Origin of the sequence: Quadrisphaera granulorum, assembly GCF_003149145.1 — a bacterium.
In the GTDB taxonomy this organism is placed as follows: Bacteria; Actinomycetota; Actinomycetes; order Actinomycetales; family Quadrisphaeraceae; genus Quadrisphaera; species Quadrisphaera granulorum.
In genome coordinates this window covers 1-115,343 of the sequence record NZ_QGDQ01000003.1, presented here as the reverse complement: position 1 = coordinate 115,343, position 115,343 = coordinate 1, and the positions used below count along the sequence as shown (strand labels likewise).

Below are 115,343 nucleotides of genomic sequence, written 5' to 3'. Positions count from 1 at the left end.
ACCCGCACCTCGAGCGCTCGAGGTGCGGGTCTTCTGCATGATCACCCGCGCGGAACGGCAGGGCGGGCGGGTGGTGCGCCGGGCGTCAGCGGGAGGCGCCGACCCGCTCGTCGTCGTCGTCCTCCACCACGGGGGTGGTGGACGTCGGGGCGGAGGCGGCGACGCCGGCCGCGGGACCGCCGGCGGCTGCCGGGGCGGCGTCCTCCTCGGCGCGGGCCTGGACACCGGCGGTGTTCCGCAGGGGCTTCTCGGGCAGGAAGATCGTCACCACGAAGCCGATGACCATGATGGCCGCGGCGAGCAGGAAGATCGAGTCCATCGCGGAGGAGAAGCCGACCCGGAACGGGTGGGCCAGGGTGGCGTCGAGGCCGTTGAGGAACGACGTGTCGTTGAGTGACCCGCCGCCGGAGGTGACACCGGCAAGGGTCTGGGCCTGGTCGGGGTTGGCGGCGAGCGCCTGCTGGAACTCCGGGGTGCCCTGCGCCTCGGTGAACGCGGTGGCGATGCGGCCGAGCATGAGGCTGAAGAGCAGCGACAGGAACACCGCGGCGCCCAGCGTGCCGCCCATCTGCCGGAAGAACGTCACCGACGAGGTGGCCACCCCCATGTCACGGGGGCTCACGGCGTTCTGCACGGCGAGGATCACCGACTGCATGTTCAGGCCCAGGCCCATGCCGAACAGCAGCATGATCGCCATGGTTACCGCGAGCGGGGTGTCGGCGCCGACGAGGGAGAACAGGACCAGGGCGACGGCGAGCACTGCCGTGCCGACGACGGGGAAGATCTTGTAGCGCCCGGTCTTGCTGGTGATGCGGCCCGAGACTGCGGCGGCGCTCATGATGCCGAGCATCAGCGGCAGGGTCTGCAGGCCGGCGACGGTGGGCGAGGAGCCCTTGACCACCTGCAGGTACTGCGGCAGCAGGAGCATCCCGCCGAACATGCCCATGCCCACGATGAAGCTGGACACGATGCCGACGGAGAAGGTGCGCTCGCGGAACATGCGCGGCGGCAGGAGCGCGGCGTCGCCCATGACCCGCTCGGCCACGATGAACGCGGCGATGCCGACCACGGCGAGGACGTAGCAGGTGATGGCGTCGGTGGAGCCCCAGCCCCACTCACGGCCCTGCTCGGCGACGATGAGCATCGGCACCAGGGCGAGGATGAGAGCGGCGGCGCCCCACCAGTCGATGCGGTGGTCGCGGCGCACGTGCGGGATGTGCAGGTAGCGCATCACGACGGCGAACGCGGCGACGCCGAACGGCACGTTGATGAAGAAGATCCAGCGCCAACCGGCCATGCCGAGGAGCTGCTCCTGCCCGGCGAACAGTCCGCCGAGGACCGGGCCCAGGACGCTGGAGGAGCCGAAGACGGCCATGAAGAACGCCTGGTACCGGGACCGCTCCCGCGGGGGCACGATGTCGCCGAGGATGGCGAACGCCAGGCTCATGAGGCCGCCGGCGCCGATGCCCTGCAGGGCGCGGAACGCGGCCAGGGAGTACATCGACCAGGCGAAGGCGCAGGCCACGGAGCCGATGATGAAGACGCCGATGGCGAACAGGTAGAACGGCTTGCGCCCGTAGGTGTCGGAGAGCTTGCCGTACAGCGGCGTGGTGATCGTCGAGGTGATGAGGAAGGCCGTGGTGGCCCACGCCTGCAGGGAGTAGCCCTGGAGGTCGTCCGCGATGGTGCGGATGGCGGTGGAGACGACCGTCTGGTCGAGTGCCGCGAGGAACATGCCCAGCAGCAGGCCGGACAGGATCGTCATGATCTGGCGGTGGGTGAAGGCGCCCTCGGGGGCGCTGGCGGCGGGCGGTGCCGCTGCGGTGGAAGACATCACTGCTCCTGCGGGGTCTGCGGAGTGGGCAGGGAGGGGAGTGCGGAGGCGGCGAGCGCCTCACGGAAGCGGCGGAGGTCGGCCGTGAAGGCCGTGATCTCCTCGGGCGCCCAGTCGGAGAGGGCCTGCGCGAGGAGCTGGGCGCGCTGAGCGCGCATCGCCGAGACGGTGGCCCGGCCGGCGGCCGTGGCGGCGAGCAGGCAGGCGCGGCGGTCGGCCGGGTCGTCCTGGCGCTCGACCAGGCCCTCGGCGACGAGCTCGGCGACCTGCCGGCTGGTGGTGGAGGGGTCGGCGTGGACGAGCTCGGCCAGCGCCGTGGTGCGCAGCGGCCCGTGAAGGGCCACCGGGAAGAGGAGAGAGTGCGCCGAGCGCATCGCCGACTGCGCCTTGTAGAGGTGCAGGACCCGCATCAGCGAGCCGAACTCCTCCACCAGCTGCTCGGCGGCCGGCGTGCGGGCTGGCGCGCTCGACGTGTCGATGGATGTCACAAGCAATGAATGTACGACTGTTGTGTGCAGCGTGCAAGCAACTTCCTTCGGCGTGTCGGGCGCCGCGGTCGGGGCCGCACCCGAGCGGCCTACGCTGCCGACGTGCTCCTGCTCGCCCTCGACACCTCATCCGCCGTCGGCGTCGCCCTCCTCGAGGGAGAGCGTGTGCTCGCCCAGGAGCAGCACCACGACCCGCGCCGCCACGGTGAGCTGCTCGCCCCCTCGGTCCGCTCGGTACTGGCAGCGGCCGGCGTCGACCGGCGCGACCTCGGCGCCGTCGCCGTGGGGGTCGGTCCGGCGCCCTTCACCGGGCTGCGCGTCGGCGTGGTCACCGCGCTGGCACTCGGGGAGGCGCTCGGCATCCCCGTGCACGGTGTGAGCAGTCTGGATGCCCTCGCGGCCAGCGCTCTCGCCGCCGCGCCGGTCAGCGCCCGCGGACCGCTCGCCGGTGGATTCGTCGTCGCCGCCGACGCTCGCCGCCGCGAAGTGCACTGGGCCCGGATCGCCATCGACGGCGGAGCGGACGCCCTCGCTGATCCGCTCTCCGGCTGGCGTCGCACCGCAGGGCCCGCGGTGGACACCCCCGCCGACGTCGCCGCCGGCATCGCCGGGGAGGGGCTGCCCGCCGTCGGCCGAGGCGCCGCGCTCTACCGCGACACGCTGCCCGGACCCGACGTGCTCGCGGGCGCCTCGGGGGACGCGCACGACACCGTGGAGCTGCCGCTCGACCCCGATCCGGGCGTGCTCGGGGCGCTCGTGGCCCGGCGCCTCGCCACCGGTGGCGAGCTGCTGCCACCGCGACCGATGTACCTGCGCCGCCCCGACGCCCAGGTACCCGCAGCGCTCGCAGGCCGCTGAGCAGTCAGTGAGTAGCGGGTGATGTCTCGATGAGTGACGTGCGCCTCCGGCCGATGCGCTGGTGGGACGTCGACGCGCTGCTGCCCGTCGAGGCGGCGCTGTTCGGCGCGAGCGCCTGGAGCGCGGAGCTGTTCTGGTCCGAGCTGGCCGCACCGGGCCGCACGTACCTCGTGGCGGTCGAGAAGGACGAGGACGACGACGGCGACGGCGCGCTGCTCGGCTACGGCGGCCTCGCCCTCGCCGGACCCGACGCGGACGTGCAGACCCTCGCCGTGGCGCCCCGCGCGCAGCGCCGCGGCGTCGGGAGTCTCCTGCTCGACGCGCTGCTGGACGCGGCCCGCGGCGGCGGCGCCAGCTCCGTGCTGCTGGAGGTCCGCGCCGACAACGCCCCGGCCCAGGCGCTCTACGCCGCCCGCGGCTTCGAGCGGATCGGCGTGCGACGGCGCTATTACCAGCCCGAGGACGTGGACGCGCTGGTCCTGCGCCGCCGCGTGCGCGGCTGACGCGACCCGCCGTTCACCGGGGCGCTGCCTCACAGACACCCGGGGTGCACCTCGGGTGCCAGGTGCTCGGTGAAGGTGGTGGCCGCCCCGCGACCCCGCCCCAGGAGCTGCGCCGTGCCCGTGAACCCCACCGGACCCGACCGCCCGACTGACCTCGACCGTAGGTCGGTGCTCGTGAGCGGTCTCGCCGCCGCCGTCGCCGTGCCCGCCGTCGTCGTCCCCGCCGTGTCCCGACCCGCTGTCGCTGCCCAGCCAGCCCCGCCCGCCGGCCAGCCCGAACCCTCGGCGCCGGGTCTGCGGCAGGGGGCGCCGGGCGCACCGGTGGTCCTCACCGACCCCTTCCTCCAGCTGCCCGGCGAGGGCAGCGTGCACGTGGTGTGGATGAGCGAGGGGGCGGCGGGCAGCGCCGTCGGGACCGTCCTCGTGGGGGAGGGGGTGCCGGCGCTGGACCACGCCGCCGCGGTGGCCGCGGCCGCCGGTGCAGCCGTGCCCGGGGTACGCGCGGTGAAGGCCGAGGTCACGGAGCTGTCGCGCACGAGCGAGGACGAGCAGTCGAAGGTCGCCCGGCCGCCCGCGCGGTGGACGCGGCGCCCGATCAGCCGGTACGAGGCCCGCATCGAGGGGCTCGCGCCGGGCCGCACGCCGTACCGCGTGGTGACCGCGTCGGTCACGGCGACCACGACGACGACCACGACGACGGCGGGGGTCGCAGCTGCACCGGGGGCTGCGGCCGCAGTCTCGGACGCGTTCACCCTCGCGCCCGCACCGGCACCCGGCCAGCGGCTGCGGCTGCTGCTCACGAGCGACCACCAGTCGATGCCCAACACCCCGGCCAACCTCCAGGCGGCCGCCGAGCAGCTGGGTGTGCTCGACGCTGTGGTCATTGCTGGTGACCTCGTCAACGTGCCCGACCGTGCCTCGGAGTGGTTCGACGACGCCCGCGGCTCCAGCTTCTTCGCGGCGCTGCAGGGCCACGGCGGCCGCGAGTCCACCGGGGGCACCGTCTTCCGCGGTGGACAGATCGCCCAGCACGCTCCGCTGTTCCCCGCGATCGGGAACCACGAGGTGCAGGGGCGGGTCGCCGGACCCGGCGTCGCCACGCTCGGCGCCTCGTTCAACGCTCCGGTGCCGCGCGACGTCGCCGAGCGCGCCCGCCGGGCCGCTGCCGCCGCCGGTGACGCGCAGGCCGGCAGTCACGACCCGGCGGTCGGCGCCGCGTGGGTGGAGGACAGGTCGTGGTCGACCCGCACCTACGAAGAGATCTTCACCCTCCCCGAGGACTCTCCGGGCGGGAAGCGCTACTACGCCACGACCTTCGGCGACGTGCGGCTCGTCGTCCTCTTCGGCACCCGCATCTGGCGCGGGCAGAAGGCCGACGCGGACCCGGCGGCCCGCACGGACGGCAGCCGCTTCCAGGAAGCCCGCGAAGCGCTCTCGGACCCGCTGGCCCAGGGGTACGGCGAGTTCGTCTTCGAACCTCTCGACGCCGGCAGCGAGCAGTACGCCTGGCTGGAGCGTGAGCTCGCCTCGCGCGCGTGGCGGGAGGCGCGCTTCCGGGTGGTCGTGCTGCACGAGGGCCCGCAGGGCCTGGGCGACAACGTGCTCCCGCCGTTCGCCCACCCGGTGCGGGTGGAAGAGCGAGACGCCACCGGCGCGCTGGCCGGGGTCCGCTACGAGTACCCGTACGACCAGGACGTCCTGCGACGCGACGTGCAGCCCCTCCTGGAGCGCGCCGGGGCGGACCTCGTGCTCAACGGCCACAGCCACCTCTGGAACAGGTTCCGCGCGCCGGGCGGAACGCACTTCCTGGAGACCTCCAACACGGGCAACAGCTACGGGGCCTTCCATCCGCGCAGCGGCAGGACGCGCCCCGTGCCGCCGCCTCCGTGGGACCCCGAGAACTACCTTGCGCAGGGCAATCGCGGCGGCCTGGAGCCGGTGGTGCCCACGGAGGCGCCCCGCAGGGATGCGACGGGTCAGCCGCAGCCGTTCGTGGCCGACAACGACCTCGCGGTCTTCACCGTGCTCGACACGGGAACCGGTGAAGGTGCCGGCGAGGTCCTCAGCTGGGTCTACGACGTGCGGACCCCGCAGACCCCGCCGGTGTTGCTGGACCGGTTCTCCCTGGGGCGCTGACCGCACGGTCAGCCGGGCCTGCGATCGGCCCGCCTACGCTGGACGCGTGACCCTGGCCGCTGATCCGCTCGTGCTCGGTATCGAGAGCTCCTGCGACGAGACCGGCGTCGCGCTCGTGCGTGGGGCGACGCTGCTCGGGCACGCCGTCGCCAGCAGCGTCGACGAGCACGTGAGGTTCGGCGGTGTCGTCCCCGAGATCGCCAGCCGCGCGCACCTGGAGGCGTTCCTGCCGACGATGCGCCGCGCCTGCGAGGAGGCCGGCGTCACCCTCGCCGACGTCGACGCCGTGGCGGTGACCGCCGGGCCTGGCCTCGCGGGGGCGCTGCTCGTCGGCGTGGCGGCGGCCAAGGCGCTCGCCCTCGCCCTCGACGTCCCGCTGCTCGGGGTGAACCATCTCGTCGCGCACGTCGCCGTCGACGTCCTCGTCTCCGGCGCGCTGCCGGAGCGGAGTGTCGCGCTGCTGGTCTCCGGGGGTCACACCGAGCTCCTCGACGTCCACAGCCCCGTGCATCAGGGGAGGCAGGGGGTCGGGGCAATGCGCGTGGAGCTGCTCGGCCAAACCCTCGACGACGCCGCCGGCGAGGCCTTCGACAAGGTCGCCCGCCTGCTCGGCCTGCCCTACCCCGGGGGGCCCCACGTGCAGCGCGCCGCCGAGCGCGGCGACCCCGCCGCGTTCGCCTTCCCCCGCGGCCTGACGGCCGCGCACGACCTGCGCCGCCACCCCTACGACTTCTCCTTCTCGGGTCTGAAGACGGCGGTCGCGCGGCAGGTCGACGCCCACCGCCGCTCCCTCGAACCCGGCGCTGAGCTCGGCGAGGCGTTCGTCGCGGACGTCGCCGCGTCCTTCTCGGAGGCCGTCGCCGACGTCCTGTCCCGCAAGACCGTCACCGCGGCCCAGGAGCGCGGCGTGCAGACCGTGCTGCTGGGCGGTGGGGTGGCCGCCAACGCGCGGGTGCGCGGCCTGCTCGCCGAGCGGTGCGAGGCCGCCGGTCTGGACCTGCGGGTGCCCCCGCTGCGGCTGTGCACCGACAACGGGGCCATGGTCGCGGCGCTCGGGGCGCTGGTGCTGGCCGACGGGCTCGGCCCGTCACCGCTGGAGCTGGCCACCGACCCCGGCCTGCCGGTGTCCACCATCATCGTCTGACGCGTCGTTCGAAGCAGAGAGCAGGTTCCGCCGTGCACGGCGAGTACAAGGTTCCCGGAGGCAAGCTTGTCGTCGTCGACCTCGAGGTCGACGACGACGGCGCCGGTTCCGCCACCGGCGCGGTGCTGCGCGACGTGCGGCTCTCGGGTGACTTCTTCCTCGAACCCGACGACGCGCTCGAGGCCATCAACGGCGCGCTGGAGGGCGTCTCCGCCGACACCGACGCCGCCGACCTCGCCGCCCGGGTGCGTGCCGCGCTGCCGTCCGGAGCGGTGCTCCTGGGGATCACGCCGGAGGCCGTCGCTGTCGTCGTCCGGCGCGCCCTGGCCCGCGCGACGAGCTTCGCCGACCACTCCTGGTCGCTCGTGCACCGGGGCCCGGAGAGCCCCGAGCTCCTCATGGCGCTCGACGAGGTGCTGCTCGGTGAGGTCGCGGCCGGACGCCGCGGCCCGACGCTGCGCGTGTGGGAGTGGGACCGCCCGACGGTGATCATCGGGAGCTTCCAGTCGCTGCGCAACGAGGTGGACGCCGAGGCGGCATCGGCGCTGGGGGTCGACGTCGTCCGCCGGATCAGCGGGGGTGGGGCGATGTTCGCCGAGCCCGGCAACACCATCACGTGGTCGCTCACGGTGCCCGAATCCCTGGTCGCCGGGCTGAGCTTCGTCGACTCCTACGCCTACCTCGACGCGTGGGTGCTCGAAGCCCTCGGTGACCTGGGCGTCAAGGCCGAGTACCGCCCCATCAACGACATCGTCTCCGCGGCCGGCAAGATCGCCGGAGCGGCGCAGAAGCGCGTGCCCGGCGCGGTGCTGCACCACGTGACCATGGCGTACGACATCGACGCCACGAAGATGCTGCAGGTGCTGCGCATCGGGCGCGAGAAGCTCTCCGACAAGGGCACCACGAGCGCCGGCAAGCGCGTCGACCCTCTGCGATCCCAGACGGGCATGGCTCGCGAGGACGTCATCGCTGCCATGGCCGCGTCGTTCCGCGGCCGCTACGGGCTCGCGGACGACGACGTCACCGACGTCGAGCTGGCCGCTGCCCGCGAGCTCGCCCAGCGCAAGTACCTCGATCCGGCCTGGACCCGCCGGGTGCCCTGACGCTACGGTGCGAGCCAGGTCATGAGTGCCAGCGCCAAGCCCCGGCTCGCTGGCCGGCAACCCCCGCGTCGTGGGGTGCTCCGGGTGATGACCGGACCAGGCGTCCGCGCCCGGTAACGACGCGCTCCTCCTCGTCGGGCCCGGGCATCGCCGCCTGGTGAACGATGACCGAACGCCGAGGAGAGCACCGTCGCATGAGCACCGCAACCCAGCTGACTGCCGCATCGTCAGCCGATTCGTCTGCCCCGTCGACCAGCCGGCCCCACTCCGCCGGCAGCCAACGTGAGCGGCTTGCCGCGGCCCGCGCCCGCCTGCAGCCCGTCTTCGACGACGTGGCGCAGGGCGTGGTGCAGCGTGAGGTCGACCACGAACTGCCCCGCGCGCAGGTGCAGGCCCTCGTCGAGGCGGGCTTCACGCAGCTGCGCGTGCCGGTGGAGCACGGCGGTGACGGGCTCGATCTCGTGGCCTTCACCGAGCTGCTCATCGACCTGGCCGCTGCGGACTCCAACCTCCCGCAGATCTTCCGCGGCCAGATCGCGTGGGTCGAGCACCTGCTCTCGCTGCCGGAAGGGCCCTACCGCGACGCGTGGTTCGCGCGCATCGCCGCCGGCGAGTGGACCGGTAACGCCTGGAGCGAGACCGGCGGCACCACGCTCGGCGGTCAGGCGACCAAGGTGCGCCGCGACGCCGACGGCCGCTGGCGCATCAGCGGCCGCAAGTACTACACGACCGGAACGATCTACGCCGGCTGGAGCGACGTCGTCGCCCAGCTCACCGACGACGCCACCCTCGCCGCACAGGAGGCCGGTGACGCCGCCGCCGGCACCGTCACCGCGCTGGTGCGCCTGGACCAGCCCGGCGTCACCGTCAGCGACGACTGGGATGGGTTCGGCCAGCAGCTCACCGGCACCGGAACCCTCGTCCTCGACGACGCCCTCGTCGAGGACGACGATCTCGCGGCCTTCGACGACAGGTTCCGCTACCAGACCGCGCTGTACCAGCTGGTGCTGCTCGCGGTGCATGCCGGCATCGCGGCCGCCGTCGAGCGCGACACCGCGCACGAGGTGCGTGCCCGCACCCGCTCCTACAGCCACGGCCTGGCGCCCGTGGTGCGTGAGGACCCGCAGGTCCTCGCCGTCGCGGGTGAGATCTCCTCGATCGCGTTCGCGGCGCGGGCCACCGCGCTGGCGGCGGCCGCCGCGGTCCAGGGTGCCGCCGACACCGCCCACGACCGCGACGGCGAGGCCGACCTCGCCGCCAACGTCCGCGCGGAGATCGCCACTGCGCAGGCGCAGGTGGTGCTCTCCGAGAGCGTGCCGCGCGCGGCGACGCTGCTGTTCAACACGCTCGGGGCCTCGGGCACGTCGCGGGCCAAGGACCTCGACCGGCACTGGCGCAATGCCCGCACGGTCGCCTCGCACAACCCGGTGATCTACAAGGCGCGCATCGTCGGTGACTGGTCGGTCAACGGCACGACGCCGCCCTACGTGTGGGCCATCGGCACGCACACCGCCGCCACGCCCGCGGGCTGACCCTCGTCGTCCTCCTGCTCTTCCCGCACGTGCCGCGGAAAGTGCGGGAAGAGCGCCCCCGGGTAGCGCACTTTCCTCGGCAAGTGCGCTACCCGAGGCGCAGGAGGCGCACTTGCCGCGGAGAGTGCGAGAAGAGGGACGGGTCAGAGGGTGACGGCCAGGCCGACGGCGAACGCGGCGTACGCGGTGGCCGCCGCGGCCAGACGCACCGCCGTGACGCGACGGGTGGCGAAGAGCACCAGCAGGTAGCTCACGCACACCAGCGTGGCGACGGCGGCCACGAGCAGCGGACCCTGCACCTGCCAGCCCGTGAAGGCCAGACCGAGGCCGGTCGGGATGGTCGCCTGGATGACCATCGAGCCCGCCAGGTTGCCCAGCGCGAGTGACACCTTGCCCTTGCGTACCCAGATCAGCGCGTTGAGCATCTCGGGCAGCTCGGTGGCGATAGGGGCCAGGAGCAGCGCGACAAGGGACGCCGGCAGCCCGAGCTGCGGGGCCAGCGACTCGAGCTGGCCGACGAAGACCTGCGACGCGCCGAAGATCACGACCAGTGACACGACCACCTGGACGACGACGGCGGTGGTGCTCGGCCGCTCGCGCCGCGGCTGCGCCTTGAGCGGTTCGAGGTCTTCGGCGCTGTGGGCGTCACCGCCGGCGCGGACCTGGCGCCAGCAGTAGACCGCGTACGCACCGAAGAACACCCAGCCCAGCCACGGCTTGACCGCGAACGCCACCAGGCCGAGACCGGCCGCCGCGGCGAAGCAGACCAGGAACCAGGTCTGGTCGCGGGCGAGGGAGCGGGTGTCCAACGCGGCCAGCTGCGCGGCCTCGGCGTCGGTCGGGCCACCGGCCGCCGCAGAGCTCTGGCCGCCCTGGCCGTGGCCGCCCGCCGCTGCGGCACCCACCGGCTGGGCGACCGCACTCAGCCGGGCCGTACGCCGGACCGACCTGCGGTTGGTGAGCAGGACGACGCCGACGACGGCGTACGCGAGGCTCCCCACGACGAGCGGGCCGCCCAGCGCCGCGCCGACACCCACGTCGGCACCGGACTCCTGTGAGCCGAACAGCACCGCCACCAGCGTCACCACGCTCTCGGGCAGCGCCGTGCCGGCGGCGGCCAGCACGGTGCCCACAGCCGCCGACCCGACGGCCATGCGCACGCCGAGCCACTCGACGGCGTTGACGAACCATTCGCACGCCAGGTAGATGAGCACGGCGCAGGCGAGCAGCAAGACGAGGGTGAGCAGCACGAGGTTCCTCTGCAGCGGTCTGCCGCACCGGAGCGGGCGCAGCGCGACACCGGCGAGCCGGGGGCCTGTGGGCCCACGACCAGCTCACCGGCGATGGTCTGATGGAGTCAGGAGTGACCCGTGGATCGGGCCGCCACAGACGTTATCGGCTGCTACGGCGAGGACCAAGCACTTCGGTCGCCCGAAAATCGCGGCGCTGACCTGCGAGAACGCTCTGGAGGAGTTCGGTCACCCGAAACCGGGCCGGAACAACCCGGCCGATGGCCCGCCGCTCAGGAGTGCAGCGCCTGCGCCCACTCCGGCGCCCGGTGCTCCACGGTGGCACGGGCGGCGGCGAGGTCAACCGGCTCGCGCAGAGCGCGGGGCGGGCGGACGTGCAGGTGCGGGCGCAAGCCCGGAAGGGCGGCCGCCACGGCGAGAGTGAGGGCGAGCAGAAGCGCAGGGGCGGCGAGCGCCACGAGCAGCGCGATCACGGCAGTGGACATCTCCGACGCTCCTTCCGTGCCGAGTCCCGGGTGGCAGCTGCGCCACCAAGTTTCGGTGGGCCGAAACTACCACCCGGAACGCCGTTCGTGCAGTCCGGAGCGCCTCTTGCTGGGGCCCGCGCTCGCTTTCGTGGCGGACATCACGCCCGCAGCCAGGCCTCCACCCGCTCCAGCGCCGCGTTCACGAGCGCCGCCGGAGCATGCGCCGCCGCCTCGATACCGCTGCGAGCCACCACGGCCAGCTGCGCGTCGTCGAGGCCCAGCACCGTCCGCGCGGTCTCGTACTCCTCCAGCAACCCAGGTCCGAAGAGCAGGGAGTCGTCGGTGTTGATCGAGCACGGCACCCCCGCCTGCAGCAACTGGGGCAGCGGGTGCTCGGCCAGCGACGGCACCACGCCGAGCAGCACGTTGGAGGTGGGGCACACGTCCAGGCAGATGCGCTCGGCGGCCAACCGCTCCACGAGGGCAGCGTCTTCGATGGCGCGCACGCCGTGGGCGATGCGCCCGGCGCCGAGGTCGTCCAGGGCCGACCGCACGCTGTCGGGGCCCAGCAGCTCACCGGCGTGCGGGGCGGCCACGAGACCACCGGCACGCGCCACCGCGAACGCGCGCGCGAACGGCGCAGGCGGGCCGAGCACCTCGTCGTGCGCGAGCCCGAACGAGACCACACCGTGGTCCGCCCGCGTGACCGCCAGTTCCGCCAGCGCCTCGGCGTCCTCCGTCGGCAGCACGCGGATGGCGGTCACCATCAGCCCGAAGCCGATCCCTAGGCGCGCCGCCGTCGCCCGCCCCTCGTCAAGGGCGATGTCGAGGTTCTGCCCCGGGTCGGCCAGGGCCGGGCTGGCGTAGAAGGGCCACAGCTGGGGCTCCACCCAGACCGCGCCGTCAGCGGCGGCGTCTTCGACCACCTCGCGGACCACGCGGCGCAGGTCGGCCTCGGACTTGATGCACTGCGCCGCGGCGTCGTACAGCCCGGCGAAGGCGCCGAAGTTGCCGTACCCGCGGGTCTCGGGCACCGGGATGCCGTAGCCGTCGGCCAGCTCGGCGAGAGTGGACGGGCGCATGCACCCCTCGAGGTGGGTGTGCAGGGAAGCCTTGGGGAGCAGTCGGAGGTCGCGCGCGGTCATGGGCGCAGGCTAGGGGCGACTCGCCGTGCATCCCGCCAGCACCCGCCGGACCACGGCCGCGGCCGCACGCTCGGCGTCCACACCGACCGCCACGCGGACGGCGCCGCGGTCGTCGGGGACGTGGACGACGGCGCCGCGCTCGTCGACGTCCACCCGGCCCGGAGGGCCGAGCTCGAGCACGCCGGGCTCGACGAGCAGCAGGGCGGTCACCGGGTCGTGGGGGATGCCCCAGGGCTCGTCCCAGAACTCCCACCACTGCCGCACCTGCGCCGCGAGTACTGCGCCGAGCGGCCCAGCCGCGGCGATCCGCTCCACGTCCGCGGCCTCCAGCCGCACCTGCCGGGTGATCTCCAGGCCGACGACGACGGTCGGCGCTCCGCAGGTCAGCACCTCCGCGGCGGCGACGGCGTCACTGCGGAGGTTGTGCTCGTCTTCCAGCAGCCCGTCCGTGGTGCGGGCGCCGTCCCACCGGCCGCCCATGAGCACCAGCGAGCGCAGGTGGCCGGCCAGCTCCGGGTGGCGCCGCAGCGCCGTCGCGACACCGGTCAGCGGGCCGATCGCGAGCAGGTCGACCTCGCCGGGCGCAGCGGCGGCCGTCGCCGCGAGCCAGTCCGCGGCGTCGTCAGCAGCAGAAGTGCCCGGCGCAGGGGGCGTCGTCGTCGCCGTCCTGAGGTCTCCCAGCAGGGAGCCCTCGTGGCCTGCCCACCAGACCTCCGCGCCCGAGAGCGGCGTCGGGGCCCCTGCCCGGACCGGGATGCCACCCGGGACTCCTGGACCGGGGACGCCGGCCAGCTCCAGCAGGCGCGACGTGGCGCGGGCGCGCAGGTCGGTGTCGCCGTAGACGGTGGTGATCCCGACCAGCTCGACTTCGGGGGAGCCGAGCAGCAGGGCGAGGGTGAGGGCGTCGTCGACGTCGGTGCCGAGGTCGGTGTCGAGGACGACGCGGCGCCGGTCGGCGGCTGGGGCTGTGCTGCTCACGCAGTCCAGCCTGGCAGCCGCCGCCGGCGCCGTCGCTCTCCCCGGGAGGTGGAGAGCGGGGTGGGTCAGCGGGTGAGGCGGTGCGGGGCGTACCGCGCCAGGACCAGCCCCTCCAGGAGGCCGACCAGGGTGTACAGGACCACCGAGGTGGCGGTGACAGCCACGATGAGCGCCCACACCTCGTCGTAGCGGAAGCCACCGATGGCGGACAGGATCTGCGAGCCGATGCCGTCACCGGTGGCCAGCCACTCCACCACGAGGGCGCCGGTCAGCGCGCCGGGCACGGAGATCCGGACGGCAGCGAAGATCGCGGGCATCGCGGTGGGGATGCCGACGCGGCGCATGACGGCCAGGTCCGAGCCGCCGTAGGCGTGCACGAGGTCGCGGGAGGTCGGCGGGACCGACCGCAGACCCTGGACGACGTTCACCAGCGCCGGGAAGAACACGACGATGCCGCCCATGACCGCGATGGAGCCCAGGCCACGGCCGAAGATCAGCACGATGATCGGGGTCATGGCCACCAGCGGCACCGACCGCAGGAGCATGGCGATCGGCATGAGCGACTGCTCGAGCGCCGACGACGCCACGAACGCCCCGCCGACGATCAGGGCGGCCAGCATGCCGGCCACGAAGCCGATGAGCGCGTGCTGGAGCGTGACGCCGAGGGGCTCCGCGATGGTGGCGCGGTTGGCCGCGGCGTCGGCGTCGGTGACGAGGTAGGCCCACACGGCCTGCGGCGTCTTGCCGACGAACGGGCTGATCTCGAACGCCGCGAGGAAGCCCCACCACACGACGAGGGCGACGACGGCGGAGACGACGAGCGGCCGGAAGGCCCGCCACACCGCCGTCCCGATGATGTGAGCGGCCGGGTTGACGGAATCACCCGCGGGCGGCGCGGGGGCCTTCGCCGGTGCCGTGCTGGTCGGGGTGGTGGCGGGTGCGCTCACGAGGTGCCCTCCTGTCCGGCCGACCACGGGGTGACGGCACGCGAGACGAGGCTGAAGATGAGGTAGCCGGCGCCCGCGATCGCGCCGGTGGCGATGGCCAGGCCCCAGGTGCGGGGCACGTCGAACTGCTGCTGGGCGTTGGTGAGGGCCACCCCGAGGCCGCTGTCGACGCCGCCCAGGTACTCGCCGATGATCGCCCCGAGCATGGCGGCCGGAGCGGCGATCATGAGGGCGGCGAGCAGGCTCGGCAGCGACGAGATCAGGCGCACCTTGAGCAGCTGCTGCAGCCGGCTGCCGCCGTACGCGGCCACCATGTCGATGCTCGTGCGGTCAGCGGCGCGCAGCCCGAGCAGGGCGCCGATGAGCGTGGTGAAGAAGACGGCCACCGCGGCGAGGAAGATCGAGGTGGAGCGCCCCCCGAAGACGATCTGGATGATCGGGCCGATGGCGGTCAGCGGGATGCAGTAGCTGATGACGCCGAGCTGCGTGACCAGACCGTCGAGCTGAGGGACGACGAGGACGGCGCCGGCCAGCAGCAGGGCGAAGGCGTTGCCCCACAGGAAGCCCTGCGCGGCACTGCCGACGGTGATGCTCGCGTTGGGCCCGTACAGGGACCACCCGTCGGAGCCCATCTTGGCGACGACCGCCCACGGGGTCGGCACACCCCCGCCGTCGGCGAAGACCGTGACCGCCAGCAGCGACCACAGCACCAGGATGCCGACGATGCCGATGGCGCCGGCCAGCCAGCGCGGGCGCTCCCGGGAGATCCGGACGCGCGCCGCGACCTCGTGCTCCGTCGGCGGAGCGAAGGTCTGGTCGGTCATCAGTGCCCGCCCATCGCAGCGCCGCCGCGGCCGAACAGCAGGCCCGACAGGTGGTCGTGCAGGGCGTGGAACTCCGGGGTCCGCATCATCTCGGGGGTCCGCGGACGCGGCAGGTCGATCGGCACGACCTCGAGCACGCGGCCCGGGCGGGGGCTCATCACCGCGACGATGTCCGACAGGAACACCGCCTCGGCGATGCCGTGCGTGACCATGAGCGTGGTGGCGGGCTTCTCGGTCCAGATGCGCAGCAGCTCGAGGTTGAGTCGCTGGCGGGTCATGTCGTCCAGTGCCCCGAACGGCTCGTCGAGCAGCAGCACCTCGGGCCTCACCACGAGCGCGCGGGCGATGGAGACGCGCTGGCGCATACCGCCGGACAGCTGCCCCGGCTTGGCCTTCTCGAAGCCCTTGAGGCCGACGAGCTCGATGAGCTCGTCGACGTAGGCCTGGTCAGGCTTCACGCCCGCCACCTCGAGCGGCAGCTTGATGTTGGAGGCCACGCTGCGCCACGGCAGGAGCGCCGAGTCCTGGAAGGCGATGCCGAGCTTGTGCTGGCGCCGCACCTCCAGCGGCGTGAGGCCGTTGACCAGCGCCTGGCCCGACGTCGCGTCTTCCAGGCCTGCCAGGATCCGCAGCACCGTCGACTTGCCGCAGCCGGAGGGGCCCAGCAGCGACAGGAACGAGCCCTGCGGGGTGGTCAGGTTGGCGTTGTCGAGGGCCGTCACGGTGCGCCGGCCCGAGGTGAAGGTCTTGGTGAGGCCGCGGATGTCGAGCCCCGTCCTGCCGGGGGCGCCGCCGCGGGCGGGGTCCGCCGTCGTCGTGGTCGCGGGAGTGGACTGAGTGGTCACGGTGCTCCTCGGTGGTCGGGGTGGGGCAGGTCTGCCGGGGCGTGCGTCGGGGCGCCCCGTGGAGCGGTCACGGGATCAAGGCTGCCGCGAGCACCTCGGAGCGCCAGGTGGCCCGGGCGGCGGGCTCCGCGAAGCTGGCGTCGAACGAGGCGATCGCCAGCTGGGTCAGCTGGGCGTCGGTGAGGCCCACCACATCACGCAGGGCGCGGAAATTGTCGTCGACATAGCCACCGAAGTAGGCAGGGTCGTCGCTGTTGACGGTCACGACGAGGCCCGCGTCGAGCATGGCGGGCAGCGGGTGGGCGGTGAGGTCGTCGACGACGCGCAGTGCCACGTTGCTCAGCGGGCACACGGTCAGGGGCGTGCCCGCGTCGCGCAGCCGGGCCACGACCTCGACGTCGTCCAGGGCGTGGTTGCCGTGGTCGAGCCGCTCGATGCCGAGGGTGTCGAGGGCCTCCGCGACGTCCGCCGAGGTGCCCTCCTCGCCGACGTGCGCGGTGCGGTGCAGGCCCTCGGCGGCGGCCAGGGCGTAGGCGGGGGCGTAGGCGGCGGGCGGATTGCCGATCTCCGTGGAGTCCAGGCCGACGCCGATGAAGTGCTCCCGGTAAGGGAGCCAGGTGCGCAGCGCCTCCAGCGCCGCGTCCGGGCCGAGATGACGCAGGAAGCACGGGATGAGGTCCACGGAGACGGGGCTGGCCGCGGCCGCGGCACTCAGGCCGCCGAACACGGCTTCCAGCGGGACACCGCGACCGGTGTGGTGCTGAGGGTCGAGGAAGACCTCGGCGCGGCGCACGCCGGCCCGCTCGGCGCGCGCCAGGTAGGCGGCCATGAGGTCGTGGAAGTCCTGCTCGGTGCGCAGCAGCTCCGCCGCGTCGTAGTACTGGTCGAGGAACGACTGAAGATCGGTGAAGTGGCGCGCCGCCCGCAGCAGCTCGGGGTCAGCGGTGGGCAACGCCACGCGGTGGCGTCGAGCGAGCTCCACGACGAGCTCGGGCTCCAGGGTGCCCTCGACGTGCACGTGGAGCTCGGCCTTGGGCAGCAGGGCTGCGTCCATGCGGGTCCCTTCCCGGGTGGGCGCCCCCGCGACGGCCGGAGGTCCGGCCGCCGCGGGGGTGGTGGGTCAGGAGGTGGCGGCTGCCGACGCGGCCTCGGGCGTCAGGGTCGGGCCCGTGATCAGCGACGGGTCCTCGGAGTAGACCTCCTTGAGCAGCGAGAGGTCGAAAAGCTTCTCCGCCGTGATCGAGGTACCGGCGGTCTCCAGGGACTTGATGTTGATGTCGATGAGCTCGTCGGTCATCGTGAACAGGCCGTTCTTCACCGTGTCCTCCGAGACGATGAGGGTGGCCTGCGCGTTGATCTCCTCGATCTGCTCCTCGAGGTTGAGGTTGAGGTCCTTGCCGTAGGTCTCCACCGCGAGCTTGGCGCCTTCCGCGGGATTGTTGAGCGCGTCGGTCCACCCGAGGATCTCGGCCTTGAGGAACGCCTTGAGCTTGTCGCGGTCCTTCTCGATGGTCTCCTGCGCGACGGTGAACGTCTCCGTGACGAGCGGCAGGCCGTGGTCGGCGAAGAGGAACTCGACGGTGTCGAAGCCCTTGCCCTTGAGCAGGATCGGCTCGTTGGTGACGTACGCCATGAAGCCGTCGACCTCGCCGGTGGTGACGACGGTCGGGTCGTACTGGACCGGGACGATGGTCAGCGAGCTCGGGTCGATGTTGTTGGCCTTGAGCAGGCCGGAGAAGATCTGCTCGTTGCCGCCGGACTGCACGCCGATCTTCTTGCCCTTCATCGCCGCCGGGTCGGCGATCGGGTTGGAGGCGAGCGAGACGATGCAGAACGCGTTCTTCTGGAACGTCGCACCGATGATCTTCAGGGGGGCGCCCTCGTTGATGGCCGGTGCGGTCAGCGTGGGAGCCGACAGGCCCACGAGCGCCTTGCCGGTGGTGACAGCGGCTTCGGCGCTGGTGCCCGCGGCGCCACCGGCGATGAGGTTGACGCTGGAGAAGCCCGCGTCCTTGAAGTAGCCCTTGCTATCGGCGAAGTACTCACCGGCGAACTCGATGTTCTTGATCCACGAGAGCTGGATGGCGAGCTCGCCGTAGTTGGCTGCGCCACCGCTGGTGCCGCCGCTGGAGGGCGCTTCGTCCGACGATCCGCCGCACGCCGCGAGGGCGCTGGCACCGGCAACGCCCAGGCCGGCGAGTCCGGCCATCCGCAGGAAGGAGCGACGCGCCAGCGCGTTGCGGACCAGCTGCTGGTGGTGGGGGTCGATCGACGGCACGGGGCCTCCCGGGTCAGTGGCGCTCGCGGTGCATCCGCGCTGCGGGGGGAACAACCGCGAGCGGGCAGCCCGCGGTCAACGAGCCGGGACGCTAGGAGCGGTATGCGTCGCTGGGAGGACGGTGGTGTTACGGAGCTGTTTCCAGCGTTGCGGCCGGGTCACGATCAGGCGACGGGCGAGGCGGGGCGGCACAGCAGCACGTGCTGACGCCCCGCGATGCGCGTCAGTACGAGCGTCGCCTGTCGCGTGCCCTCCAGACGTAGGGACCGGCGCAGCTGCTCGACGTCGACGGCGCTGCCCCGCTTGAGCACCTCCACCGCGCCGACGCCGCGGTCGCGCAGGCGGGTGCGCAGGGCCTTCAGCCCGAACGGCCACACCTCCTCCACCGCGAACGCGCGCGCCAGCGGCGTGGCCACGAGCCGCTCGGAGGTGACGTACGCGATGGTCGGGTCGAGCAGCGACCCGTCGACGAGCGCGGCCACCTGGCCCACCAGGCCCGAGCGCACGACGGCGCCGTCGGGGTCGTAGAGGTAGGTGCCGAGCTCGGCGGGCGAGCCGACGGCGGGCGGGGTCTGCAGGCCCTCGTCGTCGACGAGGGTGATGGAGCCGCCGCGCTCGGGCGAGCGCAGCACGAGAGCGCTGGCCGCGGTGCCGGGGCGCGCGAGCGGGCCGAACCAGCACGTGGCCTCGACGACGTCGCCGTCGACGGAGACCCACTGCACCTCGGCGGACAACCCCGACCCGGCCGCGATGTCGCGCGCGACGCCCGGCGCGAGCTTCACCCCGGTGGCGGGCACACGACGGGCGACGTCGAGCACCGCGCTCCACGGCGGCGAGGCGTGGTGCGGGTCCAGCACCCGCCGCCCCGAGGCCGTGCGGCGGGCCGGGTCGAGCCACGCGCCGTCGATGCGGCCCACGTCATCGCCGTCGTCCCTGTCCTCACCCAGTCGGCCCAGCACGTCGAGCACATCGGCATTCAGTACTCGTGCGTCCTGCCAGTGCCGCAGGTTGACGGTGGCGACGGCGGCGGTGGCCTCGTCCCTGTCGACGGCGAGCACCCCCAGGCCAAGGGAGGCCAGAGCCATGGCGTCACCGCCGATGCCGCAGCCGAGATCGGCGACGCGGGTGCAGCCCGCGTCGCGGAAGCGCCGCGCGTGGTGGGCTGCCACCTGCAGGCGGGTCGCCTGCTCCAAGCCCTCGGCCGTGAAGAGCATCCCGGCAGCGAACGGCCCGAACTTCGCCTCGGCCCGCGCGCGCAGCCGCGACTGCGTCAGCGCGGCCGCGACCACCTGCGCCGGGGCGCCCTCGGCGCGTAGCCGCTCGCCGAGGGCCATCGCCGCGTCGGGCCCGGTGTAGGGCGGCAGCGCCTCCAGCAGCGCCCATCCCTCGGGGCGCAGCAGCGGCGCGACGCTCGCCGCTGCCGACGACGAAGAGGATGAGGACGACGACGGGGACGACGACGCGTCGGCGGGTCCCTGCGGCACGCGTCGATCCTCGCAGCAGACGCCGTGACGTCCCACCGCACCTGTCACCGCACCCGTAACACGGACGCAACCCATGCCGCGTCCGTGACGTGCACCATCGGCGACGCGCAGCTCCCCTGCGCCGCCCCGACCGCTCCCGCGGCCGACGGGTGCTGTTCCGCCACCGGGTGCGAGGGCCGGTGGTCGGACGGCGTGCAGCCCACGGCGGGTGGCACGCGGACGGGGAGAGAGCAGCGGTGGCCAGGCCCTTCCACCTCGGGTGGTTCACCTACTTCGGACCCGACGAGTGGGACGCCCCCTTCGCCTCCGCCGGCGGCAGCCCCTGGGACGGCGCCTTCCACACCGACCTCGCCCGCGCGCTGGAACGGGCTTGCTTCGACCTCGTGCTCCTGGAGGACTCCCTGGCGGTGTCCGCCGAAGCCGGTGGCACGCGCGAGCTGCTGCTGCGCACCGGCGTGCGTGCCCCGCGCCACGACCCCGCGCCGCTGTCCGCGCTCATGGCGGCGGCCACCCAGCACCTGGGTGTGGTCACCACGCTTTCGACGCTGCTGTACCCGCCGTTCCTGGTGGCCAGGTTGCTCTCGACGCTCGACTCGCTCTCCGGTGGGCGGACGGGGTGGAACATCGTCACGAGCACCGACGACGCCGAAGCACGCAACGCCGGGCTGCCGGCGCTGCCCGAGCGCGACGAGCGGTACGCCGGGGCGCAGGAGCACGTCGACGTCGTCAGCGCGCTGCTGGACAGCTGGGACCCCGACGCCGTCGTCATGGACCGCACCACCCACACCTACGCCGACCACACCCGCGTGCACGCCGTCCACGCCACCGGACCGCGCTACCCGGTGGCCGGACCCCTCACCACGGTGCGCTCCCCGCAGGGCCGGCCCCTGTACTGCCAGGCCGGCGGTTCGCCCACGGGGCGCGCCTTCGCCGCGCGCAACGCCGACCTCGTGCTGGCCGTGGCGAACGGCCCCGCGGCCATGAAGGAGGTCCGCGACGACGTGCGCCGCCGCGCGGTCGACGCAGGCCGAGACCCCGACGACCTCCGCGTGCTCTTTCTCGTGGCTCCCGTGCTCGGCGAGACCGAGGGCGAGGCCCGCGCGGCGCTGGCGCGCTCTGCCGCCCACCCGACGGCGCTCGCGACGACGCTGGCGAAGTTCAGCGCCTACACCGGCGTGGACCTCACCGCTCTCGACCCCGACGCGCCGCTACCCCCTCCTGAGCAGTTGCTGGCGGGGTCGGCCCGTGGGTCACTGGGCACCCTGGTCAAGTTCGCCCAGGTCGATGCGGAGGGGCGTCCCAGCCCCAAGCCGCTGCGGGAGCTCGCCGCCGACGCGGGCACCAACTCCTCCCTCGACCTCGTCGGCACCCCCGAGCACGTCGCCGACCAGCTCGAGGCGGCGGCCGAGCAGGTCGGCGGTGACGGCTTCCTCATCACGACGCCGTTCCACCGGCTCTCGCGTCACTACGTCGTCCAGGTCACCGAGGGCCTCGTCCCCGTGCTGCAGCGGCGCGGCCTGGTGCGTACCCGCTACACGGCCGGCACGCTGCGCGGCCACCTCGCCGAGTTCTGACTGCCACCCACCGATCGCCAAGCCACCCAGACCTCCGACCCCAGACCCCAGACCCCAGACCTCAGACCCGAGGAGACAGATGACCCCGACCGCCGTGCAGGCGGTGATCGCCGGGCTGGAGCGCGCCGGCGTCACCCTCGCCAGCTACCTGCCCGACTCGCTGCTCAAGCCCCTCTACCCGGCTCTGGACGCGCACCCCGGTATCCGCACCGTCCCCTGCACCAACGAGGGCGAGGGCGCCGCCATCTGCGGCGGGGTGTTCCTGTCGGGCAAGCGCGCGGTGCTGTGCATGGAGAACTCCGGGCTGCGGGCGGCCGCCGAGCCGCTGGCGCGGATGGGGTTGGGCTCGGGCATCCCCGTCGTCATGATCATGAGTTACCGCGGGGAGCTGGGCGAGAACAACTGGTGGGCCGTTCCGCACGGGATCACGATGGAGCCGATGCTCGCGGCGCTGCGCATCCCCTACCGCGTGGTGCGCGAGGAGGCGGGCATCGAGCAGGCCGTGGTCGACGCGTACGAATGGTCGTACTCGGCCTACCAGCACTCGGCGGTCGTGCTCGGCGGGAGCACGGTTCGATGAGCGGTTCGATGAGCACGCCGACGAGCAGCCCAACCAGCAATTCAGGCCCCGTGGTCCGCCCACCGGCCTCCGCGATGACGCGGTACTCCGCGATGGAAGCGCTCGCGGCGCTCCTGACGGACGAGCTGGTGGTGCTCTCCCTCGGCGGCGCCGTCGACGAGTGGTATACGGCCGCGCCACACCTGCGCGAGGCCAGCCTGTTCCAGCAGCAGCTGGGGTGCGTCACGCCGCAGGCCCTCGGGTTGGCGCTGGGACTGCCGCACCGGCGCGTGGTCTCCCTCGACACCGACGGCGGCCTGCTCTTCAACCTGGGCGTGCTGGCCACGCTGGGCAACGAGCAGCCCGGCAACCTCCTCGTGGTGGTGTGGGACAACGAGCGGTACCAGTCGATCGGCGGGCCGCGCACCCACACGTCGTCCGGGACGGTCGACCTGGCCGCCATCGCCCGGGGCGCCGGGGTGGTGCACGCCAGCACGGTGCGCGACGTCGAAGCGTTCGCCGCGGCGTGCGCCGCAGGCCTCGCGGACCAGGCCGCGCCGCACGTCGTCGTCGCCAAGGTCGACACCTCGCCCGAGGGGCACGCCGCGGCGGGCCATCCCGTGGTCCGTCGCAAGCACTCCGACGGGCGCGAGGACACCTACCGGTTCGTGCGGCACGTCGAGGCGACCGAAGGCGTGACGATCATGGGTCCGAGTGAACACAACTGAGGGGCGAGCACCACTGATGGCTCCCGTGAGCGGTGCTGCGCACGACTACGTGGTGGTCGGCGGTGGGGGAGCGGGCTGCGTGGTGGCCCGACGCCTGGCCGAGCGCGGCGCGTCCGTGCTCCTGCTGGAGGCAGGCCCCGACGACGTCGGCCGTGAGGACGTCGCCGATGCCGGTGCGTGGCCGGCGATGCTCGGCGGCGAGCTCGACTGGGGTGTCTCCTATGCGCCGTCGCCCCGGACGGCCGGCCGGCGGATCCCGCTGCCCCGCGGGCGCGTGCTCGGCGGGTCCAGCAGCACCAACGCGATGCTCTGGTACCGCGGCCACCCCAGCGACTACGACGGCTGGGGCGTGCCGGGCTGGGGCTGGGCCGACGTCGCGCCCTGCCTGGAGCGCGCCGAGCGCGTGCTGCGCATCGAGCGCCCGCGCGACCCGCACCCCGTCGCGACGGCCCTGGTCGACGCGGTGGAGGCGGCCGGGCGGCAGGGCTGGGACGGCTTCGCCGAGCTGGCAGAGCTCACCGCCGCGGCCGAGGACGACGGCGCGGGCGGTGTCCGGTCGCGCCGGTGGAGCACCTCACGCGCCTACCTGCGGGAGCTCCCACCGCTCGAGGACGTGTCGGGCAGCGGTTCGCTCACGGTGCTCACGGGCAGCCCCGCGCTGCGCCTCGAGATGCGTGACGGGCGCGCGAGCGGCGTCGTCCACCTCCTCGACGGCCAGCCGGTGACCGCGGGCGTGAGGAGCGGCGGCGAGGTGGTGCTGTGCGCGGGCGCGGTCGAGACGCCGCGGTTGCTGCTGGCCTCCGGCATCGGCGACCCGGCCGACCTCGCACGGCTCGGCGTGCCCGTGGTCAGCGCCCTGGGCGGCGTGGGCAGGAACCTTCAGGACCACCCGCTGCTCGAAGGTGTGACACTGCGGATGCCCGAGCCCCGCGGTCGAACGCGGGACAACGGCGGCGGGGCCGTGTGGAACTGGCGCAGCGGCAAGCCCCGCAGCGACGCCCCGGACCTGCACTGCTTCGTCACCCAGGCTGCGTGCGCAACCCCCGCCGTCGCCGAGGCCCACGGGCTGGACCGGTCCGATCCACACCTCGTGGGGCTGGGGGTCGGGCTCATGGGCTCGCGCAGCCGAGGTCACCTCGTGGTGCGCGACGTGGCGCCGGGAGGCGCCGTCGACATCCACCCGCAGCTCCTGGCCGACCCGGCGGACCGCGCCGCGCTGCTCCAGGGCCTGCGCGACGTCATCGACCTGGCTGACGGCCCGGTCTTCACGGCTCTGGGCGCGCAGCGGCTCACACCCCGGCCCGCGGCGCACCCCGGCCTCGACAGTTGCTCGGACACCGACCTGGAGGAGTTCATGAGTCTGGCCTGCACCACCTTCTTCCACGCCTGCGGCACCGCGGCGATGGGACGCGACGACGACGAGCGCGCCGTGCTCGACGCGCAGCTGCGGGTCCGCGGTGTCGATGGCCTGCGCGTGGCCGACGCGTCCGCGTTCCCGACCGTGCCCACCGCCAACACGCTCGCTGCCGTGGTCACGCTGGCCGAGCGCGCGGCGGACCTGCTCGTGCCGTGGGCGGTGCGTCGGTGACGGGGTCGGTCACGGCGCAGGTCAGCACCTCGGCCGGCGGGGAGCCGCGCGTCCTGGCGGCGGGCGTCGTCGTCGTGGGAGATGCTGCGCGCACGGTCATCGCCGACGGCGCCGTGGCGCTGCACGCAGACCGCATCACCGCCGTCGGCCCGCGCGCTGACGTCGTGGCCGCCGTGACGGCGGAACACCCCGGCGTCGTCGTCGAGGACCTACCCGACCACCTGCTCATGCCCGGCCTGGTCAACGCCCACCACCATTCGGGCCTGCTGCGGGGCACCGCGGAGGAGCTGCCGGTGTGGGAGTGGCTGCGCGTGCACATCGACCCCATGCACCGCGTGCTCACCGCGCACGAGGCTGAGGTGGCCACCCGCCTCTGCTACGCCGAGGGTCTGCTGGCGGGCACCACCACCGTCGTCGACATGTGGCGGTTCCTCGCCGGGGGCTCGCGCTCGGCGCAGCTGCTCGGCAACCGGCTCGTCGCGGTCCCGTACGCCGCGGAGCACCCGAAGCACCACTTCTTCGACACCCTCGACGACGTCGAGCGACTGGCCGCCGATCACCACGGCGCCGCCGGCGGCCGGGTCGAGGTGTGGGTGGGGCTGGAGCACCCCTTCTACGTCGTCGAGGCCGCGCAGCGGCGTGCGGTGGCGATGGCGCAGGACCTCGGCACCGGGCTCTACACGCACTGCAGCGAGTCGGCGGAGGAGGTCGCCGAGTTCGAGCGGCGCTACGGCGCGCGCCCGGTGCGTGCGCTGGAGCAGCTGGGGATGCTCGACGCCCCGCGCACCGTGCTCGCCCACGCGATCTGGCTCGACGACGACGAGATCTCCCTGCTGGCCGACCGCGGCGTCGGCGTGGTGCACAACCCCGTCAGCAACATGAAGCTGGCCAGTGGCACCGCGCGCGTGCGCGAGCTTCTCGCGGCCGGCGTGGCCGTGGGCCTCGGCACCGACGGCGAGAAGGAGAACAACAACCTCGACATGTTCGAGGAGCTGAAGACGGCGTCGCTGCTCGCCAAGCTGCGCGACCTCGACGCCGCCGCACTGCCCAGCTGGGACGCCTTCGCGCTCGGCACCACCGGCGGCGCCCGAGCGCTGGGGCGCGAGGCAGACCTGGGCTCGCTGGAGGTGGGCAAGAAGGCGGACGTCGTGGCCGTGCGCTCGCGCACCCCGCGGATGACGCCGCTGGTCACCTCCGGGCCGCTGCTCAACGTCCACCACAACCTCGTCCACGCCGTGCGCGGCTCCGACGTCGACCACGTCTGGGTGGACGGCGCCGCCGTCGTCCGCGACGGAGCGCTGGTGAACGCCGACCTCGGCGAACTTGTCGACGAGGCCCGCGCCACCGCGCCCGGCCTCTTCGCGCGCCGCGAGGCGTGGGTGGCCGAGCACGGTCTGCCCGACGTGGCGTGGTGAGCGCCGTGCCCGTGTCTCGGCCCAACGATCTCGTCGACGGCGGCCGGCCGCCCACCGGAGCGGTGTCCGCGCCGGTAGGGGCGCTGCTGGACGCCTGGAGCGCCGAGCCGGCGGGCCTGTTCACCGCGGGGGAGTGGCGCCCCGCCGCGACCGGGGAGCGCCGGACCACCCGCGACCCGGCCACCGGTGCGGAGCTCGCCGAGGTGGCCGAGGCCTCCGCCGCGGACGTGGGTCCGGCCGTCGTCGCGGCCCGCGCCGTCCTCGACGACCACCGCCCCGGCGCCTGGTGGGCAGCCACCCCCTCAGCCCGCGGCCGGTTGCTGTGGCGGGTGGCCGACCTGCTCGCCGAGCACGCCGAGGAGCTCGCGCAGCTGGAGGTCCTCGACCAGGGCAAGACCCTCGCCACCGCGCGTGGTGAGGTGGCGGGCGCCGTAGAGCAGTTCCGCTACTTCGCCGGGGCGGCCACCAAGGTCACCGGCACCACTTTCCGGCCCTCAGCGCCGCTGCCCCCCTACGCGGCGCCGGGGACGCGCCTCGTCGCGAGCACCGTGCTGGAGCCCGTGGGCGTGGTCGCGGCGATCACCCCCTGGAACTCCCCGCTGCTCATGGCGGCGATGAAGGTGGCGCCGGCGCTCGCGGCGGGCTGCGTCGTCGTCCTCAAGCCCGCCGAGGACACCCCGCTGACGTCCGTGCGGCTCGTGCAGCTCGTCGTGCAGGCGCTCGACGAGGCGGGGTTGCCGCGCGGGGTGGTGTCGCTGCTGACCGGCGGCGGCACGGTCGGGGCGGCGCTCGCGGAGCACGAAGGTGTCGACAAGGTCGCCTTCACCGGGTCGACGGCGACCGGCCGCGCCATCGTGCGTTCCGCGGGGCGCCCCGGCGGGCACCTGCCACGGCTTACGCTCGAGCTGGGAGGCAAGTCGCCCGCCGTCGTCATGGCCGACGCTGAGATGACTTCCGCGGTGCCCGGCGTCGCGCGGGGGATCTTCGCGAACTCGGGGCAGGTGTGCGTCGCGGGATCACGGGTCTACGTGGAGCGGCGCGCGCACGACGCCTTCGTCGAGGCGCTGGCGGCGCTCGCGGCCACGACCCCGCTGGGGCACGGCCTGCACCCGGGCTCCCAGCTCGGCCCCCTGGCCAGTCCCGCGCACGCCGCGCGGGTGGCGCAGCGGCTGGCTGACGGCGTGGTCGCCGGGGCACAGGTGGTGGGCACCGGAGGACCCGTGGCCGACGCCTCCGGCGGCGGGTGCTTCTTCGCCCCGACGGTGGTGGTGGGGGCGGACCCGGCCTCGCCGCTCGTGCGGGAGGAGGTCTTCGGGCCGGTGGTCGTGGTCGAAGCCTTCGACGACGTCGAGGAGGTGCTCGCCGCCGCCAACGACACCGACTACGGACTGGCCGCCAGCGTGTGGACCACTGACCTGCGCACCGCGCAGCGTGTGGTCGACGGCGTGCGTGCCGGCACGGTGTGGGTGAACTGCCACTCCGTGTTCTCCCCGGAGCTGGTGAAGGGCGGTCGCCGCACGTCGGGGTGGGGCGTGGAGAACGGGATGGAGGGCCTGGCGGGCTACCTGGAGGTCAAGACCGTCTGCTCGCTGGTCTGACCGGGCGAGGGGGCGGGTGTTGGCGGTGGGGTGAGCTGGCACTCGGGTTGACCGAGTGCTGACGGCCTCACTACTGTCCTTCTTGGCACTCTCCCTGTGAGAGTGCCAGCGCCCGAGGTCGGAGCGGCACCCGCGACGACGCCCTGGCCCCCCGGCGCGCGCATCCGTCCGTTCCGCACCATCAGCGAAGGGGAGGTCCGCCCGTGTCGGTCTCCATCAAGCCGCTCGAGGACCGCATCGTCGTCAAGCCCCTCGACGCCGAGCAGACCACCGCGTCCGGTCTGGTCATCCCGGACACCGCCAAGGAGAAGCCCCAGGAGGGCGAGGTCCTGAGCGTGGGCCCGGGCCGCGTCGACGACAACGGCAACCGTGTGCCGCTCGACGTCAAGGTCGGCGACAAGGTCATCTACTCCAAGTACGGCGGCACCGAGGTGAAGTACGGCGGCCAGGAGCTGCTCGTGCTCTCGGCGCGCGACGTGCTCGCCGTCGTCGCCTGAGCGACTCGACAGCGCTCACTGAACCTCTGATCGACCTCTGATCACGGCTCGCCCCGGCGGCCCCACCGCCGGACGGCGGGGGCCCCGGGGCGTTCGTCGTCCCTGACCCAGAGCGTCAGCAGTACGTCACCAGGAAGCCACCCAGGAAGCCATCAGGAAGTAGGACATGGCCAAGCAGCTGCAGTTCGACGAGAACGCCCGCCGCGCCCTCGAGCGCGGTGTCGACGCCCTCGCGAACGCCGTGAAGGTGACCCTCGGCCCCAAGGGCCGCAACGTGGTCATCGACAAGAAGTGGGGCGCCCCCACCATCACCAACGACGGCGTCACCATCGCCCGTGAGGTGGAGCTGGACGACCCGTACGAGAACCTCGGCGCCCAGCTCGCCAAGGAGGTCGCCACCAAGACCAACGACGTCGCCGGTGACGGAACGACCACCGCCACGGTGCTCGCGCAGGCCATGGTCAAGGAGGGCCTGCGTAACGTCGCCGCCGGCGCCAGCCCGTCGGGGCTGAAGCGCGGCATTGACAAGGCCGTCGACGCGGTCTCCGAGAAGCTGCTCGCCACCGCCCGCGAGATCGACGACAAGGCTGAGATCGCCCAGGTCGCCACCATCTCCGCGCAGGACTCCTCCGTGGGTGACCTGCTCGCCGACGCCTTCGACAAGGTCGGCAAGGACGGCGTCATCACCGTCGAGGAGTCCAGCTCGATGAACCTCGAGCTCGACTTCACCGAGGGCATGCAGTTCGACAAGGGCTACATCTCGCCCTACTTCGTCACCGACTCCGAGCGCATGGAGGCCGTCCTCGAGGACGCGCACGTGCTGCTCTCGCAGGGCAAGATCAGCTCCGTCCAGGAGCTGCTGCCGCTGCTGGAGAAGGTCCTGCAGACCTCCAAGCCGCTGTTCATCATCGCCGAGGACGTCGACGGCGAGGCGCTGTCCACGCTCGTCGTGAACAAGATCCGTGGCACCTTCACCGCCGCCGCCGTCAAGGCCCCGGCCTTCGGTGACCGCCGCAAGGCGATCCTGCAGGACATCGCCATCCTCACCGGCGCCCAGGTGGTCAGCCCCGAGGTCGGCCTCAAGCTGGACCAGGTGGGCCTGGAGATCCTCGGCTCCGCGCGTCGCGTCGTCATCACCAAGGACGACACCACGATCATCGACGGCGGCGGCGACGAGGCGGCCGTGGCCGACCGCGTCCGCCAGGTCAAGGCCGAGATCGAGAACACCGACTCCGACTGGGACCGCGAGAAGCTGCAGGAGCGCCTGGCCAAGCTGGCCGGCGGTGTCTGCGTCATCAAGGTCGGCGCCGCCACCGAGGTGGAGCTCAAGGAGAAGAAGCACCGCATCGAGGACGCCGTCTCGGCGACCCGCGCGGCCATCGAGGAGGGCATCGTCGCCGGCGGCGGCTCCGCCCTCATCCAGGCCGTCTCCGCCATCGACGCCCTCGAGCTCACCGGTGACGAGGCCACGGGTGCACAGATCGTGCGCCGCGCTGCCGCCGAGCCGCTGCGCTGGATCGCCGAGAACGCCGGCCTCGAGGGCTACGTGGCCGTCGAGAAGGTGCGCGGCCTGGACGCCGGCTACGGCCTCAACGCCGCGACCGGCCAGTACGTCGACCTTGTTGCCGCGGGCGTCATCGACCCGGTGAAGGTCACGCGCTCCGCGCTGCGCAACGCCGCCTCGATCGCGTCGATGGTGCTCACCACCGACACGCTCGTGGTGGAGAAGCCCGAGGAGGAGGCCCCCGCGGCCGCCGGCCACGGGCACAGCCACTGAGCTGACCGCTCGGTCGAACGACTGAGCAACGACGAAGGCCCCGGACCTGCAGGTCCGGGGCCTTCGTCGTGCGCTGCGTCGCGCTGGTGCGGGGTCTGTGGTCAGCCGACCTCGGCGATGCGGGTCTCGGCCACCACCGGGTTCGGGGTGCGGCGGGAGCGCTGGGCGGCGTAGATGCGCTCGCGGTCGTCTTCGGTGAGGCCACCCCACACGCCGTACGGCTCCCGGACGGTGAGGGCGTGCTGGCGGCAGTCCTCCACGACGGGGCAGGCGGCGCAGATGGCGACGGCGGCGGCGTCGCGGTTGCGGCGCGCCGGGCCACGCTCGCCCTCGGGGTGGAAGAACAGGTTGGTGTCGTGCTCGCGGCACGAGCCCTGCAGCTGCCACTCCCAGATGTCGGCGACGGGGCCGGGCAGGCGGGAGATCTCGGCCATGGGGTCCTCCGGGGTTCGCGTGGTGCTCAGGTGATTGGGGCGGTGCACGTGGTGACGGAGCGGGAGGGTGCCTTCATGGCGCAGCGGGTGTAGATCCGCTGTCTCTGGGGTACCCCCTGGTCAGAGCGGCCCGTCGGTCGCTCTCGACTCGATGTTGATGACACTACAACCGCTTCAAAGGTTGTTCAAGCACCTCGGACTGGGTTGTTCGAGTGACACCCGCATCACGCCGTGTCGTCGCGCGACACCTCATGCGCCGTCGATGGAGAGTCGGGGGAGAGCTGAGTGGGGGGCGCGGTGGCGACGCCCACGCCACCCGACCACACTGACGGGGTGCCCACTCCCCACGCCGCCCCCTCGGGCGTGTCGCTGGGTGTCGCGGCGGCGGCGCGTCGCCTCGGCGTCGCCCCGGCGACGCTGCGGACGTGGGCCCGCCGCTACGGGCTGGGCCCCAGCGAGCACGAATCGGGCTCGCACCGCCGCTACACCCCGGAGGACCTCGCCCGCCTGGTCGTGATGCGCCGCCTCACGCTCGAAGGTGTCCCGCCCGTGACGGCCGCCGCCACGGCGCTGAACACCGACCCGAGCGAGGCGGCGCTGGCCGTGGCCGCATCGGCCGGTGACGGCTCGGACGACCTCGGCGGGGAGGACGTCGACGACGCCGCGGCCGCCCCCTCGGACGCCCCGGCGGCCGCCCTGCTCGCCGCGGAGCTCGGCGTCTGGAGCGCCGTGCTCCCGGCTGACCGCACGCCCCTGACCCGCCGCCCTTCGCCCGCGGGGCAGGGAGCACTCCAACGGGCCGTGCTCGCCGGCGATGCACCCGGAGCCGCGGCCGCCGTGCTCGCCGCGTGCAGCGCCAAGGGCCCGCTGCGTGCCTGGGAGGAGGTCATCGAGCCCGCCCGCCAAGCTCTCGGGCACCGCTGGGAGGCCACCGGCCCCGGGGTCGACTCCGAGGTGCTGCTCACCGCGGCCACCCTCGAGGCGCTGCGCGCGCTGCGACGTCCGCCGGAGCGCACCACCGCCGTCGTCCTGCTCGCCGCGGCCGAGGGCGAGATCGACCCGCTGCCCCTGCACGTGCTCGCCGCGGCCGTCGCCGCCAACGGCGTGCGCCCCTGGGTGCTCTCGCCGGGGCTGCCCCGCGAGGCCGTGGCAGCCGCGGTGCGGCGCACCGGCCCGGCTGCCGTCCTCGTCCACGCCGAGCGCTCCGTCCAGGACGCCGCGGCCCAGCTCGGACCGCTCCCGCGGCTGCGGCACCCCGCGCGGCTGGTGCTCTCGGGCGCCGGGTGGGCGTGGGCCGCCGTCCCCGAGGGCCGCACCGCTCTGCGAGCCCCCGCCCTGTCGGAAGCGCTCGACGTCCTCCTCGAGGCCACCGAACCCTGAACTACCCGCTCGATCGCCGATGAGCAGCGATGGCGTGGTTCGCCTCGTCTGGTGCGGCCGGGTGACGTCCGCCGGATTCACCCGAACGCCCGCACGTGCCACCGCTTCAGGTCTCAGGTCGGCCTGGGGCGTGCCGATGACTCCTTCAGGACAGCCGGCTGCTCGGGTCGGCGCACATGGAGGTGGAACGGTGTCTGCGACGGCGACGGTGATGGTCTGCGATGACTCACCGCTGGTTCGTGAGAACCTGCGGCGGGCTGTGGCAGGCGTGGCCGGGGTGGGCCGCGTGGTCGGTGCCAGCTCGGGCGAGGAAGTCCTCTCCCGGTGGCCCGTGGAGCGCCCCGCGCTGGTCCTTCTGGACGTGCGCATGCCCGGCATCGGGGGCGTGGAGGCGGCCCGCAGGCTGCTGGCCCGCCACCCTGGAGCCGGTGTGCTCATGCTCACCGTGGCGGAGGACGTCGAAGGCGTCGCTCGTGCCGTCGCCGCGGGTGCCCGCGGCTACGTGGTCAAGGACGCGACCCGCTCGGAGCTCGTCGCCGCCGTCATCGGCGCCATGAGCGACAGCGGCGTCCGGGGGCGTGGCGCACGCCGCACCGAGCCCGGTGCCGCGCCCGCGCTCACCGAGCGCGAGCTGCAGGTGCTGACCGGCATGGGCGAGGGCCGCAGCAACGCCGAGATCGGCAAGCAGCTCTTCCTCTCCGAGGACACGGTGAAGACCCACGCGCGGCGCCTGTTCCGCAAGCTGGACGCCGCCGACCGCGCCCAGGCCGTCGCGAAGGGCTTCCGCCTCGGGATGGTCCACTGACCTCACGCTCCGCTGACCCCACGCTCCACCGGGCTCCACCCGGCGCGACGGCCCGGCACCCCTCGGGGTGCCGGGCCGTCGCTGCGTCCTCCGGGCTCCTGTGCCCAGACCGACGCGTGAGAAGGAGGTCCTGGCGGCAACTACGATCGATGGGTGCCGTCCGACGACAGCCTTCTCGGTGCCTCAGCCCTCCCGCTCGACGGCCTCGGCCTCACCTTCGACGACGTCCTGCTCCTGCCGGCGCAGAGCGACGTCGTCCCGAGTGCCGCGAACACCGCCTCCCGCGTGTCCAAGCGCGTCGAGGTGGCCGTCCCGCTGCTCAGCTCGGCGATGGACACCGTCACCGAGTCGCGCATGGCCATCGCCATGGCGCGCCAGGGTGGCCTGGGCGTGCTGCACCGCAACCTCTCCCCGGAGGAGCAGGCCAACCAGGTCGACCTGGTGAAGCGGTCCGAGTCGGGCATGGTCACCGACCCGGTGGTCTGCGGGCCGGAGACCACCCTCGACGAGGTCGACGGGCTGTGTGCCCGCTACCGCATCTCCGGCGTGCCCGTGGTCGACGAGGGCTCGCACCTCCTCGGCATCGTCACCAACCGCGACCTGCGCTTCGAGACCGACCGCACCCGCACCGCCGGTGAGGTCATGACGCGGATGCCGCTGGTCACCGCGCCCGTGGGCACCTCCCCGGACGAGGCCATCGCGCTGCTGGCCAAGCACAAGATCGAGAAGCTGCCCCTGGTCGACGGCGAGGGCCGCCTGCGGGGCCTGATCACCGTCAAGGACTTCACCAAGCGCGAGCAGTACCCGCTGGCCACCAAGGACGACGCCGGCCGCTTGCGCGTGGCCGCCGCCATGGGCATCTTCGACGGCGCCTGGAAGCGCGCGATGCTGCTCGTCGAGGCCGGGGTCGACGTGCTCGTCGTCGACATGGCCCACGGCCACTCCCGCGCCGTCCTGGAGATGGTGGCCGCGCTCAAGGCGGAGCCCGCCGCCGCCCACGTCGACGTCGTCGGCGGCAACGTCGCCACCCGCGCCGCTGCCGCGGCGCTCGTCGAAGCCGGGGTCGACGGCGTCAAGGTGGGCGTCGGTCCGGGCTCGATCTGCACCACGCGCGTCGTCGCCGGCGTCGGCGTGCCGCAGGTGACCGCCATCGCCGAGGCCGCCGCGGCGTGCCGCCCCGCGGGCGTGCCCGTCATCGGCGACGGCGGCCTGCAGTACTCCGGTGACATCGCCAAGGCCCTCGTGGCCGGCGCCGACACCGTGATGCTCGGCTCCCTGCTGGCCGGCTGCGACGAGAGCCCGGGCGAGCTCGTCTTCATCAACGGCAAGCAGTACAAGTCCTACCGCGGCATGGGGTCGCTCGGCGCCCAGCAGACGCGCTCCGGTGGCCGTGGCTTCTCCAAGGACCGCTACTTCCAGAACGACGTCGCCGCCGCCGAGCAGTTCGTGCCCGAGGGCATCGAGGGCCAGGTGCCCTACCGCGGCCCGCTCGCGGCCGTCGCGCACCAGCTCGTGGGCGGCCTGCGGCAGTCGATGTTCTACACCGGTGCCGCCACCGTGCCCGAGCTCAAGGAACGCGGTCGCTTCGTGCGCATCACCTCGGCGGGGCTCAAGGAAAGCCACCCCCACGACGTCCAGATGGTGCTCGAAGCGCCCAACTACAGCGGTCGCTGAGCGGTCGCACCGCCTACTGACCAGCTGCACCACTGACAGGAGCACCCATGGCCTACGAGATCGAGATCGGTCGCGGCAAGCGCGGCCGGCGCGCCTTCTCCCTCGACGACATCGCCGTCGTCCCCAGTCGCCGCACCCGCGACCCCGAGCTGGTCAGCGTGTCCTGGCAGATCGACGCGTACCACTTCGCGCTGCCGGTGCTCTCGGCCCCGATGGACTCGGTGGTCAGCCCTGCCACCGCCATCGCCATCGGCAAGCTCGGCGGCCTCGGTGTGCTCGACCTCGAAGGTCTGTGGACCCGCTACGAAGACCCGGAGCCCCTGCTGGCCGAGGTGGCCGCGATGGAGGACGACGTCCCCACCGGCTCCCCGGCGACCACGCGGCGCATGCAGGAGATCTACAGCGCCCCCATCGACCCCGAGCTCGTGGCGCTGCGGCTCAAGCAGGTGCGTGACGCGGGCGTCGTGGTGGCCGGGGCGCTCTCTCCCCAGCGCACCGCCCAGCTGTGGAAGACCGTGGTGGACGCCGGGGTCGACCTCTTCGTGATCCGTGGCACCACCGTCTCCGCCGAGCACGTCGCCGCCAGCGGCGCCGACGCGCCGCTCAACCTCAAGCAGTTCATCTACGAGCTCGAGGTGCCGGTCGTCGTCGGCGGCGCCGCCAGCTACACCGCGGCGCTCCACCTCATGCGCACCGGCGCCGCGGGTGTGCTCGTGGGCTTCGGCGGGGGCGCCGCGCACACCACGCGCGGTGCGCTGGGCATCCACGCCCCGATGGCCACGGCCATCGCCGACGTCGCCGCCGCCCGCCGCGACTACCTCGACGAGTCCGGCGGCCGGTACGTGCACGTCATCGCCGACGGCGGCATGGGCCGCTCCGGCGACGTCGTCAAGGCCGTCGCCTGCGGCGCCGACGCTGTGATGCTCGGCGCAGCCCTGGCCCGCGCCACCGAGGCTCCCGGCCGCGGCTGGCACTGGGGGCCCGAGGCGCACCACCCCGACCTGCCGCGCGGCCGCCGGGTGCGGGTGGGCACCGTCGGGTCGCTGGAAGAGATCCTCCTCGGCCCGGGCACCACCCCGGACGGCACGAGCAACCTGCTCGGCGCGCTACGCCGGGCCATGGCGACCACCGGCTACTCCGACCTCAAGGAGTTCCAGCGCGTCGAGGTCGTCGTCAGTCCCTACCAGCCGACCTGATCGCCGGGTGGCTCCAGGGACAGGGCTCCAGGGACAGGGCTTCAGGGGCGAGGCTTTGACGCGCTGACCAACGGCCGGGAGTCGGGGGCCTCGCGGCGGGCGGCGTCGGCGGCTTCGTCGTCGGGGAGCTCCTGGCTGGCCCGCTCGGCGGCCACGCGCTCGGTGTAGCTGCGGACCTCCTCGGCGATCCGCTCGGCGTCCCACCCGAGGACGGGCGCCACCAGGTCGGCCACCGCCTGCGCCGAGCCCACGCCGCGGTGCCCGTACTCGATGGACATCCGGGTGCGGCGGGCGAGCAGGTCGTCGAGGTGGAGCGCCCCCTCGTGGGTGGCCGCGTAGAGGATCTCCACGCGCAGGTAGTCCTCGGCACCCTCGAGCGGCTCGAGCAGGTCAGGCGTCTCCCGGCCCAGGTCGAGCAGCTCGAGCGTCTCCGAGCCGTACCGGTTGAGCAGGTGGAGTACCCGGTGCTCCGGCACGCGGTAGCGCCGCGCCAGTGACGGCACCTGGTTGACCAGGGCGTGGTAGCCATCCGCTCCCAGCAGCGGCACGTGCTCGGTGACCGAGGGCGGCACGTGGGAGCCGAGGTCGGCCTTGGCGGCGTCGACGGCGTCGGCCGCCATGACGCGGTACGTCGTGTACTTGCCGCCCGCGATGGAGACCAGCCCCGGCTGCGGGCGCGCGACGGCGTGCTCGCGCGACAGCGAGCTGGTGCCCTCGGACTCACCCGCGAGCAGCGGGCGCAGCCCGGCGTACACACCGCGGACGTCGTCCCTGGTCAGCGGGGTGCGCAGCACGGTGTTGGCGTGCTCGAGGATGTAGTCGATGTCGGCGCGGGTGGCCGCCGGGTGGGCCCTGTCGAGGGACCAGTCGGTGTCCGTCGTCCCGATGATCCACCGGGTTCCCCACGGGATGAAGAACAGCACGGACTTCTCCGTGCGCAGGATGAGCCCGGTCTCGGAGGCGAACCTGTCGCGGGGGACGACGATGTGCACGCCCTTGGAGGCGCGCACCCGGAACCGCCCGCGGCCGCCGGCGAGGTGCTGCATGTCGTCGGTCCACACACCGGTGCAGTTGATGACGACGGTGGCGCGGATGTCGGTGGTCTGGCCCGTCTCGACGTCGCGCACGGTGGCCCCGACGATGCGGTCTCCCTCGTGGAGCAGCGCGACCACCTCGGTGCTGTTGCGCACGACGGCGCCGTAGTGGGCTGCGGTCCTCACGACGGCGAGGGTGTGGCGGGCGTCGTCGGCCTGGGCGTCGTAGTAGCGCATCGCCCCGACGAACGCGTCGGGCTTGAGGCCCGGCGCCAGGCGCAGCGCGCCTCGGCGGGTGAGGCTCTTGAAGCCCGGCACCGAGCGGGCGCCGCCCATGGTGTCGTACATGGTCAGGCCGGCCGCCATGTACGGCCGCTCCCAGATCCGGTGGTTGAGCGGGTAGAGGAACGAGACCGGCTTGACCAGGTGCGGGCAGATGCGCGTGAGCATGAGCTCGCGCTCCTTGAGTGCCTCGCGCACCAGCGAGAAGTTCAGCTGCTCCAGGTAGCGCAGGCCGCCGTGGAAGAGCTTGGACGAGCGTGAGGAGGTGCCGGAGGCCCAGTCGCGCTGTTCCACCACGGCCGTGCGCAGGCCGCGGGTGGCGGCGTCGAGCGCGACCCCTGCCCCGGTCACCCCACCGCCGATGACCAGCACGTCGAACGGTGCCTCGCCCAGGGCCTTCCAGGCTCGCTCGCGGTACTCCGGACCCAGCGTGCTGTCCTGCGTCGCAGCCGTCATGACGATCCGCTCCCTCGCGCCCTCGGTCTTTCAGGACGGCGGCCCGTGGGGCGCACCGTCCCGCTGCGGTTCAGCGTAGGTCCGGCCCCTGCGGGGTGCAGGTCAGCCCACCCCGCAGGGGCCGGACCTCGACCATGCTCCATCGCCCGTCAGGTGGCTCAGCGCGTCACGTGGCGCGGCGCGGGACCGTGCGCACCAGCAGCAGCTCGCGCGCCGTCCGCTCGTCGAGGACGAGGTCGGTGACCAGCCCCGCCGCCAGCGCCGCGAGGAGACCGGGCACCTTGTGCTCGTCGGCGACCGCGCAGACGCGTCGCGGGATGCGGCGCAGCACCGGCGGCACCGGTCCGGAGGAGCGGTCGTTGAGGGGCACGCCTTCCCAGGAGCCGTCAGCGCGCAGGAACACGGTGCAGACGTCGCCGACGGCGGTGGCGGCCAGGGCCGCGCGGTCCGCGCCGGTGAGGTAGCCCTCCGCCCACACACGGCTGGGCACCGCCCCACCGAAGGCGCCGATGCCGAACACGGCGACGTCGGCGGCGTGCTGGAGGCGCAGCACGCGCTGGACGCTCCGCTCGCGCCACATCGCCTGCCGGGTCTCCACGTGGTCGAAGAACGCCGGCACCGGGAAGAGGTGCAGCTGAGCGTCCCAGGCGGCGGCGAACCTGCCGAGCACGTCGGTGCCGTAGCCGACGCCGCTGCTGTGGGTGTTCATGGCGCCGTTGAGTTGCACCACCTGGACGTCGGCCAGCGGGCGGGCGAGCAGGTGCTCGCTGACGGCGCTCGTCGTCGTCCCCCAGGCGACCCCGACGATCATCCCGGCGCCCACCGCGGTGTCGAGCACGCGGCCGGTGGTGCGGGCCACGTGGTGGAGCCGCTCGACGGCGCTGACGCCGTCCGGGAGGGGGACCACCCGGGCTGAGACACCGTGCCGAGCGGTGATCTCCTGCTCCATCGCCGATGCACGTCCGTGCACAGGGACCACCTGGATGGACACGACACCGGCGGCGCGGGCTGCGTCGAGAAGACGTGAGACGGTGGAGCGCGATACCCCTTCCGCGGTGGCGATCGACTCCATGGTTTCCCTGTTGACGTAGTACTTCCGTGCGACGCGCTCGAGGCGTTCGACGTCGGGCACCGCATCCCTCCTCGCCGGTATGGGGCCTCCGCAGGGCGGCGGCCGGAGTGTGCACGTCTGTGCAGAAGATTGCCTCACGGGGACTGAGGGAGCCAGAGTCGGGGCGAACGGAGACGGGCCGCCGACGTGGGCGGCCCCCGACCGAGAGGCCTGACCATGACGTCCTCCACCACGGCGCTCTCGCCGGCTGCCCGCGACCGCGCCCTGGAGCGCCTGACCGCGGAGGAGCTCGACGTCCTCGTCATCGGCGGTGGTGTGACCGGCGCCGGCGCGGCCCTCGACGCCGCCAGCCGAGGCCTCACCGTCGGCCTGCTCGAGCAGCGCGACTGGGCCTCCGGCACCTCCAGCCGCGCCAGCAAGCTCGTGCATGGTGGCCTGCGCTACCTGGAGATGCTCGACTTCGCCCTGGTCAAGGAGGCGCTGCACGAGCGCGGGCTGCTCGTCGGGCGGCTCGCCCCGCACCTGGTGCACCCCGTGCCGTTCCTCTACCCGCTGCAGCACCGCGTCTGGGAGCGCTGCTACGTCGGCGCGGGTATCGCCCTGTACGACGTGCTGGCTGGCGTCCTGGGCCGCATCGGCGGTCGCGGGGTGCCGCTGCATCGCCACCTCTCGCACAGTGCGCTGGCGCGGGTGGCCCCGTCGCTGCGCCCCGACGTCGCCGTCGGCGCCATCCGCTACTGGGACGCCAAGGTCGACGACGCCCGCTTCGTCGAGGTGCTCGTCCGTACCGCGGTCGGCCACGGCGTCGCCGCGGCCAGCCGGGTCAGGGTCACCGGGTACCTGGAGGAAGGCGGCCGCGTGGCCGGCGTCACCGCCGTCGACCTCGAGACCGGCCGCGACCTGACCGTGCGCGCCCGGCACGTCATCGGTGCCACCGGCGTGTGGACCGAGGAGACCCAGGAGCTGTTCCGCGCGCAGGGCCTGCAGGTGCGGGCGTCCAAGGGCGTGCACATCGTCATCCCGAGGGAGGCCGTGGCCGGTGACGACGGCTTCATCCTCAAGACCGAGAAGAGCGTGCTGTTCATCATCCCGTGGCGCACGCACTGGGTGATCGGCACCACCGACACCCCGTGGGACCTCGCCAAGGACCACCCGGTGGCCAGCGCCGCCGACGTCGACTACCTGCTCCAGCACGCCAACGCGGTGCTGCGCAGGCCGCTGACCCGCGACGACGTCCTCGGTGTCTACACCGGGCTGCGTCCGCTCATCCAGCCGGTCGCCTCCGACGGGTCGGCCACCACGAAGGTCTCCCGCGAGCACACCACCGCCACGGTGCGCCCCGGCCTGACCGTCATCGCCGGCGGCAAGTACACGACGTACCGGGTGATGGCCCGCGACGTCGTCGACGTTGCCCTGGCCGACCGCGCCCCGGGGGACCCCAGCGGTGAGGTGCCGGCCTCGATCACCGAGCACCTGCCGCTGGCCGGCGCCGACGGCTACGCCGTCCGCTGGAACCAGCGCCACCGTCTGGCTGCCGCGCGCGGCTGGAGCGAGGAGCGGGTGGAGCACCTCCTGCACCGCTACGGGTCGCTCGTCGACGAGGTGCTCGCGCTCGTCGACGCCGACCCGTCCCTCGGACAGCCGCTGGAGGGCGCGGAGGACCACCTGCGCGCGGAGGTCGTCTACGCGGCCACCCACGAGGGTGCGCTGCACCTCGAGGACGTGCTCACTCGCCGCACTCGCCTCTCCTACGAGCGGGCCGACCGCGGTACCGCTGCGGCCCGCGCCGCAGCCGAACTCATGGCGGGGCCGCTGGGCTGGACCGCCGAGCGGGTCGAGCAGGAGGTGGGCACCTATCTGGAGCGGGTCGCTGCCGAGCGGGCCGCCGAGGTGGAGCCCGACGACGCCTCCGCAGAGCGGGCCCGGCTGCGCGCTCCGGAGATCAGGCCGCTTCCGGTGGCCGTCGGCGGCTGAACGCAGGAGGGTGCCTGGCAGCAGCGTTCATTCGACGATCACCGGCTAGCACTGAGAGCTACTGACAGAACAGCCTCGCACCGGATGCGGTGCGGGTCACACCGAACGCCTTCCCCGGACAGAGAGGTCCGACCGTGTCACTCACCAACGTGTTCTTTTCCGAGGTCTTCGGCACCGCCATGCTCATCCTCTTCGGCGTGGGCGTGGTCGCCAACGTGCTGCTGGCCCGCACCAAGGGCCGCGGCGCCGACTGGTTGCTCATCAGCTTCGGCTGGGGCCTGGCGGTGTTCATCGGCGTCTTCGTGGCCTGGCGCTCCGGTGCCCACCTCAACCCGGCCGTCACCCTCGGGCTGCTCGCCTCGGGGTCGGAGACCTACGCCCCCGACGTCCCGGTGACCTTCGCCAGCACCGTCGTGTACCTCGCCGGGGAGTTCATCGGCGCGTTCATCGGAGCCGTGCTCGCCTGGGCCGCCTACCGCAAGCACTACGACGCCGAGGAGGACGCCGGCGCCATTCTCGGGACGTTCTCCACCGGCCCGGCCATCCGCAGCTACGGCTGGAACGTGGTCACCGAGGTCATCGGCACCTTCGCCCTCGTCTACGTGATCCTCCAGTTCGGCAACACGCCCACGCAGGTCGGCCCGCTCAACGTGGCGCTGCTCGTCGTCGGCATCGGTGCCTCCCTCGGCGGCCCCACCGGCTACGCGATCAACCCCGCCCGCGACCTCGCGCCGCGTGTCGCCCACGCGCTGCTGCCCATCAAGCACAAGGGCTCCAGCGACTGGGGCTACGCGTGGGTGCCGGTGGTCGGCCCCGTCATCGGCGGTGTCCTCGCCGGGCTGGTGGCCCGCGCCTTCTGAGCCACCTGTTAGTACAGATCCACTCCCACTCACCTGCAACGACGCACCAGGAGGAACCCCACCGTGGCCAGTGTCATCGCCGCCATCGACCAGGGCACCACGAGCACCCGCTGCATGCTGTTCGACCACGACGGAAAGGTCGTGGCCGTAGGGCAGAAGGAGCACGAGCAGATCTTCCCCAGGGCCGGCTGGGTGGAGCACAACGCCGAGGAGATCTGGTCCAACACCCGCGAGGTGGTCGGGCAGGCCCTGGGCAAGGGCAACGTCAGCTCGGGCGACATCGCCGCCGTCGGCATCACCAACCAGCGCGAGACCGCCGTCGTGTGGGACCGCACCACCGGCAAGCCGGTCTACAACGCCATCGTCTGGCAGGACACCCGCACCGACAAGATCGTGCGAGAGCTGGGCGAGCTCGGTGGCGGAGCCGAGCGGTACAAGGACCGCGTGGGTCTGCCGCTCGCCACGTACTTCGCCGGGCCCAAGGTGAAGTGGATCCTCGACAACGTCGACGGGGCCCGCGCGAAGGCCGAGGCCGGTGACCTGCTCATGGGCACCATCGAGACCTGGCTGATCTGGAACATGACCGGCGGGGTGGACGGCGGCCTGCACATCACCGACGTGTCCAACGCCTCCCGGACCATGCTCATGGACCTCGCGACGCTGAGCTGGGACCAGGACATCGCCGCGGAGATGACCATCCCGGTCTCGATGCTGCCGCGGATCGTGTCCAACTCCGAGGTGTACGGCAAGGCCCGGGCCCAGGGGCTGCTCGCGGGCGTGCCGATCGCCGGGTCGCTGGGAGACCAGCAGGCCGCGACCTTCGGACAGGTCTGCTTCAGCAAGGGCATGGCCAAGAACACCTACGGCACCGGCAACTTCATGCTCCTCAACACCGGCGAAGAGGCTGTGGCCAGCAAGAACGGCCTGCTCACCACGCTGTGCTACCAGATCGGTGACCGCAAGCCCGTCTACGCGCTCGAGGGCTCGATCGCCGTCACCGGCTCGCTGGTGCAGTGGGTGCGCGACAACCTGCGCCTCATCGGCGGTGCCGCCGAGATCGAGGCGGTGGCGAAGTCGGTGGACGACAACGGCGGCTGCTACTTCGTGCCGGCGTTCTCGGGTCTGTTCGCGCCGCACTGGCGTTCGGACGCCCGCGGCGCCATCGTCGGGCTGACCCGGTACGTCAACCGCGGCCACCTGGCCCGCGCCGTGCTGGAGGCCACGGCGTTCCAGACCCGCGAGGTGCTCGAGGCGATGAACGCCGACTCCGGCGTCGACCTCACCGAGCTCCGCGTGGACGGCGGCATGATTGCCAACGAGCTGCTCATGCAGTTCCAGGCGGACGTGCTGGGCGTGCCGGTGGTGCGCCCGAAGATCGCCGAGACCACGGCGCTCGGTGCTGCCTACGCGGCGGGCTTGGCGGTGGGCTTCTGGGCCGACGAGGACGAGCTGACCGCCCAGTGGGCCGAGGACAAGCGGTGGGAGCCCGCGATGGAGCGCGCCGTCGCTGATCGGTACTACCGCAAGTGGGGCAAGGCCGTCGAGCGCACCCTGAACTGGGTGGATGACGACGACGACTGACCCGGACCCCTTCCGTGATCATGGGGGTTGTGCGCACTCGCCGTGCACAACGCCCATGATCACGGAGAGCGTCGGGCGTGCCAGGGCAGGCTCGTGCTCGCCGTAGCCTGGAGGGGTGCTGCGCACGGCCTTGAGACCCGCCAACCTGGGCCTCCTCGCGCTCATGCTCAGCGCCGCGGTGCTCTTCTCCGTGCTGGGGGAGTGGCAGCTGGGACGCTCCCAGGCGCACGCGCGCATCTCGCCCACCGAGACTGTGGTGCCCATCGGCGACGTGCTGCAGCCCGCCTCGGACTTCACCGGCCACGCCGACCACCAGCGGGTCCGTGTCAGCGGCACCTGGGCCGACCTGCCCCTTGAGCAGGCGCCTGACCGCCAGCTCGACGGTCGCGACGGCAGCTGGGTGGTCGCAGCCCTGACCGAGAGCTCCAGTGGGGGTCTGCTCCCCGTGGTGCTGGGCTGGCTCCCCGCCGGGCAGCCTTTGCCGGCCGCGCCGAGCGGCGCCGTCGAGATCACCGGGCGACTCATGATCTCCGAGGAGCCCGCAGGTCTCGACCCCGATGGCGAGCTGCGCGCGGTGAGCTCCGGTGATCTCGTCAACGTCTGGCCGGGCCGGCTCTACACAGGCTTCCTCCTGGCCGACGCCGGGTCCGTGCCGTCACGTGAGCCGGCCAGTAGTTCGGGAGGTGCGCTGAGTTCGGGTGGTGCGCTGACCGCCGTCCCCAGTGAGGCCCCCGTGCCGCGGCTCGACCCGCAGAACCTCTCCTACGCCTTCCAGTGGTGGCTCTTCGCGGCGTTCGCCCTGGTGCTCTGGGGCAAGATCGTCAAGGATCGCCACCACGACGAGCTCGAGGACCAGCGCCTCGCAGCGCTCGAGACCCGCGGTGAGGGTGATCAGGACGACGACGGCGACGACGGCGGCCGCGCGGGAGCTGCTGCGGAGCACCCGACCGACCCCCACGCGACGCGAGGGGGCTTGCGGGCCTGGGAGGATGTCACGGTGCCCGACGCCCGACAGCTGACCCAGCCCGACACCCCCCAGGCGCACCGGTGAGCGGCACCGGCCAGCGATCCGGGAGTGCCAACGCCCGCCAGGCGCCTCGGGTGCACCGCGATCCGGGCGCCTCCCTGACGCGTTACCGGATCTTCGCGCTCGCCACCGGCGTCATGCTCCTGCTGCTGTGCCTGGAGATGGTGGTCAAGTACGGCTTCCTCGGCGGGCGCGACTCCGCGTGGGACGTCATCTCCTACGTCCACGGCTGGGTGTACTTCGTCTACCTCATCACCGTGGCCGACCTGTGGAGCAAGCTCCGCTGGCCACTGGGTCGCCTCGTCGTGCTCGTGCTGTGCGGCGTGGTGCCGTTGCTGTCGTTCTGGGCGGAACGCCGCGTGGTCGCCGATGTGCGCGCCGGCCGCTCCGGCCCCTCCGTGCCCTCGACCCCTGGAGCTTCTGCGTGACCGACCAGACCGCTGCCACACCGCCCGCGGAGGTCGCGGCCGAGGCCAAGCACCGTCCGGTGCTCGTGGTCGACTACGGCGCCCAGTACGCCCAGCTCATCGCGCGCCGCGTGCGCGAGGCGGATGCGTACTCCGAGGTGGTCCCGAGCACCGCGTCCGTCGAGGAGATCCTCGCCAAGGAGCCGGCCGCCGTCATCCTCTCCGGCGGCCCGTCGTCGGTGTACGCCGACGGCGCCCCCCAGGTCGACCCGGCCCTCTTCGAGGCCGGCGTGCCCGTGCTGGGCATCTGCTACGGGTTCCAGGCCATGGCGTCAGCGCTCGGCGGGACGGTCGCCAAGACCGGGCTGCGCGAGTACGGCGGCACCCAGCTCCGCGCCTCCACCGAGGGGTCGACGCTGCTGGACGGTCAGCCCGCCGAGCAGAGCGTGTGGATGTCCCACGGTGACGCGGTCACGGCCGCACCCGAGGGCTTCTCCGTGGTCGCCCAGAGCGCCGGTGCCGAGGTCGCCGCGTTCGAAGACGACGAGCGCCGCCTCTACGGCGTGCAGTGGCACCCCGAGGTGGCCCACTCCAGCTTCGGCCAGCAGGTGCTCGAGAACTTCCTGCGCCGCGGCGCGGGCGTCCCGGCCGACTGGACGCCCGGCAGCATCATCGACGAGCAGGTCGAGCTCATCCGCGCTCAGGTCGGCAGCGGCCGCGTCATCTGCGGCCTCTCGGGCGGGGTCGACTCCGCCGTCGCCGCCGCCCTCGTCCAGAAGGCCGTCGGCGACCAGCTGACCTGCGTGTTCGTCGACCACGGCCTACTGCGCGCCGGTGAGGCCGAGCAGGTCGAACGCGACTTCGTCGCCGCCACCGGCGTCAACCTCAAGGTCTGGGACGCCTCCGAGGCGTTCCTCGCGGCGCTCGCGGGCGTCACCGACCCCGAGGCCAAGCGCAAGGCCATCGGCCGGGAGTTCATCCGTGCCTTCGAGGCCGCTGCGCGTGAGGTGGTCGCTGACGCCGCGGCGTCAGCGGCGGGTGGCGACGGCGACGGCGAGGTGCGCTTCCTGGTGCAAGGGACGCTTTACCCCGACGTCGTCGAGTCGGGTGGCGGCGAGGGTGCTGCGAACATCAAGAGCCACCACAACGTCGGGGGCCTCCCTGACGACCTGCAGTTCGAGCTGGTCGAGCCGCTGCGGGCGCTGTTCAAGGACGAGGTCCGCGCCGTCGGCGCCGAGCTGGGGCTGCCCGCCGAGATCGTCGGGCGCCAGCCGTTCCCCGGCCCCGGTCTGGGCATCCGCATCATCGGCGAGGTGACTCAGCAGCGGCTCGAGATCCTCCGCACCGCCGATGCGATCGCCCGCGAGGAGCTCACCGCCGCCGGCCTCGACTCCACCATCTGGCAGTGCCCCGTGGTGCTCCTCGCCGACGTCCGCTCCGTCGGCGTCCAGGGTGACGGGCGCACCTACGGGCACCCGATCGTGCTGCGGCCCGTGAGCAGCGAGGACGCCATGACGGCGGACTGGACCCGCATGCCCTACGACGTGCTAGCCAGGATCTCCACGCGCATCACCAACGAGGTCGCCGAGGTCAACCGCGTGGTGCTCGATGTGACGAGCAAGCCGCCGGGCACCATCGAGTGGGAGTGAGCATCTGATGAGCGAGAAGACATTCCCGTTGACGAGCAGCGGCGGACTGCTGCTGCGTCCGTCCGTCGTGGCGGCCGCCGGCCTCATCGGCGGCTTCGCCGTGGCCCGCGCCACCAAGCGCGAGATCGGCGGCACGCTGTTCGGCCTGGCCGGCACGTGGTGCGGGCGCCAGTGGACGAAGAGCACCGGCCCGGTCGGCGCGGCAGTCCTCGGAGCGATCTACACCGCGGCGATGGGCGGTTCGCACCCGCTGGCCAAGCGCATCGGCGCGTGGCCCGCGGTGCTGTCCGTGACGGCCGCCGTCGTGGTGGCCAGTGAAGCCGCGGAGGCGTGGGGCCGCAGCCGCGGCCTGCCGAAGGACTGACTGCCTGACAGGCCGCGCGTCCTCGCCGTCCAGACCTGCCGGCTTTGAGGGAGGCTTGGGTCTGGACGGCGGCCCGCCGAGCCGGGGAGCATGCGCGGCGTGAAATACCGCGCCGCCGTCCTCAACCCGCGAGGCAACGCCACCGGCATCGAGGTACCGGCCGACGTCCTGGACGCTCTCGGGGCGGGCAAGCGGCCGCTGCTCCAGGTGACCGTGGCGCGGGCTGACGGGTCGACCCTGCCCTACACGTGGACGACAACGCCGGGCTCGATGGGCGGCGCCGTGATGATCCCGCTGTCCTCCGAGCTTCGCACCGCTGCGGGTCTCGCCGCGGGTGACGAGATCGACGTCGAGCTGGCGGTGGCGTCTGAGCCTGCGCCGCTCGCTGTCCCCGAAGACCTCGCCACCGCCGTGGCGGCCGCGGGGGCCACCGCCTTCTTCGAGGGGCTCGCGCCCAGCCATCGCAAGGAGTGGGTGCGCTGGGTGGAAGAGGCCAAGAAGGCCGACACGCGCGCCAGCCGCGTCGCCCAGGCCGCTGAAGCCCTCGCTGCGGGCAAGCCACGCCGCTGATCAACCCCGCCTTCCGCCCCTTCGATCGGCTTCCTGCCCCTTGTGACGAAATCCCGCCCCATCGGAAGGCCTGATGGGGCGGAATCTCGTCGGATGGGGCGGAATCTCGTCGGATGGGGCGGCGGTGGGTGGGGATCAGCGGGGGCGGCGGCCGGCGGCCGAGCGCAGGCGCCGCGCCAGGGCTGCGCGACGGCCCGTCGGCTCCTCGGGAGCCGCAGGCTGGTCCGGCGGCCAGCTCTGCTCGCCGGGACGCCCGGTCCACTCGGCAGCGGCCCACGTCGGGCTGGGCTGCTCCCCCGGCTCGGAGAGCTCGACCCCATCGGGATACTCGACCGGCTCATCACGCTCGACAGGCGTGGGCGCAGCTGGGGCGGACGCTGCGGTGCCCGTCGTCGACGTGGTGACGGGGACGGGCGCCGGCGAGGGGTGACGCTGCGGCAGGTGCGGCCTGTGGACGTGGGGCAGGTGGACGTGCGGCAGCGAAGGCCTGCGCACGGGGACTCCGCGCGTGCTCCCGGCGACCAGCGGCAGCATCCAGCGGGCGCGCGGGTCGGCGTCGATGAGCACGGCGCGGGCGAGCAGGCTCAGCGGCACCGCGAGGAGCGCCCCGAGCCCACCCAGCACGAAGCCCCAGAACACCACCGACAGGAACGTCAGCGTGGCCGACAGGCCCACGGCGTTCCCGACGATCTTCGGCTGGATGAGGCCCTGGATCACCACGTTGATGGCCGTGTAGATGACGATCACGAGCAGGGCGTTCTCCGGGCCGTTGGCCAGCAGTGCCAGCAGCGCCGGTGGAGCCACGCCCAGCAGGAAGCCGATGTTGGCGACGTAGTTGGTGACGAACGAGACCAGACCCCACAGCAGCGCCAGCGGCACCCCGAGCCACACCAGCGCCACGACGTCGAGCACCGCGACGATGGCCCCGAACACCGTGGAGACCACGAGGTAGCGGCGCGTGCCGGAGGCGAAGGTCCGGATCGACTCCACGGCGTCGCGGTGCAGCTCGGAGGCCTGGTCGAGGAGCTTGGGGAAGGGCGCGGCGTCGAGCACGAGGAAGAACAGCAGCAGCAGGACGAACGCGAAGTCGGTCAGACCCGAGGCGAGCCCCGACACCAGCGTCTGCGCGTACCCCAGGAGGTCGTACGGGTTGGCGCTGTTGATCATCCGGATGAGCTCGGCCTGGTCGAAGCCGAGCCCGGTGATGAACGCGAGGAACTCGTCGCGCAGCTCGATGAGCTGGTCTACGTACTGCGGCAGCGTGGTGGCCAGCTCTACCGCCGCCCACGCCAGCGACGCCGCCAGCGCCGCGACGATGAGGTAGACCACCACGAGGTTCGCCGCGACCCCGGTCCACGTCGCCACCCATTGCGGCACCCACGGCGAGGCGCCGAGCCGCTGGATCCTCGCGCCCAGCGGGTGCACCACGATCACGAGGACGAGCGCCAGGAACGCCGGCCCGATGCTGCCGGAGAAGGCCCTCAGACCGGCGATGACGACGACGACGGCCGCAGCCGCCACGAGCAGCCGCAGGCTGCGCGAGCCCACCGCAGGGTGGGGTGGGGGTGCGGCGGGGACGTCCGGGACCGATGCGCTCACGGCCCGGTCAGCCCCAGCGTCTCGCTGCCGGCGCCGCCTCTGGTGCCGGCGCCCGTCCCGCGCAGCGGTTCGATGCGCCACCACGAGCGGGTGCTCTGGCCGCGCTCCAGCACGCGCAGGTCCGTGCCCGTCCGCAGGGCGTCCGGCGGGCAGGTCATGGGCTCCACGGCCAGCCCCACCCTGTCGTCCTCGGGCTCGGGTCGGTCGGCGGTGTGCACCTGCACCCAGGGGCAGTCCTGCGGGTCCCAGTGGATGGCGACGCCGGTGCCGTCGGCGGTGAGCACCCGGGCGGTGCCGGCGCTCGGGCCGGACAGCTGCGCGTACGCGTCGTCGATGGAACGCCCGCGCAGTGGCGCGCCACCGCGGAAGTCGAGGTCGGTGCTGTCGACAGGGCGCAGCTGCTCGCGGCCGTCGTCGTCGAGGACCGGCAGCAGGCGCTCGGGGTCGACCGCGAGGGCGGCATCGGCGGACAGCTCGAAGGTCCAGTCGTCCACGCGGCCTGGCCCGGCGACGACGTACGGGTGGATCGAGGAGCCGTAGGGCGCGGGGACCTCGCCGATGCCCGTCGCCTCCAGCTCCCATGTCAGGCCCGCATCGGGCCCCTCCTCGACGAGGCGGTAGCTGACGCGTAGCTCCAGGTGGCCCGGGTAACCGGTCTGCGGCCAGACCGTGGTGGTCAGGACGACGGAGTCGATGGACCGTTCCACCAGGTCCCAGGGTTGCCAGCACACCAGGCCGTGGAGGGCGCAGGAGCGGTCCGGCTCCGTGAGCGCCAGCTGCTGCTCGGTGCCCTGCCAGGCCCAGCGCCCGTCGCCGGTGCGGTTGGGCCACGGCGCGAGCACGGAGCCGCGGTAGTGCCTGCGGGGCGAGGCCAGGTCGAACGGGACGACGAGGTCGCGCCCGTCGTCGGTGAAGGAGCGCAGCGCGCCGCCGACCTCGGTGACCACCGCCCGCAGCGCACCGGCGCTGATCTCGTGCTGCTCACCGGAGGCGGGTACTGCCATGGGGGGAGGTTAGGTGCTGCTGTCTCGCGGCGGCTCGGTGACCGGTCGGGTGACGGGTTCCGCAGCGTCCACCGTGAGCGGCCGCTCCGCCGTCCCCGCGCGGACGACCTCCACGAGGTGCTCTCCGGCCTCCACGACCGCCCCCGGCCACACGACGCACCGCTCCACCGTGCCGCGCACCACCGCCCCCGGGCTGATCGCGCTGGCACCGCCGGTGGCCAGGAGGTTGGCCCGCAGGTAGTCCGCCGGGGTGCCGCAGTCGACGGCGCCGCCGGGCGCGACGACGGCCAGGTCGAGGCCCTCGTCACCGCCCTGGTCATCGCCGTTGTCGTCGCCGTCCCGCTGGGCGAGGTCGCGCCAGAGCACCTCGTACAGGCCGGACGGCGTCGGCTGCAGCCTCGCCACCAGGTGTGCCGGGAGCACGCAGGAGCCGAGGTAGCGCACGCCCGTGCCGTCAGCGGTGCGGAAGTCTGCGCGGGCGCCGGCCGCTGCGGGCTCGCACAGGAGGCGGCACCGCCGGCCGTCCCAGCCGCGCACCAGCTCGCTGAGCTGCGCGGGCCCCTCGGGCATCCACACGTCGGCGTTGGTCACCACCACCGAGCGCCCTGCGAGCCAGTCGCGCAGCGCGCCGAGCGCCCCAGCCGTCCCGAGCGCCGGAGGCGCTACTGGGGAGCGCAGCGCCGGAGGCGCAGCTTTTGCTGGGCGCGAGCGTCCGTCGTCGTCGTCGTCCTCCTCCTGCTGCTGCGGGAGGAGGTCTTCGCGGCTGACATGGGCCCGGCCCGTCACGGCGTCGGCGATCTGCTCGGCCAGGGCGTGCGCGTTGACCGCCACCCGGTGTGGCGTGGGGCGAGCAGCACCGAGTGCCGCAGCGACGCGGGCCAGGGCGCCGTCGAGCAGCGGCACACCACCCACCGGCACGAGCGCCTTGGGCAGCTGGTCGGTGAGGGGACGCAGCCGACTGCCCGCCCCGGCCGCGAGCACGACCCCCGCGAGCGGCGGACCAGGGCTCAGGGAAGGAGCCGTCCGTCGCGGGCCCCGTCGGCCAGTGCCGCGGTGAGCCCTGCCAGGATGGATCGCGTGGCGGAGTCGGCGTCGTGACCGGCCTCTTCGGGGGTGAGCCACGCGAAGTCGCGGGCCTCACCACCCGGCACCACCTCGGGGCGCTGAGCGACCACCACGCGGTAGACGATGTCGACCCGGCGCACCCGTGGCTCCACGAGGGCCGTCACGGGAGCGCCGACGCTGACGCGCAGACCGGTCTCTTCGCGGACCTCCCGCTCCACGCCCGGCGCGGGCGCCTCGCCACGGTCGAGCAGGCCACCCGGCAGCGACCAGCCTCCGCGGTGGGGTTGGCGCAGGAACAGCACGGACCCCTCGTGCTCGACGGCGCAGACCGCCCCCACGGTGAAGCTCGGGGTGCCGGCGCGCACGAGAGCGCGGCGCATGGGCGCGGGGGTGACGCGGAAGGCGCGCAGGAGCGCCGTGTGCGCGCGACCGCGCAGCTCCGGAGGCACGCGCGCGAGCAGCATGGCCAGTGGACCCTGCGCGTGCCTCCCGTCGTCCATCCCCGGAGCCTAGGCCTGGTGGGTGGCGCTGCCCGCGCAGCGGGTGACTCAGGGCACCTGCGGCTCGTGCCGGGCGGCCCGATGTCCGATGGCGGAGACGGATTCGTCACATCTGCACCTCCTGTTCATCAGTTGTCCCGCGGGCATCCACGTCCGGGGAGGAGAGTGGGTCTTCGTGAGCAGCGCGTCACCGCTCGTCGGCGTGGTCCCGTCCGTCATCGGACACCGCGGCGCCAGCGGGTACCGGCCCGAGAACACCCTGGCGTCCTATGAGCTGGCGGCGCGCCTCGGCGCGGACCGCATCGAGCCCGACCTCGTGCCCACGCGCGACGGCGTGCTCGTGCTGCGCCACGAGAGCGAGGTGACGCACTCGACCGACGTCGCCACCCGACCGGAGTTCGCAACGCGTCGCTGCACGCGCGTGGTCGAGGGCAGGGAGGTGACCGGCTGGTTCACCGAGGACCTCACCTACGCCGAGCTGCGCTCGCTGCGCGCCGTGGAGCCGCGCCCGCACCTGCGGCCCACGACCACCGTCTACGACGGCCTCTACGAGGTGCCGACCTTCGTCGAGCTGCTCGAGCTCGCCGCGCAGCTACGGGCCGAGCTGGGCCGCCGGATCGTGGTCACCGCGGAGGTCAAGGACCCCTCCCGCTACGCCGCCGACGGCTTCGACATCGCGGCGATGGTCATCGCCGAGTTGCGCGGCCTCGGTCTGGACACCCCCGACGCGCCGGTGGCCCTGCAGTGCTTCGAGGCCGGGTTCCTGCGCCGGCTGCGGGCCGAGGGCCTCACCGTGCCGCTGGTGCAGCTGGTCGAGGACAACGACGCCGGCCGTGCCGCGTGCACCCCGTGGGGCCTGCGCGAGGTCTCCACCTACGCCCAGGTGCTGGCGCCCAGCAAGGAGATGGTGCTGCCGGTGGCCGCCGACGGGACCCTCGGCCCGGCGACCCCCCTCGTGGCCGACGCGCACCGCGCGGGCCTGGAGGTGCACGTGTGGACGCTGCGCAACGAGAACTCCTTCCTGCCGCCGTCGCTGCGGGTGGGCATGTCCGACGCTGCGCCCGGGCGCGCCCTCGTGGAGCACCTGGCGTTCCTCGACGCGGGGGTGGACGGCATCTTCACCGACCACCCCGACACCGCCTTCGAGGCGCGTCGCCTGTGGGCGACGGGCAAGGCTGTGCCGGGTGCCCGCCGCGGCGGTAGTGCCTCCGGCGCGCCGGCGGGGCAGCCCGTCGCCAGCTGATCGCCGCGGGGGTGGCCGACTGCCCATGATCACGGCTTGTCGACCGTGATCATGGGCAGTCGGCCACCCTGTGGTCGTGTCGACGGATGGTCAAGGAAGCGTCATCAACCGTCAAGGTCTCGGCTTCCCGTTCCGCAGGGAATGTCCGTATCGTCCGGTTTGTGACCGCTTCGCGACGCGCTTCCTCGGCCTCCGCCGCCCTCGCCGCCACAGCCCTCGTGCTCGGGTCCGCAGGCGCAGCCTGGGCCGCTGACACTGCAGCACCCGTCGTCCCCGTCGTCCCCGTGGCGCCCCAGCAGCCGGCGCCCGTCCCCGCCGAGGGCGGGGTGCGGCTGACCCTGCTGCACGCCAACGACCTCGAGTCCGCGCTCCTGCCCGAGACCGACGAGTCCGGCGCGGAGCAGGCGGGTGCCGCCCGCTTCGTCTCCCTGGTCGAGCGCCAGCGGGCCGCAGCGGAGGCCCGGGGCCCCGTGCTCACCCTCGCCGGCGGAGACCTCTTCCTGCCCGGGCCCCAGCTCGACGCGAGCCGCCTGGACGGCACCGGCGAGCTGTACGACGCGCTCGCGTTCGACGCCGCGGGCTTCGACGCCAGCGCCATCGGCAACCACGACTTCGACCTCACGCCCGACTTCCTCGCCGACTACCTCGACGCCGTCAGTGACGAGACCCCCTTCGTGGCCGCCAACCTCGACCTGTCCGGCGAGCCCCGCCTGCAGGCCGAGGCGGATGACGGCACCGTCGTCGCGTCCACCGTCGTCGAGTCCGCGGGGGAGCGGTTCGGCGTCATCGGCCTCACGACGCCGGAGCTGCCCGAGCTCACGAGCCTCGGTGAGGTCCGCGTCGACCCGGATCTCGCCGACATCGCCAACGCCCAGGCCGCCGCGCTCGAGGCGGACGGCGTGACCAAGATCGTGCTCGTCTCGCACCTGCAGGACGTCGACAACGAGGTCGCGCTCGTGCCGCAGCTGCGCGGGGTCGACGTCGTCGTGTCCGCCGGTGGCGGGGAAGTCATGGCGTCCCCGGGCGACGCGCTGCTGCCCGGCGACGAGGTGAGCACCGACGCCGCGGGCGCGCCGCTGGCGTACCCGACGGTGGTGGGGGCCGCCGACGGCGCCCGGGTGCCCGTGGTCACCACGAGCGGGCTGTACCGCTACGTCGGTCAGCTCGTGGTCGACTTCGACGCCGAAGGCAGGCTCGTGGCCGTCGACGACGTCGCCAGCCGTCCGGTGCCCGTGACGTCCACCGGGCCGGACGCGGTGACGCCCGACCCCGACGTCGTCGCCGAGGTGGAGGAGCCGGTGGCGGCCTACGTCGACGGACTCGCCTCGCAGGTGGTGGCCCGCAGCGAGGTTCCGCTGGATGGACGGCGCGACGCGGTGCGCTCGCGGGAGACGGGGCTGGGCTCGCTCGTGGCCGACTCGCTGCTGGCGGCCGGGCGCGCCGGTGCCGAGGCAGCGGGGATCGAGCCGCCGGTGGTGGCGCTGCAGAACGGGGGCGGCATCCGCAACGACTCCGTGCTGCCCGTCGGCGACGTGTCCGCGCTGGACACCTACGACGTCACGCCGTTCGCCAACTTCGTGGCGGTGGCGCCGGAGCTGCCGGTGGCGGCGTTCGTGGCCGCCGTCGACCACGGTGCGGGTGCCGGGGCGGGGTCGTTTGCGCAGGTGGCGGGCTTCTCCTACACCGCCGACCCGGACGCGCCGGCCGGTGCGCGGGTGCAGACCCTGACGCTGGCCGACGGCACACCGGTGGTGGTCGGCGGGCAGCGGGTGCTCGACGGCACGATCTCCGTGGCGTCGATCGACTTCCTGCTGCGCGGCAGCGACGGCTACGACGCGTTCGACGGAGCGGCCTTCGAGGTGCTGCCCACCACGCAGCAGCAGGCGCTGCAGACGTACCTGCGCGACGACCTCGGGGGCACCGTGACCGCGGCGCAGTACCCGGAGGCGGGAACCGGCCGCATCACCCAGCTCTGACCGCAGCGGCGGACGCCCATGATCACCGTGATCATGGGCGCCCGCCACCCTGCTGGCGTCCACGGGTCGCCGTCGCAGGGAGCCGGGTGTCGGTGGTCGGACGTAGGCTCCTTGGACGATGAGCACGCTCTTCGACGACCTCCCCCTTCCGGTCCCGCAGACCCCTGCCGGCTCGTCGTCCGACGACGCCCGGCCCGGCGTGCTCGTCGACCGGCCGGTGGTCCGGATCGACCCCGCCGCCCTGCTGGAAGGCCTCAATCCCGCCCAGCGCGAGGGAGTGCTCCACGAGGGCTCGCCGCTGCTGTTGGTCGCCGGCGCCGGCTCGGGCAAGACCCGGGTGCTGACGCATCGCATCGCCCACCTCGTGGCCGCCCGCGGAGCCCGGCCCGGGCAGGTGCTGGCCATCACCTTCACGAACAAGGCCGCCGGTGAGATGAAGGAGCGGCTGGAGGGGCTGGTCGGCCCTGCCGTCCGCTCGATGTGGGTCTCCACGTTCCACTCGGCCTGCGTGCGGATCCTGCGCCGCGAGGCGGAGAGCGCCGGGCTGCGCTCCTCCTTCTCGATCTACGACGCCGACGACTCGCGCCGCCTGCTGGCGCTCGTCGTCCGCGAGCTTGACCTCGACCCGAAGCGCTATGCGCCGCGCGCCATGGCCACGCAGATCAGCAACCTCAAGAACGAGCTGGTCACGCCGGAGGCACACGCCGCCAAGGCCGCCGACGGCACGCACGCCGAGCGGATCCTCGCCGAGGTCTACGGGCTGTATCAGGCACGGCTGCGGCAGGCCAACGCCCTCGACTTCGACGACCTCATCATGACCACGGTCCGCGTGCTCCAGGGCGTGCCCGCCGTCGCCGAGCACTACCGCCGGCGGTTCCGCCACGTGCTCGTCGACGAGTACCAGGACACCAACCACGCCCAGTACACCCTGGTGCGCGAGCTGGTCGGCGGCCCGGGCGCGACGTGGGGACCCGAGGGGCAGCCCGACGGCGTGCCGCAGGCCGAGCTCACCGTCGTCGGCGACGCTGACCAGTCCATCTACGCCTTCCGCGGCGCGACGATCCGCAACATCGTCGAGTTCGAGGAGGACTACCCCGACGCCAAGACCGTGCTGCTGGAGCAGAACTACCGCTCCACCCAGACGATCCTGTCCGCGGCCAACGCCGTCATCGCCAAGAACACCGACCGGCGTCCCAAGAACCTGTGGACGGCGGAGGGCGCGGGCGAGCAGATCGTCGGGTACGTCGCCGACGCCGAGCACGACGAGGCCGCCTTCGTCGCCTCCGAGATCGACAGGCTCGTCGACGACGAGGGCGTGCGCTACGGCGACGTCGCCGTCTTCTACCGCACCAACGCGCAGTCGCGGGCGCTGGAGGAGGTGTTCGTGCGCGTCGGCCTGCCGTACAAGGTGGTCGGCGGCACGCGCTTCTACGAGCGCCGCGAGGTGCGCGACGCGCTCGCCTACCTGCGGGCGCTGGCCAACCCGGACGACGTCGTCAGCCTGCGGCGCATCCTCAACGTGCCCAAGCGCGGCATCGGCGAGCGCGCCGAGGCGTGCGTCGCGGCCCTGGCCGACCGCGAGCGCATCGGCTTCCCGGCGGCGCTGGAGCGCGCGGGGGAGGCTCCGGGCATCGCGGCGCGGTCGTTGACGTGCATCCGCGGCTTCACCGACCTCATGGACGAGCTGCGCACCGTCGTCGAGGGCGGCGCCGGGCCGTCCACGGTGCTCGAGGCGGTGCTCGACAGGTCAGGGCTGCTGGCCGAGCTGCGCGCCAGCTTGGACCCGCAGGACGAGTCCCGCGTGGAGAACCTCGCGGAGCTCTCGGCCGTGGCTGCGGAGTACGAGACGGCCAACCCCGAGGGGACGCTCGCCGACTTCCTCGAGACGGTCTCGCTGGTGGCCGACGCCGACCAGATCCCCGGCTCCGCCGTGGCCGACGGTGCCGACGAGGAGGCTGGTGAAGATTCAGGAGTCGTCACGCTCATGACGCTCCACACCGCGAAGGGCCTGGAGTTCCCCGTCGTCTTCCTCACCGGTCTGGAAGACGGGACCTTCCCGCACCAGAGGTCGCTCGCCGACGACGACGAGCTGGCCGAGGAGCGGCGACTGGCGTACGTGGGCATCACCCGCGCTCGCCAGTACCTGCGGATCTCGCGCGCCGCGTCGCGCAGCGCGTGGGGGCAGCCGCAGTACTTCCCGCCGTCGCGCTTCCTCGACGAGATCCCGCACGAGCTGGTCCGCTGGGAGCGTGCCGAGGCGTCGGGCTCCTCCGGGTGGGGCGGCGGCGGCAGTGGTGGTCGCGGCGGTTCGACGTACAACTCCGGCGGCTACGGCAATAGCCACTCCTCGGCCCAGGCGAAGCTCGCGGGCACGCCGGGGGTGCGGACAGCAGGTTCGCGGCCGGTCATCTCGCTGGCCGTGGGTGACCGGGTCACCCACGACTCCTTCGGCATGGGCACGGTCGTGGCCGTCGAGGGCACCGGCGACAAGACCATGGCCCACGTCGACTTCCGCAGCGAGGGCACCAAGCGTCTGCTGCTGCGCTACGCCCCCGTCCAGAAGCTCTGACTCCCGCCGCACTGTCAGGTCCTGGAGGCCGGATGCGGCCTTCAGGACCTGACGGTGTCCACGGTCCTGACACTGCGCCCGCGGGCGGGGCGTGTCAGCCCGTTTCCGGGCGCACGCCTGTGCTCGCGGGTCCATCGCCGGGCAGGATGACGGGGTGACCGTGCTGCGCCTCGCGCTCCTGCAGTCCGCCGGCGTCCTCGGGGACGTCGCCGCCAACCTCGCCGAGCTCGACGAGCGCGCGGCGGAGGCCGCCGACGCTGGCGCGGGGCTCCTGCTGACGCCGGAGATGTTCCTCACGGGCTACGAGCTCGGCGTCGAGGGCACCGCGGCGATGGCCGACCGTGCGGCCGACGAGCTGGTGCCCGCCGTCGCCGAGGTGGCCCGCCGTCGCGGCATCGCGCTGCTCGTCGGGATGCCGGAGCGCATCGACGGGCAGGTGGTCAACACCGCCGTCCTCGTCGGCGCCGACGGCACGCTGCTCGGGCGCCACGTCAAGACGCACCTGTTCGGTCCCGACGAGCGGGATGCCTTCGTGCCGGGCAGTCGGCCGGTGTCGCTGTTCGAGGTCGCGGGCGTGAGGGTCGCCGTCCTCATCTGCTACGACGTGGAGTTCCCGGAGGCCGTGCGCGCCGCCGCCGCAGCGGGGGCGCACCTCGTGACGGTGCCGACCGCGCAGATGGAGCCGTTCTCGTTCGTCGCGGACGTCATCATCCGGGCCCGTGCGTGGGAGAACCAGGTCTACGTCGCGTACGCCAACCACTGCGGGCGCGAGGTCGACCTGGCGTTCGTCGGGCGGAGCAGCATCGTCGCGCCGAGCGGGCAGGTGCTCGCCGCAGCGCCGCCCGGTGACGTCACCTCGAGCACGCTGCTGCTGGCCGACGTCGACACCGCCGCCGTCGAAACCGGTCGGCGCGACAACCCCTACCTCGCCGACCGTCGCCTCGACTTGCACCCGGGCCCCGCCACCGTCTGAGCAGGCCGGTTCGTCCGTGACGCCGGACGTGCAGAAGTCCCCCGGAGGCCCTGGTCGAGGCCTCGCGGGGGACTTCTGCACGTCGCTCGTCACCGGCTTGTCGGCGCCGGCTCACCGCCGCTGAGTGTGGGGCTCAGGGGGTGTCGAGGCTGATGTAGCCCTCGACGGGCTGGCCCTTGATCGTGAAGGTCGCAGGGTTGATCCACTTCGTGGTGACCTTGTCGTTGAGGTCGCCCACGGTCACCTTCACCTTGGAGGCGCTCCTGGCCTCCAGCACGATGCCCACGGTGAAGCGGCTGTCGTCGCCGTTGGTCCACACGATGACGTCACCGATTTCGGGCACGTAGTCGGGGTCTTCTGCGAGGGAGGTCACGACGCCCATGTCCTTGTAGGACTCCAGGTCGGAGTCGTCCATGTACCAGGTCTTGAAGCCAGAGTTCGCCAGGGCGAAACGCAGGAAGTCCTTGTTCCAGTCGTTCTTGGCCTGAGCCCCGGGGCACTTCGGGTCGGCCTTCTTCACGGACGTGACGTAGGTGTAGGGGTTGCAGCCGTTGTGCTTGGTCTCGGTGAACCGCTCACCGGCGGCGCTCCACACGGCCTGGGCGTGCTGGTCGTAGCTGCCGTCCTCACCGAAGCCGTCGAAGTGCTTGCCGCCCAGGGCGTCGATGGCCCGCCCGTCGCTGGTGTGCACGGTCTTGGCTTGAGCGGCGCTGGCGGCCCCGGCGAGGGCGACCCCGCCGACGCCGAGGGGCAGGGTGAGGAGAGTGGCGACGGCGCCGGCGCGGACCAGGCGGGCGCGCAGACCGCGTCGGGGAGCGGTAGCGGTGCTGGCGACTGCAGCGGACGTGGCGGTGGTGTTCATGGCGTTCTCCTCGGTGTCCCTGCCCCGGCGGGGTGCCGGTGGCGATGAGGAGAGACAACTCCGATCTGCGCTCGCGGAGCAGGGCACGGGTGCCCGGCGAGGTCGTCGCCGGAGGCCGCCCCTTGCCCACCCCCTCTCGCACTTTCCGCGGCAAGTGCGGTTCCCGCGGCCGCGGTGGCGCACTTGCCGCGGAAAGTGCGAGAAGAGGGGGAGGGTGCCGGCGGGTCAGCGGTAGGGCGGCAGCCATCCGGCGAGGCGCTGCGCACCGGTGGTCACGCTCGCAGGCACCGGGACGCCGGCCGGCACGTCGTCCCCGGTCCTGGGGGCGCCTACTGCCGTGTGCAGCGGCAGCACCCCGGCCCACGCGGCCGGGTCCTCCTCGCCGTCCTCGCTCGCCCCCGCGGCCCGCACCTTGACGCTGGCCTCCTCCAGTGGGAGCCGCAGCACCAGCGTCGCGGCCAGCTCGCGCCGCGTCGGCCGGCGCACCTCCGCCCAGCGACCCGGCATGAGGTGCTCGGACAGCACGCGCAGCGCCTCCTCCTTCTCGTCGTCCGGTACCACCGTCGGCACGCCGTAGATCACGGCGCAGCGATAGTTCATGGAGCTGTCGAACACCGTGCGGGCGTAGACGACCCCGTCGAGCACGGTCACCGTCGCCGTGACGGTGGCGCCCGTCGTCGCGGCCCGCAGCAGCCCGCCGCCGGTGGAGCCGTGCAGCAGCAGGGACTCGCCGTCGCGGGCAGAGGCGATGGGCAGGACGACGGCGGCCGGCGTGGGTGTCTCCCGCACGACGGCGACGTGCGCCACGAGCGCGCTGTCGAGCACGTCGTGCAGCGCCGCGCGGTCGGTGACCTGCCGGTGGCCGTAGCGGGTGAAGCGTGTCCGGTCGGTCGTCTGCAGCGGGGCGAGTGGCGCCGACGAGGGCTCGGTGGTGGCGGAGGGGGTGGTCACAGGAGCAGAGTGGTCCCTGAGTGGACCGGGTGATCAGTCCACTGGAGCGTCTAACGGGCAGTCCACTGCTGTCTGTTCGCGAGGACGCACCCTGTCTGGAGGAGAGCCGTGCGGACCGCCACCGACCTCGACCTGCCCCTCGCCCTCGACCGCACGGACCGCTCGCCCCTGCAGGTCCAGCTCGCGAGTGCCCTGCGCGCCGCCGTCCTCGACCACCGCCTGCCACCCGGTGGTCCGGTCCCTGCCACCCGCCGCCTGGCCGAGCAGCTCGGTGTCTCGCGGGCCACGGTCACCGCCGCCTACGAGCAGCTGGTGGGGGAGGGCTTCCTCGAAGCTCGTCACGGCAGCGGCACGCGCGTCAGCACGCACGTCGGTGCCCTTCCCGCCGCGCCCCCCGTCGCGCGGTCGGCGCCGCGGCAGCCCATGGCGGTCCGCGCTGCCGCCGATCTGCGCCCGGGCCGTCCCGACGCCTCGCGCCTGGCCGACGCCGCCTGGCGCAGCGCCTGGCGCTCCGCCGTCCTCGCCGCCGTCCCCGACAGCGAACCCCCGCTCGCCGGCCTGCCTGCGCTGCGAGAGCAGGTCGCGGCGCACTTGCGCGCTGCGCGCGGGATCGCTGCGGACCCGGCCGGCGTCGTCGTCACCGCGGGCACCAGCGACGGCCTGGCCCTGGTGGCGCACGCTCTACGCGCTCAGCGCCACCCCGACGGCGCCCCGCTGCGCGTCGTCGTCGAAGACCCGGGCTATCCCTCCGCCGCTCGGTGCCTGCGGCGGGTCGGCGCGCAGCTGCTGCCGGTGGATGTCGACGACGACGGCCTGCTCGTCGACCAGCTCCCCGCCAGCGCCGACGCGGTGCTGGTCACGCCGAGCCACCAGTACCCGTGGGGCGGCGTGCTCCCGCTGGAGCGCCGGGTCGCGATGCTGCGGTGGGCGCGGGAGGCGGGCGCCGTCGTCATCGAAGACGACTACGACGGCGAGTTCCGCTACGGAGCAGCCCCCTTGCCGGCGCTGGCGTCTCTGGACCCGAGCCGCGTGGTGCATGTCGGCACGTTCTCGAAGGTGCTCTCGCCGTGGCTGCGCGCGGGCTACCTGCTGGCCCCGCCGCCGCTGCGCGCCGAACTGGAGGCGGTCCGGGTCGATCTCGGTGTCCCGGTGGGCGGAACGTTGCAGACAGCTATGGCCACCTACCTGGCCGGTGGCGGCCTGCAGCGTCAGGTCGCCAGGGCGCGGCGCGACGCTGCCCACCGGCGCGCGCACCTGCAGGCGCTGGTCGCCGAGTACCCGCATCTGCGTGCCCGGGGCGCGGCGGCCGGGCTGCACGTGGTGGTGGAGCTGCCCGACGGTGCGGACGCGGCGGCCGTGGTAGCCGCGCTCGCGGCGGACGGGTACCTGGTGGCCGACCTCACGGCGTACGCGGTGGCGCGCGCCGACCTGCCGCCCGCGGTGGTGCTCGGCTACGGCCCGGCGACGCTCGACCAGCTGCGCGGGGCCGTCGCGGCGCTCGCGCGGGCGGCGGCGCAGGATGGCTGAGGTGGCGCAGGCGTCCTTGATCGTCGCGCGGCGGAGGCGGAAGGGGTGCCATGAGCAGAGCTGACGGCCGCAGGCCGGTGGTGATCGGGCATCGGGGCGCCAGCGTCCGCCGCCCCGAGCACACCCGCGCCGCCTACGAGCTGGCTGTCGCGGACGGTGCCGACGGCGTGGACGTCGATCTCGTCGCCACCGCCGACGGCGAGCTCGTCGTCCGGCACGAGGCGGAGCTGTCCGACACCACCGACGTGGCCGACCACCCCGAGTTGGCGCACCTGCGCACCACGCGGGTGGTCGACGGGGTCTCGCTCACCGGATGGTTCAGCCAGGACCTGACGCTGGCGCAGGTTCGCACCCTGCGGGCGCGCGAACGGCTGCCCGACCTGCGTCCTGAGAGCGCCGCTCACAACGGAGAGCAGGCGATCATGACGTTCGCCGAGGTGCTCGCGCTGCGCGAGGAGCTGTCGGCGCGGGCCGGGTGGCCGGTGGCGGTGTGGCCCGAGCTCAAGCATCCCGGGCACTTCGCGGCGGCGGGGCTGGCGCTGGAGCCGCGGCTACTCGCCGCGCTGGAGGCTTTCGGGCTGGTGGGCGACGACGACGGCGGCAGCGGCGGGAGGTCGGCCGCTGGCGCCGTCGTCGTCGTCCAGTGTTTTGAAGTTGCGCCCCTGCGGAGGCTGCGTGCTGCCGTCCCCTCGCTGCGACTGGCCCAGCTGACGCAGCCCACCGGCGCACCCCCGGACCTGCGCCTCGCGGGAGACCACCGCGACTACGCCGACCTGTGCACCCCGTCCGGGCTGCGGGAGCTGCGCGGCTGGGCCGACGTGCTCGCGCCGCACCTGGTGCAGGTGGAGCCGCGCGACGCGCGCGGCCTGTCGTCAAGGAGCCGGCTGGTGGACGACGCTCACGCCGCGGGGCTGGCCGTGGTGCCGTACACGGTGAGGCCGGAGAACACGTTCCTGCCGGCGGAGCTGCGCAGCGGCGGTCCGCGCGGAGACCTGGCCGCTCGCGGTGACGTGGCGGCGCTGCTGCGGCAGCTGCGCGAGGACGGGGTCGACGGGGTGTTCACCGACGACCCCGCCGCCGCGCGAGAAGCCCTGGACTGACGAGGAACCGACCGCCCCCCCGACGATCATGCGCCTGCGCGCCACGACACTGCGGGGAAGGGCAGCGGAGGTGACGCGCAGGCGCATGATCGTCGGGAGGGGGGCGACCGGAGCGGAGCCGGCGCCGGGGCTCAGCCGGCCTTGACCGCCAGCACCTGGCAGGGCGCGTGCAGCAGCACGGTCTGCGCGTCGCTGCCGAACAGCAGCTTCCCGGTGGGGGTGCGCTTGCGGATGCCGATGACCACCAGCGAGGCGCCGAGCCGCTCGACGGCCTCGAGGATGTCCGCGGCGCCGCCGGCCTGGTCGCCCAGGCGGTGCTCCAGCTCGTACGGCACGCCGGACTCGTCCAGGAGTGCCTTGACCTCGGCGAGGTCGTCCTGGGAGGCGTAGCCGGGGTCGGAGTAGGCGTCTCCCTTGGAGGTGTTGAGCACGTGGAGGCTCTCCCCGCGCAGGTCGGCCTCCTCGAGGGCGGCCACCAGTGCGGCGCGCCCCTCGGGCTTGGGCACGTAGCCCACGACGATGGTCACTGGCCGTCCTCCTTCGAGCTGGCGCGAGCGGTGGATGCCAGACGGCTGTCGTCCACGGGAGCGGTGGGACCGCCGGGGGTGGTGCTGGCCTGGGCCACCGCGAACACCGCCGCGTCGAGCCGGGCCTGGCGCCGCTTCAGCCACTGGCTGCCGACGAACGCCACCACCACGAGGCAGTAGACGACCGCCGCGAAGGGGCTCGTGACCAGCGCCGTCGGGTCTCCCTGGCTGATCGCGAGGGTGCGCCGCAGCTGCTCCTCGGCGATCGGGCCGAGGATGAGGCCCACGATGGCGGGAGCCACCGGGAAGCCGAACGAGCGCATGGCCCACCCGATGCCGCCGAGGATGAACAGCAGCACGAGGTCCTCCACCGAGGCGCCCACGGCGTACACGCCGAGTGCGGCGAAGGTGAGGATGCCCGCGTACAGGTAGGGCCGGGGCAGGCGCAGCACCTTGACCCATACGCCCACCAGCGGCAGGTTCAGCACGAGCAGCAGCACGTTGCCGATGTAGAGGCTGGCGATGAGCGCCCAGACCAGGTCGCTCTGTTCGGTGAACAGCGTGGGGCCGGGCTGGATGCCGTAGCTCTGGAACGCCGCCAGCATGATCGCCGCGGTGGCGCCGGTGGGGAGACCGAGGGTCAGCAGCGGCACGAGCACGCCGGCGGCCGAGGCGTTGTTGGCGGCCTCCGGCCCCGCGACGCCCTCGATGGCGCCGTGGCCGAACTGCTCCTTGTGCTGGGAGAGCTTCCGCTCGGTGGCGTAGGAGAGGAACGTGCCGAGCTCGGCGCCGCCGGCGGGAATGGTGCCGATCGGGAAGCCGATGACGGTGCCGCGCAGCCACGGCTTCCACGACCTGCGGAAGTCCTGCTTGGTGAACCACTTGCCGGTGATCGGCACCAGGGGGATCGGCCCGCGGCGCAGCCGGGAGGCCACGTGCAGTGCCTCGCCGACGGCGAAGAAGCCCACCGCCACGATGACGATGTCGATGCCGTCGCCCAGCGTCGGCAGCCCGAGGGTGAAGCGCTGCTGACCGGTGAGGGAGTCGGTGCCGATGACGGAGATGAACAGCCCGAGCGCCAGCGACGAGATGCCGCGGGCGGGGGAGGAGCCGAGCATCGCGGCCACCGTGAGGAAGGCCAGCACCGCCAGGGCGACGTAGTCCGGTGGGCCGAGCTGCACCGCGAGCTTCGCGACCGTGGGCGCCACCAGCGACAGGGCGACGGTGGCGATGGTCCCGGCCACGAAGGAGCCGAGCGCCGCCGTGGCCAGTGCCGCGGCCCCGCGACCGGCCTTGGCCATCTTGTTGCCCTCGAGCGCGGTGATGATCGAGGCCGACTCGCCGGGGGTGTTCAGCAGGATCGACGTGGTCGAGCCGCCGTACATGCCGCCGTAGTAGATGCCGGCGAACATGATGAACGCGGCCGTCGGGTCCAGCGAGTACGTGAGCGGCAGCAGCAGCGCCAGTGTCATGGCCGGGCCGATGCCGGGCAGCACGCCGACGGCGGTGCCCAGGAGCACCCCGATGACGGCGAAGAGCAGGTACTGCGGCTGCAGGGCGGTCTCGAAGCCCGCGAGCAGTGCGCCGACGTCACCCAAGGCCGGGCACCCCCTCGAGCGGGCCCGCGGGCAGGTACACCCCGAGCAGCTGTGTGAACAGGATCTGGACGACGGTGTTGAGCACCAGCGCCACGAGCAGCGCGCGCCACCACGGCCGGGCCCCGAGGGTCCAGGCCGCGCCGGTGAACATGACCGACGCCGCGATGAGCCACCCGAGCGGCTCCACGAGCACGCACAGTGCCGCGAAGGAGCCGGTGAGCTTCAGCACCGCCGCCCAGTCGGCGCCGCCGTCGGTGTCGACGTCCTCGCCGCCTTCGACCTCGCCGCGGTCGCCGCGCAGGAGCGCGATCACGAGGCCGACGGCCGAGAGCACGAGCAGGGCGCCCACCGCGTAGGGGAAGGCCCGGGGGCCGACGGCGCTCGCCGAGGCCGGGACGGCGATGGTGTGGGCGTCGACGAGGGCGAACACCCCCAGGCCACCGAGCACGGCGGCTACCGCCAGCTCGCTCTTGGGGATCGGGCCGCGGGAGCGCGCGGCGCGCTCCGTCGCCGGGCCCGAGGTGTCGATGGTGCTCACTGGGTCAGCCCGATGTCCTTGAGGACCCCGCTGATGCGCTCCTGCTCGGAGCCCAGGAAGGTCTCGAACTCGTCACCGGAGAGGTAGTCGTCCGTCCAGCCGTTCTTGGCGACCAGGTCGGTCCACGCCTTCGAGGAGTGCATGTCGTCGACGAGCTTCTCGAGCTTCGCCTCGGCCTCCTCGGAGATGCCGGGGGGAGCCACGACGCCGCGCCAGTTGGTGAACTCGATGTCGTAGCCGGACTCCTTGAGCGTCGGGGCGTCCAGGCCCTCGATGCGCTCGGCGCCGGAGACGGCCAGGGCCCGCACCGTGCCGGCCTCGACCTGCTTGGCGTACTCGCCTGCGCCCGAGATGCCGGCGCTGACCTGGTTGCCGAGCAGCGCCGCGAGCGACTCGCCGCCGCCGGAGTAGGCGATGTAGTTGAGGTCGGTGGCGGGCACGCCCGCTTCCTTGGCCAGCAGCCCGGCGAGGATGTTGTCGGTGCCTCCAGCCGATCCGCCGGCGATGGAGACGCCCCGGCCCTCGCTCTTCATGGCGGCCACGAGGTCGTCGATGGTCTTGTAGGGGGACTCGGCGGGGACGACGATGACCTCGTCCTCGCTGGTCAGGCGCGCCAGCGGCGTGGTGTCGGCCAGGGTGGCCTGGCTCTTGTTCGTCTCGACGGCGCCGACCATGACCAGGCCCATGACCATGAGGAAGTCCTCGCTGCGCTCGTTCTTGAGCTCTGCCAGGCCCACCGTGCCGCCGGCGCCGCCCACGTTGGACACCTGCACGCTCTTGGCCAGCTTGTCCGCCTCGATGGCACTGCTCATGGCGCGCGCGGTCTGGTCCCAGCCGCCGCCCGGGTCGGCCGGGGCCATGATCTCCAAACGGTTGATCGGCTTGGCTGCGCCATCTCCGCCGGAACCGGCGCTGGTACCGCTCGAGCCGCACGCGGCGGTGCTCAGCAGGGCGACGGCGCCGAGGCCGGCGAGCGTGGCGCGCAGGGCGCGGAACCTGGAACGGGAAAGGGTGGTGCTGGGCACGTGGCGACCTCCTCGTCGTCCGCCCCACCATCGGAGCGGAGAGCCGTGCGGCTCGATGACGAGAAGGGTGTTCCTGCGCTCAGCAGATGCCCAGCATGCGGCCGTACTGGTGGTAGCGGCCGTTGCGGTGGTTCTGGTCGTATTGGCCACGTGGTCCGTCAGGGGCCTGAGCGTTCCCTCGCGCGCCCGCGGTCGGTGATGATGGGCGCATGCGCCGGCCGATGCCGCTCGGCCCGCAGCTGCTCGCGCTGCAGGCACTCATCGTGCTGTCCTGCGTGGTGCTGGCCGGGTTCGCTGCCGTCTCGCTGCAGCAGCGCCAGATCCGGCAGGCCTACAGCGAGCAGATGCTCGCCGTCGCCCGGAACGCTGCGACGTTGCCGGACGTGCAGGAGGCGTACGCGGAGCCGAACCCCAGCACAGCGCTCGACCCTCTGGCCGACCTGCTGCAGCAGGCGTCGAAGGTGTCTTTCGTTGTGTTCCTCGACCGCGACGGCATTCGCCTGAGCCATCCCGACAAGTCGAGGATCGGCTCGCCGAGCACGACGAGCGCCGCGGAGGTGCTGCGCGGGGACACCTTCGTCGGAACCCAGACCGGGACCCTCGGCCCGTCTCTACGCGCCAAGGTTCCGATCACGGACAGCGCCGACCGCATCATCGGCGCTGTCTCGGTGGGCATCGTGGAGTCCGAACTTGACGACGACTTCACCGAGGACGTGCCCTGGCTGGCCGCGTGGCTCGGTGGCGCCGCGGTGCTCGGCTCGGCTGGCTCCTACCTGCTCACACGCCTGGTGCGCCGCCGCATCATGGGCCTGGAACCCGACGAGATCGCCCGGTTGCTGCAGGCGCGTGAGGCCATGCTCCACGGGATCCGCGAGGGCGTGCTCGCCGTCGACGAGCGGGGCCGGGTGGTGCTCGTCAACGACGAGGCGTGCCGCCTGCTCGACCTCGACGGCGGGCAGGACGACGGCCGCGTCGGTGGTGCGCTCACCGGCCGCTACGCCGCCGACGTCCTCGACCCTGCCGCCCTGGAACTGCTCGAAGCCGACGACGACGCTGTGGACGCCCCGCTGCTCGTCGGCGAGCGCGTGCTGCTCGCCAGCCGCACCCCCGCGCTCGTGCACGGCCGCCGCGTCGGCCGTGTGCTCACCGTGCGCGACAGGACCGAGCTGTCCGGCGCCGTGCGCGAGCTCGACGGGCAGCGCAGCCTCACCACCACCCTGCGCGCGCAGGCGCACGAGTTCTCCAACCAGCTGCACGTGCTGCAGGGCCTGCTGGAGCTGGGCCGCACCGCCGACGCCGTCGCCCTCATCGACAGGCTCGGTGGAGGGGGGCGCCTGCTGTCGGGGGCCGGCCTCGGCGGGGTGGAGGACGCCTCCGTGTCCGCGCTGCTCATGGCCAAGGCGGCCCTCGCCCGGGAGCGCGGGGCCACGCTCGTCGTCACCCCCGCCACGCGCGTGCCCGAGGGCGCCGGCGACGACGTCATCACCGTGCTGGGCAACCTCGTCGACAACGCCCTCGACGCCGCAGGCCAGGGCGGCCGGGTGGTGGTCGACGTGCAGGGCGACGTGAACGGTGATGCGCAGGGCGATGTGCAGAGTGGCAGCGCGGGCGGTTGGGTGCTCACCATCGACGACGACGGGCCGGGCGTGCCCGAGCCGCTGCGCGAGGAGGTGTTCCGGGTGGGCGTGACCACCAAGGCCGGCGGCGACGGTCGCCACGGCCAGGGCATCGGCCTCGCGCTCGTCGCGCGCATCGCTGCGCGCCGCGGGGGCTCCGCGAGGGTGACCCGCTCCGAGCTGGGCGGGGCGCGCTTCGAGGTGGTGCTCGGCGGCGGGACGGGCCGCTCGTCGTCGTCGTCCTCGACCGAGCTGGCGGGGGCCGGGACATGAGCGAGCAGGTCTCGGGGCAGGTCGTGCGGGTACTCGTCGTCGACGACGACGTGGCCGTCGCGTCTCTCCACCAGGCGTACGTCGGAACGCTGCCCGGGTTCGCGTGCATCGGGGTGGTGCACCGCGGCGCCGACGCGCTGCGTGCCGTCGAGGCGCTCGCGCCCGACCTCGTGCTGCTCGACGTGCACCTGCCCGACCTTCCCGGCACCGAGGTGCTGCGGGCATTGCGGGCGAGCGGCTCCGACGTCGACGTCGTCGTGGTGACCGCCGCACGTGAGCTGGAGGTGGTGCGCACGTCGATGGCGGGCGGCGTGGCCGACTACCTCGTCAAGCCGTTCTCGCTGGCGCTGTTCACCGAGCGGATGCAGGCGTACGCGGCGCACCGGAGGGCGCTCGCGCTCACCGGGGCGAGCGGCGGACTGGGACAGGACGACGTCGACAGGCTGCTCCACCCCGGCGGCACCGCCGGGGCCGCCGGGCACGGCCAGCGGACGCCGGAGCAGCTGCCCAAGGGGCTGTCGCACCGCAGCCTGGAGCTGGTGGTGCAGGTGCTGCGCTCGGCCGCCGAGCCCGACCTGTCCGCCGGTGAGGTGGCCGCCCGGTGCGGCATGGCCCGCGTCAGCGCCCGGCGCTACCTGGAGCACCTCGAGCAGACAGGGCGCGCCGTGGTGCGGCCGCGGTACGGCGTGGCCGGGCGCCCCGAGAACGGCTACGCGTGGGTCCACCGCTGACCGACACCCACCCCGCCCACGATCAAGGAAGCAGTGCACGCGCGCCGTGCAGAGCTTCCTTGATCGTCAACGAGGGGGTGGGGGTGGGCTGGGGCTCGTCGGGCGGGGCTGAGCGGGCTCGTTACGCTCGCGGATGCACCCCGCGTGCAGGCTGAGCGGCCCACGAGCAGGTTCGGCCCGTCCGCGGGCACCCGCAGCGGCCGACGATGGAGGCGCAGCCCCAGTGGACCTGTACGAGTACCAAGCGCGTGACCTTTTCGAGTCCCACGGAGTTCCGGTGCTGCCGGGCCTGGTGGCGACCACGCCCGAGGAGGCCCGCGCTGCCGCCGAGAAGCTGGGAGCCGGAGTCGACGGCAAGGTCGTCGTCGTCAAGGCCCAGGTGAAGGTCGGCGGCCGCGGCAAGGCCGGCGGCGTCAAGGTGGCCAAGAGTCCTGACGAGGCCGAGGCGCGCGCCAAGGACATCCTCGGGATGGACATCAAGGGCCACACCGTCCACAAGGTGATGATCGCCGCCGGTGCGGACATCGCCACCGAGTACTACGTGTCCCTGCTGCTCGACCGCGCCGAGCGGCGCTACCTGGCCATGGCCAGCGTCGAGGGCGGCATGGAGATCGAGCAGCTCGCCGTGGAGCGCCCCGAGGCGCTCGCGCGCGTCGCGGTCGACCCGATCACCGGCATCGACGCCGCCAAGGCCGATGAGATCGTGAAGACCGCCGGCTTCGGGGAGGACGTCGCGGCGCAGGTCGCCGACGTCCTCGTGAAGCTCGGCACGGTCTACCGCAAGGCCGACGCCACGCTGGTCGAGGTCAACCCGCTGGTCCTCACCGGCGATGGCCGCGTGGTGGCGCTGGACGGCAAGGTCTCGCTCGACGACAACGCCTCCTTCCGCCACCCCGACACCGCCGCCCTCGCCGAGGAGGAGGCCGCCGCTGGTGACCCGCTCGAGGCCAAGGCGCGCGCCAGCCACCTCAACTACGTCAAGCTCGACGGCGAGGTCGGCATCATCGGCAACGGCGCGGGGCTCGTGATGAGCACCCTCGACGTCGTCGCGCAGGCCGGTGAGGAGTTCGGTGGCGTCAAGCCCGCCAACTTCCTCGACATCGGCGGCGGTGCCTCCGCTCAGGTGATGGCCAACGGCCTCGACGTCATCCTCGGAGACCCCCAGGTCAAGAGCGTCTTCGTCAACGTCTTCGGCGGCATCACCGCGTGCGACGAGGTGGCCAACGGCATCGTCCAGGCGCTGGAGATCCTCGGTGACGAGGCCACCAAGCCGCTGGTCGTGCGGCTCGACGGCAACAACGTGGTGGAGGGCCGGCGCATCCTCGCGGAGGCCGCTCACCCGCTGGTGACCGTGGTCGACACGATGGACGGCGCCGCCCGCAAGGCCGCCGAGCTGGCTGCGGCCTGACCGCCCGCTGACCGCCGAGACTGAGGAACAACGACAATGGCGATCTTCCTGACCTCCGAGTCCAAGGTCATCGTGCAGGGCATGACCGGCTCCGAGGGCCGCAAGCACACCCAGCGCATGCTGACCTCCGGCACCACCGTCGTCGGTGGCGTCAACCCCAAGAAGGCCGGCGAGACGGTCGAGTTCACCGGAGCTGACGGTGCACCCGTCCAGGTCCCGGTGTTCGGGTCCGTCGCCGAGGCCGTGAAGGAGACCGGCGCCGACGTGACGGTCATCTTCGTGCCCGCCGCCGGCACCAAGTCCGCCGCGATCGAGGCGATCGACGCCGAGGTGCCGCTCGTCGTCGTCATCACCGAGGGCGTGCCGGTCAAGGACACCGCGGAGTTCTTCGCGCACGCCCAGGCGAAGGGCACCAGCCGGGTCATCGGCCCGAACTGCCCCGGCCTCATCACGCCGGGCGCCTCCAACGCCGGCATCATCCCCGCCGACATCACGCCCGCCGGGCGCATCGGCCTGGTCAGCAAGTCCGGCACGCTGACCTACCAGATGATGTACGAGCTGGCCGACTTCGGCTTCTCCACCTGCGTCGGCATCGGCGGTGACCCGATCATCGGGACGACGCACATCGACGCCCTCGCCGCATTCCAGGCAGACCCGGACACCGACGCCATCGTCATGATCGGTGAGATCGGCGGAGACGCCGAGGAGCGCGCCGCGGCGTTCATCAAGGAGCACGTCACCAAGCCGGTCATCGGCTACGTGGCGGGCTTCACCGCACCCGAGGGCAAGACCATGGGCCACGCCGGCGCCATCGTCTCGGGCTCCTCCGGCACCGCACAGGCCAAGAAGGAGGCCCTCGAGGCCGCAGGCGTCAAGGTCGGCCGCACGCCGTCCGAGACCGCCGCGCTGGCCCGTGAGGTCATGAAGTCCCTGGCCTGAACACCTCACTCCGGTGACGATCAAGGAAGTTCTGCACGCCTGGCGTGCAGAACTTCCTTGATCGTGCGCGGGGAGCGGGTCAGCCGGTGGTGGGTGGTGCCGGCACCGACGGCAGGAGCCGCTGCACGCCGTCCTGATAGTCCTCGTGGCACTGCTCCACGGCCGACGTGGTGAGCGCCGTGTCAAGGCACTGCTGCCGCTCCACGGTCAACGGCCAGAACACCAGGTTGAGCGCCTCCACGAGCAGCAGCAGCGCCGCCATCCCCAGGCCCACGCTCAGCACGAGCACCGCCGTCCAGCGCAGTCGCGCCTTGACCGCTGACACCAGCGCGAACACGCCCACCACTGCTCCGATCACGATGAACGCCGCCCCGCCGAGGCGCCACGGCAGCGGCAGCGTCAGCGCCACGAGCCCCGCAATGATCAGCAGCGAGAACCGCAGCCCCAGCCGCGCGGTGCGGGTGGCGGCCTCGGGATCCGGTGGGCGTCGCTCCGGGGCGGGCCGGTGCGGTACGGACGGGGGCAGCTCGCGGCGTTGCCTCCGCACGTCGTGGCCGTGCGGTGACGGCCCTGTCTCGCGCCGCGAGCCCGGCGGCGCGTACGGGTCGCTCATCCCAGGGTGCTCCTGCTCTGCTCGCTCTGGCGGTCGGAGGGCCCGCGACCGGCACCGTTATGGTCTCCGACCGTGACCTCGGCGAACACACCCCCCTCGCCCGTGCGGCTGGTGGTGCTCGCGTCGGGCTCCGGCACGCTGCTGCAGGCCCTGCTCGACGCCGCTGCCGCGCCTGCTGCCCCGTTCGAGGTGGTGGCCGTGGGGGCGGACTCCGCCCGCCGTGCCGCCCCCGCCCTGGCTCGGGGTGAGCTGGCCGGTGCGGAGACCTTCGTGGTGGAGGTACGTGACCACCCGGACCGCGCCTCCTGGGACGCGGCGCTGGTCTCCCAGCTGGCGCGGCACCGCCCCGACCTGGTCATCAGCGCCGGGTTCATGCGCGTGCTGGGCGCCGCCGTCCTGGAGTCCTTCGGCGGGAGGATCGTCAACACCCACCCCGCGCTGCTGCCGTCGTTCCCTGGCGCGCACGGCGTGCGCGACGCGCTGGCCCACGGCGTGAAGGTCACCGGCTGCACCGTCCACCTCGTCGACGACGGCGTCGACACCGGGCCCGTGCTCGCCCAGCGCGCCGTCGAGGTCCTCGACGACGACGACGAGGACGCGCTCCACGAACGCATCAAGACTGTCGAGCGGGCGCTGCTCGTCGACGTCGTCACCCGCATGACCACCGGCGGCTGGACCGTCGAGGGAAGGAAGGCCCGGTTCCTGTGACCAGCACCCCAATCCCCCAGGACACCCCCCAGGACGCCACCGCGGGGGGCCGCAAGCCGGTCCGACGCGCGCTCGTCAGCGTCTCCGACAAGTCCGGGCTGGTGGAGCTCGCGCACGGGCTGCACGAGGCCGGCGTCGACATCGTCTCCACCGGCTCCACCGCCCACCGCATCGCCGCGGCGGGCATCCCCGTGACGCCGGTGGAGCGCATCACGGGCTTCCCCGAGAGCCTCGGCGGGCGCGTCAAGACGCTGCACCCCAGCGTTCACGCGGGACTGCTGGCCGACGTGCGCGACCCCGACCACCGCCGCCAGCTCGAGGAGCTCGGCATCGAGGCGTTCGAACTCGTGGTGGTGAACCTCTACCCGTTCGAGCAGACCGTCGCCTCCGGTGCCGGTCCCGAGGACTGCGTGGAGCAGATCGACATCGGCGGCCCGGCGATGGTGCGCGCCAGCGCCAAGAACTCCGCGTCGGTCGCCGTCGTCGTCGACCCCACCGACTACGACGCCGTGCTCGCCGAGGTCCGCGCCGGCGGCACGACGCTCGCGCAGCGCCGCCGCCTGGCGGGCAAGGCGTTCGCCGCGACGGCGTCCTACGACGTGGCGGTGGCCTCCTGGTGGGCCTCGACGCTGGTCACCGAGGAGGCTGGCGACGACGACGGCGCGCAGCCGAGCGCATTCCCCGGTTTCCCCGGCTTCGTGGGCGCGACCTGGACCCGCTCGCAGGTGCTGCGCTACGGCGAGAACCCGCACCAGAGCGCCGCGGTCTACACCGCCCGCACCGGTGGACTGGCGGGCTCTGACCTGGGCCTGGCGGCCGCCGAGCAGCTGCACGGCAAGGCGATGAGCTACAACAACTACGTCGACGCCGACGCCGCCCGCCGCGCCGCCGCCGACTTCGCCGAGCCCGCCGTCGCGATCATCAAGCACGCCAACCCGTGCGGCATCGCGATCGCGACGGGTGACGTCGCTGATCCCATCGCGGCGGCCCACGCCGCCGCCCACGCGTGCGACCCCGTCTCCGCCTTCGGCGGCGTCATCGCCACCAACCGCCCGGTGACGCTGGCGATGGCGCAGCAGGTGGCCGAGGTGTTCACCGAGGTGGTGGTAGCCCCCGACTTCGACGACGACGCCCTCGAGGTGCTGCGCGGCCGCAAGAACGTGCGGCTGCTGCGCGCGCCGCTGCCGCCGGCGGGCCGGTCGCGGCCGGAGTTCCGGGCGGTGTCCGGCGGGCTGCTGCTGCAGCAGGCCGACGTGCTCGACGCCGTCGGTGACGACCCGGCCGCCTGGACGCTGGCCACGGGTCAGGCGGCCTCGCCCGAGGTCCTGGCCGACCTGGTCTTCGCGTGGCGCGCGCTGCGCTCGGTGAAGTCGAACGCAATCCTCCTGGCGCGCGGCGGCGCGTCGGTGGGCGTCGGGATGGGGCAGGTCAACCGCGTCGACTCCTGCCGCCTGGCCGTGGAGCGGGCCAACAGCCACGGTGAGGAGCGGGCCCGGGGTGCTGTGGCCGCGTCCGACGCGTTCTTCCCGTTCGCCGACGGCCTGCAGGTGCTGCTCGACGCGGGCGTGCGCGCCGTGGTGCAGCCGGGCGGCTCGGTGCGTGACCCCGAGGTGATCGCGGCGGCGCAGGCTGCCGGCGTGACGATGTACCTCACCGGCGCTCGGCACTTCACGCACTGACCCCGCACAGGGTGGCCAACTGCCCATGATCACCGCAAGGACGGTGATCATGGTCCCCCGCATTAGCGGGAGGTGCCCCCAGCTAGCCACCCTCTCAGCGGGCGCCGGGGAGAACGCGCGGTTCCAGGCGCTCCTCGACCGCGCGGCCGCCGTCGTCGTCGTCCTCGATCACCCGGGTGACGGTGTACGCGCCCTTGCCACGCACCTCGCTCACCGCCTCGACCAGGTCGGTGCCGCGGTAGACCAGGCCGACGCCGTCGTCGGTGCAGTGCGTGGTAGGGAGCACACCCTCGGCCACGAGCCGCTGGATGAGCGGGCGGCGCTCGGCCTCGGAGTCGTAGTGGACGCCGTTGCCGTACGGCAGCAACGCCAGGCCGTTGGTTACCGCGCGCAGCTGCGGGCCGTAGGAGTCGGTGGTGCCGCCGACGTGCCAGCAGATCGAGCCCGCGCTCACCCCGCCGAGCACCACGCCGGCCTGCCAGACCCGGCGGAAGATCTCGTCGAGGGCGTGGGCTCGCCACACCGCGAGCAGGTTGACCACGGAGCCGCCGCCTACCCAGACGACGTCGGCGTCCAGGAGGAGCGCCTCGGGGTCGTCGACGCTGGGCATGGCGAAGAGGTTGAGGTGGCGCAGGTCCCAGCCGGCGTTGAGGGCGGCCTCGTCGAGCTCGGCGTTCCAGGCGCGCTGGTCGCCGGCGGCGGTGCCGAGGTGGACGAGCTTCGGGCGGCGGGTGGTTCCGGACAGCTCGACGGCGTGCTCGACCAGCGGGGCGAAGGCGAACCGGCTGCGGCGACCGATCCGCAGACCTCCGGACGTGGCGACGATCGTGGGTGCGTCAGCGGGCATGTCGCGCACGGTAGCCGCCGGTGACCCGGGTGGCGGAGTGTCCATGATCACGGGGGGAAGCGCTCGGGAAGTCCGTGATCATGGACACTCTGCCACCTTGGTGTCTCCGTCAGCCGATGACCCGGGCCGGGTCGAAGCGGCGGCGAGCCTTCTCCAGGCGCTTGCGCTGCTCGGGGGTGCGCAGGTCGTCGCGCCACCCGCCCCCGGCGAGGTTGAGTGGACCGGGGCACGCCCAGCGACCCACCGAGGCCACCATCTTCTCCAGCGACGGCTTCGCCTGGGCGCCCGCGGGCCCCGCGACGATCCCCAGGCCCCACAGCGAGTAGGCGGCTCCCCGCCCTATGACGGCGTCGGGCACGCGAGGCTTCTCGGACAGCGCCCCGCCCATGAGGCGCAGCTCCACGGCCACCAGGGCGCTACCGCTGCCCGGGCCGGCGGCCGCCAGCAGCGCGTCGACGGCGGCAGCCGGCAGCTCGCGCAGGCCCGTGCCGCCGTTGACGGTCGGGGCCGGGTCGGTGGGGTCGGTGTGCACCGCGTCGGAGGCGGTGAACGGCAGCTCCTGCACGCTGTCGATCAGCACGGGAGCCCACGTGCGCACGGGAGCCACGAGGGCGTCCGCGGCCGCCGGGTCGCCGGTGTGCGAGAAGCGCACCGACACCACCTGCTTGCCCGACAGCGGCGGCGGCAGCTGCGGCGACGGCGGCAGCGTCAGGATGGCCACGCTCGTGGCCGCCTCCCGCGGCAGCGTCGGCGCCCAGCGGCGCCAGGCGTGGAGCACCGCGGCGGCGTCGGCGGCGGCGAAGAACACCGCACCGCCGCGCATCCGCGTGACCGGCACCAGGTCGATGACGGCGCGCGTCACCACGCCCAGCCCGAACTTGCCGCCGCGCAGCGCCCAGTGCAGCTCGGCCTCGCGCTTCGCGTCGGCGGTGCGCAGGCAGGCGTCACCGGTGACGACGTCGAGGCTGCGGACGGCGTCCGCGGCCCAGCCGTACTGGCGCGAGAGCAGGCCGGTACCACCCCCGAGGCTGTACCCGATGGCGCCGACCCCGGACGCCGAGCCGAGCAGCGGCGCCAGGCCGTGCGCGGCGGCCGCGTCGAGCACCTCGCGCCACCGCACACCGGCGCCGATGGTCGCGGTGCGGGCCTTCGGGTCGACGCTGACGCCGCCGAGGCGTCGGGTGGTGACCAGCACGGTGTTGCGCAGGTCGTCCTCCAGGCCGTGGCCGGTGGCCTGCACGCGCACCTTCGCGCCCACCGCGAGGGCGTAGACGACGGCGGCGCGCACGTCCTCGGCGCGGGTGGCGCCGACGACGACGCGGGGCGCCGGCGTATGCGCGACCTCGAAGCCCGCGGCCTCCTCGGCGTACCCGGCGTCGGAGGGGAGCAGCACCGGACCCTTGACGCTGCGGCGCAGCAGCCCGACGGGATCGTTGCCGCTGGCGCGGCGGGCCTCGGCCACGGCGCGCTCGGCGTCGGCGCTCGTGGCTTCTGCGCCGCCCGGAGCAGCGAACGCCGACGAGGGGGCCGTCAGGCCGATGGCCATCGGTGCGGCGGCCATCAGGCGGAGCAGGCCGGCGCGGGACAGGTGGGTCATGGGAGTCCTCCAGAGGTGGCGGCCGGACGGAGGTCCGGGCCGAGCGGGCTGGTGGGCCGCTCCGCCGCTGGTGCTGCGGGGCGTCACGTGGAGGACGTTCCCGGGGAGCTCTTGGCGTCGACTTGGTGCGGGCTTGTCGCCGGACTGCGCCGCTTGCCGCAGGGTGGCCGACTGTCCATGATCACGGTGATCATGGACAGTCGGCCACCCTGGGCCGCGAGTAGCCTGGGCGGGTGGAACCAGCGCGCACCGGGACGTCGTCGTCGCCGCCGTCGCGGGCCGGCTCCAGGTTTCGTCTTCTACGCCCGGGCGTGTTCGTGTGGTCGTTCGGGGTGGGGCTGTTCGCGGTGCTCCTCGCCGCGACCCTGGTCTCGTTCGCGGCGGCCGGGCTGCTGCTCGCCGCGCTGCTCGGCGTGCTCGCGGTGCTCCACCTCGTGCTCCCGATCTCCGCGCTCGGCCCGCTCGCGGTGCGCACCCCCTGGGTCGACGCCGCCACCTGCGCCGTCCTCGCGGTGGGCCTGGCCGTGCTCGCCGTCGTCGCCCCCGGTGGCCTGCGCAGCTGACGGTCCGTCGAGACCCCCGCAGTCGAGACCCACCGCAGGATTTGACGAGTCCCCGCCTCGGGAGTAACCCTGCGCTCACCCATCCAGAGCGGCTGAGAGACCTGGCTCGCTGACGCCGCAGCAACCGACCGACCGACGGCCCCTCCGGCCGACCGGGGAGCGGTGCTCCCGCCAGGACCGATGAGGAGTCGAGGAGACCTTCATGAGCACCTTCCTGCCCCGCGCTACCGCCGAGCGTTCGGACCGATCCGACAACCGGGCACCCGTCGAGTTCGCCTACTGGGTGCCCAACGTCTCGGGCGGCCTCGTGGTGTCGAACCTGCCGCAGCGCACCTCCCACGAGCCGGCCTACAACATCGAGACGGCGAAGGCCGCCGAGAAGGCGGGCTTCACCTACGCCCTCTCACAGGTGCGCTACGCCGCCTCGTACGGCGCGGACGCGCAGCACGAGTCGACCTCGTTCTCGCTGGCGCTGCTCCTGGCAACGGAGAAGCTCAAGGTCATCGCGGCCGTGCACCCCTACTTCTGGCCGCCGGTGGTGCTCGCCAAGTGGGCCGCCACCGCGCAGGCCCTCACGAACAACCGGCTCTGCCTCAACGTCGTCTCCGGCTGGTTCAAGAAGGAGGCGCTCGACCTCGGTGCCCAGTGGCTCGAGCACGACGAGCGCTACGAGCAGTCCGAGGAGTTCATCGAGATCCTCCGCGGCGCCTGGACCACCGACCACTTCGCCTTCACCGGCAAGCATTTCCAGGTGCACGACGTGAACTTCCGCCCCCAGCCCGAGGTGCTGCCGGAGGTCTTCCAGGGCGGCAACTCCACCGCCGCCCGCCAGATGGCCGGCCGCGTGTCCGACTGGTACTTCATGAACGGCAACACCCCCGAGGGCGTCGCCGAGCAGATCGCCCAGGTCGGCGGCTACGCCGCCGAGAACGGCCGCAGCATCAAGTTCGGTCTCAATGCCTTCGCTGTGGTGCGCGAGACCGAGGCCGAAGCCGTCGAGGTGCTGGACGCGATCATCGCCCACGCCGACGCCGACAAGGTCAACGACTTCGGCAACGCCGTCAAGGAGGCCGGCGCCTCCGCCAAGGACGGCAAGGGCATGTGGGCCGACAGCGAGTTCAAGGACCTCGTCCAGTACAACGACGGCTTCCGCACCGGCCTCATCGGCACCCCCGAGCAGGTCGCGCGCCGCGTGCTGGCCTTCCGCCTCCTCGGCGTCGACCTGGTGCTGCTCGGCTTCCTGCACGTCAAGGAGGAGATCGAGGCGTTCGGTGAGACCGTGATCCCGCGGGTGCGCGAGCTCGAGGCCGAGCTGGCCGCGCTGCCCGAGGGCACCGACCCGGTCGCGCACCTGGGCCTCACCGAGGAGCTGGCCACCGCGCTGGAGACCCTCGCGCGCCCGGGCGCCGTCGTCCCGGTCTGACCTGCGCCGTCGGACCTGCATCATGGGGCCCGGTCGGTGCAGCAGCATCGGCCGGGCCCTTGCCTGTCCGACGTGATTCAGCCAAGTCCCGGGCCGTGGTGAGGGTTGACGACCGCCACGAGGAGGGCTGACCGATCAGCGGCGTGCTCGAAGGCTTCGCTGTGGTCGGCGCCGTGGTGCTGCTCGGGTGGTTCCTGGGGCGGCGCGGGACGCTCGGCGCCGACGCGCAGCGGGTGCTGGCGCGCCTGGTCTACGCGGTGGGTACCCCGGCGCTGCTGGTGCGGACGCTCTCGACCACCGACGTCACCGCCGTCCTCGGCCGACCCCTCGTGGTCACCGCTGCGGCAGCCCTGACCGCTGCGGCGGTGTCGTTGCTGGTCTCCCGGCTGCGGCGGCGCAGCGTGGAGGAGGGCGTGGTCGCGGCCTTCTCGGCCAGCTACGTCAACGCCGTCAACCTGGGCCTGCCGATCGCCGTCTTCGTCCTCGGTGACGGGGCGATCGTGGCTCCGGCGCTGCTGTTCCAGATCGTCGTCCTGGCGCCCCTGGGGGTGGGGGTGCTCGACGCGCGACGCCACCGCGCCGACCGTCCCTCCTCCGCGACGTCTGAGGACGACGACGGCGGCCTGTGGGCGCGCACCCTGCTCCGCCTGGCGCGCAATCCGCTGGTGCTCGGGGCGGCCGTCGGGCTGGCGCTCGGGCTGCTGCGGCTGCCGCCCCCGGAGCCGCTCTCGTCGGTGCTCGACCTGCTGGCCGGCACCGCGGTGCCGTGCGCGCTGCTGGCCTTCGGCATCTCGCTGTCGGCGGGACCGGGACCGCGGTGGGCCGACCCTGACGCCTGGATCGCGGTAGCCCTCAAGCTGGGTCTGTCGCCGCTGGTCGCGTGGGTGGTGGGCGGCCCGCTGCTGGGCCTGGACGGCGACGCGCTGCTCGCCGTGGTGCTCGTGGCGGCTCTGCCGACGGCGCAGAACGTGTTCGTCTACGCCACGCGCTTCGGTGCCGCCGAGCGGCTCGCCCGCGACAGCGTGCTCCTCAGCACGCTCATGAGCGCGCCCGCGCTCGCCGTCGTCGTCTTGCTGCTCGGCTGAGCCACGGGAGGGGCCGACGGGTCAGCGGCTCGTGAGGGTGGCGCGCTCGCGCTGGCCTGCCCCCTCCTTCCCGCACTTTCCGCGGCAAGTGAGCCAACGAAGGGCACGGAGCCGCACTTGCCGCGGAAAGTGCGGGAAGGGCGGCGGGGATAGGGGGCGGGCGGAGGAGGGGAGTACCCCGGCGGGTTCGCCGATCACCGACGTCGCCGGGATAGCCTCCGTGCGCCATGGGCAGCGACGTCGAGATCCACGTCCTCGGGTCCACCCGAGCGACGGTGGCCGGTGAGCCCGCTGACCTGGGCGGACCCCGTCAGCGAGCGGTCCTCGCGCGGCTCGTGGTGGAGGGCGGCCGCGTGGTCTCCACGGACCGCCTCGTCGACGACCTGTGGGACGGCGAGCCGCCGCCGAAGGCGCTGGGCGCCCTGCAGGTGCACGTCTCGCACCTGCGCCGCTCCCTGGAGCCCGGACGTGCCCCGCGCCAGCCGGCATCGGTGCTGGTCAGCGCCCCACCGGGCTACGCGCTGAGGCTGCCGCGCGCCACCGTGGACGCCTGGCGCTTCGAGGACCTCCTGAACGGCGCCGGTGCGCTGGTCGACCCCCGCGAGCGCCGCGCGCGGCTCGCGCAGGCCTTGGCCTGCTGGTCGGGGCCCGCCTTCGCCGAGAGCACCGACACCGCATGGGCCGGCCCGGAGGCGGCCCGGTTGGAGGAGCTGCGCCGCAGCGCCGTCGAGCGGGCCGCTGCTGCTGACCTGGAGGCCGGCGAGGTCGGCCGGGCGGTGGCCGATCTGGAGCGCCACGTGCACGACCATCCGGCTCGCGAGGAGGCCGTGCGGCTGCTGGCGTTGGCGCTGTACCGCAGCGGTCGCCAGGGCGATGCGCTCGGGGTGCTGCGCTCGCTGCGTGCCCACCTGGCGGACGAGCTCGGGGTGGATCCGTCGCCGGCGTTGCGGGCGCTGGAGGCTGACGTGCTCGCGCAGTCCGCGTCGCTGGACGCGCGCCCGCCGCCGCCGTCGTCGTCGTCCTCGTCCTCCTCCTTCTCGTCCTCGTTGCCGGTGGAGGTGACGACGCAGCCCGCCCTCGAGCCCGTCGCCGGTGCTCCGGTGCCGGCTCAGGACGACGACGCATTGGGCCGCGCGCGGGAGGTTGCCCAGGTGCTCGCCGCGGGCGAGGAGGCCCAGCGGACGGGTGCGGCGCGGCTCGTGTGGCTGGCGGGGGAGGCCGGCGACGGCAAGACGACGCTGCTGGCGAGCCTGGTCAGCGCCGCTGCCGCTCGCGGGTGGACGACGGCGTGGGGGCGCTGCCCCGAGGTCGACGGTGCCCCTCCGGGCTGGGCCTGGCAGGAGGTCCTCGACGACGTCGAGGCCGGTGAGCTCACCGAGCTCGCCGCGACGACGTCGCCGTTCCTCCTGGCGCGCGCGGTGGCCCGCCAGCTGGCGGAGCGCGCCGGGCGGGCGCCGGTGCTCGTCGTCCTCGACGACGTCCACCGCGCCGACGGCCTGACGCTGCAGCTGCTGCGCCAGGTGGTCGACCACCTCGACGAGTCGCCGGTGCTGGTGGTCGCCGCGTTCCGTCCGTCCGAGAGCGGCATCGAGCTCGGGGCCGCCCGTGCGGCCCTGGCCGCTGCCACCGCCGGGCACGTCGAGTTGGAGGGGCTCCCGCGAGAGGCGGTCGCGGCGCTCGCGCGGCGGTCGGGCCTGGTCGGCCCCGCCGACCCGGACGCTCCCGACCCCGAGCTGGTCGACCTCCTGCTGACCCGGACCGGCGGGCGGCCCCTCTTCGTCCGTGAGCTGTCGCGGCTCCTGGCGGCCCGCGGGCCGGCGGTGGTGCGCTCCCTGCTCCACGGACGTGGCGAGGTCACCGTGCCGGCGGGCGTCGCCGACGTGCTTCGGGCCCGCCTGGCTCGCCTGCCCGGCCCGTCCCTGACCACGTTGCGCCAGGCCGCGGTGCTGGGGCGGCGGGTGCGCGTGGACGTGCTCGCCGAGCTGTCCGGTCGCGACATCGACGACGTGCTCGACGCGCTCGAGGCTCCCGTGCTCGCGGGGATGCTCGACCAGCCCGCGCCGGGCGCCGTCGGCTTCACCCACGCCCTGGTCCGCGACGTCCTCTACGAGGACACGCCGGTGCTGCGGCGCACCCGGCTGCACGCGGCCGCCGTGGACGTCTACGAGCGCCTCGCACCGCACGACGTCGCCGCCCTGGCCCACCACGCCGGCGCGAGCCTGTCCCCGGCCACCGCGGCGCGCGCCCTAGGGCACCTGCGGGCCGCAGCACGCGCGGCCACGGCCGTCGGTGCGCCCGCCGAGGCGGCGGCGCTGTACACGACGGCGCTGCGTGCGCAGGAGCTGCTCCCGGCCGACCACCCCGACCGCTCGGCGGAGGCCCGCGTCGCCCTGCGCGTGGAGGCGGTCACCGCCGCGGCGCGCGCCGGGAACGCCGCGGGCGCCCGGCAGTGCCAGGTCGAGACCCTCGACCTGGCCCGCGCCACAGGCCGCCGCGACCTGATCCTCGCCGTCGTCACCGCCTGGCGGACCCCGCTGGTGTGGACGATCCGCGACGTCACCGCGCCCCCCACCGGCCTGCGGGAGGCGGCGGAGGAGCTGCTGGCCAGCCCGGACATCACCGGCGCCGACCGGGTGAGGCTCCACGTCGCCCACTTCCTCGAGAGCGAGGGGGGCGACCTCGACGCCGAGATCGCGATCAGCGCCGAGGCCCTCCGGGAGGCCCGGGCGCTGGTCCGCGAGCACGAGCGGCAGGGCGGGTCCGCGGAGGACCCCGAGGTCCTCACCACGCTGTGCGCGGCGCTCAACATCCGCACCTACGCCGCGCTCGGGCCCCGGCTGGCCGATCAGCGCGCCGCGCTGGCCCGCGAACTCATCGAGACGGCGACCCGCGCCGCGTCCAGCGACTACCTCGCCACCGGGCACTGGATGCTCTTCATGGCCTCGGCGGCCGTGGGCGACCTGCGCGCCGCGGACCGCGAGGTGCGGGCGGCCCTGGAGCTCTGCGCCAGCGGCCAGCTCGGCCAGCTGCTCGGGGTGCTGGCGGTGTGGCGCAGCGTCACCGAGGCCCTGGCCGGGCGCTACGACGCCGCGCTGGCGCGGTGGGACGCCGCCATCGACGGCCTCTCCGAGCTCGGCGGCGTGAACACCCAGCTCATGACGGCGCTGGGCCGCGTCATGGTCGAGTGCGCTCGCGGCGGTGACCTCGGGGTGCTCGCCGACCAGCTCCAGGAGATCGACCGCATGTCCGGTGGGGAGTTCGCCCCGCCGGCGGCCCTCGCCCTGGCGCGGGCCGGCCGGATGGACGAGGCGCGCCAGTCCCTCGCCGGTGCCGTGCAGCCCCGGCGTGGCTACTACTGGCTGGCGCTCAACACGATGTGGGCGCACGCCGCCGTCGCCGTCGGAGACCGCGCCGAGGCCGCCCGCCTCGCCGAGCTGCTCCGACCGTGGGCCGGCCGGGTGGCCGGCATCGACTCCGGCTCGCTCCCGATCGGACCCGTCGACGACGCGCTCGCGGAGTGCGCCGCCCTTCTGGGCGACGACGCCGCCGCCGAGCGCCACCGGCAGGCAGCGCGCCAGGTGCGCGCGGCGCTTCACGCCTCCGCGGCAGAGGCAGGCTTGCTCTGACGGTTGCTCTGATGGCTGTTGTGGCGGCTGCCGGGCGGCGGGGTCAGCCGCAGGTGGTGCGCGCCCGCTCGCTGAGCAGGCGACGTGCCAGCGGCGCGGCACCGGCCGCCCACAGGCGCTCGTGGTCGACCAAGGCGCTCCACAGCGCCCGGGTGGCGATGCCGAGCTGCTGCAGGGCGCCCACACCGGCCGTCTGTGCGAGTAGCGCGCTGGCGCCCGGACTGGTGGCGCGGACCACGCTGAGCACGCGGTCGGCCGAGGCCAGCGACGCGGTGAGGAGCTCGGCCGCGGCCGCGCCGTCGTCGGCGTTGTCGGCGGCGGCCAGGACGGGGACGACGACGTCGCGCTGGCGCGACACCTGCTCGCGCACAGCGGCGGCTGCGGCCGCCAGGTGCAGACCGAGGGCGCGGGCGCGCACGTCGGAGGCGAGCTCACCGGAGACGGCCACGCGCACCGCGAGCACGTCGACCGCCTGCGCGAGGAGCGCCAGCTGGTCGGGCAGTGACCGGGGCGCAACCTGGGGTCGGCGCTGTGCTGGCACGGAGCCTGACCCGGTCGACGTCATGGCATGAGCATGCACGTCGGGACTGACAGCCCGCTTGGTTCGGAGCAAGATCGTGATCGGACGGATATCGTTGCGACGCCCGTAACTCCCTGACCTGCTGCGATGCACCGAAAGATCTTCGCCAGCAGATCAGGTCAGACCTGTGTCAAGGGTCTTTAGGCCCGATGTCGCGCGGCCGTTCGCCCGTCGTTACCTGCCTGACACGCCGCCGTCACGCGTCGCATCACACCGGAAGGTGCCGCTCCCACCACCGCGCGAGGTGCTCGAAGCGCGCCGTCCGGTGACTCGGCCGACCCGAGCGGGTGAGCTCGTGCCCCTCCCCGGGGAACAGGAGGAGCGCGGTCTCGACGCCCTGCCGGCGCAGCGCCGTCCACCACCGCTGACCCTGCTCCACCGGGCAGCGCCAGTCCTGCTCGGAGTGGATGACCAGCGTCGGGGTGCGCACAGAGGCGACGTGCGTCAGCGGCGACTGCTCCCGCATCGCGGCGTCCGACCCGTGCAGCTGGTCGGGGAAGTACCAGCCGATGTCGGCCGACCCCACGAAGCTCGTCGCGTCGAGGTAGCCGCGCTCCACCACCGCCGCCGCGAAGCGGTGGGTGCGCGTGGTGAGCAGTGCGGCCATGTACCCGCCGTAGCTGCCACCCATGACCCCCACCCGCTCGGCGTCCAGGGGTAGCGAGGCGTCCGCGAGCACCCCGTCCAGCAGCGCCTCGACGTCGTCGGCGTCCACGGTGCCCAGTGCCCCGAGCACCGCCTCGCCGTGCGCGAGCCCGTAGCCCGCGGACCCGCGCGGGTTGCCCATGACCACCGCATACCCGGCGCCGGCGGCCACCTGCGCCTCGTCGAACAGTGCCCACCCGTACTGGGCGTGCGGTCCGCCGTGGACCAGCAGCAGCACCGGGTGGGGGCCGGCGCCGAAGTGCGCCTCGTCCGGCAGCACCACCCACCCGTGCACCGGGTACCCGTCACGGCTGGGGTGCTCCACCTCCAGCAGCGGACGCAGCCGCCCGGTCGCGCGCAGCGGGCCACCGGCGTCGGTGAGCCGCAGCGGCTCACCGTCCTGACCGTCGGTCACCGCGGCGGGCCCGACCCGGACCAGCTCGCCGCGACTGCTCTGATCGGCGACGACGGCGACCGCCGCCGTGCCGTCAGGGGTGCTCGCCACCCCCGTCACCTGCAACGGGCCGTCCAGCAGCGTCTGCCATGACCCGTCGGGGCGCACGCGCAGCAGCCGCAGCGACCCCCGCGTCCGCTCCGCAACGAGGGCACCGGCGGCGTCCACCTCGAGGAAGCCGGCCGGGTCTCCCAGGTCGACGTCGGGCGGGGTCAGTCGCGCGACGGCGGCCGCCGTCGTCGTCCCCAGGTCGTCCAGGTCGAGGACGGCGGTGTAGAGCGACTCCGGCTGCGCCACCGCACCCAGGCCGCGCTCGTCCAGCGCCGTCGCGAGCAGCCAGAGGCGGTTCCCGTCAGGGTCCGCGGCGACGCGGCTGACGGCGAGGTCGCCCGTGACGACCGGGACGAGCTTGTCCTCGCGGTGCGCGGTGGCCTCCACGCGGTACGCGCCGCGACGCTGGTCGTGGCCGGCGCCCTCGTGGCGGGTGGAGACCACGAGCAGCGCGAGCCCGTCCGTCGTCCACACGACCTGCGTGTCGTCGGCGTCGCCATCGGTGACCTGCCGTGGTGCGGGGCGCTCGGGGGCCGAGATCCGCTGGCCGGCGTCGACGGCGGTCCTGTCGACGTCGAGCACGAAGGCGTGCAGGCGCCGGTCGAGGGTGAAGCCCACGCCGTCGATGCGGTGGGCGGGAGTGGTGATGAGGCGCGGCGGCTCGGCGTCCGGGCCGCGCAGGTGCGCCGGGCCGTTGGCCGTGCCGTAGCGGCCCGGCTCGGGGACGCGGGCGCAGAACGCCAGCTGGTCACCCCCGGGAGACCAGCGCGGCGCGCCCGCGCCCAGCGGCAGCTGCTCGGCGGTGGTCAGCGCGATCGGCTCACCGCCGTCCGTCTCGACGAGGTGCAGCTGCGGGGCTGCCCCGGGAGATGCCCGCAGGAACGCCACCCAGCGGCCGTCAGGACTCACCGCGGCGGCCGTGTCGCGGTGACCGCGCGTCAGGCGGCGCGGCGGTGCGCTGCCGTCGGTGGGCACGCGCCACAGGTCACCGACCTCCTCGTCGGTGTGGAGGTCGGGCGCGGTGATCGAGACGACGGCGGTCCGCCCGTCGGGCGTCAGGGACGGTCCGGAGCAGCCGGCGAGCAGGGGCAGGTCCGAGGGCAGCATCCCTTCGACGCTACTCGGGTGCCCCGAGGCGCGATCACCGCCCGGTGATCACGCGGAGGTCAGGTGCCGGTCAGGTATCGGTCATGCGCCGGTCAGGAGCCCCCGGCGAAGCCGTGCTGACGCCATGCCTCGTGGACGACGACGGCGACGGCGTTCGAGGCGTTCAGCGACCGCCGCTGCGCCAGCATCGGGATCCGCAGCTGGTCGGTGACCCGGGCGTCGGCCAGCACGCGCTCGGGCAGGCCGACGGACTCCCGCCCGAACAGCAGCGCGTCCCCCGGCTCGTAGGCGACGTCGGAGTACCAGCGCGTCGCCGAGGAGGTCAGCGCGTACGCCCGGCGCGAGCCCAGCTCCGCCAGGGCAGCCCACAGCGCCTCGACGTCGTCGTGCACCGTGGTGCGGGCCAGGTCGTGGTAGTCCAGCCCGGCGCGGCGGAGCTTGGAGTCCTCCAGGTCGAAGCCGAGCGGCCGCACGAGGTGCAGGTGGGCGCCGGTGGTGGCCGACAGGCGGATGGCGGCGCCGGCGTTGCCGGGGATCTCGGGCTCGACGAGGACGACGTGGAACACCCCCGCACCCTCTCGCACGCCGCCCTCATCGACGCGCAGCCGAGCGCCTGGTTGCGGTTCAGGCCCCCTCGGGAACCGCAACCGGGCGCTCGGTTGCGGGTGGGGTTGCCGTCCGGGCGCACCTGCGGGAGGTCCCGGTGCGGGAGGTCGGTAGGTTCGGGGTAAGGACGACTGACACCTACTGCTCCGACGGAGGACAGGGACGCGCATGGCGAAGATCAAGGTCGAGGGCAAGGTCGTCGAGCTCGACGGCGACGAGATGACCCGGATCATCTGGCAGTTCATCAAGGACCGCCTGATCCACCCCTACCTCGACGTCGACCTCGAGTACTACGACCTCGGTATCGAGCACCGCGACGCCACCGACGACCAGGTGACGATCGACTCCGCCAACGCCATCAAGAAGCACGGCGTCGGCGTGAAGTGCGCCACCATCACGCCCGACGAGGCGCGGGTGGAGGAGTTCGGCCTCAAGAAGATGTGGCGCTCCCCGAACGGGACCATCCGCAACATCCTCGGCGGCGTGATCTTCCGCGAGCCGATCATCATCAGCAACATCCCGCGCCTGGTGCCGGGCTGGACCAAGCCGATCATCGTCGGCCGTCACGCCTTCGGTGACCAGTACCGCGCCACCGACTTCACGTTCCCCTCCGCGGGCACGCTGACGGTGACGTTCACGCCGTCCGACGGGTCCGAGCCGATCCAGCACACCGTCTTCGAGGCGCCCGGCGCCGGCGTGTCGCTGTCGATGTACAACCTCGACAGCTCCATCCGCGACTTCGCCCGTGCGTCGCTGAACTACGGCCTGGCCCGGAACTACCCGGTCTACCTGTCGACGAAGAACACGATCCTCAAGGCCTACGACGGCCGCTTCAAGGACATCTTCGCCGAGGTCTACGAGGCCGAGTTCAAGGACCAGTTCGAGAAGGCGGGCCTCACCTACGAGCACCGCCTCATCGACGACATGGTCGCCTCCGCGCTCAAGTGGGAGGGCGGCTACGTCTGGGCCACCAAGAACTACGACGGTGACGTGCAGTCCGACACCGTCGCGCAGGGCTTCGGCTCCCTCGGCCTCATGACGTCCGTGCTGGCCACGCCGGACGGGCGCACCGTGGAGGCGGAGGCCGCGCATGGCACCGTCACCCGCCACTACCGGCAGCACCAGGCCGGCAAGCCGACGTCCACCAACCCGATCGCCTCGATCTACGCGTGGACGCGCGGCCTCGACCACCGCGGCAAGCTCGACGGCACCCCCGCGGTGCGCGAGTTCGCGGCCAAGCTCGAGCAGGTCGTCATCTCCACCGTCGAGAGCGGCAAGATGACCAAGGACCTGGCGCTGCTGGTCGGCAAGGACCAGGAGTGGCAGACCACCGAGGCGTTCCTCGCCACCCTGGACGAGAACCTGGCGAAGGCCCTCGCCTGACATCCGTCCACGCTCAGTAGTCGGACGAGCAGTGATCACCGGCGGTGCCCCGTAGGGTGCCGCCGGTGATCGCTGTCCGGGGGGCCTCGTCGGGCCGCGCCGCCGCCGGTGGGCGCGGACCTCGAGAGCGACTGGCCCGGGCGTGGGCCCGCTGGGGCTGGTTGCGCGCGGCCGCCGTCGTCGTCGTCGCCGTGGTGGCTGCGGGGGCGGGGATGGCCACGGCCGGTGGCACCTCCGCGAGCGTCGGCCCCGTCGACGTGCACCTCACGCTGCAGCCCTCGCTGAGCGGGGGCACCCGGGTGCAGGTCCCGCCGCTGGGACAGCTGGCGCTCGCCACTCACGACGGCCCGCTGCGCCTGTCCGTGCAGGTGGAGCGGCTGCGGCTGCCCGAGGCGCGCTCCCTGCTGGCCCGGGGCACCACCGCCGACTCCGTGGCCGACGAGCTCACGCGCGACGTCCGCGGCGCTCTCGTGGACCTCGTGCTCCGGTCGGTGCTCGTGGCTCTGGCCGCTGCCGCCCTCGCCTGCCTGCTGGTGTTCCGCCGGGTGCGGACAGCGCTCGTGGGGATGCTCGCCGTGCTGGGCCTGCTGCTGGTCAGCGGCGGGATGGCCGCTGCCACGGCGAACAGCCGGGCGCTGGCCGAGCCGCGCTACTCGGGGCTGCTGACGCGAGCGCCGGCGCTCGTGGGAGACCTCACCAGCGTGGGCAGCCGCTTCACCGCGTACCAGACGCGCGTCGCGGCGCTCACGGGGAGCGTCTCGCGGTTGTACTCGGCGCTGTCGGGGTTGCCGGCGAGCTCGGCGGCCGGCGACGACGACGTGCGCGTGCTGTGGGTCTCCGACGTCCACAACAACCCCGAGGCCTACCGCCTCATGAGCACGCTCGTGGAGGAGTTCGACATCGTCGGCGTCGTCGACACCGGCGACAGCTCCGACTTCGGCAGCGAAGCCGAGACCTCGCTGCTCACGCCGATGGCCTCGTTGGGCGTGCCGTACCTGTGGGTGCGCGGCAACCACGACTCCTCCACCACGCAGGCCGCCGTCGAGGCGCTGGAAGCCGCGTCGGACGGCCGGGTGCAGGTGCTGGACGACGGCGAGAGCGCCACCATCGGCGGCGTCCGCTTCGCGGGGACGGGCGACCCGCGCTTCAACCCGAGCAGCCTCGTGCTCAACGAGGTGGTGCGCGAGCAGCTGACCGTCGCGGGGGAGGCGCTGGGGCGCTCGCTCGAGGCCGAGGCGCGGGCCGGGCGGCCGGTGGACGTGGCGCTCGTGCACGAGCCGCCGATGGCGCTGCCGCTGGTCGGTCGGGTGCCGCTGGTGCTGGACGGGCATACGCACCGGCGGGCCTCCGCCGTCGACGGCGACACGCTCCTGCTCACGCAGGGTTCCTCCGGCGGTGCGGGGCTGCGGAGCCTCGTGGACGGCGAGCCGACGCCGCTGCAGATGTCGGTGCTGCACTTCTCCGCCGTCGACGGATCGTTGCTGGCGGTCGACGACGTCACCGTCGGCGGGGTGGGGCTCGACAGCGCTACCGTCGAGCGGCGCACGGCGGAGAGCTACCGCGAGGAGTCGAAGCCCCCGGAGGACGAGCCGGCGCTGGAGGAGCCCGCCGAGCCGACCGGCAGCACGCCTGGTGGCACGCCGACCTTCACCCCCGGCGGCACCGACGTGCCGCCGCTGCCCACCGAATCCGTTCTGCCGCTCACGCCGACTCCCTCGAACTCGTGATCATTGGCGTCCGCCACCATCACGTGGTGGCGGACGCCCATGATCACGGACGAGGTCAGGCGGGAACCGGCGTGGGGAGGGCCCCGGCAGCGCGCAGCGCCGCGATGGTGCCGAGCACGGCCTCCGCCGCCTCGGCGCCCTTGTCCTCCTTGCTGCCGGGCAGGCCGGCGCGGTCGAGGGCCTGCGCGTCGGTGTCGCAGGTCAGCACGCCGAACCCGACGGGCACGCCGGTGCGCACCGCGACCTCGGTCAGCCCCGTGGTGGCCGCCGAGCACACGTACTCGAAGTGCGGCGTGCCGCCGCGCACCACCACCCCGAGCGCGACCACGGCGTCGTAGCCCGCGGCGGCCAGGCGTGCCGCCGCGACCGGCAGCTCGAAGGTGCCCGGGACGCGCACCACGGTCGGCTCGGGGGCACCGGCCGCGTCCAGGGCGCGCAGTGCGCCGGCCAGCAGCCCCTCCACCACCTCGGTGTGCCACAGCCCGGCGACCACCGCGACGCGCACGCCGCTTCCGTCGACCGCCAGCGCCGGTGCTCCGTGTCCGCTCATGCCTTCTCCTCCTGTGTGGTCGTGGTGGCGAAGCTCGTCGTCGTCCCCGGTCCCGTTCTTCTCGCACTTGCCGCGGAAAGTGCGCTTCCCGAGCCCTCCGGTTCCGCACTTGCCGCGGAAAGTGCGGAAGGGGGGCGGGGGGTGGGGGGTGTGTGGCCCATGCGGGCCCGCTTGGTGGCCAGGTAGGCCTCGCGCAGCGGCGCGCTCAGGGCGGGGCCCCTCAGCGTGGAGCTGGCGCCGTCGTCGTCGTGCTCACCGATGTGCAGCCCGAGCTGCTCGACCACGTCCACGCCGTGCTCGACCAGCCCGATCGCCTTCGACGGGTTGTTGCTGAGCAGCCGCACCCGCTCCACGCCGAGCGCACGCAGCACCGCGGCGGCGCCGCCGTACTCGCGCGCGTCGACGGGAAGCCCCAGCTCGAGGTTGGCGTCCACGGTGTCGGCGCCCGCGTCCTGCAGGGCGTACGCCGCGATCTTGGCGGACAGGCCGATGGCGCGCCCCTCGTGGCCGCCGACGTGCACCAGCACCCCGCCCTCCGCGCCGATCCGCTCCAGCGCGGCGCGCAGCTGCGGACCGCAGTCGCACCGCAGCGACCCGAACGCGTCACCGGTGAGGCACTCCGAGTGCACCCGCACTAGCGGCGCGGGCGCTCCCTGGGCGACAGAAGAGGAGGAGGACGACGACGAGCGCGGCGCCTCGGCGACCACCGCCAGGTGCTCCGCCCCGGTGGCCAGGTCACGGAACGCGACGGCGGTGAAGTCTCCGTGCTCCGTCGGCAGCGCCGCGCGAGCCACTTCGACCACGCGCTGCCGCTGCGGGACCCGCTCGGAGGTGGCCGACTGCCCATGATCACGGACGGGGGGCTCGGTGGCGGAGCGCAGGTGCGCGGCGAGCTGCTCGATGGTGATGACCGGCAGCCCGTGCGCGGCGCCGAGGGCCACGACGGCCGGGCCGCGCAGCATGTCGCCGTCGGGGTCGTCGAGGTCCACGAGCTCGGTGATGATCGCCACCGGCGGCAGCCCGGCGAGGCGGCACAGGTCGACGGCGGCCTCGGTGTGCCCGCGCCGCTCCAGCACGCCGCCCGGGCGGGCCCGCAGCGGCAGCACGTGCCCGGGGCGGATGAGGTCGGCAGGGCCGGAGGCAGGGTCGGCCAGCACTCGCGCGGTGCGGGCACGGTCGGCGGCACTGATGCCGGTGGTGACGCCGGAGGCGGCGTCGACGGTGACCGTGTACGCCGTCCGCAGTGAGTCTTCGTTGCGCTCGACCATGTCGGGCAGGCCGAGGGAGTCGGCCAACGCGGCGGGCAACGGCGCGCAGAGCAAGCCGGAGCCGTGCTTGACGGTCCACGCGACCCACTGCGGGGTGGCGAGCGACGCGGCGAGGATGACGTCACCCTCGTTCTCGCGGTCGTCGTCGTCGAGGACCAGCACCGGATGGCCGCAGCGCAGCGCGGCGAGCGCTTCCTCGACGGTGCTCAGGCCCTCCAGGCCCTGGTGGTCGGGGCGGCTGGTGGTCGGGGTGCTCATCGCACGGCCTCCAGACCGGCCACCGCGCGGTCAGCGAGTAGTCGCTCCACGTGCTTGGCCAGGACGTCGACCTCGAGGTTCACCGGGTCTCCGACGCCCTTGCGGCCCAGCGTGGTGGCGCGCAGCGTCTCGGGGATGAGCGAGACGGAGAACCACGCCCGCTCGGCGCCCGCCGCGCTGACCTCGGTCACCGTGAGGGAGACCCCGTCGACGGCGATCGACCCCTTCTCCACCACGTACTTCGCCAGCTCCTCAGGGATGGACACCGTGACGACCTCCCACCGGTCGCCCGGCACGCGCGCCGCGATCTCGCCGACCCCGTCGACGTGTCCTTGCACCACGTGGCCGCCGAGCCGCCCGCCTGCGGCGACGGGACGCTCCAGGTCGACGCGGTCACCGGGGCGCAGGCCACCCAGGGTGGTCCGCTCGAGCGTCTCGAGCATGGCGTCGGCGGTGAAGTCGACCGGCGCGCCGTCGTCGTCGTGAGAGATCTCGACCACGGTGAGGCAGCAGCCGTCGACGGCGATGGACGCGCCGTGCACGGCGTCGCCGGTGACGAGCGGGCCGCGGACGGTGAGGCGGGCGGAGGTCTCGCCGCGCGTCAGCGCCACGACCTCTCCGAGCTCCTCGACGATGCCGGTGAACATCAGGCCTCCTGCTGCTGGTCGGACTGCTGGGTGATCTCTACCCCTGCGCGACGATCAAGGAAGTTGTGCACACCCGGGCGTGCAGAACTTCCTTGATCGTCGCGGGGAGGGGTGGGGCGGGCGAGGACGACGACGTCGCCCCCGAGCACATGAGCGTCGACGAGCTCCAGGCGGAGCGCGTCGTCGATGGAGGTGGCGCCGAGGTCGCCCAGGGCGCTGCGGCCGCTGCCGAGCAGCGCGGGCGCGAGGTGCGCGACGACGTCGTCGACGAGCCCGGCCCGCCAGAACGCCGCCGCGAGCTGCGGCCCGCCCTCCAGCCACACCGAGCGCACGCCCCGCTCCCACAGCGCGGCCAGCGCCTCGCGGGGGTCGCGGGTGCGCAGGTGCACCGTCTCGGCGCTGCCGTCGAGCAGCCGCGCACCGGCCGGCAGGTCGCGCAGACCCACCACCACGCGCAGCGGCTGCTGCGGCAGCGGGACGCCGTCGGCGTCGCGGACCGTCAGGGCCGGGTCGTCGGCCAGCGCCGTGCCGGTGCCGACGAGCACCGCGTCGTGCTGGGCGCGGCGCGCGTGCACGTCGGCGCGCGCCACCGGCCCGGTGATCCAGCGGCTGGAGCCGTCGGCCGCGGCGCTGTACCCGTCCAGCGTCGCGGCGTACTTCCACGTCACCGTCGGGCGGTGGTGGCGGTGCGCGCGGGCCCACGGCCTCACGAGCTCGCGCGGTCGCGGGTCGTCGAGGACGACGACGTCGACCCCGGCCGCGCGCAGCTCGGCGGCTCCGCCGCCCGCCGTCGGCGTCGGGTCGGGCGTGCCGACCACCACGCGGGCCACGCCGGCGTCGAGCAGTGCGCGCGTGCAGGGGCCGGTGCGGCCGGTGTGCCGGCACGGCTCGAGCGTGACGACCGCCGTGGCGCCGCGCAGGTCGCTGCCGCGGGAAGCGGCGTCCGCGATGGCGGCGACCTCGGCGTGCGCGGTGCCCGCGCCGCGGTGCCAGCCCTCACCGAGCAGCTCCCCGCCGGCGCCCACGATGACGCACCCGACCTGTGGGTTCTCGGTGAGGGGCCCGCGGCGGGCCAGCTCCAGCGCCCGGGTCAGGGCGTCGGCGGGCGCCACGGCACGACTGTCCACAGCGTTATCCACAGCCCTGTGGATGTCGCTGTGGAGCGCTGTGCCGCTCTGGTGGCCCGCCATTCCCGTCCCCTTCCGCATCGGTGCGGACTCCGGGGTGCTGCGGGGGAGGGCGACGACGGCGGGTAGTCCAGTCGGCCGCCGGTCAGCCACCCCGAGGGGGCGGACGACGCAGCGGGCCGCTGAGACCTGCCGACGGCGCTGCGGGCGGTGCCCCTTGCGGGACCTCGCCGCGTGCTCCTCCCCTCCGGACTTTCACCGTCGGTCCTGGAGTTCCACCAGGTCCACCGGCCGCTGGCTGCGGTCGGGTCGCGGACTGTCACCGCCGGTTCGGAATTACACCGACCCCGGAGCGCGCGTCGTTCAGCTGGCGATGGTGCCACGCCCACGGTCGCGGCCGCCACCCCTCGCGCCGGGAGAACCCCTGGGAGTGCGGGGTGAGCTGCCTGTCCCCCGATCATGTCCACCGAACGGATCATGTGGGCGGTCTCTCGGTCGATGGACGTGGCGACAGGTCACGACCATCTCGTAGAAGGAGACTCGCCACGATGCAGCGGCTTGCCGATCTCAAGGTCGCCCACAAGCTGTATGCCGGATTCGCCGTCATCTGCTTCCTGCTCGTGCTGGTCAGCGGTCTCGCCGTGGTGCGGTTGGGCAACGCCCAGGAAGACCTGGACGAGGTCTCCGGTGCGGGGGTGGCCGCGGTGGACTCCAGTGGCGACACCATCGCCGACCTGCGCCAGGTCCGTCTCGACCTGCTGGCCGTTGCCCTGGCGACCGACGACGCCGACACGGCGGCGGCGCTGAAGATCTACGAGCAGGACAACGCCGCTCTGGACGCGCAGTGGAAGGACTACCTGTCGACCGACCCCGCGAGCAGCGAGGCGCAGCGGGCCGCGTTCACCGCCGGCCTCGCGGACTTTCGCAAGGCCGCCGACGCGCTGATGCCCGCCGCCCAGGCGGACGACCTCACCGTGTTCATGCAGGGGCGCAAGGAGCAGCTCACGCCGGCGGGACTGAAGGCTGAAGCCGCGCTGCAGGACATCCAGAAGACCGAGAACGACGCCGTCGACAGGATGGCGGCGGACGGCAAGGCTGCCTACCGCTCGGCGGTGGCGCTGCTCGTCGGCTGCGCAGCGCTGGCCGTGGCGACGGCGGCGGCCATCGCGGTGGTGGTGTCGCGCTCCGTCACCGGACCGCTGTCGCGGGTCGTCGAGGTCATGGCGGACGTGGCCCGAGGTCGCCTCGATCGCCGCGTCGCTCTGACCCGGCGCGACGAGCTGGGCCAGCTGGCCAGCTCGACCGATACCTCCCTCGACTCCCTGGCCTCCGCCATGCGCGACATCCGCGACGAGGCCACGGCCCTCGCTGCGGCGTCGGCCCAGCTGTCCGGCATCTCCGCGCAGCTGTCCGCGAGCGCTCAGGAGTCCGCGGCGCAGACCGAGCTGGTCTCGGCCGCCACTGAGGAGGTCAGCACGTCCATCGCCACCGTCGCGGCGGCGGGCGAGGAGATGACCTCCGCCATCAGTCAGATCGCCACCGCCACCAGCGAGGCTTCCTCGATGGCGTCCTCCGCGGTGTCCGCGGCGGGCTCGGCGGGCGGCGCGATCGAGCGGCTCGGGGTGTCCAGCAAGGAGATCGGCGACGTCGTCAAGCTCATCACGAGCATCGCCGAGCAGACGAACCTGCTCGCGTTGAACGCGACCATCGAGGCTGCTCGGGCGGGCGAGATGGGCAAGGGCTTCGCCGTCGTCGCCGGTGAGGTCAAGGAGCTGGCGAGGCAGACCGCTCAGGCCACCGACGAGATCATCAAGAAGGTCTCGGCCACCCAGGGTGACGCCGCCGCGGCAGCCTCCGCCGTGACCGAGATCGGCGAGGTCATCGCCCGCATCGACGCCGTGCAGGAGACCATCGCCGCCGCGGTGGAGGAGCAGTCCGCCACCACCAACGAGATGGTCCGCAACGTCACGGAGATCTCCACGGGCAGCGGCGAGATCGCCGCGAACGTCGCGAGCATCGCGGCGGGCACCGCCCAGAACCGCGAGGGCGCCGGGCAGACGGCCACGACGGCGGGGTCGCTCGCGACCTCGGCCGGACGGCTGCAGGAGCTGACCGGGCGCTTCACCCTCTGACCACCCTCTGACCACCCTCTGACGTCCCCGCGCCGGCCCCGGAAGACCCGAGGCCGGCGCGGAGGCGTTCACGGCCCGGTCCGCTGCGACGTCGCAGCGGCCATCGCGTCGTTCGACGCGGGCGAGGAGGCGGACCTCGGTCCTTCCCCGCCGAGTAGCACATGGGCAACCCTGTCTTCGTGATGACTGTCGGGCTGCGCGAGCTGCGCCAGCAAGCCTCCGAGCTCGTGCGGCGCGTCGAGGGGGGGTGAAGAGGTGCCCATCACCGTTGCGGGGAGGCCGAGTGCTCGCCTCGCCCCCGTCAGCCCGCGCTCCTGGCGCACCTGGAGCGACGTCGCCGACCTCTTTTCAGGACCGGCAGACTCCGCCTGGGAGGCTGACAGATCCCTCGTCGATGGCGAGCCGAGCGACTCCGCCGCCTGTCCGTGATCCAGCAGCGGTTCGACGCGCTGCCCATCGACGAGGTCGTCGCGGCGAGCTACGGCCAGCTGGCCGCGGCGGTCATCGCCGCCACGGCTCATGCGCACGGAGCCCGCCTCTCCACGCGGAATGCCGATGACCTGCGCGGACTGGGCGACCTTCTCGACGTGGTCAGCGTGTGAGGCGATGCGTTGAGTCACGGGCGTCACGCCGCCGGCTGACGCTTTGCGGAGAGGACGGCGACCCGCTGCCGCCCTGCACCTGTCACCCACCAGCGTCGGCACGACCGTCCGACGCGCCGAGAGCGCCCTGCGCGAGGAGCTGACCCGGCGCGCCGCTGGAGCAGCTCCGGCGTGACGGCCCCCGCCGCTCAGGGCAGGTCGAGCGCCAGCAGGGGCGTCAGTGAGCGCGACACGCAGATGAGCATGGTCTTGCCGCTGGCCCGCTCGTCGTCGTCGAGCAGTTCGTCGCGGTGGTCTGGCACACCTTCCAGAACACCGGTCTCGCAGGTCCCGCAGTCACCGGCGCGGCATGAGCTCAGCACCCGCACTCCGCACCGCTCCACCGCCTCGAGGATCGTCTCCCGCGCCCCCACGGTGATCGACAGGCCGCTGCGCGTGCGTACCTCGAAGGGGGTGTCGCCGGGACCCGCTCCGTCCGCGGGGGTGAACCGCTCAACGTGCAGCCGGTCGCCCAGCCCGAGCCCGCTGACCTCGTCGATCATCCGCGATGGTCCGCACACGACCACGTGCGTGCCCGGCTGCCCGACGGCCGTGGCGAGCTCCCGCGTCAGGTCGATCCCGCCGTCGCGCGACGTGACAATCCGGACGTCGCCCGGGAGGGACTGGACCTCGTCGAGGAACGCCATCCGTTCTCGTCGCGATCCCACGTAGACCAGCGACCACGCCTGTCCCGCGGCCTGCGCCGCTCGCGCCAGGGGGAGCACGGCCGTGATGCCGATTCCTCCCGCCACCAGGACGAGCCGCTCGGCCTGCTGGGGGCGCGGGAGTCCGTTGCGGGCCAACCCGACGACGAGGTGACACCCCGGCCTGAGCGTCGCGTGCAGGTGCACCGACCCCCCTCGCCCCTGCTCCTGGCGCAGGACGGCGATCCGCCAGGCGCCGGGATCATCCGCAGGCGGGCAGACGGAGTAGCTGCGCACCCGGCCGTCCTCGAGATGCAGGTCGAGGTGGCCACCCGCCTCGACCGCCGGCAGGGGGGAGCCGTCGGCCGCCTCCAGCACCACCTCGAGGACGTCGACGGCGGCGGTGCGCACGGACGCGACGACGACGTCGATCGGCGGCGCGCTCACAGCTGCGCCGTCATCCCCAGCGCCTCCAGGAGCGCGCCGGTGTGGACGAGGTCGACGGCGGCTCGTACCCGGGGGTACATGACGACGTCGCGGGTGAGGTGGTCCACCGGTCGTCCGTCGGCGGACCTCGTCGAGCGGACGAGCTCCAGCGCGGTGCGGGAGGAGGCTCCGAGCGCCGAGCTGTCCAGCCCGTCGACGGCGAGCCGGAGCTCCAGCGCCTGCGCCGCCATGAGCAGCTCGATCCCGACCACCGTCTCGACGTTCGAGACGACCTGGCGAGCGTGGCGACCCGCGTTGTTCGCCATCGACACGTGGTCCTCCTGGTTGGCGCAGGTGGGGATCGAGTCGACGCTGTCGGGGTGGGCCAGGGTCTTGCAATCCGAGACGAGGGCCGCCGCCAGGTACTGGGGGAGCATGTACCCGCAGTCCAGGCCCACCTTCTCGGACGCCACGAGCATGTCCGGCAGTCCGCGGTTGAGGGAGCCGTCGTCGAGCCGGAAGAGGCGGCGCTCCGTGATGCTGCCGATCTCCGTGGCGGCGATGGACAGGACGTCAGCGGCGAGCGCGACGTACTCGGCGTGGAAGTTGCCGCCCGAGAGTGCCTTGAGCCGACGCGAGGCGGGCAGCTCGGGGAAGACCAGGGGGTTGTCGGTGACCGCGTTGACCTCGCGCTCGACGATGTCGTGGACGAAGCGCAGCGCGTCCTTCACGGCACCGAAGACCTGGGGCACGCAGCGCACCGAGTAGGCGTCCTGCGGAGGCTGCCTCGACGGGTCGGTCTCGCGGTCTCCGTCGATGAGGGCGCTGCCTTCGAGCAGCGTCCGCAGCGTCGCCGCGACCTCGATCTGCCCCCTCTGGCCTCGCACCCGGTGGAGGTCCTCCACGAGGGCGTCGCCGAAACCGCGCACCGCCTCCATGGTCATCGCTGCGGTCACGCAGGCGCTGGCCAGGGCGTTCTCGGCGTCGTGGAGGGCGAGCACCAGCTGCGCGCAGGAGAACGACGTGCCGTTGACGAGCGCCAGACCGTCCTTGGCGCCGAGGACGACGTGCTCGACGCCCGCGGCCGCCATCGCCTCGATGCCCGGCACCACCCGCCCGTCCAGCACGGCCTCGCCGGAGTCGCGAGGGTCGAGCTCGCCGGCGGCTGGCCGCGACATGACCAGGGCGATGTGGGCCAGGGGGATGAGGTCGCCGGAGGCACCGAGCGAGCCGTACTCCGGCACGCGGGGGTGCACATCGGCGTTGAGCATCGCCACGAGCGTGTGCACCAGCACGGGCCGCACGCCGGAGCAGCCCTGCGCGAGGCTGGCCGCCCGGATGAGCATGGTGGCTCTCACGACCTCCTCCTCGACGGCCCGGCCGACCCCGGAGGCGTTGGACAGCAGCAGCCGCCAGGAGAGCTCCGCGGCGTCGTCGGGATCGGCGAAGGCTGCCCGTCCTGCCAGGGAGCCGAATCCGGTGTTGACGCTGTAGATGGCGGGAGTGGTCGTGTCCATCCCCTGCACGACCCCGTCCAGCCAGTCCAGGCTCGCCGCCATCCGCACGTCGACGTCGGGGGCGACCTCCACGCGGCGGCGTCCCCGGGCGACGGAGACCACGTCGGTGATGGTCAGAGGCTGGGTGCCCAGCACGAGCGGGGCGGGAGCTCCGGTCTGGGGTCCAGCGGGGGTTTCAGGAGTCATGCGGTCCTCGGGTGGGCGCGGAGGGAGACCACTCCTGGAGAGCGGCCGAGAGGGCGGAGGCGGTGGAGAGCAGTGCCGAGGTGGCGCGGGTGATCCACGCCGGGGTGTCGCAGCGGACGTCGGGTCCGGCAGCGTTGAGGGAGCACACGACCTCGCCGCGGAACGTCACGGGCACCGCCAGGGAGAACGAGCCAGGGTCAAGCTCGCCGCGGGACGTCGCCCACCCGCGCTGGCGCGTCGTCGCCAGGTCCGCTCGCAGGGATGCGGCGTCGAGCGTCGCGGGCGTGTAACGCGGCAGCGGCCCGGAGAGCACCTGCTCCACCACCGGCGGCGGGGCCCACGCCAGGAGCACCCGCTGCCCGGCGCCTGCGTGGAGCGGCAGCAGCTCGTCGACGGCGAAGGAATAGATCAGTGCCTTCTCCGGCTCGGCCTTGCGCAGGCAGACAGCCTGGGAACCGACCCTGACCAGCATCACCACGGTCTCGCCGAGCTGGCGCACGAGGTCGCGCAGGTACGCCGGGCCGATCTGCGCCAGGAACGGCTGCACGACGTACCGGCCGGCCAGGGCCAGCACCGCCGGGCCCGTCGTGTATCGGCCGCGCTGCTCCTCCAGGTAGCCGGAGGCCGCAAGGCGCGCGACGTAGCGGTAGGCGCTGCTGGGTGGGATCCCGGTCCGGACAGCGATCTCCTCCACCGTCAGGCTCCCGCCGCGTGCGACGTCGGAAAGGATCGACAGTCCCCGCTCCAGGCTCGAGGCCGATGCACGGGACGGCGGCTGCACGGCGTCACTGTGGCGAGGCAGCGCAGCAGGTGACAAGACGCCTCTCACTGATCGAGAACGAACGTTGAGGACGGCGCACGTCGTCGTTACCGTGCCGCGGACCGGAGGCCGCGCGGTGCGGCACCGCGGAGGCAGGAGGGGGCGGCGCATGACCACCGCACCGGAGCCAGTGCACGAGCCGTGGTGGTCGACCCTGCCGGTCGTCCCCGAGGACCCGTACGCCGACGAGCACCTGGCAGACCCGTACCCGCTGTTCCGGAGGATGCAGGACCTCGCACCAGTGGTCTGGCTCGCGGCCCACGGCGTGGCGGCGCTCACCCGTGACGCCGAGTGCCGGCAGGTGCTGCGAGACCACGAGACGTTCATCTCCGGCGCCGGAGTCGGCCCCAAGGACCTCCGTGTGGAGGCCGCCTGGCGCCAGCAGGGCATCCTCGAGCTCGACCCGCCGGCGCACACCAGTCTCCGCACGGCGATGTCCGCCGTCCTGTCGCCGCGGGGTGTCCGCTCCCTGCGCTCCCAGCTGGTGAGAACCGCGGAGGAGCTCGTGGACGACGTCCTCGGCGCAGCTCCAGGAGCCGGCGGCCGGACCGTCAGGCTCGACGGTGTCACCGACCTCGCCGAGCCCTACCCCCTGCGGGCCTTCGGCGACGCGGTCGGGATCCCCCGGGATGGGCGCCACGAGCACCTGCTGCCCCACGGCGCCATGAACTTCTCCGCATTCGGGCCCGACAACGCCCGCAGCGCGCAGTTCTTCGCCGCCGGAGCTGACAGCCGGGAGTGGGTGATGCGGAACTGCGCCCGCGAGAACCTCGCCCCCGGCGGGCTCGGCTGGCAGGTCTGGGAACTGGCGGACCGCGGCGACATCACCCCCACCGAGGCGACCCTGCTCGTGCGAGCCATGCTGTCCGCAGGCCTGGACACCACGGTGATCGCCATCGGCAACGCGCTCGCGGCCCTCTCGAGGCGCCCCGACGCCTGGGCCCGACTGCGCGCCGACCCCTCGCTGGTGAAGTTCGCCCTCGACGAAGTGCTGCGCCTGGAGTCACCGTTCCAGTCCTTCTACCGCACGGTCGCTCGCGAGGCGGACATCGGCGGCACCACCCTCCCGGCCGACACCAAGGTGGCCCTCTTCGTCGGTGCTGCCAACCGCGACCCGCGCCGGTGGGGGCCGGACGCTGACGCCTTCGACCTGGACCGCTCCAGCGCGGGGCACCTGGCATTCGGGATGGGCATCCACCAGTGCGTCGGGCAGCTCATCTCGCGTCTGGAGGCGGAGACCCTCCTGGGTCTGCTCGTGGCCCGGGTCGAACGTCTGGAACCGCTCGCCCCCGGCCAGCCCTTCCTGCACACCACGCTGCGCGGCTGGTCGTCCCTGCCGCTGGCGCTGACCCTCGCCTGACGGGGTCGCCGGCCGCCCGTGCAGTTCCGCGGTGACGACCGACGTGCAGAAGTCCACCCCGGGCGCCTCAGGCGGTCTCGCGGACGACTTCTGCACGTCGGTCGTCACGCCTCGGGGTGATGCGTCGTGGCGAGGTGGTGTCACAACCTGGGCGGCGGCGGTGCTGAGGGGGTGTGGAGCTTGTCGAAACCGGACCGGTGTCGGTGGTCAGAGCCGTCGGCTCGTCCGCCGCTGGCCGCCCTGCTGTCAGATCAGCTGCCAGATCAGCTGCCAGGTCCGACGCCCGGTCGGTCGAAAGACCTGGCGCCGTGACCGACATGAGGCGCGATCTCGAGGCGGTCTTCCGCCGCGACTACTCCCTCGTCGCGGGTGTCGCCGCTCGCGTGCTGGGGAGCCCGACGCAGGCCGACGACGTCGCGCAGGAGGTCTTCCTCAGCTTCGCCCGGTCCTCGCCGTCCGCGGTTCCCGCTGACCAGGCGCGGGGCTGGCTGTGCGTGGCCGCGACGCACACCGCCCTGAACCTCCTCCGCTCCGGCCGCCGCCGCATCGCGCGGGAGGACGCCGCCGGAACCCGCGACGCCGCGCTCACCGGTGAGACCGCCCCCGACGTCGCCGACAGCGTCGTGGTCAGCGAGGAGCGCGCCCGTGTGCGCGCGGCTCTCGCACGGCTGCCCCGCCCGCAGGCCACGGCCCTGGTCCTGCGGCACTCCGGCCTGTCCTACGCCGAGGTCGCCGCCGCCCTGCACCTGTCACCCACGAGCGTCGGCACGACCGTCCGACGCGCCGAGAGCGCCCTGCGCGAGGAGCTGACCCGCCCATGAAGCTCACCCGTCACCCTGCCGAGGGTGTGCTGCGCCGCCTGATCGACGAGCCGGCCGGAGTCTCCGACCCCGACCGCGACCACATCGCCGCTTGCGGCCGCTGCCAGCAGATGCTCGCTGCGGTCAGGGACGACGCCGCGGCCGCGTCCGCGCTGCTCAGCGTGCCGTCGACAGCAGAAGGGCAGGACGACGACGTCGACGCCGCCTGGCAGCGCCTGCGCGGCTCCACCGCCGCGAGCGTGCCCGCCGCGTCAGCCGCTGCCGACGGTGCGCGCGTCGTGGCGCTGGACGCCCACCGCGTCAGCGATGAACACGTCAGCACTGCCCGCAGCACCCGCCGACTGACCGGACGCGGCGCGTGGCGCCGCCCGGGCGTGGTGGCGCTCGGCGTCGCCGTCGTCGTCGCTGGCGCCGGGACCGCCGCCGCGTCGGACTGGCTGCGGATCTTCCAGGTGCAGCAGGTGGCGCCGATCAGCCTCAGCCAGGCCGACCTCGCCGGACTCGGCCAGCTGCCCGACCCGAGCGCGTTCGGTGAGGCGGTCGCCACCAAGCCCGTCGAGATCCGGGAGGTCTCCGACGCGGCCGCAGCGGCGCAGGCCACCGGCCTGCAGGTTCCGCGCGTGGCGGAGCTGCCCCGGGGCGTCACCGGGCAGCCGACGTACCAGGTCGGCTACGCCGGCCAGGTCAGCTTCACGTTCTCCGCCGCGAAGGCCGCCGCCTCCGCGGAGGCGGCGGGCGGCCAGCTGCCGCCGGTGCCCGCGGGCCTGGACGGCAGCGTCGTGAGGCTGTCGGCGGGCCCGGGCGTCGCCGCCGTCTGGGAGTCGTCGGCGGGGGTGCCGGCGCTGATCGTCGGCCGGGCCGTCGCGCCCACCGCCGAGTCGACAGGCGTGCCGTTCACGCAGGTCCGCGACTACCTGCTCTCCCTGCCCGGCATCCCCGCCGACCTCGCCTCCCAGCTCGCGACGTTCACCGGCGACGGCAGCACGCTGCCGCTGCCCGTCCCCGCCGACCAGGCGGCCACCTCCACCGCGGACGTCAACGGTGCCCCGGCCACCGTGGTCCGCTCCAACGACGGCACGATGGCCGGCGTGGTGTGGGTCCGCAACGGTGTGGTGACGGCAGTGGCCGGCACGCCGAGCACCGACGAGCTGCTCGACGTCGCCCGCGGGCTGAAGTGACGGAGGGCCTGCGCTGATGGAGGGACTGAGCTGAGCCTGTCAGCTGCCGTGAGCGCCGCGGGCGAGTCCTTCCCGGACTCGCCCGCGGTGTGGTGCTCCCACCTGCGCAAACGGTTCCGCCGCCACCAGGCCGTGCACGACGTGTCCCTGCAGGTCGGGCGCGGTGAGGTCGTCGGCCTGCTGGGGCCCAACGGTGCCGGCAAGACCACCGTCATCAAGATGCTGCTCGGGCTCGTGACCCCCGACGACGGCGAGGTGCTGCTGCTCGGGCGCCCCGCGGGAGACCCGGCCGCCCGCGCGGGCGTCGGATACCTGCCCGAGCTGTTCCGCTACCAGCCGTGGCTGTCGGCCGCGGAGGTGCTCGCGCTGCACGTGCGGCTGTCCGGCGCCGACGTCAGCGCCGCCGAACAGCGCGACCGGCTCGACCTCGTGGGCCTCGGCGCCCGCGCCGCCGACCGGGTCGGCGGCTTCTCCAAGGGCATGCAGCAACGCCTCGGCCTCGCGGTGGCGCTGGTCGCGCGGCCGAGCTTCGTCGTCCTCGATGAACCCACCAGCGCCCTCGACCCCCTGGGGCGCGCCGACGTGCGCGACGTCGTCCTCGGACTGCGGGAGCAGGGCGTGGCGGTGCTGCTGAACTCCCACCTCATCGGCGAGGTGGAGCGCGTGTGTGACCGCGTGGTGATCCTCGAACGGGGGCGGGTGGCGGCGGCCGGGTCGCTGGCGGAGCTGCTCGGCCAGCGGCAGGTGCGGCTGCGCCTCACCGGGCTGACGCCCGCCGCCGAGCAGCGGCTCGCGCGGGCCGGGGCGGTGCACCGCGGGGGAGACGGTCCCGACGTCCTGACCCTCTCCTTGGCTGGTGGCGGGTCAGATCAGGACGACGACGGCGAGCGCTCCGATCGGGCAGTGCCCGAGCTCGTGCGCGACCTCGCTGCGCTCCGTGTCGACGTCCACGCTGTCGAGCCCGTGCGCGTCAGCCTGGAAGACAGGCTGCTCGGCATCCTCCGCGGTGCTGCTGAGGACCGGGCCGCTGAGGACCGGGCCGCTGACGAACGGGCGGCTCAGGAAAGGGAGGCGCGGCGGTGAACCACCAGGTCAGCGTGGTGCTGACGGTCGCGGGGCTCACCCTGCGGGAGGCGTCGCGGCGGCGCGTGGTGCTGGCCCTGGCCGTGCTCACCGCGCTGCTGCTGGGCCTGGCCGGCTGGGGTTTCTGGCGGCTCGCGCAGGAGCTCACCAGCGGCGAGGCGCTGGTTGCGGCGTCGCAGGTGCTCAACCTGGTGATGTTCGGGTTGTCGCTCATCGCGGCGCTGGGCACGGCGTTCCTGTCCGGGCCGACGGTGGCCGGCGAGGTCGAGTCGGGCGCGGTGCTGTCGGTGCTGGCGCGGCCGGTGCGGCGGTGGGCGTTCCTGCTCGGCAAGTGGCTCGGGCTGGTGGTGTTCGGCGGGGCGTACGTGCTGGTCGCCGGGTTGGCGCTGTGCCTGGTGGTGCTCGCCACGGTCGGCTACTGGCCACCGCACCCGGCCGCTGGCCTGCTGCTGCTCGCGGGGCAGACCGCCGTCCTGCTGACCCTGTCGGTGCTGCTGGCCACGGTGATCTCACCGATGGCCTCCGGGGTGGTCTCGGTGGGGCTGTTCGGGGCGACGTGGATCGCGGGCGTGGTCGGCGGGGTCGGCTCGGCGCTGGGCAACGACGACGTCGCCCGCGTGGGCACCATCTCGCGGATCGTGCTGCCCACCGACGGCCTGTGGCGCGGAGCCATGCACGCCTTCCAGGACCCGTCGGCCATCCTGGCGATGGGTCCCGGTGGGGAGGCGTTCCCGTTCCTGTCGATCAGCTCACCTACGCCCGTCTACCTGCTGTGGGCGGTGCTCTGGACGGCGATGGTGTTCGGGCTGGCAGCGGTGGTCTTCGCCCGCAAAGACCTCTAACCCCCTGATCATGGACTTCCGGAGCGCTTTCAGGCCGTGATCATGGGCTCTGTCCCCATGGGCGAGTAGATCTTGGCGATCGGTCGGGTCTTCCCGGGGCGCAGTCGATCGAACGCCAAGATCTGCACGGTCGCGGAGGACAGAGGTCTCGGGGCCGGGCGACCGCAGGGAAATTGCTCCGGAAGCCCATGATCACGGAGTTAGTTGAAGACGACGGTGCGGTGACCGTCCAGGAGCACGCGGTGCTCCGCGTGCCAACGGACGGCGCGGGCCAGAACCTGCGCCTCGACGTCCTGCCCGATGGCCTGCAGCTCGGCCACCGTCATGCCGTGGTCGACGCGGTGGACGTCCTGCTCGATGATCGGGCCCTCGTCGAGGTCGGGCGTGACGTAGTGCGCCGTCGCCCCAATGATCTTGACGCCGCGCACGTGCGCCTGGGCGTACGGCCGCGCGCCCTTGAAACTCGGTAGGAACGAGTGGTGGATGTTGATGGCGCGCCCGTTCAGCGCCCGGCACAGCTCCGGCGACAGGATCTGCATGTAGCGCGCCAGGACGATCAGCTCCACGTCGAGGGAGTCCACCAGGCCCAGCAGCGCCGCCTCCGCGGCCTCCAGCGAGCCGGGCTCGCCCGCCGGCACCGCCCTGCTGACCGGCAGGTGGTGGAACGGCACGCCGTAGAAGCCCGCCAGCGGCTCGAGGTCGCGGTGGTTCCCGGCGACGGCGACGACGTCGACCGGGAGCTGCCCGGCGCGCGTGCGGAACAGCAGGTCGTTGAGGCAGTGACCGGCCTTGGAGACCATGACCAGGGTCCGCAGGCGACGCCCCACCTCGTCGAGGGTCCAGTCCATCCCGAAGCGGTGGGCCACCGGGGCAAACGCCCCGCGCAGCGACGGCTCGTCCAGGTCGACGCTGACCTGCACGCGCATGTGGAAGCGCCCGGTGTCCGGGTCTCCGAACTGCTGGCTGTCGGTGATGTTGCCGCCGACGTGCGCCAGCACCCCGGTGACCGCGTGGACGATTCCCGGCCCGTCGGGGCAGCTCAGCGCGACGACGTAGTGCTTCGGAAGATCCGGCGAGGGGGTCGACGACGGAGTCGACGCTGGGGACGGTGCGGCAGACACGACGGGCCAGCGTAGCCAGCCACGGCGAGGTTTCCGCCGGTTTGGTCGGGGTGGAGTGCGCGCCCTGCGACACGCGGCGGGCCCTGCGCTAATACGGTTGCCGATCGTGAGCGACTCCCGCCCCGACACCCCGAGCTCCGGCCCCGACGACGCGGCTGAGGCGCCGACGCCGTCCGCCGTCTCCACACCCACCGTCTTCGTGCTGTTCGGCGCCACAGGCGACCTGGCCGCCCGCATGGTGATCCCGGCCTTCGGTGCCCTCGCCAAGCAGGGCCTGCTGCCCGACAACTGGCGTCTCATCGGCAACGGCCGTGGGCACCAGACCGATGACGAGTTCCGCGAGCACGTCAAGGGCGTGCTCGACAAGGCCAAGACCGGCCTGTCCGGCCGCCAGTGGCGCACGTTCTCCGCGTCGCTGCGCTTCGCCGGGGGTGGCTTCACCGAAGCCGACCCGGGCGACCTCGCCGACGTCGTCGCCGAAGCCAAGGACGACCTGGGCAGCGACGACGTGCAGCTCGTCCACTACATCGCGCTGCCGCCGTCGACCTTCGAGTCGTACACCAAGGCCCTGGCCGCGCACGGCCTGGCCGACCGCGCCCGCGTGGTCTACGAGAAGCCGTTCGGCACCGACTCCGAGAGCTTCGAGCGTCTCGACAAGCTCGTGCTGTCGATCTTTCCGGAGGAGCGGGTCTTCAGGATCGACCACTTCCTCGGGAAGGAAGCCACGCAGCAGCTGCACGTCCTGCGGTTCAACAACCGCATGATGGAGCAGGTCTGGAACCGCTACCACGTGGCCGCCGTCCAGATCGACATCCCCGAGACGCTCGGGGTGAGCAACCGCGCCGGCTTCTACGACGAGACCGGCGCCACCCTCGACATGCTGGTGACCCACCAGCTGCAGGTGATGGCCGAGGTGGCGCTCGAGCCGCCGGTGGACAGCTCCCCGGAGGCGCTGCTCGAGGCGCGCGAGGCGGTGCTCAAGGACTTCCGCCCGATGAGCCCGGACGAGGCCGTGCTCGGGCAGGTCGAGGGATACCGCGACATCGACGGCGTCGCCGACGACTCCCAGACCGACACGTTCGTGGCGGCCAAGGTGTGGATCGACAACGACCGCTGGGAGGGCGTGCCCTTCCTCCTGCGCACCGGCAAGCAGCTCAAGGAGAGCCACCAGCACGTGACGCTGGTGCTGCGCCGGCCGCAGACCCGCGGCTTCGGGGAGCGCCCGCCGCGCCCCGAGACCATCGCGTTCTCGCTGGCCGGCAACGGCACCGTGGCCGCCACCGTCACCGCGCAGCGCCCCGGCGCCCCCGGTGACCTCGTGCCCGGTTCGCTCCTGCTGGACCTCGAGGACCTGCCGCGCGCCGAGCCGCTGCCCGCGTACGCCTCGCTGCTGCGCGACGTGCTGGCCGGTGACCGGGCGCTGTTCACCACGGCGACCGGCCTGCGCGAGGCGTGGCGGGTCGCGGCTCCGCTGCTGGCCAACCGGCCGCCGGTGCAGCCGTACGCGCCGGGCTCGTGGGGGCCGGAGGCTGCCAAGGAGATCGCGGCGCCTCACGGCTGGTTGGCCCAGCACTCGTTGGAGAGCTGACCCACCCCCGTTCGTGATCATGGGCGTCCGCCACCCTGTGCAGGGTGGCGGACGCCCATGATCACGTTGGGGGGCAAAGGGGTCGACCGGGCGGCCCGTGGCGTCTACCCTGGTCGTGTCGCGACTGGCGAAGGTGGGTCACCACCGGGGAGCGGCGGGAAAGCAACGGATCGGGTCGTCCGCCTGGGCCTGGTCGTGAGCAGTGCTAAACGCCCGCAGACCGCCAGACCCACGAGGAGCACCCCGTGACGCAGACCGCTCTGCCCGCCCAGTCCCTCACCGACGCGCCGCTCTCCGAGGTCGACCCGGAGATCGCTGCCGTCCTCGACGGCGAACTCCGCCGCCAGCAGGACACCCTCGAGATGATCGCCAGCGAGAACTTCGCGCCTCGCGCGGTGCTCGCGGCGCAGGGTTCGGTGCTCACCAACAAGTACGCCGAGGGGTACCCCGGTCGCCGCTACTACGGCGGCTGCGAGCAGGTCGACGTCGCCGAGGAGCTCGCCCGCGAGCGCGCCAAGGCCCTCTTCGGCGCCGAGCACGCCAACGTCCAGCCGCACTCCGGCGCGCAGGCCAACGCCGCCGTCATGCACGCGCTGATCCGCCCGGGTGACACGATCCTCGGTCTCGAGCTGGCCCACGGCGGCCACCTCACGCACGGCATGAAGGCCAACTTCTCGGGCCGGCTGTTCGACGTGGCCAGCTACGGGGTCGACCCCGAGACGTTCCTCGTGGACATGAACGTCGTGCGCGATGTCGCCCTGGAGCGCCGCCCCAAGCTCATCATCGCCGGCTGGTCCGCCTATCCCCGTCACCTCGACTTCGCCGCGTTCCGTGAGATCGCGGACGAGGTCGGCGCGCTGCTCATGGTCGACATGGCGCACTTCGCGGGCCTCGTGGCCGCGGGCCTGCACCCGAGCCCGGTGCCCTACGCCGACGTCGTGACCTCCACCGTGCACAAGACGCTGGCCGGTCCTCGGTCCGGCCTCATCCTCAGCCGCGCCGAGCACGCCAAGAAGCTCGACTCCGCGGTCTTCCCGGGCCAGCAGGGCGGCCCGCTCATGCACGTCATCGCCGGCAAGGCCGTGGCGTTCAAGATCGCGGCGTCGGAGGCGTTCAAGGAGCGCCAGAAGCGCACCCTGGAGGGCGCGAAGCTCCTGGCCGACCGTCTGCTCCAGCCCGACGTCGACGCCGTCGGCGCCTCCGTGCTCACCGGCGGCACCGACGTGCACCTGGCCCTGGTCGACCTGCGCCGCTCCGAGCTCGACGGTCAGCAGGCCGAAGACCGGCTGCACGCCGCGGGCATCACCGTGAACCGCAACGCGGTGCCGTTCGACCCTCGCCCGCCGATGGTCACCTCCGGACTGCGCATCGGCACGCCCGCGCTCGCCACGCGTGGTTTCGGTGCCACGGAGTTCGCCGAGGTCGCCGACATCATCGCCGGGGCGCTCGACCCCGCCGCCGACGTCGCGCCGCTGCGTGAGCGCGTCCGCACCCTGACGGAGGCCTTCCTGCTCTACCCGGGCATCACCTCCGCCCAGTAATCCCCTCACCCCCCGCCGTGATCATGGACGTTGTGCACGAATCCGTCCGTGATCATGGGAGTTGTGCACGCGTGTCGTGCATAACTCCCATGATCACGCTGAGTTCTGTGCACAGCGTCCATGATCACGCTGGGGGTGAGCGGGGGTCAGGTGGCGGCGCCTCCGGTGATGTTCCACGAGGCCAGCCGCAGGGGCGGGACGACGACGCGCGCCGTCCCCGCTGACCCGAACGTCAGCGCCCGCGGCAGCGCCTCAACCTCGGAGCCGACCGCGACGGACCCGGGCGCCAGCGCCTCCAGGTAGGACTGCGTGAACCGCAGCACCCCCACCTGACCGACGATCTGCCCGTCGCGCACGAGGAACGTGCCGTTGCGGGTCAGCCCGGTCCAGACCGACCGCCGCGCCTCGGCCAGACGCGTGTACCAGAGGTCGCACACCAGGAGCCCGCGCTCCATCCCGGCCACCAGGTCCTCGAGCGACCCGCCGTTCCCGGGAGCCAGCACCGGCGCCTGGGCCACCGGGCCCCACGTGTCGGCGGCGTCGAAGGCGCCGGCTGCCCTCTGGAGACCGGCACGCTCCGCCTGCTCAGCCAGCGCGGCAGCGGTCCGACGGTCAGCGGTGACCCCGCACGGCACCCCGTCCCGCACCAGCTCGGTCCGCGTCGCGGGCGTCCCCTCGGTGTCGAAGGGCAGCGCCGTCGAGCCGGCGTCGAGTGGGTCGTCCAGCAGCGTGAGCGCCGGGTCGAGCTGCTGCTCGCCGAACCGCGCCCCGCTCGTATCCTCCAGCACCCCGCGGCCGTTGAACGTGGAGCTGAGGAGTCCGGCGACGACGTCGACCACCGCGTTCGGCGCCAGCACCACGGGCCACGTGCCGCGCTCCACGGTGGGCCACGTGCCTTCCCGCTGCGCCACGGTCCAGCGCAGCGCCTGCGCGCCGAGGGCCGCGGCGTCGAGATCCCCCAGCGCTCGGGCCGTAGCGCGTGCCACGCCATCGAGCCGCACCTCGGGTGAGAGTGAGCCGCGGGCGATCCCGTCGACGGTCGCCGACGTCGACGACGCGCGGACGTGGTGCCCTGCCGTCGTGGCGAGCGTGCTGGTCAGCGAGGTCGTCTGCGTGTAGCCGGCGGTGACGAAGCCGCCGGCAGCGGCGTCGAAGTCGGCGACAAGCCGTGCCCTCTCGGTGGGGCCGGCGGCGGCCGTGGCCTCGTCGGCGCCGGGCCCGCCCTCAGCTCCGGGTGTCGGTGCAGTCACCCCGGGCCAGCGCTCGTCACGAGGGCTCAACCGGGCGGCGGCCAGCGCAGCGGAGACCAGCTCGGTGAGCGCCGTCGTCGTCGTCCTGGTGCTGGACACCGACGCGCTGCGGCTACCGTCGAGGGCGACGCGCAGGTGGACGGTGGTCCTGTCGTCGTCGGTGTTCTGGTGGATCTCGGAGTTGGCGAAGCGCGTCAAGGCCAGGCGGTGGTGGTCGGCGCGCGCGGTGGCTTCGACACCGCTGCCACTGACAGCACCACCCTGGAGGCGCACCTCGTCGAGCACCTGCTCCACGAGGAGGTCGAGCCGGTTCTCGGTGCTCAACTTCTCGGTGCTCATCCGCGCACCCCCACCCGGACGCCGGTGAAGCGGGCGGGCGCGGCGCCGTGGCCGGTGTGCCCGACCTGGCCGGGCTGGCCCTTGCCGCAGTTGGGGGTGCCCCAGTCGCGCCACTCGCCGGGCTCGCGGCCGGCCAGCATGTCCAGGCTCTGCCAGAAGACCGGGCCGGCTACGCGGGCGACCACCCGGCCACCATCCGGCTCGCGCAGGAGGGGAAGGTCGACCTCGCGCCCTTCATCACCCACCGGATCGGCCTGGACGAGCTGGTCGACGTCGGCTACGACACCCTGCTCCACCGCACCGAGACGGCGGTGAAGATCCTCGTCAGCCCCACCGCCTGACCGTGATCATGGGAGTTGTGCCTACCGCGGTAAGCACACGTCCCGTGATCACCAAGGGGTGCGGGTCAGGCGGCGGGAGCGGGCGTCAGGGAGCGCGTGACCGCCGCCTCGACGGGCTCCTCGCCTGCCATGAGCTCCAGTACCGGGTCCTCCTCGGCGGGCAGCAGTGCCGGCGCACGCAGCAGGGCGGCCACCACTGCGGCGACGTCGTCCCGAGAGACCTGTCCTCGCGGAAGCGACCGCTCCAGCGACACCGTGCCGGCACCCGGCTCGTCGGTCAGGCCGCCAGGCCGCAGGACCGCCAGCTCGAAGGCCCCGCCGAGCGCCCGGCCCAGCAGCTCCTCCTCGGCGGCAAGCTTGGCGCGCAGGTAGGCCACGAACACCGGGTCCATACCGTCAGGCGTCGCGCCGTCACGCATGGCGTCGACCCCGTAGGAGCTCACCAACACGTACCGTCGCACGCCCGCGGCCTGCGCGGCGTCGGCGAGCAGCACGGCGGCGGCCCTGTCGACGGTGTCCTTGCGGACCTCGCCGCTGCCCGGCCCGGCGCCGGCCGCAAACACCACGGCGTCCGTTCCCTGGATAGCGTCAGCGACTTCCTCGGCGTTCGCGGACTCAAGATCGAGGACGATGGCGCGGGCGCCGTCCGCCTCGACATCGCCCACATGGTCGGGGTTCCTGATCAGGCCCACGACCTCGTCGCCACCTGCGACCAGCAGGCGGGTGAGGCGGCGGGCGATCTGTCCGTGGGCTCCGGCGATGGCGGCGAACACGCCGTCAACACTGCCCCGCGGCTGGCGGCTGCGCCTCCCGGGTGCGCACAACTCCCATGATCACGACTGGTTGTGTGCACAACTCCCATGATCACGGCGGGGTCAGGAGGAGGGGAGAGCGCGGAGGAGCGACTCGGCCACCGGGACGGCCGTCGTTGCGCCTGACGTGCCGTTCTCCGCGAGCACCGCGAACGCCAGGTCACCGCGGAAGCCGATCACCCACGCGTGCGTCGGCAACGGGTTTCCGGAGCCGAACTCCGCCGTCCCCGTCTTCGCGCTCACCGGCGCGCCCGGCACATCAGCCAGCGCCTTGGCGGTGCCCGACGTCACGACCTGCCGCATGAGGTCCCTGACGACGGCGAGCCGCGCCGCGTCCGGCTGCGGCGCCGCAGAGGTGCTTGCAGCCGGCGCCGGGTCGAGCACGAGGTGCGGCGCCGTCCAGCTGCCCCGGGCGATCGTCGAGGCCGCCACCGCCATCGCCGCCGGGCTCGCCAGCACCGTGCCCTGGCCGATGGACGCGGCGGCGCGGGCGACGGCGTCGTCGTCGGCAGGCACCGAACCGGTGAACGCCTTCATCCCGAGACCCGCGTCCCAGTCACCGCCGAGCCCGACCGCCGCCGCGGCGGTCGGCAGGTCCTGCGCGCCGAGGCGACTCGACAGCCCGACGAACGCGGTGTTGCACGACTGCGCGAAGTCCGTCGCGAACGGCACGTTGCCCAGCGCCTCACCCTCGAAGTTCTGGAAGCTGCGCCCATTGACGGTGGCCGTCGGCGGGCACGCCACCGTGTCCTGCGGCGTCAGCCCGGTGGCCAGCAGCGCCGTCGTCGAGACGGCCTTGAACGTCGAGCCGGGCGGGTACTGCCCGTCCAGCGCCCGGTCCGCGCCCGTGGTGGGGGTGTTGGCCACGGCGAGAAGGTCACCGCTGGGGATGTCGACGACGACGAGCGCCGCCGCCGGCTGCGCGTCCTTGCTCTTGGCCGTGGCGAGTGCGGCGTCGGCCGCCTGCTGCACGCCAGCGTCGAGGGAGAGCCTCACGGACTGCCCCGCCACCGGGTCGGAGGTGAACAGTGCCCGCGGCTCGGCAGCGGCGGCAGCGTCGCCACTGGAGGCGCGCGTCGAGGCGGACGCGCTGGCGCCGTCCGCACCGTTGGTGGCGGGCAGCGCCTGCACCGTCGTCCCCGGCGTTCCGGCAAGGCGCTCGTCATAGGTGCGCTGCAGCCCCGACAGCCCCGTCGTGTCGCCCGACGCGATGCGCCCGTCGCTGGCGTCGACGATCTCCTTCGTCGCCTGCCCCACACGACCGAGCAGCGCCCGCGCGAACGCCGGGGTCGGCGCCAGCGGCAGCGTCGATTCGCGGAACACCGTGCCCGGTAGGGGCTGCAGCTGCGCCTTGACGGCGTCGTAGTCGGCGCGGCGCAGCGTGATCACGGGCACGAAGGCCGTCGGTGCGGCGCTGCGGATGCGCTGGGCCAGCGCGTCGCCGTCGACGTCGACGATCCCCGCCAACTGGGCCGCCAGGCCCGCCGGGTCGGTGGTGCGGCTCGGCTGCACCCCGACCTCGACCACGGGGGAGTCCGCCACGATCGGCTGGCCGTCACGCCCGAGCACCTGGCCGCGCGCCGCGGGCGTGCGCTGCACAGCGAGCCGCTCCCCGGCCTTCAAGCTCGGCTCGACGACGGCGGGCGTGAACACCGCACCCCACGCGCCGTCGCCGTCGTCGTCCCCTCCGGCGCCCTCAGCAACCGGCGCGAGCCGAGCGGACGTCGTGTACGACCAACCCGCGCCGACGTCCCAGCTCACCGCGAACTGCGCGCTGGGCTGGTCGGCGCCGGCGTCCACCGCGCTGACCTCGACGCGGGGCTTGAGGCCGTCCATCCCCGCGACCAGGGCCGCGTACTGCTTCGCGGCGTCCGGAGCTGGGGTGCCGGCGCTGTCCACGAGGGTCGCGCGGCTGAGGTCGCCCGCGGCGAGGCCGTCCGCGAGCGCCTGCGCCGCCGTGCGGGCAGCGTCGTCGCGTTCGCGACCCTGCCAGACGACGAAGGTCGCGACCCCCGCCGTCAGGAGGGCCACGGCGACGCCGGAGGCCACCAGCACCGTTGTTCGTCGAGGGGCCCGTCGAGAGGTCCGCCCAGGCGTCCCGCGGACTTTCCGCTGGCGCTCGGGAGGGGCGGCGGCTCGTCGTCCGGACACCGTCGCAGTCAAGCGGACACGGCCGCCTGTCCGCCGCCGAACGCCGCCGCCGCACGAGATCACCGCACGAGATCACCGGGGCCGGTCAGCGGCGCGCGAGGGCGTCCCGGCACCATGCCGGGGTGTCATCGATCTCCATTGCCACCGTGAACGTCAACGGCATCCGCGCCGCGGTCCGCCGCGGCATGCCCGCCTGGCTCGAGCAGCGCAACCCCGACGTGCTGGCCCTGCAGGAGGTCCGCGCCGACGACGCCACCCTCACCGGCCTGCTCGAAGAGTCCCTCGGCGGGGGCTGGCACGTGGCGCACGTCGAGCCCACGGACGCGGGCAGCAAGGGACGCGCGGGGGTCGCCGTCGCCACCCGCCTGCCTGTCGGTGAGCAGCGCACCACCATCGCGGAGCGGTTCGACGGCACGGGTCGTTGGGTCGAGCTCGACGTCGAGACGCCTGCCAGCCCGTCCGGAGTGGTGACGGTGGTGTCGGTGTACATCCACTCCGGTGAGGCGGGCACGCCCAAGCAGGACGACAAGATGGCGTTCCTCGACGCCGTGCGCGCCCGCATGACCGCGTTGCACGCCACCGCGGCGGCCGGCGGCCCCCAGGCCGTGGTCTGCGGCGACCTCAACATCGCCCACACCGAGCGCGACATCAAGAACTGGAAGGGCAACCTCAAGAAGGCGGGCTTCCTGCCCGAGGAGCGGGCCTACCTTGACGCCTGGGCCGCGCAGGGTTGGGTCGACGTTGCCCGCCACCTCGCCGGCCCGGTTGACGGTCCCTACTCCTGGTGGAGCTGGCGCGGGCAGGCCTTTGACCGCGACACGGGCTGGCGTATCGACGCTCACTGGGTCACTCCGGGCCTCGCCGAGCGCGTCACCGCCTGCCAGGTCGACAGGGCCGCGACCTATGCCGAGCGCTTCAGTGACCACGCGCCCGTCGTCGCCACCTTCACCGACGACGACGGCGACCGCCAGATCCCGTGATCGTCAGATCTGGCGGTCGCCGGGCGTGGCGGCCTCCGCAGGGCTACCGTCGGGGCATGCCCGAGCAGGTAGCGAAGGGCGGACTCGCACCGGTCACGCTGCTGGCCGGAGGTGCGCCGGTCGCCGAGCTGACCATGGCGCGTGTGCCGGCGTCGGTCGGCCACGTGCGCCTCCTCGTCGACGATGCCCTCACCGATCACGGTGTCACCGACAGGTCCCTCATCGACGCCGCCGTGCTGCTGGCCTCCGAACTGGCGACGGACGGCGTGCGCCACGGCGCCGGCAATGACCTCCACGTCGAGCTGTCCCTCGGACCGCGCCGTGTGCAGCTCACCGTCACCACGGCCTCGGAGCGCCGCCCCGGGGACCCGGCGCCCGCCATCGCCGGGCACAGCCAGCAGCTGCTCGACATGCTCACCAGCGCGTGGGACGTGCGCAGCAGCGCCGGCCAACGCGTCGCCTGGTACCGCCTCGACCGCTGATCGCTCAGGGAAGGTGCTTGGCGGCCTCGGCGCTCTGGGCGAGGCCACGGTCATAGGTCCACAGATGGACTGGAATCCGTAGACGACGCCTGAACTCTGAGAGCTCAGTGAGCCTTTGCCACTAGGACTTTGAGTGGTGACGCTGCGTCACACGGTGTGGTGGTGCTCCAGGTGCAGCACCACCAGCGCCGCAGCGACGATGG

At 73.4% G+C, this 115,343-nt stretch carries 96 protein-coding genes, 3 pseudogenes and 3 riboswitches; of the genes and pseudogenes, 56 read left to right on the top strand and 43 right to left on the bottom strand.

What is annotated here, in order from left to right:
• Positions 1-85 precede the first annotated feature (85 nt).
• Both BXY45_RS04210 and BXY45_RS04205 read right to left on the bottom strand, forming a co-directional pair.
• Complete coding sequence (locus tag BXY45_RS04210; protein ID WP_109773055.1) at positions 86-1,834, bottom strand: MDR family MFS transporter; 1,749 nt, start codon at positions 1,832-1,834, stop codon at positions 86-88.
• Positions 1,834-2,322: a MarR family winged helix-turn-helix transcriptional regulator gene (locus tag BXY45_RS04205; RefSeq protein ID WP_211319220.1), complete on the bottom strand. Its 489-nt coding sequence runs from the start codon at positions 2,320-2,322 to the stop codon at positions 1,834-1,836. Before BXY45_RS04205 ends, BXY45_RS04210 begins: the two co-directional genes overlap by 1 nt.
• Positions 2,323-2,424: 102 nt before the next feature.
• Here BXY45_RS04205 and tsaB point away from each other — a divergent pair, with 102 nt between their 5' ends.
• The 6 genes from tsaB to BXY45_RS04175 all read left to right on the top strand — a co-directional run bounded on the left by tsaB (position 2,425) and on the right by BXY45_RS04175 (position 9,598).
• The gene (gene tsaB, locus BXY45_RS04200; RefSeq protein ID WP_109773155.1) at positions 2,425-3,180 is read left to right on the top strand and encodes a tRNA (adenosine(37)-N6)-threonylcarbamoyltransferase complex dimerization subunit type 1 TsaB; all 756 of its coding nucleotides are present in this window, start codon (positions 2,425-2,427) and stop codon (positions 3,178-3,180) included.
• 29 nt (positions 3,181-3,209) lie between these two features.
• Positions 3,210-3,683 (top strand): ribosomal protein S18-alanine N-acetyltransferase, encoded by a 474-nt coding sequence (rimI, locus tag BXY45_RS04195; RefSeq protein ID WP_109773054.1) that lies wholly within the window; start codon positions 3,210-3,212, stop codon positions 3,681-3,683.
• Between the two features lie 114 nt (positions 3,684-3,797).
• A complete protein-coding gene (locus tag BXY45_RS24085) occupies positions 3,798-5,819 on the top strand; it encodes a metallophosphoesterase family protein (protein ID WP_245961642.1) in 2,022 nt (673 codons plus the stop codon).
• A 52-nt stretch (positions 5,820-5,871) separates the two neighbouring features.
• Complete coding sequence (gene tsaD / locus BXY45_RS04185) at positions 5,872-6,963, top strand: tRNA (adenosine(37)-N6)-threonylcarbamoyltransferase complex transferase subunit TsaD (protein ID WP_109773153.1); 1,092 nt, start codon at positions 5,872-5,874, stop codon at positions 6,961-6,963.
• A gap of 32 nt (positions 6,964-6,995) precedes the next feature.
• Positions 6,996-8,066: a lipoate-protein ligase LplAB gene (gene lplAB / locus BXY45_RS04180; protein WP_109773053.1), complete on the top strand. Its 1,071-nt coding sequence runs from the start codon at positions 6,996-6,998 to the stop codon at positions 8,064-8,066.
• A 17-nt stretch (positions 8,067-8,083) separates the two neighbouring features.
• A riboswitch (SAM riboswitch) is annotated at positions 8,084-8,192 on the top strand.
• 68 nt (positions 8,193-8,260) lie between these two features.
• On the top strand, positions 8,261-9,598 hold the full coding sequence (locus BXY45_RS04175; protein ID WP_109773052.1) for an acyl-CoA dehydrogenase family protein: 1,338 nt from the start codon (positions 8,261-8,263) through the stop codon (positions 9,596-9,598).
• Between the two features lie 143 nt (positions 9,599-9,741).
• On the opposite strand, the gene BXY45_RS04170 is transcribed toward BXY45_RS04175, so the two are convergent.
• From BXY45_RS04170 to BXY45_RS04125, 10 genes are all read right to left on the bottom strand, one after another.
• Positions 9,742-10,848: a sodium:calcium antiporter gene (locus BXY45_RS04170; RefSeq protein ID WP_211319218.1), complete on the bottom strand. Its 1,107-nt coding sequence runs from the start codon at positions 10,846-10,848 to the stop codon at positions 9,742-9,744.
• Between the two features lie 272 nt (positions 10,849-11,120).
• Positions 11,121-11,333, bottom strand: coding sequence for a hypothetical protein (locus BXY45_RS04165; RefSeq protein WP_109773051.1), 213 nt, complete (start codon positions 11,331-11,333; stop codon positions 11,121-11,123).
• Between the two features lie 140 nt (positions 11,334-11,473).
• Entirely contained in the window at positions 11,474-12,460 is a 987-nt protein-coding gene (gene add / locus BXY45_RS04160) for an adenosine deaminase (protein WP_109773050.1), read from the bottom strand.
• 9 nt (positions 12,461-12,469) lie between these two features.
• Entirely contained in the window at positions 12,470-13,438 is a 969-nt protein-coding gene (locus tag BXY45_RS04155) for a nucleoside hydrolase (RefSeq protein ID WP_170131304.1), read from the bottom strand.
• Between the two features lie 65 nt (positions 13,439-13,503).
• The gene (locus BXY45_RS04150) at positions 13,504-14,385 is read right to left on the bottom strand and encodes an ABC transporter permease (RefSeq protein ID WP_109773048.1); all 882 of its coding nucleotides are present in this window, start codon (positions 14,383-14,385) and stop codon (positions 13,504-13,506) included.
• On the bottom strand, positions 14,382-15,209 hold the full coding sequence (locus BXY45_RS04145) for an ABC transporter permease (RefSeq protein ID WP_109773047.1): 828 nt from the start codon (positions 15,207-15,209) through the stop codon (positions 14,382-14,384). Before BXY45_RS04145 ends, BXY45_RS04150 begins: the two co-directional genes overlap by 4 nt.
• Positions 15,209-16,054, bottom strand: coding sequence for an ABC transporter ATP-binding protein (locus tag BXY45_RS04140; protein WP_109773046.1), 846 nt, complete (start codon positions 16,052-16,054; stop codon positions 15,209-15,211). Before BXY45_RS04140 ends, BXY45_RS04145 begins: the two co-directional genes overlap by 1 nt.
• A 67-nt stretch (positions 16,055-16,121) precedes the next feature.
• Positions 16,122-17,108, bottom strand: a complete 987-nt coding sequence (gene add / locus BXY45_RS04135; RefSeq protein ID WP_109773045.1) for an adenosine deaminase — start codon at positions 17,106-17,108, stop codon at positions 16,122-16,124.
• 66 nt (positions 17,109-17,174) lie between these two features.
• Positions 17,175-18,263 carry an ABC transporter substrate-binding protein gene (locus BXY45_RS04130; protein ID WP_109773151.1) on the bottom strand — a complete coding sequence of 363 codons (1,089 nt, stop codon included), beginning with the start codon at positions 18,261-18,263 and terminating at the stop codon, positions 17,175-17,177.
• A gap of 233 nt (positions 18,264-18,496) precedes the next feature.
• On the bottom strand, positions 18,497-19,816 hold the full coding sequence (locus tag BXY45_RS04125; RefSeq protein ID WP_211319217.1) for a class I SAM-dependent methyltransferase: 1,320 nt from the start codon (positions 19,814-19,816) through the stop codon (positions 18,497-18,499).
• A gap of 236 nt (positions 19,817-20,052) precedes the next feature.
• Between BXY45_RS04125 and BXY45_RS04120 the strand changes: the two genes are divergently transcribed.
• The 8 genes from BXY45_RS04120 (at position 20,053) to groL (ending at position 29,552) form a co-directional block, all read left to right on the top strand.
• Positions 20,053-21,390, top strand: a complete 1,338-nt coding sequence (locus BXY45_RS04120) for an NtaA/DmoA family FMN-dependent monooxygenase (protein WP_109773044.1) — start codon at positions 20,053-20,055, stop codon at positions 21,388-21,390.
• A gap of 79 nt (positions 21,391-21,469) precedes the next feature.
• Entirely contained in the window at positions 21,470-21,970 is a 501-nt protein-coding gene (locus BXY45_RS04115) for a thiamine pyrophosphate-binding protein (protein ID WP_109773043.1), read from the top strand.
• 8 nt (positions 21,971-21,978) lie between these two features.
• Positions 21,979-22,677: a thiamine pyrophosphate-dependent enzyme gene (locus BXY45_RS04110; protein WP_211319216.1), complete on the top strand. Its 699-nt coding sequence runs from the start codon at positions 21,979-21,981 to the stop codon at positions 22,675-22,677.
• 16 nt (positions 22,678-22,693) lie between these two features.
• The gene (locus tag BXY45_RS04105; RefSeq protein ID WP_109773042.1) at positions 22,694-24,265 is read left to right on the top strand and encodes a GMC family oxidoreductase; all 1,572 of its coding nucleotides are present in this window, start codon (positions 22,694-22,696) and stop codon (positions 24,263-24,265) included.
• The gene (locus BXY45_RS04100; RefSeq protein WP_109773148.1) at positions 24,262-25,680 is read left to right on the top strand and encodes an amidohydrolase; all 1,419 of its coding nucleotides are present in this window, start codon (positions 24,262-24,264) and stop codon (positions 25,678-25,680) included. Before BXY45_RS04105 ends, BXY45_RS04100 begins: the two co-directional genes overlap by 4 nt.
• An 11-nt stretch (positions 25,681-25,691) precedes the next feature.
• Positions 25,692-27,278 (top strand): aldehyde dehydrogenase family protein, encoded by a 1,587-nt coding sequence (locus tag BXY45_RS04095; RefSeq protein ID WP_211319215.1) that lies wholly within the window; start codon positions 25,692-25,694, stop codon positions 27,276-27,278.
• 203 nt (positions 27,279-27,481) lie between these two features.
• Positions 27,482-27,775 carry a co-chaperone GroES gene (gene groES / locus BXY45_RS04090; protein ID WP_109773041.1) on the top strand — a complete coding sequence of 98 codons (294 nt, stop codon included), beginning with the start codon at positions 27,482-27,484 and terminating at the stop codon, positions 27,773-27,775.
• Positions 27,776-27,941: 166 nt separating this feature from the next.
• A complete protein-coding gene (gene groL, locus BXY45_RS04085) occupies positions 27,942-29,552 on the top strand; it encodes a chaperonin GroEL (protein ID WP_109773040.1) in 1,611 nt (536 codons plus the stop codon).
• 101 nt (positions 29,553-29,653) lie between these two features.
• Here groL and BXY45_RS04080 read toward each other — a convergent pair whose 3' ends face one another.
• Positions 29,654-29,986, bottom strand: a complete 333-nt coding sequence (locus BXY45_RS04080; RefSeq protein WP_109773039.1) for a WhiB family transcriptional regulator — start codon at positions 29,984-29,986, stop codon at positions 29,654-29,656.
• Positions 29,987-30,319: 333 nt separating this feature from the next.
• Here BXY45_RS04080 and BXY45_RS04075 point away from each other — a divergent pair, with 333 nt between their 5' ends.
• From BXY45_RS04075 to BXY45_RS04060, 4 genes are all read left to right on the top strand, one after another.
• Positions 30,320-31,366: a MerR family transcriptional regulator gene (locus tag BXY45_RS04075; RefSeq protein ID WP_170131302.1), complete on the top strand. Its 1,047-nt coding sequence runs from the start codon at positions 30,320-30,322 to the stop codon at positions 31,364-31,366.
• A 211-nt stretch (positions 31,367-31,577) separates the two neighbouring features.
• A complete protein-coding gene (locus BXY45_RS04070; protein ID WP_245961650.1) occupies positions 31,578-32,171 on the top strand; it encodes a response regulator transcription factor in 594 nt (197 codons plus the stop codon).
• A gap of 153 nt (positions 32,172-32,324) precedes the next feature.
• On the top strand, positions 32,325-33,845 hold the full coding sequence (gene guaB, locus BXY45_RS04065; protein ID WP_109773036.1) for an IMP dehydrogenase: 1,521 nt from the start codon (positions 32,325-32,327) through the stop codon (positions 33,843-33,845).
• 47 nt (positions 33,846-33,892) lie between these two features.
• Positions 33,893-35,041 carry a GuaB3 family IMP dehydrogenase-related protein gene (locus BXY45_RS04060; protein ID WP_109773035.1) on the top strand — a complete coding sequence of 383 codons (1,149 nt, stop codon included), beginning with the start codon at positions 33,893-33,895 and terminating at the stop codon, positions 35,039-35,041.
• Positions 35,042-35,082: 41 nt separating this feature from the next.
• On the opposite strand, the gene BXY45_RS04055 is transcribed toward BXY45_RS04060, so the two are convergent.
• Both BXY45_RS04055 and BXY45_RS04050 read right to left on the bottom strand, forming a co-directional pair.
• Entirely contained in the window at positions 35,083-36,813 is a 1,731-nt protein-coding gene (locus tag BXY45_RS04055) for a glycerol-3-phosphate dehydrogenase/oxidase (RefSeq protein WP_109773034.1), read from the bottom strand.
• Between the two features lie 166 nt (positions 36,814-36,979).
• Positions 36,980-37,945, bottom strand: a complete 966-nt coding sequence (locus BXY45_RS04050; RefSeq protein ID WP_211319214.1) for a sugar-binding transcriptional regulator — start codon at positions 37,943-37,945, stop codon at positions 36,980-36,982.
• Positions 37,946-38,101: 156 nt separating this feature from the next.
• Here BXY45_RS04050 and BXY45_RS04045 point away from each other — a divergent pair, with 156 nt between their 5' ends.
• The 8 genes from BXY45_RS04045 to BXY45_RS04010 all read left to right on the top strand — a co-directional run bounded on the left by BXY45_RS04045 (position 38,102) and on the right by BXY45_RS04010 (position 46,317).
• Positions 38,102-39,859 (top strand): glycerol-3-phosphate dehydrogenase/oxidase, encoded by a 1,758-nt coding sequence (locus BXY45_RS04045; RefSeq protein WP_109773033.1) that lies wholly within the window; start codon positions 38,102-38,104, stop codon positions 39,857-39,859.
• Between the two features lie 134 nt (positions 39,860-39,993).
• Positions 39,994-40,719 (top strand): MIP/aquaporin family protein, encoded by a 726-nt coding sequence (locus BXY45_RS04040; RefSeq protein WP_109773032.1) that lies wholly within the window; start codon positions 39,994-39,996, stop codon positions 40,717-40,719.
• 63 nt (positions 40,720-40,782) lie between these two features.
• Positions 40,783-42,300: a glycerol kinase GlpK gene (gene glpK / locus BXY45_RS04035; RefSeq protein ID WP_109773031.1), complete on the top strand. Its 1,518-nt coding sequence runs from the start codon at positions 40,783-40,785 to the stop codon at positions 42,298-42,300.
• A 115-nt stretch (positions 42,301-42,415) separates the two neighbouring features.
• The gene (locus tag BXY45_RS04030; RefSeq protein WP_109773030.1) at positions 42,416-43,351 is read left to right on the top strand and encodes an SURF1 family protein; all 936 of its coding nucleotides are present in this window, start codon (positions 42,416-42,418) and stop codon (positions 43,349-43,351) included.
• A 50-nt stretch (positions 43,352-43,401) separates the two neighbouring features.
• Positions 43,402-43,755: a DUF3817 domain-containing protein gene (locus BXY45_RS04025; RefSeq protein ID WP_245961639.1), complete on the top strand. Its 354-nt coding sequence runs from the start codon at positions 43,402-43,404 to the stop codon at positions 43,753-43,755.
• Positions 43,752-45,383 carry a glutamine-hydrolyzing GMP synthase gene (gene guaA / locus BXY45_RS04020; protein WP_109773029.1) on the top strand — a complete coding sequence of 544 codons (1,632 nt, stop codon included), beginning with the start codon at positions 43,752-43,754 and terminating at the stop codon, positions 45,381-45,383. Before BXY45_RS04025 ends, guaA begins: the two co-directional genes overlap by 4 nt.
• Before the next feature lie 7 nt (positions 45,384-45,390).
• Positions 45,391-45,747, top strand: coding sequence for a hypothetical protein (locus BXY45_RS04015; protein ID WP_109773028.1), 357 nt, complete (start codon positions 45,391-45,393; stop codon positions 45,745-45,747).
• Between the two features lie 90 nt (positions 45,748-45,837).
• Positions 45,838-46,317, top strand: coding sequence for a YdeI/OmpD-associated family protein (locus BXY45_RS04010; RefSeq protein WP_109773027.1), 480 nt, complete (start codon positions 45,838-45,840; stop codon positions 46,315-46,317).
• A 135-nt stretch (positions 46,318-46,452) separates the two neighbouring features.
• Here BXY45_RS04010 and BXY45_RS04005 read toward each other — a convergent pair whose 3' ends face one another.
• Genes BXY45_RS04005 through BXY45_RS03990 form a run of 4 tightly spaced genes read right to left on the bottom strand, consistent with a single transcriptional unit; the run spans position 46,453 to position 50,485 of the window.
• Positions 46,453-47,865: an AI-2E family transporter gene (locus tag BXY45_RS04005; protein WP_109773026.1), complete on the bottom strand. Its 1,413-nt coding sequence runs from the start codon at positions 47,863-47,865 to the stop codon at positions 46,453-46,455.
• 47 nt (positions 47,866-47,912) lie between these two features.
• Positions 47,913-48,920 carry an aldose 1-epimerase family protein gene (locus BXY45_RS04000; protein ID WP_109773025.1) on the bottom strand — a complete coding sequence of 336 codons (1,008 nt, stop codon included), beginning with the start codon at positions 48,918-48,920 and terminating at the stop codon, positions 47,913-47,915.
• A 9-nt stretch (positions 48,921-48,929) separates the two neighbouring features.
• The gene (locus tag BXY45_RS03995) at positions 48,930-49,901 is read right to left on the bottom strand and encodes a sugar phosphate nucleotidyltransferase (protein ID WP_211319213.1); all 972 of its coding nucleotides are present in this window, start codon (positions 49,899-49,901) and stop codon (positions 48,930-48,932) included.
• Between the two features lie 26 nt (positions 49,902-49,927).
• Positions 49,928-50,485: an NUDIX hydrolase gene (locus BXY45_RS03990; RefSeq protein WP_109773024.1), complete on the bottom strand. Its 558-nt coding sequence runs from the start codon at positions 50,483-50,485 to the stop codon at positions 49,928-49,930.
• Positions 50,486-50,660: 175 nt separating this feature from the next.
• Between BXY45_RS03990 and BXY45_RS03985 the strand changes: the two genes are divergently transcribed.
• The 4 genes from BXY45_RS03985 (at position 50,661) to BXY45_RS03970 (ending at position 57,246) form a co-directional block, all read left to right on the top strand.
• On the top strand, positions 50,661-51,728 hold the full coding sequence (locus BXY45_RS03985) for a glycerophosphodiester phosphodiesterase family protein (RefSeq protein WP_170131301.1): 1,068 nt from the start codon (positions 50,661-50,663) through the stop codon (positions 51,726-51,728).
• Between the two features lie 161 nt (positions 51,729-51,889).
• Positions 51,890-53,704: a bifunctional metallophosphatase/5'-nucleotidase gene (locus tag BXY45_RS03980; protein WP_211319212.1), complete on the top strand. Its 1,815-nt coding sequence runs from the start codon at positions 51,890-51,892 to the stop codon at positions 53,702-53,704.
• A gap of 118 nt (positions 53,705-53,822) precedes the next feature.
• Complete coding sequence (pcrA, locus tag BXY45_RS03975) at positions 53,823-56,273, top strand: DNA helicase PcrA (RefSeq protein WP_109773021.1); 2,451 nt, start codon at positions 53,823-53,825, stop codon at positions 56,271-56,273.
• A 154-nt stretch (positions 56,274-56,427) separates the two neighbouring features.
• Positions 56,428-57,246 carry a carbon-nitrogen hydrolase family protein gene (locus tag BXY45_RS03970; RefSeq protein ID WP_245961638.1) on the top strand — a complete coding sequence of 273 codons (819 nt, stop codon included), beginning with the start codon at positions 56,428-56,430 and terminating at the stop codon, positions 57,244-57,246.
• 133 nt (positions 57,247-57,379) lie between these two features.
• Here the strand turns inward: BXY45_RS03970 and BXY45_RS03965 are convergent, their stop codons facing one another.
• Both BXY45_RS03965 and BXY45_RS03960 read right to left on the bottom strand, forming a co-directional pair.
• A complete protein-coding gene (locus BXY45_RS03965; protein ID WP_109773020.1) occupies positions 57,380-58,108 on the bottom strand; it encodes a hypothetical protein in 729 nt (242 codons plus the stop codon).
• Between the two features lie 225 nt (positions 58,109-58,333).
• Positions 58,334-59,059 carry a pyridoxamine 5'-phosphate oxidase family protein gene (locus tag BXY45_RS03960; protein WP_211319211.1) on the bottom strand — a complete coding sequence of 242 codons (726 nt, stop codon included), beginning with the start codon at positions 59,057-59,059 and terminating at the stop codon, positions 58,334-58,336.
• A 108-nt stretch (positions 59,060-59,167) separates the two neighbouring features.
• On the opposite strand from BXY45_RS03960, the gene pdxR reads away from it, so the two are divergent.
• Together pdxR and BXY45_RS03950 are read left to right on the top strand one after the other, a co-directional pair.
• Positions 59,168-60,586, top strand: a complete 1,419-nt coding sequence (gene pdxR / locus BXY45_RS03955; RefSeq protein WP_109773019.1) for a MocR-like pyridoxine biosynthesis transcription factor PdxR — start codon at positions 59,168-59,170, stop codon at positions 60,584-60,586.
• Positions 60,587-60,636: 50 nt separating this feature from the next.
• Positions 60,637-61,686: a glycerophosphodiester phosphodiesterase family protein gene (locus tag BXY45_RS03950; RefSeq protein ID WP_109773018.1), complete on the top strand. Its 1,050-nt coding sequence runs from the start codon at positions 60,637-60,639 to the stop codon at positions 61,684-61,686.
• A gap of 131 nt (positions 61,687-61,817) precedes the next feature.
• Here BXY45_RS03950 and BXY45_RS03945 read toward each other — a convergent pair whose 3' ends face one another.
• From BXY45_RS03945 to BXY45_RS03930, 4 genes are read right to left on the bottom strand one after another with little or no spacing between them, the layout of a single operon-like run.
• Positions 61,818-62,213, bottom strand: a complete 396-nt coding sequence (locus BXY45_RS03945; RefSeq protein WP_109773017.1) for a universal stress protein — start codon at positions 62,211-62,213, stop codon at positions 61,818-61,820.
• On the bottom strand, positions 62,210-63,811 hold the full coding sequence (locus tag BXY45_RS03940) for a tripartite tricarboxylate transporter permease (RefSeq protein ID WP_109773016.1): 1,602 nt from the start codon (positions 63,809-63,811) through the stop codon (positions 62,210-62,212). The genes BXY45_RS03945 and BXY45_RS03940 overlap by 4 nt, the downstream gene beginning before the upstream one ends.
• Entirely contained in the window at positions 63,804-64,349 is a 546-nt protein-coding gene (locus BXY45_RS03935) for a tripartite tricarboxylate transporter TctB family protein (RefSeq protein ID WP_109773015.1), read from the bottom strand. The genes BXY45_RS03940 and BXY45_RS03935 overlap by 8 nt, the downstream gene beginning before the upstream one ends.
• Positions 64,346-65,374, bottom strand: coding sequence for a Bug family tripartite tricarboxylate transporter substrate binding protein (locus BXY45_RS03930; RefSeq protein WP_109773014.1), 1,029 nt, complete (start codon positions 65,372-65,374; stop codon positions 64,346-64,348). The genes BXY45_RS03935 and BXY45_RS03930 overlap by 4 nt, the downstream gene beginning before the upstream one ends.
• A 209-nt stretch (positions 65,375-65,583) precedes the next feature.
• Here BXY45_RS03930 and BXY45_RS03925 point away from each other — a divergent pair, with 209 nt between their 5' ends.
• The 4 genes from BXY45_RS03925 (at position 65,584) to sucD (ending at position 70,341) form a co-directional block, all read left to right on the top strand.
• Positions 65,584-67,263: an ATP-binding protein gene (locus BXY45_RS03925; protein WP_109773013.1), complete on the top strand. Its 1,680-nt coding sequence runs from the start codon at positions 65,584-65,586 to the stop codon at positions 67,261-67,263.
• On the top strand, positions 67,260-67,994 hold the full coding sequence (locus tag BXY45_RS03920; protein ID WP_109773012.1) for a response regulator transcription factor: 735 nt from the start codon (positions 67,260-67,262) through the stop codon (positions 67,992-67,994). The genes BXY45_RS03925 and BXY45_RS03920 overlap by 4 nt, the downstream gene beginning before the upstream one ends.
• Before the next feature lie 223 nt (positions 67,995-68,217).
• The gene (gene sucC, locus BXY45_RS03915) at positions 68,218-69,402 is read left to right on the top strand and encodes an ADP-forming succinate--CoA ligase subunit beta (protein WP_109773011.1); all 1,185 of its coding nucleotides are present in this window, start codon (positions 68,218-68,220) and stop codon (positions 69,400-69,402) included.
• Positions 69,403-69,438: 36 nt separating this feature from the next.
• A complete protein-coding gene (gene sucD / locus BXY45_RS03910; protein WP_109773010.1) occupies positions 69,439-70,341 on the top strand; it encodes a succinate--CoA ligase subunit alpha in 903 nt (300 codons plus the stop codon).
• Positions 70,342-70,420: 79 nt separating this feature from the next.
• On the opposite strand, the gene BXY45_RS03905 is transcribed toward sucD, so the two are convergent.
• Entirely contained in the window at positions 70,421-70,954 is a 534-nt protein-coding gene (locus BXY45_RS03905) for a DUF308 domain-containing protein (protein ID WP_109773009.1), read from the bottom strand.
• Positions 70,955-71,026: 72 nt separating this feature from the next.
• On the opposite strand from BXY45_RS03905, the gene purN reads away from it, so the two are divergent.
• Both purN and purH read left to right on the top strand, forming a co-directional pair.
• The gene (gene purN / locus BXY45_RS03900) at positions 71,027-71,662 is read left to right on the top strand and encodes a phosphoribosylglycinamide formyltransferase (RefSeq protein WP_211319210.1); all 636 of its coding nucleotides are present in this window, start codon (positions 71,027-71,029) and stop codon (positions 71,660-71,662) included.
• The gene (gene purH, locus BXY45_RS03895; RefSeq protein WP_211319209.1) at positions 71,659-73,341 is read left to right on the top strand and encodes a bifunctional phosphoribosylaminoimidazolecarboxamide formyltransferase/IMP cyclohydrolase; all 1,683 of its coding nucleotides are present in this window, start codon (positions 71,659-71,661) and stop codon (positions 73,339-73,341) included. The genes purN and purH overlap by 4 nt, the downstream gene beginning before the upstream one ends.
• A gap of 94 nt (positions 73,342-73,435) precedes the next feature.
• Here purH and BXY45_RS03890 read toward each other — a convergent pair whose 3' ends face one another.
• Both BXY45_RS03890 and BXY45_RS03885 read right to left on the bottom strand, forming a co-directional pair.
• A complete protein-coding gene (locus tag BXY45_RS03890) occupies positions 73,436-74,188 on the bottom strand; it encodes a Type 1 glutamine amidotransferase-like domain-containing protein (RefSeq protein ID WP_109773139.1) in 753 nt (250 codons plus the stop codon).
• 109 nt (positions 74,189-74,297) lie between these two features.
• Positions 74,298-75,785 (bottom strand): FAD-binding oxidoreductase, encoded by a 1,488-nt coding sequence (locus BXY45_RS03885; protein WP_211319208.1) that lies wholly within the window; start codon positions 75,783-75,785, stop codon positions 74,298-74,300.
• 233 nt (positions 75,786-76,018) lie between these two features.
• Between BXY45_RS03885 and BXY45_RS03880 the strand changes: the two genes are divergently transcribed.
• The 4 genes from BXY45_RS03880 (at position 76,019) to BXY45_RS03865 (ending at position 82,482) form a co-directional block, all read left to right on the top strand.
• Positions 76,019-76,348 (top strand): DUF3017 domain-containing protein, encoded by a 330-nt coding sequence (locus BXY45_RS03880; RefSeq protein ID WP_211319207.1) that lies wholly within the window; start codon positions 76,019-76,021, stop codon positions 76,346-76,348.
• A 202-nt stretch (positions 76,349-76,550) separates the two neighbouring features.
• Positions 76,551-77,771, top strand: coding sequence for a dimethylsulfone monooxygenase SfnG (gene sfnG / locus BXY45_RS03875; RefSeq protein ID WP_109773007.1), 1,221 nt, complete (start codon positions 76,551-76,553; stop codon positions 77,769-77,771).
• A 143-nt stretch (positions 77,772-77,914) separates the two neighbouring features.
• Positions 77,915-78,856 (top strand): AEC family transporter, encoded by a 942-nt coding sequence (locus BXY45_RS03870; protein WP_109773006.1) that lies wholly within the window; start codon positions 77,915-77,917, stop codon positions 78,854-78,856.
• Between the two features lie 227 nt (positions 78,857-79,083).
• The gene (locus tag BXY45_RS03865; RefSeq protein ID WP_109773005.1) at positions 79,084-82,482 is read left to right on the top strand and encodes an ATP-binding protein; all 3,399 of its coding nucleotides are present in this window, start codon (positions 79,084-79,086) and stop codon (positions 82,480-82,482) included.
• A 43-nt stretch (positions 82,483-82,525) separates the two neighbouring features.
• On the opposite strand, the gene BXY45_RS03860 is transcribed toward BXY45_RS03865, so the two are convergent.
• From BXY45_RS03860 to BXY45_RS03850, 3 genes are all read right to left on the bottom strand, one after another.
• A complete protein-coding gene (locus BXY45_RS03860) occupies positions 82,526-83,047 on the bottom strand; it encodes a hypothetical protein (protein WP_109773004.1) in 522 nt (173 codons plus the stop codon).
• Between the two features lie 223 nt (positions 83,048-83,270).
• Complete coding sequence (locus tag BXY45_RS03855; RefSeq protein WP_109773003.1) at positions 83,271-85,319, bottom strand: alpha/beta hydrolase family protein; 2,049 nt, start codon at positions 85,317-85,319, stop codon at positions 83,271-83,273.
• 92 nt (positions 85,320-85,411) lie between these two features.
• Complete coding sequence (locus BXY45_RS03850; RefSeq protein ID WP_245961637.1) at positions 85,412-85,903, bottom strand: tRNA (cytidine(34)-2'-O)-methyltransferase; 492 nt, start codon at positions 85,901-85,903, stop codon at positions 85,412-85,414.
• Positions 85,904-86,093: 190 nt separating this feature from the next.
• Between BXY45_RS03850 and BXY45_RS03845 the strand changes: the two genes are divergently transcribed.
• Entirely contained in the window at positions 86,094-87,308 is a 1,215-nt protein-coding gene (locus BXY45_RS03845; RefSeq protein ID WP_109773001.1) for an NADP-dependent isocitrate dehydrogenase, read from the top strand.
• 65 nt (positions 87,309-87,373) lie between these two features.
• Complete coding sequence (locus BXY45_RS03840; protein WP_146211069.1) at positions 87,374-89,035, top strand: metallophosphoesterase family protein; 1,662 nt, start codon at positions 87,374-87,376, stop codon at positions 89,033-89,035.
• 55 nt (positions 89,036-89,090) lie between these two features.
• On the opposite strand, the gene ribH is transcribed toward BXY45_RS03840, so the two are convergent.
• The 4 genes from ribH to ribD are packed head-to-tail and all read right to left on the bottom strand — an operon-like array spanning position 89,091 to position 92,885.
• A complete protein-coding gene (ribH, locus tag BXY45_RS03835; RefSeq protein WP_109772999.1) occupies positions 89,091-89,585 on the bottom strand; it encodes a 6,7-dimethyl-8-ribityllumazine synthase in 495 nt (164 codons plus the stop codon).
• Positions 89,582-91,111, bottom strand: coding sequence for a 3,4-dihydroxy-2-butanone-4-phosphate synthase (ribB, locus tag BXY45_RS03830; RefSeq protein WP_109772998.1), 1,530 nt, complete (start codon positions 91,109-91,111; stop codon positions 89,582-89,584). The genes ribH and ribB overlap by 4 nt, the downstream gene beginning before the upstream one ends.
• Positions 91,108-91,758, bottom strand: a complete 651-nt coding sequence (locus BXY45_RS03825; RefSeq protein WP_109772997.1) for a riboflavin synthase — start codon at positions 91,756-91,758, stop codon at positions 91,108-91,110. The genes ribB and BXY45_RS03825 overlap by 4 nt, the downstream gene beginning before the upstream one ends.
• On the bottom strand, positions 91,758-92,885 hold the full coding sequence (gene ribD, locus BXY45_RS03820) for a bifunctional diaminohydroxyphosphoribosylaminopyrimidine deaminase/5-amino-6-(5-phosphoribosylamino)uracil reductase RibD (protein ID WP_245961636.1): 1,128 nt from the start codon (positions 92,883-92,885) through the stop codon (positions 91,758-91,760). The genes BXY45_RS03825 and ribD overlap by 1 nt, the downstream gene beginning before the upstream one ends.
• A 231-nt stretch (positions 92,886-93,116) precedes the next feature.
• A riboswitch (FMN riboswitch) is annotated at positions 93,117-93,244 on the bottom strand.
• Positions 93,245-93,433: 189 nt separating this feature from the next.
• Between ribD and BXY45_RS03815 the strand changes: the two genes are divergently transcribed.
• Both BXY45_RS03815 and BXY45_RS03805 read left to right on the top strand, forming a co-directional pair.
• Complete coding sequence (locus BXY45_RS03815) at positions 93,434-95,017, top strand: methyl-accepting chemotaxis protein (RefSeq protein WP_109772995.1); 1,584 nt, start codon at positions 93,434-93,436, stop codon at positions 95,015-95,017.
• A 398-nt stretch (positions 95,018-95,415) separates the two neighbouring features.
• Positions 95,416-95,619: pseudogene (locus BXY45_RS03805) on the top strand (PIN domain-containing protein); the annotation flags it as partial.
• A 188-nt stretch (positions 95,620-95,807) separates the two neighbouring features.
• Here the strand turns inward: BXY45_RS03805 and BXY45_RS03800 are convergent.
• From BXY45_RS03800 to BXY45_RS03790, 3 genes are read right to left on the bottom strand one after another with little or no spacing between them, the layout of a single operon-like run.
• Positions 95,808-96,749, bottom strand: a complete 942-nt coding sequence (locus tag BXY45_RS03800; protein ID WP_109772994.1) for a PDR/VanB family oxidoreductase — start codon at positions 96,747-96,749, stop codon at positions 95,808-95,810.
• The gene (locus BXY45_RS03795; protein ID WP_109772993.1) at positions 96,746-98,431 is read right to left on the bottom strand and encodes an HAL/PAL/TAL family ammonia-lyase; all 1,686 of its coding nucleotides are present in this window, start codon (positions 98,429-98,431) and stop codon (positions 96,746-96,748) included. The genes BXY45_RS03800 and BXY45_RS03795 overlap by 4 nt, the downstream gene beginning before the upstream one ends.
• The gene (locus tag BXY45_RS03790) at positions 98,421-99,212 is read right to left on the bottom strand and encodes an IclR family transcriptional regulator (RefSeq protein WP_211319205.1); all 792 of its coding nucleotides are present in this window, start codon (positions 99,210-99,212) and stop codon (positions 98,421-98,423) included. Before BXY45_RS03790 ends, BXY45_RS03795 begins: the two co-directional genes overlap by 11 nt.
• A gap of 148 nt (positions 99,213-99,360) precedes the next feature.
• Between BXY45_RS03790 and BXY45_RS03785 the strand changes: the two genes are divergently transcribed.
• The 5 genes from BXY45_RS03785 to BXY45_RS03765 all read left to right on the top strand — a co-directional run bounded on the left by BXY45_RS03785 (position 99,361) and on the right by BXY45_RS03765 (position 104,535).
• Positions 99,361-100,611 (top strand): cytochrome P450, encoded by a 1,251-nt coding sequence (locus BXY45_RS03785; RefSeq protein WP_109772991.1) that lies wholly within the window; start codon positions 99,361-99,363, stop codon positions 100,609-100,611.
• Between the two features lie 317 nt (positions 100,612-100,928).
• Positions 100,929-101,432, top strand: a complete 504-nt coding sequence (locus tag BXY45_RS03780; protein ID WP_109773137.1) for a sigma-70 family RNA polymerase sigma factor — start codon at positions 100,929-100,931, stop codon at positions 101,430-101,432.
• Complete coding sequence (locus BXY45_RS03775; RefSeq protein ID WP_109772990.1) at positions 101,429-102,610, top strand: hypothetical protein; 1,182 nt, start codon at positions 101,429-101,431, stop codon at positions 102,608-102,610. The genes BXY45_RS03780 and BXY45_RS03775 overlap by 4 nt, the downstream gene beginning before the upstream one ends.
• 48 nt (positions 102,611-102,658) lie before the next feature.
• Positions 102,659-103,693 carry an ABC transporter ATP-binding protein gene (locus tag BXY45_RS03770; protein ID WP_211319204.1) on the top strand — a complete coding sequence of 345 codons (1,035 nt, stop codon included), beginning with the start codon at positions 102,659-102,661 and terminating at the stop codon, positions 103,691-103,693.
• Positions 103,690-104,535 carry an ABC transporter permease gene (locus BXY45_RS03765; protein WP_211319203.1) on the top strand — a complete coding sequence of 282 codons (846 nt, stop codon included), beginning with the start codon at positions 103,690-103,692 and terminating at the stop codon, positions 104,533-104,535. The genes BXY45_RS03770 and BXY45_RS03765 overlap by 4 nt, the downstream gene beginning before the upstream one ends.
• A gap of 200 nt (positions 104,536-104,735) precedes the next feature.
• Here BXY45_RS03765 and purU read toward each other — a convergent pair whose 3' ends face one another.
• Complete coding sequence (gene purU, locus BXY45_RS03760; RefSeq protein ID WP_170131300.1) at positions 104,736-105,656, bottom strand: formyltetrahydrofolate deformylase; 921 nt, start codon at positions 105,654-105,656, stop codon at positions 104,736-104,738.
• Between the two features lie 106 nt (positions 105,657-105,762).
• Here purU and BXY45_RS03755 point away from each other — a divergent pair, with 106 nt between their 5' ends.
• Together BXY45_RS03755 and glyA are read left to right on the top strand one after the other, a co-directional pair.
• The gene (locus tag BXY45_RS03755; RefSeq protein WP_109772988.1) at positions 105,763-107,244 is read left to right on the top strand and encodes a glucose-6-phosphate dehydrogenase; all 1,482 of its coding nucleotides are present in this window, start codon (positions 105,763-105,765) and stop codon (positions 107,242-107,244) included.
• A 110-nt stretch (positions 107,245-107,354) separates the two neighbouring features.
• Positions 107,355-107,440, top strand: a riboswitch (ZMP/ZTP riboswitch).
• Between the two features lie 49 nt (positions 107,441-107,489).
• Positions 107,490-108,785, top strand: coding sequence for a serine hydroxymethyltransferase (glyA, locus tag BXY45_RS03750; protein WP_281270548.1), 1,296 nt, complete (start codon positions 107,490-107,492; stop codon positions 108,783-108,785).
• 146 nt (positions 108,786-108,931) lie between these two features.
• Here the strand turns inward: glyA and BXY45_RS03745 are convergent, their stop codons facing one another.
• Positions 108,932-110,374 (bottom strand): metallopeptidase TldD-related protein, encoded by a 1,443-nt coding sequence (locus BXY45_RS03745; protein WP_109772987.1) that lies wholly within the window; start codon positions 110,372-110,374, stop codon positions 108,932-108,934.
• A pseudogene (locus BXY45_RS24675) lies at positions 110,371-110,541 on the bottom strand (TldD/PmbA family protein); the annotation flags it as partial. The gene BXY45_RS03745 and the pseudogene BXY45_RS24675, both read right to left, overlap by 4 nt.
• 3 nt (positions 110,542-110,544) lie before the next feature.
• Between BXY45_RS24675 and BXY45_RS24670 the strand changes: the two are divergent.
• Positions 110,545-110,715: pseudogene (locus tag BXY45_RS24670) on the top strand (2,3-butanediol dehydrogenase); the annotation flags it as partial.
• Positions 110,716-110,780: 65 nt separating this feature from the next.
• Here BXY45_RS24670 and BXY45_RS03730 read toward each other — a convergent pair.
• Positions 110,781-111,488, bottom strand: coding sequence for an NAD(P)H-binding protein (locus BXY45_RS03730; RefSeq protein ID WP_109772986.1), 708 nt, complete (start codon positions 111,486-111,488; stop codon positions 110,781-110,783).
• A 102-nt stretch (positions 111,489-111,590) separates the two neighbouring features.
• Positions 111,591-113,582: a penicillin-binding transpeptidase domain-containing protein gene (locus BXY45_RS03725; protein ID WP_109772985.1), complete on the bottom strand. Its 1,992-nt coding sequence runs from the start codon at positions 113,580-113,582 to the stop codon at positions 111,591-111,593.
• Positions 113,583-113,800: 218 nt separating this feature from the next.
• Between BXY45_RS03725 and BXY45_RS03720 the strand changes: the two genes are divergently transcribed.
• Both BXY45_RS03720 and BXY45_RS03715 read left to right on the top strand, forming a co-directional pair.
• On the top strand, positions 113,801-114,658 hold the full coding sequence (locus BXY45_RS03720; protein ID WP_218566885.1) for an exodeoxyribonuclease III: 858 nt from the start codon (positions 113,801-113,803) through the stop codon (positions 114,656-114,658).
• A gap of 56 nt (positions 114,659-114,714) precedes the next feature.
• Positions 114,715-115,140 carry an ATP-binding protein gene (locus BXY45_RS03715; RefSeq protein WP_109772984.1) on the top strand — a complete coding sequence of 142 codons (426 nt, stop codon included), beginning with the start codon at positions 114,715-114,717 and terminating at the stop codon, positions 115,138-115,140.
• Positions 115,141-115,343: the final 203 nt, after the last annotated feature.

Bases quoted from the DNA above. Each gene is read 5' to 3' on its own strand.
- BXY45_RS04210 (WP_109773055.1), bottom strand. From the start codon at position 1,834: ATGTCTTCCACCGCAGCGGCACCGCCCGCCGCCAGCGCCCCCGAGGGC.
- rimI (WP_109773054.1), top strand. From the start codon at position 3,210: ATGAGTGACGTGCGCCTCCGGCCGATGCGCTGGTGGGACGTCGACGCG.
- BXY45_RS04175 (WP_109773052.1), top strand. From the start codon at position 8,261: ATGAGCACCGCAACCCAGCTGACTGCCGCATCGTCAGCCGATTCGTCT.
- BXY45_RS04165 (WP_109773051.1), bottom strand. From the start codon at position 11,333: ATGTCCACTGCCGTGATCGCGCTGCTCGTGGCGCTCGCCGCCCCTGCG.
- add (WP_109773050.1), bottom strand. From the start codon at position 12,460: ATGACCGCGCGCGACCTCCGACTGCTCCCCAAGGCTTCCCTGCACACC.
- BXY45_RS04145 (WP_109773047.1), bottom strand. From the start codon at position 15,209: ATGACCGACCAGACCTTCGCTCCGCCGACGGAGCACGAGGTCGCGGCG.
- add (WP_109773045.1), bottom strand. From the start codon at position 17,108: ATGGACGCAGCCCTGCTGCCCAAGGCCGAGCTCCACGTGCACGTCGAG.
- BXY45_RS04130 (WP_109773151.1), bottom strand. From the start codon at position 18,263: ATGGCCGGACTCGCCGGCCTGGGCGTTGCCGGTGCCAGCGCCCTCGCG.
- BXY45_RS04115 (WP_109773043.1), top strand. From the start codon at position 21,470: ATGACCCCGACCGCCGTGCAGGCGGTGATCGCCGGGCTGGAGCGCGCC.
- BXY45_RS04110 (WP_211319216.1), top strand. From the start codon at position 21,979: ATGAGCACGCCGACGAGCAGCCCAACCAGCAATTCAGGCCCCGTGGTC.
- BXY45_RS04105 (WP_109773042.1), top strand. From the start codon at position 22,694: ATGGCTCCCGTGAGCGGTGCTGCGCACGACTACGTGGTGGTCGGCGGT.
- groL (WP_109773040.1), top strand. From the start codon at position 27,942: ATGGCCAAGCAGCTGCAGTTCGACGAGAACGCCCGCCGCGCCCTCGAG.
- BXY45_RS04080 (WP_109773039.1), bottom strand. From the start codon at position 29,986: ATGGCCGAGATCTCCCGCCTGCCCGGCCCCGTCGCCGACATCTGGGAG.
- BXY45_RS04070 (WP_245961650.1), top strand. From the start codon at position 31,578: ATGGTCTGCGATGACTCACCGCTGGTTCGTGAGAACCTGCGGCGGGCT.
- BXY45_RS04060 (WP_109773035.1), top strand. From the start codon at position 33,893: ATGGCCTACGAGATCGAGATCGGTCGCGGCAAGCGCGGCCGGCGCGCC.
- BXY45_RS04055 (WP_109773034.1), bottom strand. From the start codon at position 36,813: ATGACGGCTGCGACGCAGGACAGCACGCTGGGTCCGGAGTACCGCGAG.
- BXY45_RS04045 (WP_109773033.1), top strand. From the start codon at position 38,102: ATGACGTCCTCCACCACGGCGCTCTCGCCGGCTGCCCGCGACCGCGCC.
- BXY45_RS04015 (WP_109773028.1), top strand. From the start codon at position 45,391: ATGAGCGAGAAGACATTCCCGTTGACGAGCAGCGGCGGACTGCTGCTG.
- BXY45_RS04010 (WP_109773027.1), top strand. From the start codon at position 45,838: ATGCGCGGCGTGAAATACCGCGCCGCCGTCCTCAACCCGCGAGGCAAC.
- BXY45_RS04000 (WP_109773025.1), bottom strand. From the start codon at position 48,920: ATGGCAGTACCCGCCTCCGGTGAGCAGCACGAGATCAGCGCCGGTGCG.
- BXY45_RS03990 (WP_109773024.1), bottom strand. From the start codon at position 50,485: ATGGACGACGGGAGGCACGCGCAGGGTCCACTGGCCATGCTGCTCGCG.
- pcrA (WP_109773021.1), top strand. From the start codon at position 53,823: ATGAGCACGCTCTTCGACGACCTCCCCCTTCCGGTCCCGCAGACCCCT.
- BXY45_RS03965 (WP_109773020.1), bottom strand. From the start codon at position 58,108: ATGAACACCACCGCCACGTCCGCTGCAGTCGCCAGCACCGCTACCGCT.
- BXY45_RS03950 (WP_109773018.1), top strand. From the start codon at position 60,637: ATGAGCAGAGCTGACGGCCGCAGGCCGGTGGTGATCGGGCATCGGGGC.
- BXY45_RS03925 (WP_109773013.1), top strand. From the start codon at position 65,584: ATGCGCCGGCCGATGCCGCTCGGCCCGCAGCTGCTCGCGCTGCAGGCA.
- BXY45_RS03920 (WP_109773012.1), top strand. From the start codon at position 67,260: ATGAGCGAGCAGGTCTCGGGGCAGGTCGTGCGGGTACTCGTCGTCGAC.
- sucD (WP_109773010.1), top strand. From the start codon at position 69,439: ATGGCGATCTTCCTGACCTCCGAGTCCAAGGTCATCGTGCAGGGCATG.
- BXY45_RS03905 (WP_109773009.1), bottom strand. From the start codon at position 70,954: ATGAGCGACCCGTACGCGCCGCCGGGCTCGCGGCGCGAGACAGGGCCG.
- BXY45_RS03890 (WP_109773139.1), bottom strand. From the start codon at position 74,188: ATGCCCGCTGACGCACCCACGATCGTCGCCACGTCCGGAGGTCTGCGG.
- BXY45_RS03885 (WP_211319208.1), bottom strand. From the start codon at position 75,785: ATGACCCACCTGTCCCGCGCCGGCCTGCTCCGCCTGATGGCCGCCGCA.
- sfnG (WP_109773007.1), top strand. From the start codon at position 76,551: ATGAGCACCTTCCTGCCCCGCGCTACCGCCGAGCGTTCGGACCGATCC.
- BXY45_RS03865 (WP_109773005.1), top strand. From the start codon at position 79,084: ATGGGCAGCGACGTCGAGATCCACGTCCTCGGGTCCACCCGAGCGACG.
- BXY45_RS03860 (WP_109773004.1), bottom strand. From the start codon at position 83,047: ATGACGTCGACCGGGTCAGGCTCCGTGCCAGCACAGCGCCGACCCCAG.
- BXY45_RS03855 (WP_109773003.1), bottom strand. From the start codon at position 85,319: ATGCTGCCCTCGGACCTGCCCCTGCTCGCCGGCTGCTCCGGACCGTCC.
- BXY45_RS03845 (WP_109773001.1), top strand. From the start codon at position 86,094: ATGGCGAAGATCAAGGTCGAGGGCAAGGTCGTCGAGCTCGACGGCGAC.
- ribH (WP_109772999.1), bottom strand. From the start codon at position 89,585: ATGAGCGGACACGGAGCACCGGCGCTGGCGGTCGACGGAAGCGGCGTG.
- ribB (WP_109772998.1), bottom strand. From the start codon at position 91,111: ATGAGCACCCCGACCACCAGCCGCCCCGACCACCAGGGCCTGGAGGGC.
- BXY45_RS03825 (WP_109772997.1), bottom strand. From the start codon at position 91,758: ATGTTCACCGGCATCGTCGAGGAGCTCGGAGAGGTCGTGGCGCTGACG.
- BXY45_RS03815 (WP_109772995.1), top strand. From the start codon at position 93,434: ATGCAGCGGCTTGCCGATCTCAAGGTCGCCCACAAGCTGTATGCCGGA.
- BXY45_RS03795 (WP_109772993.1), bottom strand. From the start codon at position 98,431: ATGACTCCTGAAACCCCCGCTGGACCCCAGACCGGAGCTCCCGCCCCG.
- BXY45_RS03785 (WP_109772991.1), top strand. From the start codon at position 99,361: ATGACCACCGCACCGGAGCCAGTGCACGAGCCGTGGTGGTCGACCCTG.
- BXY45_RS03780 (WP_109773137.1), top strand. From the start codon at position 100,929: ATGAGGCGCGATCTCGAGGCGGTCTTCCGCCGCGACTACTCCCTCGTC.
- BXY45_RS03775 (WP_109772990.1), top strand. From the start codon at position 101,429: ATGAAGCTCACCCGTCACCCTGCCGAGGGTGTGCTGCGCCGCCTGATC.
- BXY45_RS03745 (WP_109772987.1), bottom strand. From the start codon at position 110,374: ATGAGCACCGAGAAGTTGAGCACCGAGAACCGGCTCGACCTCCTCGTG.
- BXY45_RS03715 (WP_109772984.1), top strand. From the start codon at position 114,715: ATGCCCGAGCAGGTAGCGAAGGGCGGACTCGCACCGGTCACGCTGCTG.